The organism is Janthinobacterium sp. BJB301, assembly GCF_002735685.1.
Lineage (GTDB): Bacteria > Pseudomonadota > Gammaproteobacteria > Burkholderiales > Burkholderiaceae_D > Janthinobacterium > Janthinobacterium lividum.
In genome coordinates, this window is the sequence record NZ_PDZJ01000003.1 from 510,600 (window position 1) to 609,940 (window position 99,341).

Consider the following 99,341-nt stretch of genomic DNA (forward strand, 5'->3'; position numbering starts at 1 on the left):
ATTGCATCCTACGTCGGGCGTCCGCGATTGTTGCTGGAATCGCTGATTCAACGACATACAAGTTCGCAAGCCTTACCGCCGAAGCACTCCACCAAGCAGTACTTGACGCCGGCGAAGCACCGCGCGAAATCAAATCGTTCAACGACTTGGCGGCTAACAGCATCCGTAGTATGCAAAGAATGGCTGACCTTACAAAGGAGCCGGCAAGTCCAATTTTTTGGAGCGAAGCGGCCGGACTCTCCGAATACCTGGCATTGGACGTGAAGCAAGCCCACGCCAAATTGATGGAACTAATTCAACAACACGAAAGGGAATGGAGCAGGTTCCTCGCTAAATGCGGAGACCATTCCTGGATTGCACAAATGGCGAGAGGTTAACATGGGAATTGAACTGCAGGTCCGGCCAGAAGTTCTTGGCGCGCGCCTCAAGAGCGCCCGAACGTTGGCCAAATTTACTCAAGAGAGTGCCGCACAATCTCTCGGTTTCGCGCGCACCACTGTGGTCGCTATTGAGGCTGGAAAGCGCCAAATTTCGGTAGAGGAGTTGCGCGCCTTCGCTGAGCAGTACGGCGTGTCAGAAGGGGAGCTGCTCTCCGGCGGCCGTCAGCCACTAGACATGGATGTGAAGTTCCGGAAGACGGGATTTGAAGACGAAGGTATCACGGACCAGATTTTGGTTGGCTCTTTATTAAACCGACTGGCCGCGTCAACGGTAGAGTTGGAGGCAATGTTGGAGAGTCCGGCAATCAAACTCGACTATCCAACTATTCGCCTAAATCGCGATGAACCGCTCGAGCAGCAAGCAGAGGATGCCGCAATGTCCTTGCGCCAACGCCTTGGCATTGGAATGGGGCCAATTTCAAATCTTACGGCGCTAATTGAGTTTGACCTTGGACTGAGAATATTCGAGCGTCCGCTTCCATCGAAGGTGAGTGGTGCGGTCGCTTTCGACGAAGAACATGGTGGATTCGTCCTCCTTAATTCTAATCATCCGCCGCAGCGCCGTCGACTGACTGCCGCACATGAAATATGCCACCCCCTATTGCGGAAAGCCGGGCTTGCTGTACTTTTTGAAACCGTCGACTTTGAAGACCGCGAAGACAAGTTCTGCGACTGGTTCGCTCGCGCATTTCTAATGCCGGCAGTCTCGATGCGCCGTAAAGCGAGCGAACTGAGGAATTTGGCAGGCGAATTTTCGGTGCGGCATCTTTTGATGATGGCAATTTATTTCGGCGTGTCTGTCGAAGCAGTCACGCGAAGACTAGAAGCACTGGGCGTCGTGCCTAAAGGATTGTTCGACTCCCTAAAGGACCGTGGCCTGGGAACGCGCCACATAGACGAGGTCCGACGGGAAATCGGTGATGAACCAACGAATGGGAAGTTTACCCCGCGCCTTTACCTATTGGCAGGTGCGGCCTATGACCGTGAGCTCGTATCCGAACAACAGCTCTCCAAGAAACTCGAACTCGATTTGGTTACGGTCCGAAGCATGTTGTCCGAAGTCTCTGCTGCAGGAGGAGGTGTCCTTGCGCTCGATTTCTGAGACTATCCCAAGTGGACCGCTAGTGCTCGACGCGAGCGTTGTCTTCAACCTATTGGCGTGCCAGCGGCCTGATGATGTACTGCGCTCGATAGGTGAAGTCTTCTTAATCGAAGAACGTACACTAGCCGAAATTAAGCGCCATCCCATCGAAGGGATGTGTCACAAGAAAATATTAGAAAGACTATCCGCCGACGGCCTCGTTCGCACCCACCGGATGACACCACCGGAGTACGAACTATACTTAAGCCTAGTTACCGGCAAGCCGGCGGAGTGTCTCGACGATGGCGAAAGCGCGGCCATCGCAGTGGCCGTCAGCTTGAACTATACGGTCATCCTCGATGATGGGAAGGCCCGACGAATCCAACGCGAGCGGTTCCCGTCTCACCAAGTCATCAGTTCACTTGGGCTATTCTTGGCCGCAGGAGAACGCGGCAATTGGTCAAGAATCGACATCAGGACTTTGGTCCTCGAAGCTCGAACGAATGCCCGGATGAATATCGTCAGAGGGGAGGAAGAGCTGTTCGCAGGTCTACAATTTTGAGAAACAAGCGCTCAACGCCTCACCATAAACGATTTTTCATCCGGCAAACGAGCGTAGGAGTTCCCTTACTCAATGAGTGCTTTAAGTAGCGCGTCTCTGGCATCAAGGTAAAATTGAATGTCCACCTTTGTCGCCATATCATCCGAGAGCTCGTTGAGTTGACGCCTACAACTTACCGGCATCAGCAGGGCCTGTGCGCCCTTCTCAACCGCAATTTCAGCGATGTTGACGGCGTTGTGAACAGGTTCGATTGAGCCACCGAGATTGATTTCGCCGACCACGACCAGCCCACCACGAACCGACTTCCGGAGCAATGCGCTGGACAAAGCTATCAACACAGGCACTCCAAGCTTTGCCCCAGACTTGGAGGCGTCGAATGCTCTAAGTTGGACGGAGAACTCATGTGACCTGGGGTCTCGGTCACCGACAAGCTGAACTGACCGTGCGTACAAATTTTGTTCTGCGTACCGCATCGACTCTTGAAAAGCCGGCGGCGTCGGCTTGTTCAAAATACGAACGCCGGAGCCTGGTCCCTCGTTGACTTCGATGCGATAAAGGCCAGGATTATCGTCAGCGCCACCGGGGCTGATGGTCCATACTTGGCCAGCCTCCAATGGGTCGACACCTAATGTGTTGTCGCTCCGAAGCTCGGGTGTAACGACAAATTTCTCAACTCCCTCGGCGCCCATTGTGTAGCTGAAATGCGTGTTGCGGAACTCCGCTGCACCAATACGCTTTTGCTGCTCTTTCACCCGGCGGCGCACTTCAAGTGCCAGGCGCACAGCCCACTCGAGGTCTTCGTCGTTGACTTGCGCGCTCGAGTCAGGGTAGATGAGCTTAAGCAGGCCACTAACTGTCTTATTGACGGCGTTGAGGTCGCGGCCAGACAACGCGCCGCCCCAAAAAACACGCCCCTGCAGGGTTGATACCCGGCTTTGGCCCCGCAGCTGAGTGAAGCATTCTGAAAGGAAATCGCTCACCAATCCAAAGTGGTCGGTGAACAAGCTTGGGTTCAACTTTGGCACATCCCAACCGGGCAGGAAGCAGTGAATCCGGTCCATGAAGGCTGTGTCGTCGCGCATCTCAGGCGGCAGCGGCCCGAAGAGGTGACCCACACGCTGCTGGTGCTCAACGTCAACGTCGAAGTTACCGACCAGGACAATCGAACCATCCGCTCGAATGCTCTCTTTGCCGCGGGAGAACTCTCCCGACTCCATGTAACCCTTCATGATGTTGACGCCGTCCTTTTGGTCAAAGGACACACCAGAGACCTCATCAAAACAGACAACATCATATTGGCATACCAAGCCGCGCTGACCATTTTGATTGTTTACGAACATGCGAGCCACGGTAGCCTTACCTCCGGAGATGAGGTGCGCATATGGCGAAATCTGCTGAAACAAATGCGACTTACCGGTTCCACGAGGACCAAGTTCGACTAGATTATAGTTGCGCTCCACGAAGGGCACCATACGCAGCAGCAGGGCGTCCTTGGCACGCTCCGTCAGGTCTCCCGGCTCAAATCCCACGCTACGAAGCAACAGGTCGCGCCATTCGGGCGTCGTAAATTGGCCGCGTCCCTTGGCCAGCACGTCCAGCACCTCGCGCTTGGAGAGTTGAATGGCACGCAAAGCGTCCACACCAAAGGGCCGTCCGCCCTTCTCTTGCGCAATTGACGAGTCATAACCTAACGTGACCTCGGCATAGAAACCGCCAGTCAACATGCGCTCGTTGTCCTTCACCATCTCTGGCGTCAGCCGTACGTCATTGAGTCGTAAGCTCGGCAAAGTGGCAACATAGGAATCTGTCTTCGAGTCCAAGCGCGCGGTGATAATGTCAATGATTTTCACGGAGCCAGACTCACGCGCGCGGGCCTTAAATAGCTCTTCCTCTCCCGCCTTGACCGTGCGGGACCCCAACTGCCGCTGCACGATATCCAGGCCTTCCTGAATTTCGGCTTCGTCGGTGGTGGCACAGTAGCGGCCAAGTAGGAACTCCACCACGTAGGTTGGCACAGGGAACTGACGACTGAAAGTTCGCACAAGGTCCTTTCGTACAACATAGCCTTCGAACGCTGTTGTGGCCTTACGGTCTAGCTCATCAAGTTGCATCATCATGTCTCTCCCACAGTGGTGGCCTTCTTCAGTATTATCTCGCCTTCGGAGTCCAATACAATCACCACGGCGGCCGCGCCCATGTGTTCATCATCAGTCACGGCCAAGCTGGCCTTGCCTCCCTCCAAAAGCTTGATGCTGGCCGCCAGCGAGCTGGAAGCTAATGCCGCCTTAGTGCGGATGTCTACGCGCTGGCCGGGCGACGCGCCCTCCACCACGACCGTGCAGCGCAGTCCTTTCCATGTCACCGCTTTCAGCGTAGCAGGGGAATCCGCCCCAGAGGTGCCGACACTGTTCAACTCCAGTACCGGCACTAGGCACTCCTGCAGGCTGATGCCGCCATGAGCGTACTCGGCCCCGGCGGTGAAGTTGGCCACCCCAGGCGCATATGCCACTTGCACATCTTTGCACCAGTCCCAGCCAAAAGTCAGCGAGGTGCCATGCGCGCTGTCCTTGAGTACCGCGCAGCGCCCCCAACGCGTCTCCGCTTGATGCTTAGCCAGGTCGGACTTAGGCAAGCCGTTGGGCATGAGCAGCCAACCATGGTCGGTGACGATGCGGATGCGCCTCCAGCCAGCGTCGAAAAGTTCGTTGACCCTCTCCACCACCTGGTCGAGTTGTGTGTCCATGTCGCGAGCCAGTCGAATGCCATGCTCGTGCCCGTAGTGGTCCAGGTCGCCAGCCTCTGTCCAAGCATGGCCCTGCGGGTCGCCGCACTCGTGCTTGCCTAATGGTTGCACGCCGTGTTCGGCTAGAAGCTTGCGAAAGTTATGACCGGACAGCGGCTTGCCGTCCGCAGCCACCCGGGGTTCGAAGTCGACGTCGTCGGCAGCACCAGCGATGAAGGCCGCCACCGGCGAACACCAGGCCTTTCCCGACGCCGTCACCGACGGCAGGCTGGTCCAGCGTGCTGACAGGTTCGTTGTTCCCAAGGCCGAAAGGCGTTGTTGAAGCCGCATTGCAACGTCGTAGCGCAGACCATCGACGAATACGGTACAGGTGCCGGCCGCCGCGACATTGACGGCCGAGGGCTCGACCGGCGTCAACCCGCCCGTCGACTTCACGGCCTCCTGCAGCCGATGTGCCGCTTCTTCCAGCCAGGGTAAGTACATCGCGCGCAACGCTCCACTAACGGCCTCTAGGTCGCCTTTAGAATGTGCACAGCCAAGCGCCTGCAGCGCAGCGTCGTCCACACGCCACCCAGTCTGCTGGTAGCTCGCTGCCAATTCAGGGGGCGTCTGGCCAACGGGCGCATTTGCACTGCGTTGGGCCAGCTCGGTCAAATGCTCCAACGCCGTCGCCAAATGCGAGCGCCCCATACGGGCCCACAACCAGCCGCGCCGAACGCCGTGCTCCTTCTCGGCCGCAGCGACGGCCGCGCGAGCCTGCGGCGCATCCATGACAGCACAGGCTAATAGGGTATAGCGCAACGCGGCTTCGCCCTGCTCGTTGGCCTGCGGGTAGCCTGCCAGCTGGTCCTGTTCGGGGAAAAGCCCCAACTGCGGCGGCTGGACCTTTGCGAGTAGACCAAAGATGTTCGGGAAGCTTGCAAAGGAGTCTCGGTAGAGCACCGCCACCGCCCCCCACTTACCTTCACCCTTGGCCAAACGCTCGGCGGCCACCAGCACACCGTCGGCCAAGGGCTCGAAGCCGAAGTCCGACTTGCAGCGTTTGGCAAATACCTCCCATAGCACGACTCCCCATTCCTGGCGTGCAGCCTCTGGCGCATTCATCCACAGCAATAGGTCGCGCGCTGGGTTCGGCGCGAGCAGACCGAGCAACCACTCCGCGTTGATGGCGCGGTTCTGTAGTTCTTCCACCGGGTGCTCAAGCAACAAGCCAGCTTGCAATGCTTGGCCGAGAACCTCTTGCGTTGCCTTGTCTTGCGCTACGTCCAGACCCAGGCCGCCGCTTTTCGACGCCAAGAAGGCGCTCACCGTCCAGTCCTTTGCATTGGCTTGGCTCCAAAATATTCCGCGGTATTGCAGTTCGGCCAAAGGCTGCAGGTAGCGTGGGCAGGACTCGATGGCCCGCAACTCCGCGCGACTCACGCCCGGCAGATATACGATTGGCACGCCCTCGAATGAAGCTTCGGTAATGAGACCGGCCAATGCGCACTTGAGCCACACCGCCGGGCCGCGACGCGCCTCGGGCTCATAGGAACCTAGTTCGCACAGTCCGGGCAGCAGTTTTTTCAACGATGGCAGCGCGGCTTGCCACTGTCGCTCTTTGTCGGGCCATAGCACTGCGGCGGCGGGCGCTGCAGCATGCGAATTAATCTTGGACGCCGCCTGCAAGGCGGCCACAAGTTGTGAGCAGACTGTTGTTCCGGGGGGAAATTTCATGCGGCGCCTTCCTGTAGCTGCTCTACGTAACGCGCCACTACGTAGCCAAAAGCGTCAAGCTCACTTTTGCGTAGCGGTTCGGTGTAAGCGCCTTTCTTGCGATTAGTCACGGTTGCACCCTTGACCAGTTCACCTCGCAGTTCCACGGCCAGTTCGATACGAGCAAAATCATCACCTTGCCGAATGTCGTCAAGCGCAATAGGACGCGATTTCTGTGGGTTCCCATTGATGCGCCAAGTAAGCTGCGACAGCGCGATGGCCAGCGCATCAAGCACAGTGGACTTTCCCACTCCGTTAACGCCTACAAATGCCGTAGTTCGTTCTGCGAAATCCAGCTCCAGTGCCTTGACGCCACGAAAGCTGAGCAGGCTGAGTCGTTTTACTTTCATGATGCATCACCTCTCGCTTTTTTCTTCTCCGCCACCGTTAGGTGATAGTCATTGATGCGGTCGCCACCAAACACCTTCAACCAGGGTGCGCTTTCCACGTCTTTTCCGCGGTCCTTTTCCCACGTGATGTTGAGCTTGGGCTTCTTGTTGTGGCGCAAAACCTCGGCGGTCAAAAAGGGGCGGATGTTCAGGCGTATTCCGTCGTTGAGGTCTGGGTTCCAGCCGATGGGTTGCTCGGCGAGCGACTTCCAGCGCACGAATATGTCGTAGGGCTTCTCGCCTTCTAGGATGAGCTCCAAGCGGCGCTTCAGGTCTTGGGCGGCGGCTAGGCGGGTTGGGGCGCCGTCAATGCCGTCGCGCACGCCAGCCTCCTGTTGGCGTATCCAATCGCCCAGGTAGGTGTGGACGAGGCGCTCCAGGTTCTTGGCGTCAAGCTTGTGGTAATTTACAAGCGCGGCAAAGCCGTCTTTCAGGCCGTCCCACACGTGCCAGATGAAGGGGCGGTGGTAGAAGCGCTTAGCGTGCTGCTCGAAAAACTTATCGCGTAGCCAGACGTCCAGGCTCTTACCAACGCAATCGGCATCGGTCAGCAGCTTGTCGAGCACGGCGGGTTTCCAACTGCCGGGCTGCACTGTCTCCCAAGCGGCAATGAGTAATTTAAGTAGACGCTCATGCGCGGACGGCTCGCCGCGAACTCCGGGCAAGCAAACGATGCCATCGTCGTCGGTATGTTCGCTTAATTCGTCGCAATATTTTGTCCAGGAACGAGCCTTGTCGGCCAATGCCATCGCCTTGTCGGTCTCAGCAGGCCAGCGGTATCCGACTAATCGGGCGACGGCCACTTGTAGCGGCTCCGTGGCCGGCTGCGGGTGGCCGTGGAATAGCCATTGTGTCGGGTCGTCAGAATAGGGCTGCACAAACCCATCTGGATACCGCTCGTTGGCGACCTTCGTCCAATATTCCAAGTCAAACGGAACTTTTGTCAAAGTTCCGTTTGTAACGTTTAATTTTTGGTCAATTCGTCGTATAGCTGAAGCATATTCATCCGATGAGCAGTAACACCAAATTGCCGCGACGTGTGATTTCTCGTGAGGTACAAGAACGCCAATATTATTGTCAAATTTGTTTCCCACATACAAACTGACTGGCAAATCTCGCATTAGGCGAACCGCCACCCCTGCTTGCCCCCAAGCATTTATACCTTGCCTGTCGCGCCCCCTGTCAATATCTTGGGCGGCGGCGAGTTGTCGCATTAGTCCCTCACCACCCTCGTAACGGACTACGCACTCCAACCCGGCCCATTCTTGAGTTGAATCAGGCGCACTTTGATGGAGCTCCCAGTCGTTTCCTATCACTTCGCTCTCGTGCTCCCAAAAAAACTGGACGAATAGTGGTGTATCGCTTGTGGAAAGGCCAATTGACGAGAACGCAAATTGGCTCAGCAGGTCACCTTGTTGACCACCTTCCAAGGCAATTCTTGAATCAGGGTTATTTATTTGGGATTGCTGATTTAGAACAAGCATCTCGCCGCTCGCCAGCATTTGTCGCTTCTCATCCAGTGTTTTGATTTTGAAGGCGTTAAATGCTGAGAATTTCGAATCAGGCGTCGGCTTTGCGCGAGTGCTAATTACCAGCGTCGCCAGTGGTCCTCGGTCACCAAAATACTCCCAAGCTTCTTCACCGAGCGATACGACAGAATTTAAAGTTGCGCTACTGAGGAGCCACTTCCGAAAGTGAACATAGCTCTGCAAAAACCACCAGTTCTGAGGGCTTACAATCCCGAATGACGCATTATCGAGGCAAAGTGCATGGCACCGCTCAATAAAAACAGTGGCGAGGTCGTTCTTCGCAGCCGGGTAGTGTTTTTCGCAGTACTTTCGAAGAAACTCTGAATGCTTGCCGCGCACGAGGTACGGCACATTTGTGACGACAAAGTGATAGCGCATGTCCAGTAAGCGTGCGGCGTCTAGCAGACCACGGGCAGTTAGCGCCAAGTCCCACACTTCATCGTCACGTTCGCCGGAACCCATCAACGTAGTGGTAGAGCTTTCCCGCGTCAACGCTCGCTCGAGTAACACCCTAGTCGAGGTAAAATCGAAGAGGCCAAGGCTGCCGGACCCCAAGCTGCGCTCAGGGTCAAGTAGGCTTCCCAGCAGAGGCGCCTGAGCAAAGCAGCTGTGCAAGTGACGCAACTCTTGTCGAGTTAGTTCGGCATGCGCGTCGTCTAGTGGAACAAGCGCTTCCCATTCTTCAGCACTCGCAGAAATCTTCAGCCCACAGCAGGCAACGTTCGGTACAGGCATGTCGGTACGCACGCCCAGCGGGTTCCCGTTCTCGTCCGGATAGCGCCATGCCGCCAGAGCAAGCGCGAAGACCGCGATTTCCACGCAGCGGGCGTCCAGCTCTAGGCCGTGCAGGTTGTCGGCTAGCACAGCATCTACCGCGTCTGTCGCGCTCAGCCCCTCGTCCGCCATGCGCATGGGCACCAGCAGCAGGAAAGCCGCCACCAGGAAGTGGCCCGAGCCGCAGCACGGGTCGAGCAGCTTGAAGTCTTGCAGCCCGCTTCCGGGGTCACTCGGCCAGCCTTCGAACATGCCGGCGGCGGGCGTGCCATCGTCCAACCTGCGCAAATAGGTCAGCGGCACTGGGCAGGGCTGGCCGGGGTGGCGCGTTAACCACCAGGCACCTAGCGAGTTGTGAAGTAGGAAGTCCACCATATAGGGTTCGGTGAAGAGCTGGGTGACGGCGGGCAGCTCGTCGGCGCCAATCTTCACTTCCGAGGCGTTGACCTCATCCTTGCGCTTGGCCTGCCAGAACTGGTAGACCCAACCTAGGCTGTCGCTGGCCTTAAACACCTCGGATGGCAGCGCGGCCAGCAGGCGCTCAAGTTCACGCTGATGCTCCGGCGCTAAGGCCAGTTCGAATACTGGGCTCTGCGGCTTGAACACCTGCGGAAGCATGCGGGCGGCAAGCTTGCCGGCCAACTCCCACTTGGTCTTGGCAGCCAGGTTCATCGCCGGGTCGGCCTCTTGCACCAAGGCTTCACAGTCGTCCAGCGAGACGGCTGCGCCCGGCTCCCACAGCAGTAAGCCGTTCTCAGCGAGAAAGCGGGCGAACAGCATTCGGTGCCAGTGTTCGTAGGACACTTCCCAGACCAGGTGCCGCATGTCCTGGGTATCGTCGGAGGCCTTGACATCGCCCAGAGCGCGACCGTGGGCGCGCAAGCGACGGCGCAGGGTCTTGAGCTCGTCGGTCAGGTAATCGGGGGCCTTGGCTTCACCTACTGCGACCTGAGTCAGGGTGGCGTGGGCTCCTTTTTCGGCGACCTCACGTGCCGCTTTGACGGAATGCTCAAGCTGGGTGCGCAGTGGCTTAGCCAATGGCTGGTTATTAATGCTGTGGGTTGGCATAGTGTTCTGTATCCTGTTTTCGCGTGACGCGGGAAGCGTCTACCCGGCGTCATTGTTCATTGTTCAAAGCGCTACAGGCCCGTTCTTAAGTTTGGCACTCAACAGCGCCTCAACTTCCGTAAGCCACGCCGTGAGCTCAGCTTCATCGTTTAACGTGCGCTTCGGCAGCGCCACATGGACGACGTTGGGCTTCAAGACCTGGACCGCCGCGTGCCGGGCCGCCTCAAAGCGACTAGAAAGCGCCTGGGTCTTCGAGACCCAGTGGTCGAGGTCACACTCGTCCAGTGCATCTTGCAATTGCTCTGGCGTGCCAAGCCGCACCGTGCCGGGGACAGTCAAATTGTGCTTGTAGCTGAGTTCGGCACGTTGGACTTCGTCCAGCTTGTTCCAGTCGGTATCCGCCTGGAGCTGGGCCTGCTGTTGCTCGAAGGTCTGATGAAACACCTCCAGCTTGGCGTTCAGGGACTGGCGCAATAGGTCTGCCGTTTTGTCCAGCAACGGTCGAACTGGGTCTGGGTCGGCCAGGAGGCTGCGCTGTAACTCAATAGCATCTACCTCGGCCTTGAGTGTGGCGTAGGGACCCAGTCCCTTCGCATGGCGCAAAAGCTCCTTTAACTTGCTCCATACAGGCAGCCGCTTGGCGATGTCGTCGGCCGTCTTAGTCCAAGCCTTGGAAAGGCCAATTACTTCGTCGTTGCGGGTGAACAGCTCTAGCAACTGCGCGTTGCCGGTTTGCGCCTCAATGGCCTCAATTGACGTTAGCTTCGGTGCTTCTGGTGCGGGAGCTTGGCCGCCCGCTTTTGATGCTTGCTCTCGCAATTTAGCCAGCAGGGCTGGCACCTTAGAAAGCTCTTCCTTTGGTTGGCACGGCACACCGACCGTGCTGAAAAGAGTGCGAATCTTGATGAGCTGAGGCGGCGTGATGTTCACGCTCTCACGCTGGAAGCTGGCCTGAGTAAGTTTGGCACGGTCCAGACTTTTGGCGTCAACTGACTTGGAAGACGCATCTTTCGCTTTGATGTGCCCCGCAGATAGCAGAGCATACAAAGCACCATCAATTGCATCCCGAGGCCAACCAAAAGGCGGTGCTTCAAAATTCTCGCGAATCTCGCCCCCCTTTTTTCCAGGGCCAATGTAGCTCAGCAGCTTCAGGCACACTGGGTGTTTGTCGGCCTCCTGAGTATGCCCCACAGCCCTCAGCGCCTCCATGTTGCCTTTGCGAGCCTCATCGAGCACCTTGCTCCACATGTCGTGGTCGGCGGCATCAAACTGGCCGTAGAGGCGAATGGCAGAGGATTTGGCCGCACGGTTGATGCGGTCGGCTAGGTCGTTACCGTCGCTTGCTTCCTGCCCGCCGGCCTGGAACACCCGCACTCCGGCCACGAGTTGGTCCAGCAATTCGGCCAACTCTCTCTCGGCGGTACGCTGTCGACTCTCCATTGAGCGCTGGGCATCACGGCCTTCTTCCGTGGAGGGACTTCCTTTTTTCTGCAGCGTGGTGCGTGCTGCTTCCAGTGCGACGATAGCATTGCTCAGTTCGGTCTTATGCTGTGACGGCAGGAAGGCAAACAGAGTCGGGTTATTCGAGTTCTTGGCCTTGGCTTCGGCAATGACAGATTTCTCTTCGGCCTGCCAGCCGTCCTGAATCCACAGGTAGAGATTTTTGTCGTGGTCTTTGGGTAGACTATCGTGGTAAGTAGGTGTGAGACGACGCTCAACGTTGTCCTTGCCCTGCACAACACGTACCTTCTTTAAGACGTCGCTAAAGCGAGCATTGAGTAGGTCCGCGCGCTTTTGCTCCACCCGTTGAGGCGCTGCCTTAAGCTCAGCCTCTTGGGCACGGAACTCGTCGTACCAGGCACTGGACTCTCGGGTTTGCAGGCGGTACTCGGTGCCGCTACTACCCGCCATTGCCATCACCAGGCGGTCCTTGTTCTGGAGCTCATCGAGCAAATCGGGTAGCTTTTTGCGCAGTTCGGAGGAGCCGGCGGATAAGTCTGTAACTAGCAGGTCAGCCAGGGAATCCTCGGTCGCCTTGAGGCCGAGGTCCAGCGCAGCATCGGCAGGCAACTTGTTAATGAGGTAAATGAGCTTGAGCAGTTTGCCTTTCAGCTGTGCCCGCTCGTCGCCAGCGGCAAAGCGCTGGACGTTCTCAAATACCTCCTTGGGTAACTGGGCGGTGGCAAGCAAGTTTGCGGCAATCTGGTCATACAAAAAATCGCCAGAAACGACGTAACCAAGAGGTGCTTCTGCCGTATCGAGCACGGCCTCATGCACCACGCGAAGCTGACTACGTAATTGCGACACCGTGCCTGTCGTGTCGATTGTGCGGAGAACGCGCTCCCAGAAGCGACGTCGCACCGGTAATAGCGGATAGTCGGATGTCAGAACGTCTTCGTCATCGGTGACATGCTCAAGCTTAGTACCACGCAGGTGGCGAGAAATCTCACCCAAGTTAGCTCGCCAGACTTGCTCTACCTGTGGTTGCGCAGAGGGCTTTTTGGCTAGAATTATTTGACGCGTGACATTCTCAACATCCCAGTCACCGAGCATGATTTGAACAGGGAAGCGCCCCATCAGTCTCTGCAGGTTGGGCATGCCAGATAGCGCTGACTGACCAGTACCAACAACGAGCAACTTGCCGTTGAAGTGCTTGCTGAGCGTTTCGGTGACTTCCTGCACCTGGAAAGCTTTCTCTGCATCTGCACCGATGTACTGCTGCACTTCGTCGAGGACAAGCAGTGTTAGTGGAAACTTGCCGTCTACTGAAAGCGCAGCATCAACTGTATGTACCAGTTGGTCGCTAGTGATGTCGGAAACCTCAGGAAATTGACTCTTCAAAATCAGTCTTAAATCCTTCTGACTGCCCGCCAAGTCAGGACGGTGCTTCAAGAGTGACTGAGCCAACGCCATAGACACGTACATTTCAGCCAAGGTTTTTTCGAGGCTGCGCCCTTCGGCTTCCAAGTCAGCGCGTACTGCTTCTAAAATACCCTCCCGCTTCAGCCACATATACAACTGCGCTTGGTTGTATTGCGCCGGCAGGCCCTTGGACTTAAAAACAATGCCCAGCAAAGCCAAGCGCACGTTATCGCCCGCACCGGCTCCCAGCTTGCCTGCCGCAGCGTGCAGCGACCCGTATCGCTTACCCTGAGTGCTCAACTCCGTCAGGTGTTCGAAAACACTAGTCGGCAGCTTGGCAAGGCTGCGAGCTGTGGCACAGTCAGAGAACTGATAATCGGTCCACAACGTGCGCAGCATTTTAACTAAGTGTGATTTTCCGCTTCCGTAGAAACCGGAAATCCAGACACCCGGCTGCTCAGTGCCAGCATCCAAATTCAACAGGAACTTGTCGAGAATGGTCTCTAGGCCCCTCTCATATTGGCCGTCACAAACAAAAGACTCCAGTTCATAGCGCAGGACAGCCTGAGCGGCGTCGGAATGGTCCTCCGAGACTTCAGCCACCCCGTTATTGACGAGGCGGTTCTCTTTCGGTGCCTTGTTGTAGATGTCTTTGTTCAGCATGTTTTTTGCCTGTTTTTACGGTACGAATAATTAATCTTGCGCAAGCAGAGGGACGGCCAAATAATTCCATCCGTCACGTGCATCCAGCAGTCGATAGGTGTGGTTTTCCGGATGGTGCTCGCCTGGGAAGAACACCAGCAAACGGCCTTGCACTGAATCTTTGATGCCTTCCACCACAGATGAGACCCGCGCCAAACCAAAAAGCGCGCCAGCCCCTAGCAGAGCGACAACCGTATCCGGCCCTGCCTCGGCACCGATGCGCGCTTTCAGCTTCGTTGTAAGGTCGGCGACAAACTCGGTCAATTCGCCAGCCTGGTAGCCCGCTAAGTCCTCAGGGGATTCAAAGTAGGCTTCGCGGTACTCTTGACTGGCCATCCATTCTGGAAATGCGTTGGTTAAGTCGAGCAATAGCCACTGTTTGCCAGCCTGATGAGTAGCCAATTCAAACTCCTCGACATTGGCTCGCAGGCGCAGCTCATCGGCCTTGTCGTAAACGGCAAAGATGACGCGCTGAATGGCAGCAAGTCCTCCGTGCCACGGAACATCTAAGTGCTGCCGATAGGCCGAAACTAGCTTTGATACTTTAGACGACATAAGCGACCTCTTGGCGAATTTGTTCTTCTTCAGGGGTAACGTATCCAGGGAAACGAACCTCTTTCACTCCGCCTGCATTCATGAAGACCAATAACCCGCGATGGGATGCGGAACTGATAAGTGACTCGAGTTCTTCGGCCGAAACACACAGCAAGTTCGCCCATTCGGAGGTAAACAACCTCTGACCGGTACGACCTTCCAGAAAACCCAGAAAAAGTAGCATCGCCGCAGATTCGGGACGCGCCTGGGGCAGTGCACGCGACTTCCGGACGTGACCCAGCAGGAGGCCTGCAGCCGTCCATGTGCCGGAGACGTTCTGCGAGAAGGATTTGAGAGAAGCAGAACTGAAACGGTCCGGGTAGGTTGAGCCTAGAAACGCTTCGACGGCGTCTCGCGTTACTGGAGTTCCTGGAGACAGACCCAAGACGAATTCCTGCGTGCTGCGCAAGAGTGGGTCGCGTGCGAGTGCGACAGAAAGGGCCAGCATTGGCTGCGCAGCCTCATCCAAGGCCCAAAAATGGCGTAGAGCACGGAAAATCGGGTTGACTGGGTCCAGGTCGTACAACGTCGTCATGTGCCGCAGTGCCAACTCGCGTGCCTTGCGTGTGGGCTTGCCCAAAACATTATTTTCTATGATGGCGATAACGTAGTCAGCACGTGATGCTTTCAGTTGAGTGTGAGCGAACAGCACACGCAGGTCATCCAGCATCATGGTACGGGCAGCATGAGGTCCATTAAGCCCGTAGCGAAAACCAAGTCTGGTCAGAAGTGGGTAGAGCCGTTCAGTCACGCAATGCTTCCCTGCAGCTTGGTGTTGACCAATGTCTCTTCGGGTACTCCTTCCAGTGGGTAGACCTGTGCTCGACAGTAGGCTACGACCATGACCTCTATCATGTTCGCAAGACTCCTACGCTCTTTGTCAGCTGCAGCCTGAAGAGCGTTCTTAATCTGCGGTTCCACACGGACACTGACTACTTGTGTTTTCAGCTGGGCCATCATCTCTCCGAAATTGCGAAGCGCCAGCGTTATGCTAGCGGTCTGCTAGCATAACGCTGCCCCCCCTTTTCCGTCCAGTGAAGTTGGGAAATTTATACGCCCCTTCGCGCGGCAATAAGCTTGGCGCGCGGCAAAACCCGGTTGAAATTGCAATTAATACTTTAGCATCTAGTTGGCAACAATAGCATATTTCCCATAAGCAAAATGCCACCGATAGTCACGATGGGTGGGCGTTTGAGCGCCAGTAGAGTCAAGTCGTTAGTCAGGTGCGGCGCTTACGAGAACCTCTTACTTCGCCACTTTGTCCAAGACGATTGGTGCAATTTTCGCAAATTGGGGATTCGCGCCCATATACGTGGAGAGAGCAGCTTCAGCACACGCTTGTGCGACAGTGCACAGGGCCGCCTTAACAGTTTCGTCGAATTCCTTAACTTTCTCATACCGTTCGACCACGACATGCGGTTGAAACGCCGGGATACCATTTATAAGCAATTGGTACTGGTACCCAACCCGACTCTCAAAATCGTCGTAAACGATGCCCTTGTTCGTAACCAGTTGGACGTAGGGACTAATCTTGACACTGAAGAGCTTCGCCTGGAGCTCATGTTCCGCCCGTTGCATCTCGCGAGCTTCAGTAGCAGCCCGAATTTTTTCTGCCTGAAGCTGAATCGCGAACTCGGCACTTTGTTTCGCCATCGCTACTGCAACTTTAAGTTCGCTCTCAGCGAGGCCTCTATTTTTCCCTTCATCGAAACCGCTCTGGCGGGCTTGAGAAATCGCTGCGGCGTGCGCAATCTCGCTTCTGTTACGTTCGGCGAGATACTCCATTTCGTTTACATGCGCCTGGCGCTCAGCCGCATTGATTTTGCTGAGTTGCATCTCGAAGCGACTGTCGTACTGATTGGTCCTACGCTTGTGCAAATAGAAGCCAATAGCAGTGATAGTGGGAAATGCAATGAGTAAAGTCAAAATCGAATCTTGCATGTGTTTCCTAGTGATGAACTAAAGGACGCACGAACCCGCGGTAAGAACCGATTGAGTATCGCTCGCCAGCGTGAGGTTACATACTATCAACAAAGTTCCATTTCGGCACTTATTGGATAACATTCTGTCAGTTTTGTTGGACATTCATAGCGCCGTAGGAATGTCATCAAAATTTGCTGTCCCGTGTGTGACCAGCCTAACAATTCCCTTGTTTTCTGCATCTGAGCGGAACACTTGGGTCGGATGTGGAGGCCGGTCAATTTGAAGGTCGGCTAGGGCCGCACTCCCGGTGAAGAAATTTTGTTCAACGATTCGCCGGTATCTACTCCATCGAAAATTCCCTATATTCGTACTCGATGTACGTTTGGAGATGCAGAGCGAATTCACACATCGCTTGGGCTGCATCGCCCACAGCTTCCCCAGCCGATTTTCCTAATTCAAGCGCGAAGCGGCCACCATCGGCGCACCTCGCTCGCCACAACCCTACCTCGAAATTTTCCTGACGCATATAAATCCAGTAGCTGCACTAGGTTCCAGCCACTCATTTTGGAATCAGGTCATGAACAAAGCTATTGATATTTCGGCACTCAACACACTGAACACGCTGCAACGCGACCAGTACGGCGCTCTCAACCTGCGTCGGCACCTGTCTCCAGAGCTGCAAGCCCAAGCGGCGCAGTTTATGGGTACTGCCATCAAAGTTGGCCTTCTGCCCCAACCGGCTGTCTTCACGAGGTGATTGCGGCCCGTCCGATTTGCATACAAATGTGCAGGCAAGCGCGATGCCGGACACGCCGCCTGTATAAGCAATATCGCAAATCACTATGCTCCTGCCACCAGGAAGTCTAATTTGGATTGCGTACGCACACGCAGCGCGTCTAGTTCGGACCGATTGCTCTTGGCACCGCCGCGCGAGGGAGCTTTCCTAGATGCTACCGTCTCAGATTCACCCTCTGTTGAAAGTTTGTCGGTAGGATTGCCTGTCGTCAGAGCGAGCTTGAGCCAACCATAGAACAAATCTGGGTCCCAAAACACACGGTTTCCGATTTTCGCGGGCGGCGGCAACGTGCCATCAGATACCCAATTTTCGACGGTTCGTAGCGAGACCGCGAGCACATCACCGATGTCAGCTTTGGTCAAAGGCTTGAACGCAGAAGTCGGTTGCATAGCGGGAACTCCAAAAGTTGAGGTCCCATGTGTATCTATCAAATTTTATTGCTCATACCTGGATTGGCAAAAAGAACATGTTCTGAATTCTAAGGACCGGGTAAGGGGTGGCAAATTAGTGGCAGAAGCCCCGAATTTGCCACTAAGCGCAGCTGCACGCAGCTGAGCGCAGCCAACCGCAAGTATTTGATTTATAATGGATGTTCCCGCAATCGGAGCGGGTCTATGGACACTAGAGGCGCGTTCGGGACGCAGAGGCCGGAGGTTCGAATCCTCTCACCCCGACCAGCTTTTTCCTCACTAGGCTGACGTGAACTGCTGTCACCTTGACCTGCGCGTTGGCAGGTTGCCGAGAAGTATGATATTAACTGCATTATTAATATCTTGATCACTTCTCGCGCAAGGGCCTGACCGATGTCTTTCCTGATAGTTCTGGCCGCACTGGCCTTCCTGATGCTGGCCGCCTACCGTGGCTACAGCGTGATCCTGTTTGCGCCGGTCGCCGCGCTGGGTGCCGTGCTGCTCACCGATCCGTCCGCCGTGCCGGCTGTCTTCAGCGGTATCTTCATGGAAAAGATGGTGGGCTTTATCAAGCTGTATTTCCCCGTCTTTTTGCTCGGCGCCGTGTTCGGCAAGCTGATCGAGCTGTCCGGCTTTTCACAGTCGATCGTCGTGGCCGCCATCCGCTATATCGGCAGTTCGCGCGCGAATGCCGTCATCGTTGCCGTGTGTGCGGCCCTGACGTACGGCGGCGTGTCGCTGTTCGTGGTGGTATTTGCCGTGTACCCGTTCGCGGCCGAGCTGTACCGCCAGAGCAATATCCCCAAGCGGCTGATGCCGGGCGCCATCGCCCTGGGCGCATTTTCCTTCACCATGGATACCTTGCCCGGCACGCCGCAAATCCAGAACATCATCCCCACCACCTTTTTCAATACGACCGGCTGGGCCGCGCCATGGCTGGGCACCATCGGCGCCGTGCTGACGGTGATCATGGGACTGGCCTTCCTGGAATGGCGCCGCCGGTCCGTCATGGCGACGGGCGAAGGTTATGGCGTGGAAGCGGAACAGGCCAAGACCGGCGGTGGCGACTTGCCCCATCCGCTGCTGTCGGTGGCGCCTTTGGTGCTGGTGGGCGTGGCCAACTTTGCGCTGACCAAGCTGATTCCCCACTGGTATGGCGACAGTTACGTACTCACCGCCGAGGCCCTGCCCGGCTTGCATGCACCCGTGTCGACGTCGATAGCGTCCGTGACCGGTATCTGGGCCGTGGAAGGCGCCTTATTGCTGGGCATCTTGCTCGTGTGCGTGACGGCCTTCGGGCGTATCCGCGCCGCCTTTGCCGAAGGCACCAAGGCGGCCGTGGGCGGCGCCCTGCTGGCGGCCATGAATACGGCATCCGAATATGGCTTTGGCGGCGTCATCGCGGCCCTGCCCGGCTTCCTTGCCGTCAGCAACACCTTGCGCAGCGTGCCCGATCCGCTCGTCAACGCAGCGGTCTCCGTGACGACCCTGGCCGGCATTACGGGATCGGCTTCGGGCGGCATGAGCATCGCGCTGGCGGCCATGTCGGACAGTTTTATCCAGGCCGCGCAGCAGGCGCACATTCCGCTCGAAGTCATGCACCGCGTGGTGGCCATGGCCAGCGGCGGCATGGATACCTTGCCGCACAATGGCGCCGTGATCACCCTGCTGGCCGTCACGGGCCTCACGCACCGCCAGTCCTACCGCGACATTTTCGGCATCACCGTCATCAAGACGGTGGCCGTGTTCCTCGTCATTGCCATCTATTACATGACGGGACTGGTGTGAGGGTTGGGGCAAGCTACAGCCGCGACGACGATGCCGGCTTCGCCAACGCTTGCGCCGGCTTGAACAGATGGCTGATGCCCATGGTCAGCAGCGGGCCGGCCAGCGCCAGGTAGGAACTGTCGACACCGTACGGATTGCCCGCCAGGAACCAGCCGATGGTGGCGATCACGGAGACGATCACGCCAACGAAGGCGCCGCGCGGCGTGCCGAACTTCGGCGCATAGAAGGCCATCAGCACCAGCACGGCCAGGGTGGCGCGCAGGGCCTTGCCCAGGAAGGCGATCATCAGCAGTTTTTCCGCATACAGCGCCAGCACCAGCGGCAGCAAGCCGGCCACGACGATGGCGATGCGCAGGAACATCAGCGATTTCGCGTCGTTCTTCGCCTTGTTGTACCAGGGATCATAAAAATCCTTCATGGCCAGGGTGGCCGATGCCAGGGTGGTGGCGGAAATGCCGCCGAACAGGGCGCCGGCCAGGCCGACGATCATGATACTGGCGGAAAACGCCGGCATGTGGGCGATCAGGGTCGGGAAGGCGTCGATCGACTTCATGCCCGGATACAGCACGGCACTGCACATGCCGATCAGGGCCGCCATCAGGCCGAACGGGATCATCAGCGACGATACGTAGTAACAGGCGCGCTTGGCCACGGCCGGATTGTCCGTGCTGACCAGGGCCTGGATCACGTATTGCGTGGCGAAGATGGAACCGATGCCGCCGATCATCCAGGCGATGATCTGGCCCCAGCCGATCTCGACCCAGTTGAACATCTTGGCCGGCAGCTGCGCCTGCAGCGCGCCGATGCCGCCTGTTGCTTCCAGCGCATACGCCAGCGCCAGAATCACGCCCAGGTACTTGACGATGGAGTGGGCAAAATTGGTGTACACCACCGAGCGCATGCCGCCCAGGCTGACATAGATCACGGTAATGGCGCCCACCAGCAAGATGGCCACGGTCTTGTTGATATGCAACACGGCTGCCAGCACGGCGCCGCCACTCGCGTACAGGGCCACGGCAACGATGCTCAGCGCAACGATGGTGAGGATGGACGCCGCATAGCGCACGGGTTCGCCGTAGGTTTGCGCCAGGATGCCGGAAATCGTCGACTGCCCGCTTTCCTTGTATTTTTTCACCAGCACGATGGCCAGCAGCAAGAAGCCCAGCGACAGCGCCACCAGATTCCAGGCGGCGGAAATACCCAGTTCATAACCCTTCTGGGCCGTGCCGATGCTGACGGAGCTGCCAATAAATTCCGACAACAAGAGCGCGCCGATCAGGTAGGCGGGATAGTTGCGCCCGCCCGCCGTCATGCCCTCGGCGCTGTTGGCATGCTTGCGCACGCTATACGTAATGTACGACATGAGGGCGAAATAGCCCACCGTGACTGCCGCGATAATGATCAATCTGTTTTCCATCCGTCTACTCCAAGTCTGCTTTTCTTATTATTATTTTTCAAGAAAGCTTCCCCTGCCGCACGCCGGACCAGCCGGCGGCGGTACTCAGAGGAAAACCACATTCCTGCCGTACCGATACGGTACAGCAAGCCTCACACTAAAAAAGTGCGCAACTGCGCCGTGAACAAGTCCGCCGCCTCGATGTTCGAGATATGCGAAGCGGGCAGGCTTGCCAGGCGGGCGCCAGCAATCTGCTGCTGCAGCCAGCGCCCGTCGTCGACGGTGGTCACGGGATCGTGCTCGCCCGCGATGATCAGGGTCGGCACGGCGATCGTGCCGACGCAGGCGTGCAAGTCCGCCTGGGCCAGCATGTCGCAGCAGGCCGCGTAGCCGCCGGCATCCTGATCGCGCAAGGTGCCGGCCAGGCGCGCCACCGTGGCCACTTCGCGCGCGATGAACGGCGGCGTGAACCAGCGCGCGGCGGCGCCCTCGGCCACCGCGGCCATGCCGTCGCGGCGCACTTGCTCCGCCCGCAGCTGCCACGGCGCGGCACCGCCGATGCGCGCCGCCGTATTTGCCAGTACGAGCTTCGTCAGGCGCTGCGGCTGATGAATGCCCAGCCACTGGCCCGTCAAGCCGCCCATGGAAATGCCGCAGAAGGCGGCGCTGGGGATATCGAGGTGATCGAGCAGTGCCACCACGTCCAGTCCCAGCCGCCCGATGCCGAACGGCGCGCTGCCGCTGGCCGACCGGCCATGGCCGCGCGTGTCGTAGCGCACGACAAAAAAATCGCCGGCCAGCGCGGCCGCTTGCGCATCCCACATGGACAAGTCCGTGCCGAGAGAATTCGACAGGACCAGGCAAGGCTTGCTGCGCTCGCCATCCGTGCGGTAATGCAGGCCGATACCGTCCACCTCGCACATTTTCCCGGCAGTGTCGTTGCCTGTATCCGTCATCGCATGCCTCCTCAGGAATCGTCGTCGCGCACCGACGAGGGATGGCGGCACAGCGGCATCACGTCGATCTGCATGTAGGGAAACAGCGGCAAGGAGGTGAGCAAGTTGTGCAGCTCCTCCACGCTGTCCACGTCGAAGACGCTGATGTTGGCGTACTGGCCGGCGATGCGCCACAGGTGGCGCCACTTGCCTTCGTGCTGCAGGCGCTGCGCCAGTGCCTTTTCCGTCTGCTTGAGCTGCGCCGCCTGCTCGGCGGGCATGCTCAATGGCAGGTTTACGTTCATGCGTACATGGAATAACATGGTTTTTCCTTTGACTGACTTATTGACGCTGCAGGGAGCGCAGCTTGTCCATATCGATCTCGATGCCCAGGCCCGGCCCCGTCGGTACCTGCAGCATGAAGTCGCGGTACACGAGCGGCTCGCGCAAGACTTCCTGCGTCAGCAGCAGTGGCCCGAACAGCTCCGTGCCCCAGGCCAGTTCCGCGAACGTGGAGCACACGTGGGCCGTGGCGGCGGTGCCGACGCCGCCTTCGAGCATGGTGCCGCCGTACAGTCCCACGCCGGCCAGGCGCGCCACGGTGGCCACTTCCAGCGCGGGCAGCAAGCCGCCCGACTGGGTGATTTTCACCGCATACACGTCGGCCGCATCGGCCTGGGCCAGCGCCAGCGCATCGGCGGGACCGTGCAAGGCTTCGTCGGCCATGATGGCCACGTCGAAGCGCCGCGTCAGGCGCGCCAGCGCGGCGCGGTTGCCGGCTTTCACCGGCTGCTCGATCAGGTCGATGCCGCCCGCTTCCAGCGCGGCGATGCCGCGCACGGCGTCCGTCTCGCTCCAGGCCTGGTTGACATCGACGCGCACGCTGGCCCGTTCGCCCAGCGCCCGCTTGATCTCCAGCACGTGGGCCACGTCATCCATCACGTCGCGCATGCCGATCTTCAGCTTGAAGATGCGGTGCCGGCGCAAGTCCAGCATTTTTTCCCCTTCGGCGATGTCGCGCGCGGTGTCGCCGCTGGCCAGCACCCAGGCCACAGGCAGCGCATCGCGCACGCGGCCGCCCAGCAATTCCGACAGCGGCACGTTCAGGCGGCGCGCCTGCGCATCGAGCAGCGCCGTCTCGATCGCGCACTTGGCGAAGCGGTTGCCCTGTATGACCTTGCGCACCCTGGCCATGGCCTTGGCCACTTCGCTCGCTTCCATGCCGACGAGCAGCGGCGCGATATAGGTATCGATATTCGTCTTGATGCTTTCCGGGCTTTCGCCGCCGTAGCTCAAGCCGCCGATGGTGGTCGCTTCGCCCCAGCCCGTGATGCCGTCAGCGCAGCGCAGCCGCACCAGCACCAGGGTTTGCGTATTCATGGTGGCGACGGACATCCGGTGCGGACGAATGGTTGGCACATCGACCAGGTAGGTCTCGATATTTTGAATCATATTTATTCCGTATAATTCTGTGGAGTGGTGACACGATATTCCCCGAATCTCCCCACGTCCAACACCGAGTTGGTATCAAACCTATACCTGAAAGGTATGAAGATGGAATTACGGCACTTGCGCTACTTCGTTGCGGTCGCGGAGGAAAGAAACTTCACGCGGGCCGCCGCGCGCTTGCACATCGCGCAGCCGCCGCTGAGCCGGCAGATGCAGCAGCTGGAAGAAATCCTGGGCGTGGCGCTGATCGAAAAGGGTTCGCGTCCCCTGCGCCTGACGGAAGCGGGCGAGTTTTTCCTCGCCCATGCGCGGCCCCTGCTCGACCAGGTGCGCGACCTGCAGGCGATGACGCAGCGTGTCGGCAAACTGGAACGCACCCTGTCGATCGGCTTTGTCGCCTCTACCCTGTATGGGGAATTGCCAGACATCGTGCACCGCTTTTGCGAGCGCCATCCCGAGGTCGACGTGACCCTGCATGAAATGACGACGGTGCAGCAGCTCAAGGCCCTGAAGGAAGGCCGCATCGACGTGGGTTTCGGGCGTCTGAAAAGCGAAGACCCCAGCATCCGCCGCATCCTGCTGCGCGAGGAGCGGCTGGTGGTGGCCCTGCCGCCCGGCCACCGGCTGGCCAGGGGGGAAGGCGGATTACGCCTCACGGACCTGATCCACGAAACCCTGCTCGTGTATCCGAAAGCGCCCCGCCCCAGCTTTGCCGACCAGGTGCTGGCCATGTTCAGCGAAGGCAATGTCACCCCCGGCCCCGTCACGGAAGTGCGCGAGCTGCAGATTTCCATGGGACTGGTGGCGGCCGGCCAGGGCATTTCCATCGTGCCGGAAAGCGTGCAAGCCATGCATCACCGGAACGTCGTGTACCGCAAGCTGGACGACAAGCATGCGTTCTCGCCGATTTTATTCAGCATGCGGCATATGGACCGCTCGCCTGAACTGGAAAACATCCTCGCCGCCGTGTACTCGATCTACGATGAACACGGCATCGCGCACGTCAAGGAAAGCCTGTAGCAGTGACTACGCCGCGTCGGCCAGCAATTCCGGGCGCAGCGCGCGGATGCGCAGTTCCGTGAAGTAGCCGCCCGCCTCGTTGTAGCGCAGGTAGTAACGGCCGCAGTTCAGGCAGCGGGCCACCTGGCTCAGGTTCGCGGGATAGTAGCGCGGGGCGATGGGCGCATCGATGCTGTCGTAGCGCGTGCCGTGCGGGTGGTATTCGGCAAACGTCGGTTCCTCGTACGGATCTTCGCGCAGGGTGCCGATTTCTTCAAAGCGGTCCAGCTCCAGCGAGGTAGGCAGGCGCTGCCAGGCGTCCAGCGGGACGGCGCAGCAGCTGCATTTTTTGGTAATCGTGGCCGAAGCGGTGGCCAGCGCGGACAAGGCGGGAAAGTCGAGGAATATCATGTTCAGCCATTGCAAAGGTGCGGCCTGTGGCAACGAGCCTGGCCGCGCCCTTTCATTCTAGCGGAATGCATCTTTCAATGCCCCATGAAGTCATTCCACTTCGGCAGCAGCACGATGCTGTTCGGATTGAGCCCCTTGTTTTTCAGGGTATCGACACTACCCGCCACCACTTCCTTTTTCATATCGATGACGGTGATGCTGCCATCGCTCATGCCCGGCAGGTTGAGCAGCGCGTTCTGCACGAAGGCATAGCGGCCATCCCTGGTGAACGCCACGTGGTGCGCGCCTTCGGCGGCAGGGATCGATTTCAATAGCCGGGGCTTGCCGATGCCGCCCGTCAGGTCGAAGATATGCAGGTGGCCCGGCTTGGCCGTCGTCAGGTACAGCCGCGTCGCGCCCTTGTTGAAATACAGCTCCAGCGGCACGCCCGCCTTTTGTTCGGCAAAGTCATGCACCTGGGCCGTGTCGAAATCCCTGGTTGCCGGATTCCACGTGGCGGTCCACACGGTGCCGCCGTACATATTGGCGACGTAGGCGACAGGCGGTTTGCTGCCCGGGACGAACAGCACTTCCACCGGCGCTTCGCCAGACGGCGACGGCTTTTTCGACAGCTTGTGCGTGCCCAGCACCTTGCCCGTGCTCGTTTCCAGCACGCTGATCACTTCACCCGCGTCGCCCAGGTCCGTGGGGCGGATGGTGCTCGTCAGCAGGGTGCGGTCGATGCCATCGTGGACGGCCAGGCCATGCGGATATGGCGCCGGCAGCCTGACGGTGCGTCCCGGCTTGTCGTGCACGGCGTCGCCTTCCAGCATGGCCTGCGATCCCATGCAGCTCAGATACCAGCGCTTGTGGTCATCCGAAAAGACGATGTCCTCGCCCACCTGGCAAGTCGGCACCTCGATCACCTTGATGGGAAAGTCCTTGTGGCGCATGTTCATCACGCGCAGCTGCGTCTTGCCCAGCGCCGTGATGTAAGCCTTGCTCATGTCGTGGTTGTAGAAGATATGGTGCGCCACCAGGTCCGGCGGCAGGGCGATGTCGCGCACGATCTTGCCGAAGTTTTTCGACTCGGGATCGACATCGATGATGGCGATGCCCTCCTTGCGCGACGGCGGCGCGACAGGGCTTTTCAGCGATTTCAATGACTCGGGCGCCTTGCTCTCGTAATTGACCATGGCCAGGATTTCGGCCGACGCAGGCAACACCCCATGCATGTCACGGCCAGTGCAAACATCGCTTTTTTCATCATCTCCCCCGCCTTTTCCAAGTGTCGTCGGATCCGCGCCGATCATTCTACGGCCGCACTTTTTCAAACTGGCGTTTTTTTTCAGATGGCCAATGCTGGAAATCTTTCCTAAAATTTAAGCATGAAAAAATACTCATTCCACCCTACGCTTGCCAGCCTGGGCCTGGCCATTTTCCTGCTGTGCATATCGGCGCAAAGCCAGTCGCAGAGCGGCTCTGCGGCAAAACCGCAGCAACAGGAACAGCATGTGGCGCTGGCCATCGCGCAGCGCAAAATCGCCGCGAAGCCACCGACGATACGGGTCCGGCAGGACACCCGGATCACCGTGGATTGGAGTACCGACGAAATAGTCAGTATCCACTTGCATGGCTACGATCAGCTGCTGGAGGTCAAGCCGGGCGAGACAAAAGCCATGCGCATCGACGCCACGGTGCCGGGACGCTTCCCTGTTTCCGCGCACGGCTATGGCGCGCAAACGGAGGGCAAGGGCAAGCAGCACACGCATCACCGCGAGGCGCCCCTGATGTACCTGGAAGTGCTGCCGCGATGATGCGGCGCTCCATCGCTTTCGTCCTGCTGGCCGCGCCAGGCATCGCCCATGCGCACGGCTTTGGCCAGCGCTACGACCTGCCCTTGCCGCTCTGGCTATATTTGCTGGGCGCGGGACTGACGGTGGCGCTGTCGTTTGCCTTCCTGGCACTGTGGCGCCGGGATGGCACAGCGACCTGCCAGGGCGACTATGCGCGCCTCGTCCTGCGGCAGGTTCCTGGCGCGCGCGCCATCGCTTTCGCACTGCGCCTGCTGGTGCTGGCGTTGTATATCCTGGTGATCGTGGCGGGACTGGTGGGCGTGCAAAACCCCGTGAAAAATATCGCGCCCGCCATGGTGTGGGCCATCTGGTGGGTCGGCATGGCCTACGTGTCGGCGCTGCTGGGCGACTTGTGGGCGCTGGTCAATCCGCTCGACAGCGTGGCGCGCGCGGCACAGCATCTGTTCCCCCGCTGGCGCGCACCGCTGGCGTGGCCGCGCTGGCTCGACAGCTGGCCGGCGGCGGCCCTGTTCTTCGGCTTTATCTGGATGGAGCTGAACTGGGAAGGCAGCGAGCAGCCGGCCAGCTTGGCCTGGACCATGCTGCTGTATTCCGCCTGCACGTGGGCAGGCATGGCGCTGTTCGGCCGCGCCGCCTGGCTGCGCCATGCGGAAGTTTTCAACGTCGTCTTCGGTCTGCTGGCGCGCTTCGCGCCCGTGACATTCCGCGACGGCGCCTGCTACGTGCGCCCGTATGCGGCGGGCCTGCTGGCAGTGGAACCCGTGCGCCCTGCCTGCCTGGTGCTGGTGATCCTCATGCTGGCCTCCGTCAGCTTCGACGGCATGATGGAAACGCAAGCGTGGTACGACATCGTCGACGCCGTCCTCGCAGTGGCGCCAGGTGCGCTGGCATGGATCACCACGGCCGCCCTGCTGCTGATGCCGGCCCTGTTCCTGCTGGTGTTCCTGCTGTTTTGCGCGCTGATCGCCCGCTGCGGCGCCAGCGATGGCCAGCCGGCCATACCCTTGCTGCGCGTGGCCGGCCACTTCGTGCTGACCCTGGTGCCGATCGCCATCGCCTACCATTTCGCCCACTACCTGTCTTTCCTGGCGATGGCGGGCCAGTACCTGATTCCGCTGGCGTCGGACCCGCTGGGCCTGGACTGGGACCTGTTCGGCACGAAGCTGTACTTCATCCGCCTTGGCATCATCGACGCCAAGGTGGTGTGGTACGTATCCCTGTTCGCCATCGTCGCAGGCCACGTGGCGGCCGTCTGGTTGGCCCATGTCTGCGCGCTGCGCCTGTACGCCAGTCGCCGCGCGGCCCTGCGCAGCCAGTATCCGATGCTGGCCCTGATGATCGCCTACACTTTGCTCAGTCTCTGGATCATCGCGCAGCCCATCGTCGGCGGCTAGCCCGTGCCAGGAACAGCTCCAGCAGCAACAGCATGCCGCCGGAAACGAGCAGCAGCGGCATCAGCGCGCACATGACGGCTGCCGCCAGCCAGGCCAGCGCGGAAGGCGACGTCCAGGCGCCCGGCAGCAGCCTGGGTAAACCCAGCGAGCCAGGCAAGCGCCGTTTGAAAAACATCACCCAGCCCGACACCAGCGAGAACAGCACGCTGGCGCCGAACAGCAGCAGCACGGCCTGGTTCCACCAGCCGAATTCGCCGCGGTGGAACGGAATGCCGATGGCGGTGGCCTTGCCGAACGCCGTCTGCGCCTCCCACCCCGCGTAATACAGGGGCTTGCCGCTATAGGCATCGAATTGCAGGTCGAAGCGCAAGGTGGGCTGGCTGCGGTCAGCCATGGTGGCGCGCCACACATCGTCCTGGCTGGCCGGCGCCGTCAGCTGCACGGCGATGGCGGGCGCGTGGCTGCGCGCTACCTGCCACGCATCCTGCCAGTCGAGCGGAGCGCCCTCCTCGCGCGAGTGCAAATCACGTGGCACGGGCGGCGGCGCCTGGCCGCTGATGTCGCGCAACGCGCGGATGCGCCCGCCCGCCTGCTGGCTCCACGTCAGGCCCGTCGTCAGGATCACGACGCTAACGATGCCGAGCGCCACGCCCAGGAAAGCATGCCACTGGCGCCAGCCATTGCGGCCCCGCGCGCCCCGCTTCGGCAAGCCCGATTGCGCGCCGCGCGGCCACCACAGCACCACGCCCGTCACCAGCATCACCATCAGCCAGCTGGCCGCCAGCTCGATCATCCAGCGCCAGCCATCGTTCTGCAGCAGGCGCGAATGCAGCTTTTTCGCCCAGTTGCCGAAGCGCTCGCTGCTGGCCAGGCTGCCCAGCACGCGCGCGTCATAGGGATTCACATACACGACGATGGCTTGCGCGGGCAGGCCGAACTTCGGCCTGGCGGGCGTGAGCGGCGCGGCATGTCCGCCATGGCCCGCATGTTCATCCTGCGCGCCGCCGGGCGGCGCGAACGCCACCTGCACCGCATCGTCCTGTTGAAACGGCGGCACCACGTGCTGCACCGCCCAGCCTCGAGGCGCAGCCCGCTCCGCAGCCGCCACGGCGGCGTCCAGCGGCAGCATCGAGCCCTGCGGCGCCACATGGTCCAGGTGCTGGTACAGCCTTGCCTCGATCTGCGGCGTGAACACGTACAAAATGCCCGTCAGGGTAGCTAGCAGGGCAAACGGCGAGGCGATCAGCGCGGCCCAGAAATGGATGCGCCAGTACAGGCTTTTGCGCCGCGCGATGAGAAAGGTGAAATCGTCCATGGCCATCCTCACAGTGCGTTGAAGGTATAACCCAAGCCCAGCATCACGCTGCGCGGCGCACCGGGCGTGTACTGATTCTGGCTGTTCGGCGCATAGCTGCCCACTCCCGCATAGCTGCTGCTGGCCGAATCGGCATAGCGTTTATCGGCCAGGTTGCGCACCTGCGCCCACGCTTCCAGCCCGCGCGCGACCTGATAGCTGGCACGCAGGTTCAGCAAGGCGTGGCCCTTGTACTCCACCGTGTTGGCATTGTTCATCCAGTAGCGCCCCTGGTGCACGGCTTCAAGTGCGATACGCGCGCCGGCCACGGGCTTGTAGCCGATCTCGAACGAGGTGATGTCGCGCGGCGCCTGCGGCATGGCGCGGCCGCTGTAATCGAGAGTACTGGAGAGCTGGTAGCGCAGGTAGCGGTGGCGCGCGATGGCCGTGGCGAAGCGCGCGTCGAACGGGCCGCTGTCGTAATTCAGGCCCAGCTCCAGCCCTTCGCTGCGCGTGCGCCCCGCATTGCGGTTTTCGCTGTTGCCCGGCGAGAGCGTGTAGCTGACGATGGTGTCGCGCCCATCGAGCCGGTACAGGGCCGTATCGAGTTTCAAACGGCCCTGCAAAAAGGCCCAGCGCAAGCCCAGTTCATAGTTGTTGTAGACGGACGGCTGCAAGTTGGCGATGCCCGTCTTGCCATACAACTGGCTCACTTCCGGCGGCGTGAAGCCCTGGCTGACGTTCGCATACGCACTGCCCGCATGGCCGATGGCGTAGGTGGCGCCCAGTTTCGGGCTCACATGCGAAAAACTGCGCGACTCGTCGGGCGCGCCGTAATTGACGCTGCCGCCGGGCGCCAGCTTGTTATGGTAGTCGTAGCGGATGGCGTCAGAACGGCCACCCAGCACCACGCGCGTGCCCACCAGCGGAGAAAATTCCCATTGCGCGAAGACGGCCGTGTTGAGGATATCCGTCTGGTAGTCGCGCACGCCCTGCGGATTGCTGGCATTGGCCAGGGAGTAGCGCAGGTAGCGGCCCGTGGCGGCATCGCGCACGATGGACAGATTGTCGCTGACAAAGGGATTGTCGCTCTTGTCCACGTACACACCGGCGATCAGGCGCGAACGCAGCCACGCGAATTCCTGCTGGTGTTTCACGTCCAGTCCCAGCGAATCGACGTGGTTGTTGTTGATGACGCCCTTGCACAGCATGCCCGCGCAACTGCCTATGGAATACGCGGGAATCTGCCCATGGTCGTTCTTGCGCGTAAACACGGTGACGGTGCTCGTGCCATTGACTGTCGTCGCGCCTTCCCACGCCAGGTTCATTCGCGTGGTCTTGTCCTTGCGGTAGGTAAACGTATTCAAACTCTTGCCGGGATTGCTGCGGTAATCGTTTTCGAACAGGCTGCCCGTCATGGCCGCATCGAGATCCGTGTGGACGATGGTGGCGCGCAACTGCGAAGTGGGGCTGAGCGCATAGTCGGCGCGCAGCGAGAATGAATCCTTGTCGCCATAGCTGTACTCCTGCCAGTTGTCGCGCGAACGGCGCGAGCTGTAATGGGAAAAGCGCAGTCCCAGCGGACCCCAGGTATCGCTGGCGGAAGTGTCGTAGCGGGTGTAGCCGCCCACGTTATCGCGCCGCACGCCCACGCTTGCCGTGGGTGTCGCGCTGGCGCCGGCCGTAAGGAAATTGACGGCGCCGCCGACGGCATTGCTGCCGTACAGCGACGAGGCGGCGCCCTTCACCACTTCCACGCCGCTGGCGCCCGCCATGTTCATCTCGTTGAGCGAGTTATGGTTGAAGACGCCCAGCGGGCGGATGGGAATGCCGTCTTCGAGGTACTGGTAGACGGCATTCGTGCCGATGGGCTGGCGGATGCTCATGCTGTGCTGCTCGTTGCCCAGGTCATTCCAGTACACGCCGGCGATGCGGTTGAGGATATCGCCCATGGTCTTGGGCTTGTCGCGTTCCAGCATTTTGGCATTGACGGCACCGATGGCCTGCGGCGTCTCGGACAGCCACGATTGCGCGCGCGAACCGGAAACGACGACGGTGTCGATGGCGTGGTCGGTTTGGTCAAGTTGCTGCGCCTGCGCGCAGGGGTAAGCGAGGGTGATGGCGACGGCCAGCACCAATAATTTCTTGTTCATGTGATTCTCGTATAAGTGTGCGGATGCGGCGCGTCACACCGCAAGGTGGGCAGCGCCAGCATTGAAAATGCAAAAACCTAGACGAGAGCGGGCGGCGCGCGCGACTGCGCGGTGGACCAGATGAACAGCGGTGACGGGGACTGGTAGTACAGGGCCGGGAAAATGGCCGTGCCGCTGGCCACAAGCAGCGGCAGCACGGGACTGGCGGGCGGCAGGCCGACGGAACCCGCGTGCGTGGAACAGAAGGCGCAATGCTCCATCTGCATGGCCTTGCCGCCGGATTTTTCATCGGCGGCGCCGTCATTGTCGACCTGGACGAAACGGATGCCGGCCACCGAACAGATTTCCGCCCAGCCGGAGCCGGACTCCTGCTTGGCGTTGGCGACGGCCTGGGAAATCGACGGCGCGAGCGCCGCCAGCAGGATCGCGAAACAGGCGATCCAGGCGGCAAAGCGGCGCGTGAACAAGGTCATTCCCATGGCCGCATTTTACCAGCGGCCGCCGGGACTGGGTAGCGGAAAGCGGCTCAGGCGGCCGGGCAGGCGGCGTTGCCGTTGTCAAAAGCGCGCACCACGCTCGCCGTTTCGGCGGCGATACGGTTCACGGCGCGGCGGTGACCGAGCACCAGTTCATCGTAGCCGGCGCCCACCTTCTCATTGGCTATCGTGCGGCAAGTGACCACCTTGCTGCTGGCCAGCTGGCGCACGCTCCACACGGCATCGATCAGCGCATACTGGCCCATCACCGACTCGAAACGCTGCACATTGGTGCTGATACGGTACACGGGCAGGTTGTCCGGATGCGGCGTGCGGAACACATCGATGGCGCCCAGGTCGTTCGTCACGGCCGTCGACAGGGCCTGGCCGATCTCGCCGGCCAGCGGCCCGGCCCAGCGCTGCTGCTCCAGCAGTTCGATGCGCCCCGATGGCCCCGTCACGACAAACTGGTTGCGGCTCACCTGCTGCGGCACGCTGACGGCCAGCACCTCGACATAGTATTTGACGGGTTTGGCCGGCTGCGCGTCGGCGCCGCCGCTGAGCGTATAGAAATGCTCGGGCTGGGGCGTGGAACAGGCGCCCAGCAGGCTGGCCGCCAGCAGCGCGGAAAAAATCGGTTTCATCATTTTTTTTCATCTCCTTTTTTACCGCGGATCAGGGACTCGGGATGACGTTCCAGGTAATCCGACAGCGCGTTCAGCGATTGCAGGGTTTGCGTCAGCTGCTGCAAGGCCTGGCGCACGTCCGACTGCAGTGGCGAATCCTTTTGCAGCACCTGTTCGGCGGTGCCGAAGGTCTGTTTCGCCGCCGTCAGGGTATCGCGCATTTCCGGCACCACCTGGCCATCGAGCTGCCTGAACAGGGTATTGGCCTGCTTGATGGTGGCGTTCAGGTTATTGCCGATCTCCGCATAAGGGACCTGATCGAGCTTGCGGGCAATGCTGGCGATCTGCGTCTGCAGTTCATCGAGGGTATTGGGCACGGTCGGCACTTCCAGCGGATACTTGTTCGGATCGAGCGCCACCTTCGGCGCTTTCGGGAAGAAGTCCAGCGCGATGTACAGCTGGCTGGTGAGCAGGTTGCCCGTGCGTAGCTGGGCGCGCAAGCCACGGCTGACCATGCGTTCGAGCAGCTGGTGGCCGGCCGAGCCTTCCTCATCGTCGACGGCGGCCTTGAAGCGCATGCCCAGGCGGGCCGGGTACAGATTGACGGTGACCGGCATGCGGAAGTTCTTCTTCACGGGATCGAACTCAATGCCGACCGAACGCACCTCGCCCAATACGATGCCGCGGAAATCCACCGTGGCGCCAGGCTGCAAGCCGCGCAGCGACTGGTCGAAATAGAACACGGTGGTAATGGCCTGGCCATCGGGCTCGCGCATGGCGCTGGCCTCGTCGGCCGCCAAGCGGAAATTGGTATTGGCCGGCGCCGGCTCCTCGGGCTTGCGGCCATTTTCCGCCTCGAAGGCGATGCCGCCCACCAGCATGGCGGCCAGCGACTGCGTGTTCAACTTGAAGCCGTTGGAATCCAAGCGCACATCGACGCCGCTGGCATGCCACCAGCGCGCATTCTTGCCGACGAACTGGTCGTATGGCGCGTTCACGAAGACCGACATGGTAATGCCGTTGCCATCCTTGTCCAGCGCAAAGCTGACCACCTTGCCCACGCGCAGGCGGTGGAAGAACAGGGGCGAACCCACGTCGACGGAACCGAGACTTTCCGCGTGCAGGGTGTACAGCTTGCCCTTCTGGTCACCGGCCACGGCGGGCGGACTCTCCATGCCGATGAAATTCTCCTTTTTGGCTTCCGACTTGCCCGTGTCGACGCCGATGTAGGCGCCCGACAGCAAGGTACCCAGGCCCGTCACGCCGCTGGCGCCGATCTGCGGGCGCACCACCCAGAAGCGCGAATCGGCGGTGGCGAAACGGCGCGCCTCCTTGCTCATGTCGATCGTCACGAGGACATTGCTCAAGTCGTCGCCCAGGGTGATGGCGCGCACCTGGCCGATATCGACATCCTTGTATTTGACCTTGGTCTTGCCCGGCTCCAGGCCTTCGGCGCTCTTGAAGCTGACCGTCACCGTGGGCCCCTGGTCAAGGATGGACTTGGCGGCCAGGCCGGCGCCTATCAGGGCGGCCAGCAGCGGAATGAGCCATACCAGCGACGGCAGCCAGCGGCTGCCCTGTTCCACATCGGGTTCCGGCAATGGACGGCCACCCGTTTCGGCAAGGCCGCCCGCTTCTTTGTCAGACATGCTGTTCTCCAATCACTGTATTGTTTCCGGTATTTGCCACCACCACGGGCTCTTCCTCGCCAGGCACCTGTCCGTCGACGGGGTCCCAGATCAGGCGCGGGTCGAACTGCATCGCCGCCAGCATGGTCAGCACCACCACGGCGCCAAAGGCCAGCGCGCCGGGTCCGGCCGTGATCACGGCCAGCGACTTGAAGCGCACCAGCGCCACCGTCAGGGTGACGACAAAGATGTCGAGCATGGACCAGCGGCCGATGAATTCGACCATGCGATACAAAATGGTGCGCTGGCGCGGGCGCCAGCGCGAACGCCGCTGCGCGGTGAACGCCAGCAGCGCCAGCACGCCCAGCTTGAGCATGGGCACGACCACGCTGGCGATGAAAATGATGATGGCCAGGCCTTTCGAGCCGCTGGTCCAGAACAGCACCACGCCGCTCATGATGGTATCGTTTTGTGCGCCAAACAGGGAATACGTCACCATCACGGGCAGCAGGTTGGCGGGAATGTAGAGGATCATGGCGGCGATCAGCAAGGCCCAGGTGCGGTTGATGCTGTCCGGTTTGCGCACGTGCAGGGCCGTGCCACAGCGCACGCACGCCATGTGCTTGCCCTCGCCCAGGGGCGGCGCCACCAGGCCGCAGGCATGGCAGGGCACGACCTTCTCGCCGGGCGCGAAGGCCTTGTAGCGGATGCCGGGCAGCGCTTGCCGGGTCAGGTCGTCGCCCAGGTTCCACAGGGCCTTGGGGTCGAACGAGACGACGATGGCCAGCATCAGGGTCAGCGCGCCAAACGCGAACAGCCCCGGTTGCGGCAGCACCGTGGCCAGGCTGGTCATCTTGACGACGGTGATCAGGATGCCGATCATCAGCACCTCCGTCATGCCCCATTCGCGCGCCGTCTGCACGGCGCGTAGCACGCGGTTAAAACCGGGCACCTTGACGCCGCCGCGCAAGCCCAGCGCCACATACAGCAGCGAACCGAGTTCGATGGCGGGAAAGAGTATGGTAAACAGGAAGACCATCGTCGCCACGATATGCATCTGCTCGGACCACAGCACGCGGATGGAACCGAGCAAGGTGGCGCTGGACGTCAGGCCATTGACGTCGAGTTCGACGATGGGAAAAAACTGGGCGATCAGGAAGACAAAGGCGGCGCCCAGGGTCAGCGCCACCACCTTGCTCAATTCCGCCGATGCGCCGCGCGCATGCGAGCCGCGGTACAGCACCGAGCGGCAACGGATGCAGCGCGCCTTTTCGCGGGGACGCAGCGGACGTTTGCGGTACAGCACGCCGCAGTCATGACAGCTAATCAGGTCGTATCGGTGCACAGGTTCACGATGAGCAGTTGAGTCCCCTGCATCATACGTCAAAGCAACCTTCTACCGCAGGCAAAAGAAGACAGACGAGCAGCCTCAGGCGATAGTCGCCACTGTTGGCGCCGGCTTGCTCACTTTGCCAAAAAGCAGTTTGGCGGCGATTTTATTTTTTGCCAGCAAGACACCAGTCGCGCAGCAAATACATGTGACCAGCAAGCCGATACTGAACCCCACCAGAGTGGCAAGCGGCGCAAACGCCACCGGCTCAAAATAGCGCACCGAAATTTTAGTGACACCGATAAAAGCATACTGGCCGATGATATAAATATACAATGAATTTTTACCAAAGATAATAAACCCTTGGATGATCCTCTCACCAAGCTTCAAGTAGGCTACATAAAACACACACAATGCGAATACAGAGGCTATTGCACCGGCAATATAACGCAGCGCAATATTTTGAAAGTTTCCAGAACTCAACTCCATTCCTGTAACATAAATATAAGTCTGATTATTCCACAAGAAGAAACAAATTAACGTAAGAACACCTGAAACAGGAAAAATTACATTTTTATATGGCATCAATTTTTCAACATACGAGCCAGCGGCCAGATAATAGCCCGCCAAGAAAAAAGGACATGTATATTTAATTAACGGCAAAATACCCCAGTCCGGAATGAACAGGCTGAAAAAAAACAGGATCAACGATATCCAGAACGAATAGCGGCCAAAGACATTGGCAATCGTCACCAATACGAGACTAGCGAACAACGCCCATAGAAACCAAAGGCTCTGCAGTATGCTGAGAAGCAAGGAGAGAGGAAAATCCTGGTCAATCTTTTTTTTAAAAACAAGGGTAAGCGCAACCCGAAATAAAATCTCCCATATGGCAATAGGAACCAGTAAGGAAAATATTTTCGATTTAATGAATTCCAAAGGCGGTGTGCGGAGTACACCATTACGGCTCACATAACCGCTAATAGCGATAAACAACGGCATGTGAAACATGTAGATTGCTTTAAAGGTAGGGTCTTGGAAGAATCCCTCTTCCTGATATGCTGCACATTGCACCGCATGTCCGATCGACACCAGAAAAATCAACATCCCCTTGCAAAAGTCTACGCAATTACTTCTCAGCATGAATAAACTCCGGCGTTATGATTTTTTTGGATAAATTCCGGCACCCGAAACAAGTTTTTGCATAAAGTATGTGGGCACAGGACAGTGGCAGACACTCAATGTCATTCAACGTCGCGATCCGCGTATGTTACAGACCACGTTACTTTTGCGGATTTTCACTCAGACGCAGCGGGCGCTTTCGGTACAACAGCCACATTCATGACAAATGATCAGCTTGTTTCAGAACACAGTGTGAAGTTTACCGGTACACAGTGCGTGCCTATTCCATATCAGTGCCAGCCATCATATTACAAAGCCCCCCTTGCGCCACTGCAAGGTTAACGTTCGAGCAACAGTGCCTCTACGGCACGGCCAATTTGCAGCACTCTTTCATCCGCGCCGGCCAGGCCGCAAATGCTCAGCCCCACGGGCAGCTCGCCCTCGGCATGGCATGGCAGCGACAGCGCGCAGCCATCGAGGAAGTTGATCACGCTGGCGTTGCGCAGCACCAGGCCATTCGTGGCAAAGAAGGTGGCGTCATCCGCTTCCAGGGGCGCAACCTGCGGCGCCAGAATCGCCACGCTGGGCATCAGCCAGGCATCGAATGGCGCCAGGCGCCGCCGGGCGACGGCGATCAGGCGCGCGCGCGCATCGAGCAAATCGATGTAATCGGCCGCGCCCTGCTGCTGGCCGCGTCGGATGCGCGCCGCCACGCGCTGGTCGTATTGTGCGCCTTTTTCCGCGAGCAGCGCGCGGTGCCAATGCCAGGCTTCCGCCGCCACCAGGCCGCCGCCGCCATTGATCTCCGGCAGTTCCAGCAACTCGGGGAAATCGAACTGTTCCACCAGGGCGCCGGCTTGCCGCAGCTTGTCCAGCGCGGCGTCGAAAGCCCGCTGCACCTGCGGCTCCACGTGCGTACCGACATAGTCAAGGGTAAAGCCGAAGCGCAAGCCTTTCAGTGCTGGCGCCTGCGCACCGATGTCATCGCCCGACAGCGCCGCGTACAGAATGGCGCAGCAATCGACGCTGCGGGCAATGGGCCCTGCGGAGTCGAGAGAGCACGACAAAGGCACCGTCCCTGCCAGCGACACGGAAGCGGCCGTCGGCTTGAAACCCGTCAAACCGCAAAAGGCGGACGGGATGCGGATCGAGCCACCCGTGTCCGTGCCCAGCGCGCCGGCCGCCATCGCCAAAGCCACCGTGACGGCGCCGCCCGAAGTGGAGCCGCCCGCCACACGTTCATGGTCCAGCGGATTGCGCGGCGTGCCGTAATGGGGATTCAAGCCCAGGCCGGAAAACGCGAATTCGCTCATGTTGGTGCGGCCCAGCAGGACGGCGCCAGCCGCGCGCAGGCGCGCCACGGCGCCCGCATCGGCCACGGCGGACGGGGCGTCGGCCAGCGCCAGCGAAGCGGCGCTGCTGGTTTGCCCCTCGACGTCGAACAGGTCCTTGATCGAGATGGGCACGCCGGCCAGGGGCGAGGCAACGATACCGGCCGCGCGCGCCGCGTCGCTGGCCCGCGCCTCGGCCAGGGCCTGTTCGCCATCGAGGCTGACATACGCATGGCCGCCCTGCACCCGGTGCGCCTCGGCGCGCGCCAGCATGCGCTGCGTCAGTTCCACGCTGGTGATGCGTCCGGCGGCCAGGTCGGCCGCCAGTTCGCGGATAGTCTTGGTCAACTGGGTCATTCTCTTATCCTTCCACGGGCAGGGTTTGCACGGCATAGCGGTGCTGCAGGCGGCGCTGCAAGGCTGGATCATACAGCTCCAGTTCGAAGGCGTCGCCGTGGCCCATTTCACCGATGATGGGCTGCGTTCCGCAGAACATGGCGCTGCCCACTGGCAGGGTCGCTTGCCCCGTGTAGCGCAAAATCAAATCTTCCGGCGACAGCATGCGCGTCACGGGACCATCCTGGTACAGGGCCGGCACACCGGCGCGCTCGCGCCAGGAGCGCATCTGCAACTGGCCCCAGTGGCCGGCCACGTCGGCATAGCGCCACAAGGTATCGCCCACGGGCTTGCCGCACATCTGCTTCGACACCGTCACGCCATAGCTTTCCACCTTGCGGTCCGTATGGTCGGAACCGATCCCCACCAGCAGACCGTATTCCGTGGAGAACAGCACGAATTCCGCCTCGCCGGACGAATCGCTGCCCGGCACTTCGATGGCGGCGTCGCTCGAGAGCAGCGCTGCCGAAACCCGGTAAAACGTCGGCACGCTTTTCGGGCGCGCCACGCCGATGGCTTCAAGTTCGGCGATATGGTGTTCCACCATCGCCATGTCGCGGCCCGTCCAGCCGGCGATGATCAACTGATCGATATCGAAGGTGACGGGGCCGTGGCCGGCCAGTTGAAAACTCAATGTCGTCATGATTTTATTCCTCAAGGGGGCCGCGGCCCGTTTCGCGTGCAGCAAAAACGGCGGCGCCGGTGATCAGCAAGGCGGCCGCCACATACAGCGAGACGGCCATGCTGCTGTTATACGAGCGATACAGGCTGGCGATGACGAGCGGGGCGAAGCCGCCGCCGATGACGCCGGCCAGGGTGTAGGCCAGCGAGGACCCCGCATAGCGCACCTTGGTCGGGAATTGCTCGATGACGAAGGCGGCCTGCGGGCCGTACATGATGGCGTGGATGACCAGGCCCACGACGACAGCCGTGACGATGGCAGCCGGGCTGGCAGTATCGAGCAAGGTAAAGAAGACAAACGCCCACACAAGACCCAGGCTCGCGCCCAGCGCATACACGGGACGGCGGCCGATCTTGTCCGACAGCGCGCCAAACACGGGCACCGCCAGCGCATTGCAAGCCGTGCCGATCATGATGGCGGTCAGTGCCAGCGTCGACGACAGGTGCAGCACGGTCGTCACATACGTGAGGGTGAACACCACCACCAGCGCATACAGCACGTCCGAACCGATGCGCACGCCGCCGGCGATCAGCAGACGGCGCCAGTAGATGCGCAGCACGTCGCCGATCGGCGCTTCCGCCTTCGCATCCTGCTGGTCGAGTTCCTTGAACAGCGGGGTTTCCTCGATGCCGCTGCGTATCCACATGCCGAAGGCCACCAGCAGCAGGCTGGCGATGAACGGCATGCGCCAGCCCCAGTCCATGAACGCTTCATGCGGCAGCAGGTAGGTGATCAGGCCGATGCAACCGGTCGCCAGCAAAGTGCCGAACGACGGTCCCACCTGCGTCCACGACGCGTTGCGGCCCCGCTTGTCCGCTGCCCCGTGTTCGACGGAGATCAGCACGGCGCCCGCCCATTCGCCACCCAAAGCGATGCCCTGCACGAAGCGCAGCGCCACCAGCAGGATGGGGCTCCAGATGCCGGCCGTCGCGTAAGTCGGCAAGAGGCCCATCAGGCCCGTCGTCACGCCCATCAGCATCAGGGTCACCACCAGCACCCAGCGGCGTCCCAGCTTGTCGCCCAGGTGGCCGAAGATCACGCCGCCGATCGGGCGCGAGATATAGCCGACGGCATACGTGGAAAAGGCCAGGATGGTGCCCGTCAGCGGATCGAACGAGGGAAAGAACAGGTGATTGAAGATCAGCGCGGCCATGGTGTTGTAGACGGTGAAGTCATACCATTCCAGGGTCGTGCCGACCATGCTGGCCGTGGCCAGGCGGCCCGTTTTCGGCTTGTCGCCCGGTGCCTGGGCCGCCGGATGCGCAGCGTTTGCCGTTGTATATGTGCTCATTGCCTACCTCTCTCGTCAGTTTTATTGCAGGCCCGGCGCAGGATGCTTTGCCCTGCGCCGTGGCCCGTGTCTCGTGTTATCAGTGCCGGCAAGATGCGCGCGGCCGTGTCAGGCAGGGTGCAGGTCGGCCTCGCGCAGTTGCCAGGACAGTTGCAGGATGGCTGCCTGCTCCCCGTCCAGGCCCAGTGCCGCGCTGGCGGCATCGGCCGCCGCCACGGCGGCGCTTTCGGAGGACGCGTCGATCAGGAAGATCGGATCGAGCACGCGGCCCTCCTTCTGCTCCGCCGGCAGGGGGCCGGACAGATTCGCGTCAGGCGTGAGCAAGCGCGTGGCAATGACGCCATCGATCTGCAAAAGCTGTGCGCCCAGCGCTGCCATGCCGGCCACGGCTGCGGCATCCTGGCCGATGGCGGACGCGCCCAGGCGCAGCACGGCCAGCCAGGCGCCCGTGCCCATGCCCGTTTCCGCCTCGATGGCGCAGACGCGGCGCATCGGATCGAGCATGCGCTGCAGATTCGTCACCGACCATGGCGTCTGCTGGCCGAATGCCTTGAAATAGTCGGGGGTCTGGAAGGCGCCCAGCGAATCGGTGCGGTACAGGCCCAGGTATTTGCGCGAACCGCGCACGCTCTGGTAGCGCGTGCCGCTGACGAAGCCGGGAATGCGCACGCGCTCTTCCACGTGCTCGCGGTCGTACCAGCGGTTGAAATCGAGCTCGTGTTCCGGGTCGGCGCTGGTCCAGACAAACAGGATGCCTGGCAAGGTGTGGGACGTCGTCATGATGGTTCCGTTCTGCGTGATGGATGGTGTGCCAACCCAGAATAGGTGGCGCGCCGTCACTTGGCAAACGGGTTATTCTGAACGCGACTGATAAGTTTTTCTTGTGGGTGGAGCCAACAATGCTGTCGGATTACGCGCCTGGGCGCTCATCCGACCTACGCGACTCACCTCGACCACGGCATCGTAGGTCGGCTTAGCGCCAGCGTAGGCCGACATCACCCTGCGCCATATTCCTCACCCAGCGCCAAAGTGAACCTGGCCGCCTCCTCGCACGCCAGCATGGCCACCAGCTGGATCGCTTCCGTCGTGATGTCTTCGCTGTAGCTGATGACGATGCGCTGCGGCGCCAGGCTGCTGGTGCAGGGAATCAGGGCGATGTGGCCCTGTTCGATTTCCTCGCGCAGGGGCGCCAGCGGCAGCACGGCGATGCCGAAGCCCGCTTTGACCAGGCGCACGATGGCGGAGATCGAACTGACGCAGTGGACCCTTCCCAGCTGCACGCCCTCGTCCTGGCATAGCGCCTTCAAGGCGGAATGCGGCTGCGAACCGCGGTTCATGGTGATGATGGGGTGCTGTGCCAGTTGCGCCACCGTGAATGGCGCGCCCGTATCGGGCCAGTCGGCGGCCCTGCCGGCCCAGCCCATGGCGATGGCGCCGCTGCCCGTGCTGCGGATATGGTCGCCCGTCAGCATGTCCGTCTGCAGCGCGATATCGAGTTCGCCCTGCTGCAGCTGTTCGTGCAGGCGGCGCGTCGATTCCGAGGTCAATTGAATCTCGATGCCCGGATAGCGCTCCTGCACGCGCTGCAGGAACGGGATCAGCCACGTATGCACGATGGTTTCGATGACGCCGATGCGCACTTCGCCCGTGATCTGCGCGGGCGAGGAATTGGCCGCATACATGTCGCGGCACAGTTCCAGCATGCGTTCGGCATACACGAGCAAGTTGCGCCCGGCAAAGGTCAGGCGGATTTCACGCGCGTCGCGGTCGAACAGGCGCGTGCCGAAATCCTGCTCCAGCGAAGCGATGCGGTTGGAGATGGCCGCCTGCGTGATATGCAGCTTGTCGGCGGCCGTGCGAAAACTGCCCAGCCGCGCTGCCCAGACAAACGCTTCGAGAAAACGGGTATTCAATTTGGCTCTTCAATCAATGGGGGCACTTCTTCACAGAATGTGTGGTCGCCCCATTGTAAGCCAAAGCGCGCTGCCTTATTTCTGGCCCAGGAAGTCCAGCAGGGTCAGGGCGACGATCTTGCTGGCCTTGCGCAAATCATCGAGCGCCAGGCGCTCGTCAGCCTTCTTCGCGTTCGATTCGGGCACCGTGCGCGGCCCGGCGCCATACAGCACGGCGGGGATGCCCCGCTCGCCATACAGGCGCGCGTCCGCATACAGGGGCGTGCCGACGGCGGGAATCGTCTCGCCGAGGATGGCTTGCGCATTCTTTTGCAGGCTGCCGACCAGTTGTTCGGAACCGGGCAAGGGCCGCAGCGCGTGCGACAGCAGCAGGCGGCGGATCTCGATGCGGATGCCAGGCTCGCCCCGCACGGCGTCTTCGATCAGCGCGCGCACCTGCGCTTCCACCGCCACAGGATCTTCTTCGGGAATCATGCGGCGGTCCATCTTCATGACGACCTTGCCCGGCACCACGTTGGTATTCGTGCCGCCGTCGATGCGCCCCACCAGCATGGTGGGCGAGTCGATGCCGGCCACTTTGGATTTGATCTTTTTCAGCTCCGGCAACTGGCCGTAGATGGCGTTGAGTATCTTGTTGGCCGCCTGCAGCGCGTCATGGCCCGTCTCCGGCATGGAACCATGGCCAGCCTTGCCGTGCACGGTGATTTCCAGCTGCAGGCAGGCGTTGTGCGCCGTGACGATGCCGTAGCTGAAACCGGCGGCGATGACGAAATCGGGCTTCGTCAGTTGCTGTTCCAGCAGCCAGCCGGGCCCCAGCAAGCCGCCGAATTCCTCGTCATACGTGAAGTGCAGCTCGAGCTGGCCTTTGAGTGGAATGCCCAGCGCTTCGAGCGCGCGGGCGGCAAATACATAAGTGGCGAAATCGCCTTTCGAGACGGCCGTCGCGCGGCCATACATATAGCCGCCGTCGATCTGGCCGCCATAAGGCGGATACGTCCAGTTGTCGCCGGGCGGCACCACGTCGCCATGCGCATTCAGGGCCACGGTCGGCCCGCCTGCGGCATACGGCCGGCGCACGATCAAATTGGTGATGCTTTGCATGCCGTACGCTTCCACCTGATCGTTTGGGACGGCATGCTTTTCCGCCTGCCAGCCATACGCCTGCAGCAGTTGCGCCACCAGATCCGCATGGGGCGCGTTGTTGCCGGGCGGCGTATCCGTCGGCTGCTGCACCACCTTCTGTAAAAATGCGACTTCTTCGTCGAAGTGATCATCGATCCAGGCCGTGATTTTTTCTGCGTGCGTTGTCATTTTGCTCCTTGCATGGTCTGTTGCAGCCAGGCGCCCAGTTCGCTGCGCTCGGCCTCCGTCATATTGGTCAGGTTCCCGATCGGCATGGCCTTCAATTCGATGGCCTGCTTGTAGATTTGCGCCGCGTGCTGGCGGATTTCAGTTTCATTATCCAGCATCATGCCGGCCGGCGCCGTGGCGAAACCCGGTTGCGTGGGCTGGGCCGAATGACAGGTGGCGCAGCGCTGGGCGATGATGGCATGCACGCTCTTGAATTGCGCGGCCGGATCCACCGCCGGCGCGGCCGCCACGGCCACGGGCGCTTTCGGCGCGATGGCGATAGCTACGGCCAGCAGCAGGGCCACGCCGATGGCCGGATAGCGCCATTCCACTCTTCCCTTGTGGCGCAGGTTGAAAAAGTGGCGGATGAAGACGCCGGCCGCCATGATCAGCGCCAGCACCAGCCACGCGTGGTCGTTCCGGTAGGTCATCGCATAATGGTTGCTGATCATGATGAACAGCACCGGCAAGGTAAAATAATTATTATGCACGCTGCGCTGCTTGGCTTTCAGGCCGTGCTTGGGATCGGGCAGCTTGCCGGCGGCCATGGCCTCGACCATCTTGCGCTGGCCGGGAATGATCAGCATCAGCACATTGGCCACCATGATGGTGCCGATCATGGCGCCCACGTGGATATAGGCGGCGCGTCCGCTGAGCAAATGCGTGAGCACGTAGGCGGCGCCGACGATCAGCGCGAACACGGTCACGCCGAACCACAGTTCATATTGCGCTAATGTTGACCTGCACAGCAAATCGTACACGGTCCAGCCGATGACGAGGGTGGCGATGCCGATACCGACTGCCTGCCCGCTGGAGATGTCCGCCACGGATTTGTCGATCATCATGGCCTGGGCATTGAAATAATACGCAATGGTCAGCAGCGCGAAACCGGACAGCCAGGTCGAATACGCTTCCCATTTGAACCAGTGCAGTTCCTTCGGCAGTTCGGCGGGCGCCACCAGGTATTTTTGCGGGTTGTAGAAGCCGCCGCCATGCACGGCCCACAGTTCTCCCGACACGCCCTTCTTCGCCAGCTCTGAGCCGGGCGCGGGCGGGCGGATCGAGTTGTCGAGCCAGACGAAATAGAAGGAAGCACCGATCCAGGCGATGCCCGTGATGACGTGCAGCCAGCGGACGATCAGGTTCAGCCACTCAAGGCCGTACGGGATCAGGTAGGCAAATACTTCCATAAATTTCCTCTAGTCAGACCGAACCAATATTCGTGCCAATCTACACAAGATAAACGGATTTACCGCCCACCACATGAAAAATATCGTATATTTGACATATTCAAATCGATATACAACAGAGGCGCCGCCACATGTCCAGCCTGCCGCAACACCTCGACCTGCACCTGATCCGCATCCTCTACCTGCTGCTGGTGGAAAAGAATGTCTCGCGCGTGGCGCTGAAACTCAATCAGCCGCAGCCATCGATTTCCGCCTCCTTGCGCAAGCTGCGCGAATTGACGGGCGACCCGCTGCTCGTGCGCGGTGCGCGCGGCATGGTGCCGACCCAGCATGGCGAAAGCCTGCTCAACCCGGCCAAGCGCATCCTCGACCAGACGGAGAGCCTGTTCGTCAAGAAGACGCCGTTCGTGGCGCAGGAAGAGGCACGCACCTTCCATATCGCCGCGCCCGATTACCTGGACAGCCAGTTCCTGCCCAACGTGGTGGCCCTGCTGCGCCGCGGCTCGCCAAAAAGCCGCGTCGTGCTGCATAGCCTGGGGCCGGGCATCGACCATATCCGCCAACTCTCCGACGGGGGCCTGGACCTGGTCATCGCCAACTGGGACGAGCCGCCCGCGCATCTGCACATTTCGAAGCTGTTCGAAGACCCCATTATCTGCGCCATGCATGCGGAAAACGCCTATGCGCGGCGCACGGCCAGCGACGCCATGACCCTCGACGACTATTTGAGCCTGCCCCACGTGGCGCCCTCGCAGATGATGCCCGGCTATCACGGCGTGATCGATTCCTTCCTCGAGCGGCAAAACCTGCAGCGCAACGTGGTTGTGGAATCGGCGTATTTCGGCCTGATCCCCTACATGCTGACGCAGACGGACCTGGTACTCACCACGGGCCGGCAATTCATGCGCTTCTATGAAAAGACGCTGCCGCTGAAAACGTATACCGTGCCGCTGAAATTCCCGCCGATGCGCTTTTACCAGCTGTGGCACCAGCGCGTACACCAGGCGCCCGAGCACAAATGGCTGCGCGACCAGGTCAGCGCGGCCGCCAAGGCGCTGGTGCAGCGATAGCCGCTATCAGCACGCGCATATAATGGACGCAGGAACGGGGCGCTATCATCACCGCTTGCATGATCGGAAAACCATGACCACCCTTTCAGACCTGAACGCCGGCAGCCCGGCAGACTTTATCGCACGGCTGCATGGCATCTACGAACACTCGCCCTGGATCGCCCAGCGCGCGGCCCCCGCCCGGCCGTTTGCCAGCCTGACGGCACTCAAGACGGAGCTGCAGCGCGTGCTGGCGCATGCCTCGCCCGAAGAGCAGCTGGGGCTGATACGCGCCCACCCGGAGCTGGCCGGCAAGGCCGCCATCGCAGGACAGCTGACGGCGGAATCGACGCGCGAGCAGGCCAAGTCCGGCCTGAACCTGTGCAGCGCCGAGGAATTCGCGATTCTGCAGCGCCTGAACGACGAGTACAACGCCAAGTTCGGCTTTCCCTTCATCCTGGCCGTCAAGGGCCCGACGGGTGAAGGCTTGACGCGCCAGGACATCATCGCCACGTTTGCGCGGCGCCTGAAAAACCGGCGCGCCGATGAACTGGCCGAGTCGCTGCGGCAGATCAAGCGCATCGCCGAGCTGCGCCTGAACGACCTGTTCGACGTGCGCCTGGACTTCGGCCCGGCTATCATGCAGCAGGCCGAAACGCTGGCTGCCTGGAGCGACAGCGATTACAACCTGACGTGCGCCTACCTGACGCCGGCGCACCAGAAAACCGCCGCGCAGCTGGCCGAATGGATGCGGGATGCGGGCATGCAGGTGCACATCGACGCCGTCGGCAATGTCGTCGGGCGCTATCTGTCCGACGCGCCCGCCGCAAAAACCCTGATGACGGGATCGCATTACGACACGGTGCGCAACGGCGGCAAGTACGATGGCCGCCTGGGCATCGTGCTGCCCATCGCCGTCGTGCGCCACCTGCATGAGCGGGGCGAAAAGCTGCCCTTCCACTTCGAGATCGTCGGCTTCGCCGAGGAAGAAGGCGTGCGCTTCAAGAGCACGTTTTTGGGCAGCACGGCTGTCACGGGCAAGTTCGACGTGTCGCTGCTGGAACAGGTGGATGCGGATGGCGTGAGCATGCGCGACGCGCTGGCGGCCGCCGGCCACGAGGCAAGCGCCATCGGCGCCATCGCGCGCGATCCCGCCGACTTGCTCGGTTATGTGGAAGTGCATATCGAGCAGGGTCCCGTACTGCTGGAACGCGACCTGCCGCTGGGGATCGTCACGGCGATTGCCGGCAGCTCGCGCTACCTGGTCAATCTTGGCGGCGTGGCCAGCCACGCGGGAACCACACCCATGACCATGCGCAAGGATGCCGCCAGCGCGGCAGCCGAAATCATCCTGCTGGTGGAACAGCGCTGCAACCAGGGCGAGGCGCTGGTGGGCACCGTAGGGCAGCTGCACGTGCCCAACGGCTCCGTCAACGTGATCGCCGGCGCCTGCACCCTGTCGCTCGACATCCGCGCGGCCGTTGACGCGGTACGCCAGGCGGCCGTCGACGATATTCTCGATGGCATCGCCGCCATCTGCGCGCGGCGCCAGATCGACTATCAGCTGGAACTGCTGCTGTCGGCGCGTGCCGCGCCATGCGCGCCATGGCTGATGGCGCAGCTGGCGCAGGCCGTGGAATCGGTCGGCATCGAACCGTATGCGCTGCTGTCTGGCGCCGGCCACGACGCCATGGCCATGGCCGCCATCACCGACGTGGCCATGCTGTTTACCCGCTGCGGCAATGGCGGCATCAGCCACAACCCGCTGGAAACCATGACGGCGGACGACGCCGACATCGCGGCGCGCGCGCTGCTGGCGTTTTTGCGCGGCTTCCAGCCCAAGCCCTGAGCTTACACGGCCACGGCCCGCTCCAGCATCGCGTGCAGCAGCACATTGCAGCCCGCTTCCAGGTGCTCGGGCTTGGCGTCCTCGATTTCATTGTGGCTGATGCCGTCCTTGCACGGCACGAAGATCATGCCGGCCGGCGCCAGCCGGGCCGCGTAGATGGCATCGTGGCCGGCGCCGGACACGACGTCCATCACCGAGTAGCCCAGCTTTGCCGTGGCGTTGCGCACGGCACCCACGCAGTCGGGGTGGAACGGGCATGGCGGGTAATAAGAGACTCTTTCCAGTGAAATGCCCAGCCCTGTCTTCTCGCGCGTGGCATCGATGAAGGCCGTGATCTCGCCATGCATGGTGTTGAGCAGTTCGTCGTTCACATTGCGCAGGTCGATGCTGAATGTGACTTCGCCGGGGATCACGTTACGGCTGTTCGGGAAAACCTGCACCATGCCCACCGTGCCGCGGCCGTACGGCGGGTAGCGGTTGGCAATGGCGACGACTTCCTGCATGATGGTGGTGGCCACCTGCAGCGCATCCTTGCGCAAGCCCATGGGCGTCGGTCCCGCATGCGCTTCCATGCCCGTCACCACGCAGTCGTACCATGACAGGCCCATCACGGCCGGTACCACGCCAATGACTTTATCGGCGTCTTCCAGCACGGGGCCCTGTTCGATATGCGTTTCAAAGTAGGCGCCGATGGGATGGTCTCCCGGCACCTGCTCGCCCTTGTAGCCGATGCGCGCCAGTTCCTCGCCCACGGTTTTTCCCTCCGTATCCTTGGCCGCATACGCCGTCTCCAGCGAGAAGGCGCCGCAAAATACGCCGGAACCCATCATCACGGGCACGAAGCGCGAACCCTCCTCGTTGGTCCAGAAGGCCACCTCGATGGGCGCCTGCGTCTTGATTTTCAAGTCGTTCAGGGTGCGCACCACTTCCAGGCCCGCCAGCACGCCGTAATTGCCATCGAACTTGCCACCCGTGGGTTGCGTGTCGATATGGCTGCCCGTCATCACGGGCGGCAGGCTGTTGTCGGCGCCGTCGCGGCGCATGAAGACATTGCCGATCTGGTCGATCGTGATGCTCATGCCCGCTTCGCGGCCCCATCCCACCACCAGGTCGCGGCCCTGCTTGTCCAGGTCCGTCAGGGCCAGGCGCTTGACGCCGCCCTTCGCTGTCGCGCCGATCTGCGCCAGCTCCATCAGGGCTGCCCACAGGCGCTCGCCATTGATACGCAATTCATCCATCGTCAACTCCTTATGCGGTGGTGGCGGAAAAGGCGGGCCGTTCGACATAGCGCCCAGCCCCTTCGACAGCCGTCAGTTCGCCCTGGTGGAATACCACCTTGCCGGCGGCAATCGTGGTGCTGGGGATGCCGCGCACGGTGCGCCCTTCGAAGACGTTGAAGCCTCCCTTGGCGAATTGCGTGGCGGCGGAAATGGTGCGCGTGCCTTGCGGATCCCACAGCACGATGTCGGCATCGCTGCCAGCGGCGATGACGCCCTTGCGCGGATACATATTGAAGATCTGCGCCGCATTGGTGGAGCTAACCTTGACGAATTCGGAGGGCGTCAGCATGCCGGAATTGACGCCGGCGTCCCACACGACGGCCATGCGTTCCTCTACGCCGCCGCAACCGTTCGGGATGCGCGTAAAGTCCTGCTTGCCCGCCGCCTTCTGTTCGGCGCAGAAGGTGCAGTGGTCGGTGGCCGTCGTCTGCAGGTTGCCGCTTTGCAGGCCGTGCCACAGCGCCGATTGATGGTGCTTGCCGCGAAACGGCGGGCTCATGACGTGGCCCGCCAAGTAGTCGAAATCGCCGCTCTGGTAGACGCTGTCGTCGATCACCAGGTGGCCCGCCAGCGCTTCGCCATACACGCGCTGGCCATTGGCGCGCGCCCGCGTGATGGCGTCGAGCGACTCGGCGCACGAAACGTGCACGATGTACACGGGGGTATTGAGTACGTTGGCGATGGCGATGGCGCGGTTGGCAGCCTCCGCTTCCACGGCCGGCGGGCGCGACTGCGGATGCGCCTGCGGCCCGGTAATCCCCTTCTTGAGCAAAGCTTGCTGCAATTGAAAAACCAGCTCGCCGTTTTCCGCATGTACGGTGGGCAGCGCCCCCAGTTCCAGCGAACGGGTAAAACTTTTCACCAGGGTTTCATCGTCGGCCATGATGGCGTTTTTATATGCCATGAAGTGCTTGAAGCTGTTCACGCCATGCTCGCGCACGAGAGTGCCCATCTCTTCATGTACCTGCTCGCTCCACCATGTGATCGCCACATGGAAGGTGTAGTCGCCAGCCGCCTTGGCCGACCATTCGCGCCACTGGTGATAGGCCTCGATCAAGGATTGCTTGGGCGCCGGGATGACGAAGTCCATGATGGTGGTCGTGCCGCCCGCCAGTCCCGCCGCCGTGCCCGTGAAAAAATCGTCGGACGTCACGGTACCCATGAAGGGCAGGTTCATGTGCGTGTGCGTGTCGATCCCGCCCGGCATCACGTACAGGCCGCCCGCGTCGATCACCGTGGCGCCGGCGGGTGCCAAAAGGTTCTCGCCGACGGCGGCGATGGTGTCGCCCTCGATCAGCACATCGGCGCGGAAGGCGCGGTCGGCGTTGACGACGGTACCGCCACGTATCAGTGTAGCCATCTTGTCTCCTTTGTGATTACGACTGCGGCGCCTGCTGCACGTGCGCCACGGCCTTGCCCTTCATCATGACGCCGTACACGACGGCGGCGATGGCCACGCCCACGAACCAGGCGTAGGTGTAGATGGTTTTAAAGCCTTCGGCCACGTCGGGAAACGCCGTGGGAAAGGCCGCGTTCAAAAAGCCCGGGATATTCGGCAGCACGGCGATGACAAAGGCGATCAGCGCCGCCATATTCCAGCCATTGCCATACGAGTAGACGCCGTCGTCGCGGTACAGCTGCCTGACGTCGAGCCGCGTCTTGCGCACAAAGTAATAGTCGACGATGAGGATGCCGGCGATGGGGCCCAGCAGGGCCGAGTAGCCGATCAGCCATGTGAAGATATAGCCCTGCGTCGACTCGAGCACCTTCCAGGGCATCATGACGATGGCGATGAAGGCCGTGATGTAGCCCCCCATCTTGTAGGAAATATGCTTCGGTGCCAGCGAGGAAAAGTCGTACGCCGGGCCCACCAGGTTGGCGGCCAGGTTGACGCTGACCGTGTCGATCAGGAGGATGATCAAGGCGATCAGCACGGCGGCGCCCGTCATGCGGCTGGCCAGGTCGACCGGGTCCCAGATGGCCTTGCCGTACATGACGACGGAGCCGGCAGTGACGATCACGGCCAGCATGGCCAGCAATCCCATAGGCACCGGCAAGCCGATCGACTGGCCGATCACCTGGTCGCGCTGCGTCTTGGCAAAGCGCGTGAAGTCGGGGATGTTCAAAGCCAGCGTGGCCCAGAAACCCACCATGGCCGTCAGCGACGGCCAGAAGACGCTCCAGAACTGGCCCGCCTTTTTACCGCCGGGGATGAATTGCGATGGCTGGTCCAGCAGGCTGGCCACGCCGCCGGCCTTGCTGTGCACCCAGTACAGCAGTACGAAGCAGATGAGGATTTTCAGCGGCGCGGTGTAAGTTTCGAGTTTGCGGATCGACTCCATGCCATGCAGGATGTAATAGAACTGGATGGCCCAGAAAGCCAGGAAGCACAATAGCTGGCTGCCGTTGATGCCCAGTCCCGCGATCTTCTCGCCGCCCAGTTCATGGCCTACCAGCACGCCCATCAGGGTATAGATCATCTGCCCGCCGAACCAGGTCTGGATGCCATACCAGCCGCAGGCGACGATGGCGCGCATCAGGGCCGGCAACCGCGCGCCCATGGTGCCGAACGAGGCACGCGCCAGCACGGCATACGGGATGCCGTACTTGGTGCCCGCATGGCCGATCAGCAGCATCGGCAGGAGCACGATGGCATTGGCGAGAAATACCGTGAGCACGGCCTGGTAACCGGACATGCCGCTGTCGATCAGGCTGGCCGACAGGGTGTAGGCGGGAATGCACATGACCATGCCGACCCACAGCGCGGCGAAGTGATACCAGCGCCAGGTGCGCTGCGCCGCCGTGGTGGGCGCCAGGTCTTCATTCCAGAGTTGCGTGTTGCCTGAATAGTCGTGGTTCACAGGGTTGCTCCATCGGTTAGACCGCTGGCACGCGAAGGCGCCAGGGATACGGCAGTGTGGAAACGGCTCGGCTTTTAAGTAATCTAGCTTACTGCAAAGACGCGCCGCTGTTTATAAAAATAAACGCACGCAATAACCGTGCCCTATGCCGTCTCCGCCAGCGCTCTTGGATTTCGCGGATCCTGCGTCCAGTTCATGTACGGCTTGCCCGTGGCCTGCGGCACCATCGTGATGCAGCCCTGCACCGGACAGGTGATTTCGCACAGGTTGCAGCCCACGCACTCCTCCTTGATCACCTCATACGTGCGCGTGCCGGCGGCGTCGATCAGTTGCGCAATCGACTGGTGCGAGGTGTCTTCGCAAGCCACGTAGCACTTGCCGCATTTGATGCAGTCGTCCTGGTTGATCTGCGCGATGACCTGGTAATTCATGTCCAGGTATTTCCAGTCCGTCGTGTTGGCCACGGCCTTGCCGGAAAAGTCGCTGATGCGCTCGTAGCCCTTCTCGTCCATCCAGCGCGACAGGCCATCCTTCATCTCTTCGACGATGCGGAAGCCATGCAACATGGCGGCCGTGCACACCTGCACGCAGCCCGCGCCCAGGGCGAGGAATTCGGCCGCGTCGCGCCAGTTGCCGATGCCGCCGATGCCGGAAATGGGCAAGCCGCGCGTCTGCGGATCGCGGGCGATTTCCGCCACCATGTTCAGCGCGATCGGTTTGACGGCGGACCCGCAATAGCCGCCGTGCGTGCTGGCGCCGCCGACAATCGGCAAGGCCACCATGCGGTCCAGGTCCAGCGAGGTGATGGAATTGATGGTGTTGATCAGCGAGACGGCGTCCGCGCCGCCCGCCTTGGCCGCGCGCGCCGGCATGCGCACGTCCGTGATGTTGGGCGTGAGCTTGACGATGACGGGAAGACGGCTGTGCTTCTTGCACCAGGCGGTCACCATCTGCACGTACTCGGGCACCTGGCCCACGGCCGCGCCCATGCCCCGTTCCGGCATGCCGTGCGGGCAGCCGAAATTGAGCTCGATGCCGTCCGCCCCTGTCGCCTCCACCTTGGGCAGGATGTCGGCCCAATAGTGCTCTTCGCAGGGCAGCATCAGGGAGACGATCATGGCGCGGTCGGGCCAATCCTTTTTCACCTGCGTGATTTCGCGCAGGTTGATCTCCAGCGAGCGGTCGGTGATCAGCTCGATGTTATTGAAACCGAGCACTTCGCGGTTCTTGCCATACAGGGCCGAGTAGCGCGACGAGACGTTGACGGCGGCAGGGTCTTCACCCAGGGTTTTCCACACGACGCCGCCCCAACCCGCCTCGAAGGCGCGCACCACGTTGTAGGCCTTGTCGGTCGGCGGTGCGGACGCCAGCCAGAAGGGATTCGGCGCCTTGATGCCGCAAAATTCGATGCTGAGATCAGCCATTATGCAGCCTCCACTTTATTCAACAAATCGGAATGGATGGCCAGTGCGGCCAGCTTGCCATGCTGGACGGCTTGCACCGTCAGGTCCTGCCCCGGCGCCACGCAGTCGCCACCCGCATAGATCCCCGGCAGTACCGTGCGAAAACCCGCATCGACGGCGATCTTGTCGCCTTCGCGCTGCAGCAGCGACGCCATCGGATCATGCAGCACATCGGTGTCGAGGCTCTGGCCGATGGCCTTGAAGATGGCGTCGGCCGCCACGTCGAACGTTTCACCCGTCCCCGCCAAACGCGTGCCCTGCATGCGCGTCTTCTCGAAACGCATGCCGGCGACCTTGCCGTCAGTATCGAGCAGCACCTGCTGCGGCTGGGCCCACGTCAGCATGCGCACCTGGTTGGCCTTGGCGATTTCCTGTTCATGATGCGTGGCCGTCATGGCGTCGAAACCGCGCCGGTAGACGAGGGTGACTTCCTCGGCGCCCAGGCGTTGGATCTGCACGGCCATGTCGATGGCCGTATTGCCGGCGCCAATCACAATCGCCCGTTTCGGCACGGGCAGCGCAGCCAGGTCGTCGGCCTGGCGCAGCGCGGCGATGTAATCGACGGCGGCCAGCAAGCCCGGTGCGTCCTCGCCCGTCAGGCCCAGCTTGCGGCTGGCGCCCAGGCCCAGGCCGAGGAACACGGCGTCATACTGCGCATGCAAGTCGCGCAGCTGCAGGTTCTCGCCCAGCACATGGCGACATCGGATCTCGATACCGCCGATATCCAGCAGGAAGTCGATTTCCTTTTGCGCGAAATCGTCCGTCAGCTTGTATTTGGCGATGCCGTACTCATTCAGGCCGCCCGCCTTGCCTTCCTTTTCAAAGATCACCACGTCGTGGCCCAGCATGGCCAGGCGGTGCGCGCACGACAGGCCCGCCGGTCCCGCGCCGACGATGGCTATCGTCCTGCCGGTGCTTGGCGCCCGTTTGAACGGGTGGCTTGCGAAATGCATGTGGTCGACGGCGTAGCGCTGCAAGAGGCCGATCTTGACGGGCTGCCCCTCCGCGTCGTGGTTGCGCACGCAGACATCTTCACACAGGATTTCCGTGGGACAGACGCGGGCGCAGCTGCCGCCCAGGATGTTCTGTTTCAGGATGCCTGCCGCGGCACCGTTGATGTTCTTGTCGTGGATATTGCGGATGAAGCTGGCCACGTCGATTTCCGACGGACAGATGCGGCTGCACGGCGCGTCATAGCAATACAGGCAGCGGGCGCTTTCGATGGCCGCCTGGCGCGCGCTCAAGGGAGGCGCCAAGTCGGTGAAATGGCCTGCCAGTTCCTCGTTGGGCAGGGCGGGATGCGGCAAATAGTTCAAAGACTCGATCATCGCGTATTCCTCTTGTTATGTGCGGCCGGCTTGTAGTTTGAAACCTTTACTTCATCTGGGGAAAAGCAAATTCCACACCAGCGCTTGCCGTATTCGGCCAGCGCTGCATCACGGCCTTGTGCCGCGTGTAGAAGCGCACGCCTTCGGGACCATAGGCGTGGTGGTCGCCGAACATGCTGCGCTTCCAGCCGCCAAAGCTGTTGAAGGCCATCGGCACCGGCAAGGGGATGTTGACGCCCACCATGCCGACCTGTATCTGGCGCACGAATTCACGCGCTACGCCGCCGTCGCGCGTGTAGATGGCCACGCCGTTGCCATACTCGTTGGCGTTGATCAGCTCCACCGCATGCACCACGTCAGGACACCGGAGCACGCACAGCACGGGACCGAAAATCTCTTCCTTGTAGATGCTCATGTCGCGCGTCACATGGTCAAATAAAGTACCGCCGACAAAGAAGCCATTCTCGCGTCCCGCCACCACATGGTTGCGGCCATCGACCACCAAAGTTGCGCCTTGCTCCACACCCGAGGCGATCAGTTTTTCGATGCGCTGCTTGGCGGCCAGCGATACGACTGGCCCCATTTCCGCACCGTCGGCCATGCCGTCGCGCACTTTCAGTGCGGCCGTGCGCGTTGCCAGTGCATCGATCAATTTGTCGCCCGCGTCGCCCACGGCCACCACCACCGAGATGGCCATGCAGCGCTCGCCCGCCGAACCGTAGGCCGCGCCGATCAGCGCATCGACCGTCATGTCCATGTCCGCGTCGGGCATCACCACCATGTGGTTCTTCGCGCCGCCCAGCGCCTGCACGCGCTTGCCGCTGGCGCTGCCGCGCGCATAGATGTATTCGGCGATCGGCGTGGAGCCGACAAAGCTGATCGCCTGCACCACGGGATGGTCGAGCAAGGCATCGACCGTGACCTTGTCTCCCTGTACCACGTTGAAGACGCCGTCGGGCAAGCCCGCTTCTTTCAGCAGTTTCGCGTGCAGCAGGGAGGCGGACGGATCGCGCTCGGACGGTTTCAGGACGAAGGTATTGCCGCAGGCGATGGCAACGGGGAACATCCACATCGGCACCATTACGGGGAAGTTGAATGGCGTGATGCCGGCCACCACGCCGAGCGCCTGGCGCATGGACCAGGCATCGATGCCGCGCGAAATCTGGTCCGTGAATTCACCCTTTAACAATTGCGGAATGCCGACGGCAAATTCCACCATTTCGATGCCGCGCGCCACCTCGCCCTGCGCATCGGCAAAGGTCTTGCCATGCTCGCGCGTGAGCATGGCGGCAAAGTCGTCCGTGTGCTGCTGGCATAACTGCAGGTAGCGGAACAGCACCCGCGCGCGCGTCAGGGGCGGCGTGGCCGACCAGGAAGGAAAGGCGGCGGCGGCTGCCTGCACGGCCGCGTCCACGTCCTCCACGGTGCCCAGCGCGACGCGGGCGACGGGTTCGCCGAGCGCGGGGTTATACACGTCGCCATAGCGGCCGCTCTGGGTGTCGACTTTGGCGCCGTTGATGAAGTGGGTGATGGTGTCGAGAGTGTTCATGGTGTTCCTTTTTCAAACCCAAAAACAAGTGCCGGGGTCGGACCCTCAGGGTCCGACCCCAGGTTTTGCTTGGGTTCGCAGTTCAATCAAGATTTTTGAGTACCTTGGCCAGCTTGCCAAACAGCTCGTCGACGTGCTGTTTCTCCAGCACCAGCGGCGGCGACAGGGCAATGATGTCGCCTGTCGTGCGTATCAGCACGCCGTCGGCGAACGCCTGCTTGAAGGCGTTGAAGGCGCGCGTGCCGGGTTTGCCGGCGATGGGATCGAGCTCGATGCCGGCGATCAGGCCGATGCTGCGCAAGTCGATCACATGCGGCAGGCCTTTCAGGGAATGCACGGCGTCGCTCCAATACGCCTGCATCGCTTTAGCGTGGCCCAGGATGTCCTGTTCCTCGAACACTTGCAGGGTCGCCAGCGAGGCGGCGCAAGCCAGCGGGTGGCCGGAATACGTGTAGCCGTGGAACAGTTCGATGCCGGCCGGCGCGTCCATGAAGGCGTCGTGGATGTATTTTTTGCTGAACACGGCGCCCATGGGCACCATGCCGTTGGTCAGGCCCTTGGCCGTCGTCATCAGGTCCGGCTCGACATCGAAATAGTCGGCAGCGAACGGCGTCGTCATGCGGCCGAAACCCGTGATCACCTCATCGAAGATCAGCAGGATGCCGTGCTTGGTGCACAGTTCGCGCAAGCGTTTCAGATAGCCTTTCGGCGGGATCAGCACACCCGTGGAACCGGCCACCGGTTCGACGATGACGGCGGCAATCGTCGAGGCGTCGTGCAGGGCGACGATGCGTTCCAGTTCATCGGCCAGGTGGGTGCCGTATTCGGGCTCGCCCACCGTGTAGGCGTTCTTGTCCAGGTTATGCGTGTGCGGCAGGTGGTCCACGCCCGGCAGCAGGGGACCGAAGGTCTTGCGGTTGCCGCCGATGCCGCCCACGGAAATGCCGCCAAAGCCCACGCCGTGGTAACCGCGTTCGCGGCCGATCAGACGGGTGCGCGCGCCCTCGCCGCGCGCCCGGTGATAGGCCAGCGCGATCTTCAACGCCGTGTCGACGGCTTCGGAACCGGAGTTCGTATAAAACACGTGGCCGAACTTGTGGCCCGTGTAGTCCATCAGCTTTTCCGCCAGGTCGAAGGCGGCCGGATGGCCCATCTGAAAGGTCGGCGCGAAGTCCAGCTGGCCCACCATGTCGCGGATGGCAGCGACGATTTTCGGCTGCGCATGGCCGCACGGCACGCACCACAGGCCGGCCGTGCCATCGAGGATGGCGTTGCCATCGACGTCCTTGTAGTACATGCCTTCAGCCGACACGAGCAGGCGCGGGTTGGCCTTGAAATCACGGTTGTTCGTAAACGGCATCCAGAATGCCGACATCGATTCCGGCCTTGTTTCGTTCATGACCTTCTCCTTGGGATGGGCTGGCGCGGAGCCAGGATCGTTTTTGACGAAGCGTAAAATAATTTACCAGTTGGCAAAAAGCTGATGTAATAATAGACAGGCCATCCCCAATGGCACAGATACACAAACGGCAAAGTACCCCAACCGTACAGGTCGGAAAACCACTACAGTTTTGTGCAAGGCAGCATAAGGAGCCACCGTGAAGCACAGCGACAGCACAGACGATGCCCCCGAGCGAGCAAGCGGCTGGCCCGTGCTCGACATCGACCGCCAGAAAAAGGGCGGCCTCGTCGAGCAGATCGTCATCGCCATCAGCGTCATGGTGGGCAGCCGCGCCCTGCGCATCGGCACGCGCATGCCGTCCGTGCGCCAGTTCGCCCGCTGCAATGGCGTGTCGACGTTTACCGTCGTCGAATCGTACGACCGCCTGGTCAACCTGGGCTTGCTGTCGTCGCGCCGCGGTTCCGGCTATTTCGTCGCGCGCCACGATATCGCAGCCTCGCCGCAGGCGGCCGTACACGCGAGTCCCACCGCCATCGATGCCCTCACGCCGGACCTGTATTCGGGCGTGTCCGATGCCCTGCCCGTGGGCGCGGGCTGGCTGCCGCCCGAGATGTATGGCGAAGCGACCGTGCTCGATGCCGTGCGCCAGGCCATGCGCATTCCCGCCAGCCGGCTGCGCGGCTATGGCCATCCTCTCGGTTTTCCCTCGCTGCGCCAGCACCTGGCCACCAGCCTGTCGGAAGAGCTGTTTCAGGTGGAGGCGGACCAGGTCTTGCTGACGCATGGCGCCACGCATGCCTTCGATTTGATCCTGCGCAGCCTGACCAAGCCGGGCGACACGGTGCTGGTGGAAGACCCCGGCTACAGCAATCTGCAGTCGCTGATCCGCCACCACGGCTGCATCCCCGTCGGCATCAGCCGCGGCGAGGCGGGCCTCGACCTCGATGCGCTGGCCAGCGAGGCCGCGCGCACCCAGCCCAAGCTGATGTTCGTCAACACGGTACTGCAAAACCCGCTCGGCACCTCGCTCAGCCAGGCGCAGACGCACCGCCTGCTGGCGCTGGCCGAGCAGTTCGATTTCTGGCTGGTGGAAGACGATATCTACCGCGAACTGGCGGCGCGCGGCGACGCATCGCTGGCGGCCATGGATGGCTTGCGCCGCGTGATCCGCGTGGGCAGCTTTTCCAAGACCCTGTCGCCCGTGCTGCGCGTCGGTTCCATCTGCGCCTCGCCTTCGCTGGTGGCGGAACTGGTACGCGTGAAAATGCTGGCGGGACTGACGACGTCGGAGATCAACGAGCGCGCCGTCTACCACGCCATCTCCGCGCGGCCCTACAAGCGGATGGTCGAGCGGCTGGTGGCGCAGCTCGATGCGGCCCGCGAGCGCAGCATCGACTGCCTGGCGCAGGCGGGCATGGCGCCCGTGGCACGGCCCCGCGGCGGCATGTTCGTCAGCGCCGGCTGGCCCGACGTGCAAACGCCGGAATGGAATGGCAAGATCATCGCCGACATGGCCTTGAAGGCCGGCATCCTGCTCTCGCCGAACGAATTTTTCATGCTGCGCGCGCCCGAGACGGTGTGGTTCCGCTTCAACGTGGCCTACACCGATACCCCCGTGCTGCAAGCGTTCCTGCAATCGATCCGCCCACGCTAAAGAACCTGCCATGGCCAGCGAAAAATCCCCTGCCCTTCCCGTAAAAAATGCCGGCGGCCGGCGCCTGCAAAACCGCGACCGCCTGGAAGCGGACATCCTGGAACAAGCCGTGCGCGCGTTCGCTGAAAGCGGCTATGAGGGCGCGTCGATCGCCACCATCGCCGAACGGGCCGGCCTGTCGAAGCAAAACCTGATGTATTACTTCCCGTCCAAGCAGCTGCTGTACCAGCGCGTGCTCGACGATGTGCTCGACGACTGGCTGGCGCGCATGGAGTCGCTGGCCAATGAACACGACGAACCGCGCGACGTGCTGCGCGCCTACATCGGCGCCAAGCTGCGTTTTTCGCGCGAACAGCCGTGGGCTTCGCGCGTGTATGCGCTGGAAGTGATCAATGGCGCGCCCCTGTACGGCGCGCAGATACGCGACCGGGTCGTGCCCCTGCTGCGCAAGGATATCGCCGTCTTCGAAGCCTGGATCGCGGCCGGCAGGATCGCGCCCGTCAACGCCACGCACCTGATGTTCGCCATCTGGGCCATGACGCAATCGTATGCGGATTTTTCAGCGCAGATGGCCCTGGTGCTGGAGCGCAAGCAGCTCACGCGCAAGGATTACGAGGATGCGGAAATCCTGATCGCGCACATGGTGCTGGCGGCCGTGTCCATGCCGCCCGCAGGCGAAAAAAAACCGCCTTGCAAGGCGGTTTCCTGAACAGCGCAAACGCTTATGCTGCCGTCTTGCCCTTGCGGCGGCGCGCCATGAAGCCAACCAGGCCCAGGCCTGCCAACAACATCGCATAGGTTTCCGGTTCCGGCACGGCCGAAACATAACCGGCCACGTTGGTGGCGTTGAAATAATGGTTGGCGTTGACCTGGATGTTCGAAGCCCAGTTACCCACCACCACGTTGCCGTTGATCTGGCCATTGCCGCCGGCCAGGGTCGCCAGCGGCGCCAGAATGCTGCCATACAGGCCCACACCGTTCAAGGTGATGTTTTGCGCTTCATAGAAGTTGTACAGCACGTTGTATTTGCTGAAATCGCCGTAGCCGCCGGACAGGTTCACATTCTTGCCGCTGATATTGAGGATCAGAGTGTCGTTCGTGTGCAGGTTGCTGAACTTGAAGTTGTTCACCGAACCCAACGCCGCGGAAGTCAGATCGAACACTTGCACGCTGCCCGTGCCGCCCTTCAGGGTCATGCCGCCGTAGGCCACGGAGCTGATGCCCGTGGACGCCACTTTCGCCAGCGAGGTCGAGGAGCTTTTCAGTTGGGCCGAGGTGGAGGCAAACGATACGGGCGACGCCGTGGTCTTGCTCGCCGTGTTCAGGCCCACGCTGCTCGTCGTCGTGCTGCCGCCCACAAAATAGTTGCCGTTCTTGATCGAACCGGAGCTGTAGTTCAGGTTGCCGCCAACGACCAGCGCATAGCCGGTATTACCGTGCGTGACGTAGGCGTCCTTGTTCTTGTCATTGATCGAATAGCTCGACGCGGACAGGTTACCGGCAACCAGCACGCCGCCTTCGACATCGCTGCCGGACGCACTGAAGTTGCTCAGGGAATACAAATTGGCGCCACCGATACCCAGATCGACAACACCGGCTTGCGCAGCGCCGGCAGCGAACACGGTCGACAGAACGAGAAGGAGTGGCAATTTAGGCATGCTTGGCATTTTTATTTCCAAAAAGAAAATTAACTTGACGCCAGAATATCATATCTATTTGATTTGAGATGTCGCAAATCAACAACTTTTGTAATGATTATGCAAACATAGTTTCACAAAAGAAATTGTTTCCCCGTCGCTGCCCGGAGAAGGCCTTAGCCATCCGGATGGCGCTGTGAACAGACGGGAAAACAGCCGTCTGTTCTGCTGTTTCAATATTGCTTAGAAGCGCAGCCAACTTGGTGATACGATCGCGGCAGCGCCAAGCCAGGCCAGGCCAGGCCAGGCCAGGCCACAGAATACGAAATCATAAGGATGAAGCACGCATGAAACGATTGTCCCTAGGCGCACTGATGCTGGCATATGCCTGCGGCGCACACGCCGATGTTGTGAACATGATCGATAACCAGCCGCTGAGCGAAACCTGGCTCAACGCGGGCTTTTATTCGTACCACTTTCAGCGCGACAAGAACCTGAATGACAGCAATCCGGGCCTGGGCGCCGAATACCGCTTTTCCACGGTCGCGTCGGTCACGGCGGGCCGCTTCTACAATAGCGACCGTGCCTACTCGAACTACCTGGGCGTGTACTACCAGCCGATCAAGGTAGGCCCGCTGCGCGTCGGCGCCGTCGTTGGCGGCTTCAGCGGCTATCCGAAGATGCGCGATGGCGGCTGGTTCCCGGCCCTGGTCCCCACCATCAGCTATGAATACCAGCGCGTGGGCGTGAATATCGCCATCGTGCCTTCCTACAAGGACCGCCTGTATGGCGCCCTCAGTTTCCAGCTGAAACTCAAGGTGTTTGAATAACCGTTTGTCCTGATTTGTCGCCGTTCGGTCCGCCATTCCTGCCATTCGTCGCATACGCGATGCCCGGCAGTATAGTTCTGCCTATAGTGGACTCATCGCCAGCATGCATACGGCAGCGGCACCCACACGACAGGAGAACGGCATGAAAGACATCAATTCGGCACCGGGCAGCACTTCCTTCAGCGCTTTCTGGAACGAGCTGTGCGCTTACACGCGCCAGGGCATGGCCGCCTTGCGTGCCATGTCCTGGCCCATGCTGCTGGCGTGCTGCCTGGGCCTGGCGTTCCTGATTACCATCTTGCCGCTGGCCATCATGCTGTTTGCCCTCGTCATGCTGCTGAAATGGGCAAGCAACAGCGATGATGCCGGTGCAGACGAAAAAGCGCCGGGCTCGCAGCAGTCGCCGCAATAAAAATTTGCGTCGTGGCAAGAGTGCAATGATTGTTCTATGGCACTATGGATGGGCACAGCACTGACAGGCATCAAACCCATCCCGATGGACGGTATGGGTACGGAACGCCACGCAGTATCCATGATCGAAGCTACTCCCCCACCGCCATAGGAGTTTTCTGATGACCACGACAGCAAAAGCTACAGCAGCGACAACCATTCCCTGCCTGCGCTACCGCGACGCGCCCGCCGCCATTGAATGGCTGTGCAAGGCGCTCGGCTTTGAAAAACAATTGATCGTGCCTGACGGCAACGGTGGCGTCGCCCATGCGCAGCTGAGCTTCGGCAATGGCATGGTCATGGTGGCGCCAGCCATCGACAGCGACTATGGCCGCCTGATGAAACTACCCGGCGACGTCGGCGGCGCCAACACGCAAAACTGCTACCTGGTCGTCAGCGATGCCGATGCCGTCTACCGCAGCGCGCGCGAAGCCGGCGCCGAGATCGTGCTCGACATCAAGGATGAAGATTACGGCGGACGGGGCTTTACCTGCCGCGACCCGGAAGGCCATATCTGGAGCCTGGGCACCTACGATCCATGGTAAAACGGAGAACAATGATTATCAGTACCCTCGCCGCCGCCAGCCTTGCGCTGATCGGCGGTTTCCTGTCCGCTCCCGTCCTCGTCGACGAACACCTCAACCGTGTCCACCCTCCGTCCGGCAAGGCGCCATCGGCAGCCACCGTGGCCATGCACCAGAGCCTGTGGATCGCCGACCTGCATGCGGACAGCCTGCTGTGGCAACGCAACCTGAACCGCGACAGCCAGCGCGGGCATGTCGACTTCCCCCGCCTGCAACGGGCCAACGTGGCGCTGCAAGCCTTTTCCGTCGTGACCAAGACGCCGCGCAAGATGAATATCGAGCGCAATGGCAGTGACACGGACAACATCACGGCCCTGGTGGTGGCACAAGGCTTGCCGCCCGCTACCTGGAACAGCCTGCTGGCGCGCGCCACCTGGCAGGCCGACGAACTGCGCCAGCAAGCGGCCAAGAGCCATGGCAAGGTCCGGGTGATCGGCAGCCGCGCCCAGCTGCGCAGCTTCATCGCCGCGCGCGAAAAAGACCCCGCCCTGCTGGCCGGCTGGCTGACACTGGAAGGCGCGCATGCGCTCGAAGGCAAGCTGGACAATCTCGATACCCTGTACCGGGCCGGCTTCCGCATGGCCGCGCCCACGCATTTCTTCGACACGGAACTCTCCGGTTCCCAGCACGGTCTGAAAAAAGGTGGCTTGACGCCGCTGGGCCGGCAATGGCTGCGCGCCATGGAGCAGCGCAAGATGATCGTCGACCTGGCGCACGCCTCGCCGGCCACCATCGACGACGTGTTAACGATGGCGAAACGCCCCGTGATGGTCTCGCACACGGGCGTGCGCGGCACTTGCGCCAACGGCCGCAACCTCAGCGACAGCCAGTTGAAACGCATCGCCGCCCAGGGTGGCCTGGTGGGCATCGGCTTCTGGAACACGGCCGTCTGCGGCAAGGACGTGGCGTCCATCGCGCGCGCCATCAAGTACACGGTAAAACTGATCGGCGCCGAACACGTGGCCTATGGCTCGGACTTCGACGGCGCCGTCACCACGGCCATCGATGCGACGGGCTTGCCGCGATTGACGCAGGCGCTGCTCGACGCTGGCCTGTCGGAAGCGCAGATCCGCCGCGTGGCGGGCGAAAACGTACGCGACTTCCTGCTGAAGAACCTGCCGGACGACGACGCCTAGCCCAGTACGCTGATCAACGCATGGTCCGCCACCTGGCGTGGCCGGATGCGTATCAGCTTGCGGTACAACGGCGGCATCGACTCGCACAGCGCCAGCAGCACGTCTTCATCCATGGCCGGGCGCACATACTGGAATTGCGCGGGATTATTTTCCGGCAGCGCCCCCTCCATGGTGGAGCCGTAGGCGCCCAGGGTCATGAAGCTGGCGGCGCTGTCGTCCGGGCCGATGGCCAGCACGAAGGTGCCATGCTTGGGATGCCCCAGGTAGCTTTTAATTTCTTCCTGCAGCGCCGGCTCCGCGTTCGCCATCAATTCAAAGCGCAGTTGCGCGTACTGGCGCGTGCATTCCATGAATGGCGTGCGGATGACCGACTGCGCCAATTTTCCCGGCATGCACAGCAGCAGGTTGCCAAAGGAATCGAGCAAGGCGGCCGCGTCGCCCTGCCCGCCATCGCGCACATCCTGCTCCATGGCCGCCTGCAAAAATGGCGCCAGGCCGGCATCCGGCGCATGCGGCGCGCAGCGGTAAGTGAGGGCATCAGGATAGCGGCGGCGCAGGGCGCGCACCACGGCATGCTCGGACGGCAAGGTGGCGGGATCGCGCAAGTACACGTCGTCGCCGGCGTTCAGCAACTGCATCACCTGCGCCGATGTCGACTCGAACACGAGCGAGCACAGTGCCTGCGTCGCCTCGTGGATGCTCTTGCCGATGAAAAAAGATTTGGGCGCGGCGCCGGAAGGCAGGCGCGCATACTCGGTGGCGCCACGCACGGCCGGATAGCAAAAGCTGCGGCCGGCCTGCGCCTGCAGCGGCGCCGGCAAGGCGGTAAAACTGGCGCTGCCATCGTAATTGATGCCCGCCTTGACATCGGGAGCGGCCACCACCACGTTGAAACCGGCCGCCAAAATCGCCCCCGTGCACATGCAGCACGGATCGAGCGAGGTGACGATGGTCAGTTCGCCCGGCGGCGGCAAGGGCGTGCCCTTGGCCCGTTCGGCGAAATACCAATCCACCAGCTGGCGCTCGCCATGCGCGGTGGGGTCGAACACCAGGCCCTGGCGCACGACGTTGTTGTGCATCGATTGCAGCACGTTGCCGGCGCCATCGAGCAGCACGCCGCCCACGCCAAATGTACCCTGCGTCTTGGCTGCCATGGCTTCTGCCGCGGCAATCGCCACGGCGGCCTGGATGTCGATCGTCTTGTTCAAGCGGATCCTGTTACTTCATGTCCAGGTCGGAATTGCCGAAGCCGTGCGGCAGCAGCCAGCCCGCCGTCACTTCCATGACATCGTTTTTCAGATTGGTGAGGATCACCGGCAGGTCGGCGCCGCCCATCTCGAAGATCACCTGGCGGCAGGCGCCGCATGGCGAGATCGGTTCCGCCGTGTCGCCCGTGACGGCCAGCCTGGCAAAGTCGCCCGGCTTGCAGCCATGCGCGATGGCGCTGAAAAACGCCGTGCGTTCGGCGCAGTTGCACAGGCCATACGCGGCATTTTCCACGTTACAGCCACGGAAGACGCGGCCATCCTTGCACAGCAGCGCCGCGCCCACCTTGAAACGCGAGTATGGCGCGTAGGCCAGTTCGCGGCCAGCGTTGGCTTCGGCGATCAGTTCTTGGTTGTTCATTTGCTTATCTATCTGTAAAACCCGCGAAAGACCGGGGTCAGACCCTCAGGGTCTGACCCCAGATTTTGCTTCTAGGGCTAAGTTATGGTCGAATGGTACGGTAAATCACCGGATTGGCCTCCAGCGCCACCGCGCTGATGGCATACGCTTGCTGGATTTCCCTGACAGCTTGCTGCGCCGCCGCTTCCGTGCGCGCGTGCACCATGGCCAGCGGCTGGCCGACAGCCACCTGCTCGCCCAGGCCCACGAGGTCCGTCAGGCCGACAGCGAAATCGATGCTGTCGGTCGGACGGCGGCGGCCACCACCCAGGGCCACCACGGCCAGGCCAATGGCGCGGCAATCGCGCACGTTGGCAAAACCGGCGGACAGCGCCGGCGCCGGCACGATGAATGGTGCCTGTTCCAGGTGTTTGTCCGGATGTTCGACCAGGTCGCCCGGGCCGCCCAGGGCAGATACCATGCGCGAAAAGCGCTCGGCCGCTTCACCCGAATCGAGGGCCGCCATCAATTTCACGCGCGCTTCTTCTTCGGTGGCAGCCAGGCCGCCCAGCACCAGCATCTCGGCGCACAGCGCCAGGGTGACTTCATGCAGGCGCGCGGGACGCGAACGGCCCGTCAGGTAATCCATGGCGCCGCGCACTTCCAGCGCATTGCCCGCATACGGCGCCAGCGACTCGTTCATGTCCGTCAGAATCGCCGACGTCTGCATGCCCGCGCCGTTGCCGACGGCGACGATGCTTTCGGCCAGTTCCACCGACTTGTCGTAGGTCGGCATGAAGGCGCCCGTGCCCACTTTCACATCCATCACCAGCGCATCCAGGCCGGCCGACAGTTTCTTCGACAGGATGGAGCCGGTAATCATGGCCACCGATTCCACCGTGGCGGTGACGTCGCGGATACTGTAGAAACGCTTGTCGGCCGGCGCCAGCTGCGCCGTCTGGCCGATGATGGCCACGCCGATCTCCTGCACCACCTTGCGGAACAATTCATTGTCCGGCACCGTGCAATAGCCGGGAATGGCGTCGAACTTGTCCAGCGTGCCGCCTGTGTGACCCAGGCCGCGGCCCGAGATCATCGGCACGTAGCCGCCGCACGCGGCGACCATGGGGCCCAGCAGCAGGGAGACGACATCGCCCACGCCGCCCGTCGAATGCTTGTCGACGATGGGGCCCGGCAGGTTCAGCGAGCGCCAGTCCAGCACCTGGCCGGAATCGCGCATGGCCAGCGTGAACGCCACGCGTTCGTCCATGTTCATGTCGTTGAAATAGACGGCCATGCCCAGCGCCGCGATCTGGCCTTCGCTGACGCTGCCGTCAGTAATGCCGCGCACAAAAAACTGGATTTCCTCGGCGCTCAGTACGCCCTTGTCGCGCTTCTTGCGAATGATTTCCTGGGTTAACAACATGGAATAACTCCAATCATGAGATCTGGGGTCAGTCCCTGCGGATCTGACCCCAGCTTTGTAACGCTAGTTACCTATCAGACGCCGTAAGGAATCCACACGTTTTTCACTTGCGACGCATGCGCCAGCACGGCACGGCCGCCGCTTTGCGCGGCGCTGTACCAGTCGCGGCCCTTCGCACCGCCTACCCAGGTGCGCTTCAGGGTGCCGGCTGACAGGCGCTCGACTTCCGCGCAACCTTCAGCGGAACCGTCATGGCGCCAGACGGCGTCGATGTCGGCGTGCGTGGCCAGGGTGCGCGCCAGTTCATCGGCGTTGCCGCTGATGATGTTGACGACGCCGCCCGGCAAGTCGGACGTGTCGAACACTTGGTACAGGTCCAGCGCGGAAAGCGGATGCGCTTCCGACGGCACCACCACCACGCGGTTGCCCAGCGCGATGGCCGGCGCCACCAGCGAAATGAAGCCGAGCAAAGGCGCTTCATTCGGGCAAACGATGCCGATCACGCCGACCGCTTCGTTCAGCGCCACGGTGATGCCTTTCGTTGGCGGCTGGTGCGCCAGGCCGTCGTACTTGTCGGCCCAGGCGGCGTAGTAGAACAGGCGTTCGATCGATGCCTGTACTTCCTTCTCAGGATTTTTACTGCCCGTCATGGCGGCGATGCGGGCGGCAAATTCGTCGGCGCGCGCGGCCAGGTTTTCAGCGATGTAGTACAGCACTTGCGCGCGGTTGTGCGCCGTGGCGCCGGTCCAGCCGGACGCTTTATGGGCCGCTTCGACGGCGTTGCGGATATCCTTGCGGCTGCCCACGCCCACTTCGGCCAGCAGGGTGCCATTCGCGCCAAACACGGGGGTGCTGTAGGCGCTGTCAGGGCGCGCCTGCTTGCCGCCGATGTACATCTTGGCCGTGCGGTCGATGGCGAACGGATCGGCTGCCGCCGGCTTCACATTGCCCTTGGCTTTCGCTTCCACCACCGGCAAGGCCGGACGCGCATCTTCGGCCAGGGCAGTCATGTATTCCAGCATGCCTTCGCGGCCGCCTTCGCGGCCGAAACCCGATTCGCGGTAGCCGCCGAAGCCGCACGCGGCGTCGAACTGATTCGCGCTGTTGATCCACACCACGCCAGCCTTGATGGCGGGAGCGATATCGAGCGCCAGGCTGATCGACTCGGTCCACACGCTGGCGGCCAGGCCGTACACCGTGTTGTTCGCCAGTTGCACCGCTTCAGGCGGTGTGCGGAAGCTCATGGCCACCAGCACGGGGCCAAAGATCTCAGCCTGCGCCACGGCGGCCGAGGTCGACGCGCCCGTGATCAGGGTGGGCGGGAACCACGAACCGTCGGCAGGCAATTCACACGCCGGCTGCCATACATCGCAGCCTTCGGCACGGGCCGAATCGACCAGCGCGGCGATGCGCTGGCGCTGCACGGGGTCGACCAGCGCGCCCACGTCCATCGATTTGTCCAGGGGCGAGCCGAGACGCAGGTTTTCCATGCGCGCGCGCACCTTGTTCAGGAAGCGCTCCTGGATCGATTCCTGCACCAGCAGGCGCGAACCGGCGCAGCACACTTGCCCCTGGTTGAACCAGATCGAATCAACCAGGCCTTCCACGGCGCCGTCCAGGTCCGCGTCTTCAAAGACGATGAACGGCGACTTGCCGCCCAGCTCCAGCGACAGCTTCTTGCCGCTGCCGGCCGTCGCTTCACGAATGAGGCGGCCCACTTCGGTGGAACCCGTAAACGCGATCTTGTCGACGCCAGGATGGTTGACGATGGCCGAGCCCACGCGGCCGTCGCCGGTGACGATATTGACCACGCCAGCCGGCACGCCCGCCTGCACGCACAGTTCGGCGAACAGCATGGCGGTCAGCGACGTGAATTCGGCCGGCTTGAAGACGACCGTGTTACCGGCCGCCAGGGCCGGGGCGATTTTCCACGACAGCATCAGCAGGGGGAAATTCCACGGCACGATCTGGCCCACCACGCCCACGGCGCGGTAGTCGGCGAATTCTTCCGACTGCAGCTGCGCCCAGCCGGCGTGATGATAGAAATGGCGCGCGGCCAGCGGCAGGTCGATATCGCGCGTTTCGCGGATGGTCTTGCCGTTATCCAGGGTTTCCAGCACGGCGAACAGGCGCGAATGCTTTTGCAGCAGACGGGCCAGCGCGTACATGACTTTCGCGCGGCCGTGGCCACCCATGCCTTGCCATACGGGCAGCGCGCGGCGCGCCGCTTCCACGGCGCGTTCCACGTCTGCATCGCTCGCTTGCGTCAGTTCCGCCAGCTGCGTGCCGTCGGCAGGATTGGTCGAGGCGAACAGTTCCGCAGGCTCGCTCCAGGCATTGTCGATGAACAAACCGAATGTGCGCTGGTGGCCATCAAGCCACGCCTGCGCTTCTTTTTGACTTTCGGGAGCAGGGCCGTAGTCCATAGTATTGAGAATCTCGTTAATTGTTGGCATGACGATTGTTCTTTAAGGTTGTGCGTGACGATGATTGGCCGAGTAGCTGCCGGTGACGTAGTGCTCGAGCTGGCGCTCGATGTCGGTCAGCAGGCTGGAAGCGCCGATGCGGAACAGGTGCGGCTGCAGCCATTCGTTGCCCAGTTCTTCCTTCATCAGGGTCAGGTATTGCAGCGCGCTCTTGGCCGAGCTGACGCCGCCGGCCGGCTTGAAGCCCACCTGGAAGCCCGTCTGCTCGTGGTATTCGCGGATCGTGCGCACCATCGTCAGGGCCACGGGGATGGTGGCGTTCACGCCCTCTTTACCGGTGGAAGTCTTGATGAAATCGGCGCCTGCCATCATGCAGACCCACGACGCCTTGGCCACGTTTTCCATGGTCAGCAAGTCGCCCGTGGCGAGAATCGCCTTCACGTGCGCTTCGCCGCAAGCCTTGCGGTAAGCGAGCATTTCGTCGTACAGCACTTGCCAGTTGCCGTTCAGGACGTGCTGGCGCGTGATGACGATATCGATCTCCGAAGCGCCGGCGGCGACCGACAGTTCGATCTCGCGCAGCTTCGTTTCCATGCTCGTCAGGCCGGCCGGGAAACCCGTCGACACGGCAGCGATGGGCAAACGGCCCTGGATGACCTTCACGGCCGGCTGGATCATCTCGTGGTATACGCACACGGCGCCGGTGCTCAGTTGCGTCAGGCCCAGTGCGTCCATCAGGTCGGCGCGCAGCGGGCGCATGGCCTTCATGCACAGGCGTTCCACGCGGCCCGGCGTATCGTCGCCGCCCAGGGTGGTCAGGTCGATCATCTGGATGGCTTTCACCAGCCAGGCGGCCTGGTATTCCTTTTTCACGGTGCGGCGGTTCGCCAGGCTGGCCGCGCGGCGGTCTGTCGCGGCGCGGTTGACGCGGATCTGGTTGATCCAGCCCAGGTCGAGGCCGACGGCCTCGTTACGCTTGAATTCGGGGTGCATGAGTGTCATAACAAGCTGGTTCCATTAGCAAGTGGTGGTACGCCAAGGTGCTTGGCGAGGGTTTGGCCAATATCGGAGAAGGTCTCGGAAATACCCAGCGCGCGCGGGGCGACGCCGGGGCCGAAGAAGATCATCGGTATATGTTCGCGGGTGTGGTCTGAGCCGTGCCAGGTCGGGTCGCAGCCATGGTCGGCGGTGATCACGACCAGGTCGCCTTCCTTGAGCTTGGCCATGAATTCCGGCAGGCGCGCATCCATTTCGCGCAGCGCGTCGGCATAGCCTTCGACGTTGCGGCGGTGGCCGAAAGCCTGGTCGAAATCGACGAAGTTCACAAAGGTGAGCGACTTGTCCTGCACTTCATCGGCCGTTTTCAACAGCGCTTCGAACAGCGCCATGTTGTCGACGCCCTTGACGACTCTGGAGATGCCCTGGGTAGCGAAAATGTCACTGATCTTGCCCAGGCCGACGACTTCGCCGCCCGCGTTCTTCACATGGTCGAGCAGGGTCGGCGCGGGCGGCGCGACGGCGTAGTCGTGGCGGTTGGATGTGCGCGTGTAGTTGCCATTGCTGCCGGTGAACGGGCGGGCGATGACGCGGCCGATGTTGTACGGCTCGACCAGCTTGAAGGCCATTTCGCATACCTGGTACAGGCGCTCGAGGCCGAACGATTCTTCATGCGCGGCGATCTGCATCACCGAGTCGCCCGACGTATAGATAATCAGCTTGCCGGTGGCGACGTGTTCATCGCCATGCTTGTTGATGATGTCCGTGCCCGAGGCATGGCAGTCACCGAGGAAGCCCGGCACGCCGGACATGGCCTTGAGCTTGTCGGTCAGGTCGGCGGGGAACGATGGCGTGGTACGGGGAAAATATCCCCAGTCGAATTCGACGGGCACGCCGGCGATTTCCCAGTGGCCGCTCTGCGTGTCCTTGCCGGTGGAGCGCTCGCGCGCCGCACCGTAGGCGCCGGTAAAACCGTCGCGCTGGTCGAAGCCCGTGGCCCATTCGCCGCTGGCCAGTTGCGCCGCGGCGCCCAGGCCCAGGCGTTCCATGTTCGGGAGTTTCAAGGTCTTGCCGCTTTTGGCGACAGTGCTGGCAATGTGGCCAAAGGTATTGGCACCTGCGTCGCCATACTTGGCGGCGTCTGGCGTCGCGCCAAGGCCGAAGGAATCAAGCAGGAGGATAAATGCGCGTGACATGATAAGGCTCGCTTTATGGATTGATGCGGGATGATGCGGACAGTGTAGGCCGGTTTTTCCCGGCCTGCCGCGCGGCAGCGCCGGTGGCCGGCGCGCCGCTACTGCATAAAAAAGTGCTTAGGCTTGCGGTTTTTCAGCGACTTTGGCCAGGAAAGCCAGGATCAGCTTGACCAGGTCTTTCGCGCCGATGGCCGCGTATTTCAGGGTTTGCTCGTGCGACAGGGCGAATGGCGACATGCCTTCGGCCAGGTTGGTGATGACGGACACGCCCACCACTTTCAGGTCGCAATGGCGGGCCGAGACCACTTCCGGCACCACCGACATGCCGACCGTGTCGGCGCCCAGGCGGGCCATCATGCGGATTTCGGCGGCCGTCTCGAAGTTCGGGCCAGGGTAGGCGACGAACACGCCTTCGTGCAGGGTGATGCCGTTGGAGGCAGCCGTGTCCGCGACCAGCTTGCGCAGGTCCGCATCGTAGGCGTTGGCCATGCTGAAGAAGCGCGGACCGAAGCGGTCGTCGTTCGGGCCGACCATCGGCGTGCCTGGCAACAGGTTGATGTGGTCGCTGATGGCCACCAGGCTGCCGGCGTCCACTTCAGGGCGCAGGGAACCGGCGGCGTTGGTGACGAACAGCATTTCGCAGCCCAGCAGTTTCAAGGTGCGGATGGCGCTCGTCATCACGCCCATGCCATAGCCTTCATAGAAGTGGCCACGGCCCTTCATGCAGACGACGGCGACGCCCGACAGGGTGCCGATCACCAGTTCGCCGGCGTGGCCGTGCACGGTGCTGATCGGGAAGCCTGGCAATTCGTCAAAGCTGATGCTGACGGCGTCCGTCATCTGCTCGGCCAACACGCCCAGGCCGGAGCCGAGGATCATCGCCACGCGCGGCTTGAAATTTTCAGGAGCGCGGGCACGGATGATTTCGGCGGCGTGGAAAGGGGTGTTGTTCGACATGGTTATCCTCTGATTGACTAATGATGATGGGTTGCTGCCTGCACGGCCGTGCCCGGTGAAGAAGTACGGCCCAGGTTACGGGTATGTATATGGGTGCTGCTGGTATATCCAGATGCGTATTGCCTCTATTTGCCGCCACTATGCATCAAACGGAATATGTATGGCAAATACCATTTTTCTTGCCCATTTATACAATTCAAATATAAATGGCCGATATTATAGTCGAGACAAGCCCAGGTTCGCCATGCCCGGGAAATGCTTGCATACAAGCTCCATACGACCACTTTTGGCGCACGTCCGATACGAACTTCACACACGCTTGACACCAACAGGACAAATGTTTACAGTTTCAGACAAATGTTTAAACCTCAGCGAAAACCTTGTGACCGATACCAATAAAAAAGACCAGTTGTACACGCTGATCCGCAACAATCCCTTCATCTCGCAGCAAGACCTGGCGAGCGAACTGGGCTTGTCGCGCTCGGCCGTCGCCGGCCACATCGCCGGCCTCATCCGTGAGCGGCGCCTGCTGGGACGCGCCTACGTGCTGCCCGACAGCCGCCCCGTGCTGTGCATAGGCGCCGCCAACCTCGACCGCAAGATGCGCACCCTGGCGACCTTGCAGATGGGCACCTCGAATCCCGTACGCTCGGAAGAAGTGTTTGGCGGCGTGGGCCGCAACATCGCGGAAAACCTGGCCCGATTGTCGATCCCCGTGGCCCTGCTGACGGCGCTGGGCGACGATGCGGCCGGCCACGCCCTGCAGACGCACGCGGAAGACGCCGGCATCGACATGCGCGGTAGCTTACATCTGAGCAACACCAGCAGCGGCACCTACACGGCCGTGCTCGACGAACATGGTGAAATGCTGCTGGCAATGGCCAACATGCAACTCTATGAACAGCTGACACCGGCCTTTTTGCATAGCCGCCAGCCGCAGCGCGCCGCCGCCGCCCTCACCGTCTGCGACCTGAACCTGGGCCACGACAGCGTGCAGGCACTGCTGGCCGACGCGCGCCAGGATGCGGCCCACGCGACGCCGCTCGTCATCGTCGCCGTCTCGCAGCCGAAAATGGCGCACCTGCCGCAAGACCTGACGGGCTTGTACCTGCTGATCCTGAACCGGGGCGAACTGGAAACGCGCGTGGCGCGGGCCTTGCCCACGGCAGCGGACCTGCGCGCCGCCTGCCGCGAAGTACAGCGCCAGGGCGCGCGCCAGGTGATCGTCACCTGCGGCGGCGAAGGCGTGTACTTCACGGATGGCGACAGCCCGGACGCGCCTATCGTCCACCTGGCCGCGCGCGAAGTGGACGCCGTCGACGTGACGGGCGCCGGCGACGCGTTTTCCGCCGCCGTCTGCTGGTCGCTCTACCACGACAGCAGCGATTTGAAACTGGCTTGCCGGCGCGGCCTGAAGCTGGCCGCCATGACGCTGGAATCGGCTGCCACCGTCTCCCCCCAGATTTCCGCCGGCGCGCTCGACAGCATTGACGACGCCGACCTGGCGCCGCCTCCCCCTACCCTCTTTCAACAGGATTAAACATGACCCAATTACAGAATTTCCTCTTGTTCTCGCAAGAAGTGCTCGACGCGCGCGCCGCCGGCAAGGCCATCGTGGCGCTGGAATCGACCATCATTTCGCACGGCATGCCGTATCCGCAAAACGTGGAAATGGCGCGCGAAGTGGAGCAGATCATCCGTGACGGCGGCGCCGTGCCGGCCACCATCGCCATCATCGACGGCAAGATCTGCGTGGGCCTGTCGCCGGAACAGCTGGAATTGCTGGGCACCTCGCCCGACGCCATGAAGGTCAGCCGCCGCGACCTGCCGTTCGTCCTGTCGCAGCGCAAACTGGGCGCCACCACCGTGGCCGCCACCATGATCTGCGCGGAACTGGCCGGTATTTCCGTGTTCGTCACGGGCGGCATCGGCGGCGTGCACCGCGGCGCGGAAACGAGCTTCGACATTTCCGCCGACTTGCAGGAACTGGCGCAAACCTCGGTGGCCGTCGTCTGCGCGGGCGTGAAATCCATCCTCGACATCGGCCTGACCCTGGAATACCTGGAAACCCACGGCGTGCCCGTCATCAGCGTGGGCCAGGAAGGTTTTCCGGCATTCTTCACGCGCGAAAGCGGCTTCAAGGCCGATTTCCGCCTCGACACGGCCGCCGAACAAGCCGCCTTCATCGGCACCAAGTGGCAGCTGGGCTTGACAGGCGGCGTGGTCGTCAGCAACCCCGTGCCAGCCGCGCAAGCCATGCCCAAGGAAGAAATCGATGCCATCACCACGCAAGCGCTGCAGGAGGCGGACGCGGGCGGCGTGAAGGGCAAGCAAGTCACGCCATTCCTGTTATCACGCATCAAGCAACTGACGGATGGCCGCAGCCTGGCGACGAATATCGCGCTGGTCAAGCACAATGCCCAGGTCGGCACGGCGCTGGCCATTGCCATGCAGGCGGTCGTGGCACGATAATAGGACCGCTGTAAAGAAAGCGCGCGCGCCTTCACGGGTTCGTGCGCCGTTCCATCGCCTAGCAACACGCAACGCCAAGGAAAGCATGTCCATCGATCTGAAACAGTTAAAGTATTTTCTTGCCGTTGCCGAGGAGAAAAGCTTCAGCCGCGCCGCCGAGCGCCTGCATATCTCGCAGCCGCCCCTGAGCCAGCAGATCATGAAACTGGAAAGCGAACTGGGCGTGCGCCTGTTTGCCCGCACCACGCGCACGTTCGAGCTGACCGTGGCGGGCAAGGCGCTGATGAACGAGGCGGCCGACCTGCTGGCCAAGATGCGCATGACCATCGACACCATCCGCCAGATCGACCGCGGCGAAGTGGGCCGCTTGCGCGTGGGCATCGTCGGCTCGGCCATGTGGGGCCCCATCCCCAGCCTGCTGGAAGAATTCCAGACCAAATTTCCCCGCGTCACCTGGACCATCCATGAATTCGGTCCCACGGTGCAATACGAAGCCTTGCGCGCCAAGCAGATCGACGTGGGCTTCTGGCGCGAACCCAAGCTCAACGACGACGACTTGCGTCACGATAATCTGCGCCAGGAACTGTGCTTCCGCGAAAATGTCTGCGTGGCCGTCAATGAACACCATCCGCTGGCGAAAAACACGGCGATCGAGCTGATCGACATCGCCCACGAGCCGATGCTCACCCTGAACCTCGATAAATCCGCGTTTCCCCGCTACCTGGTGCAATGCTGCATCAATGCCGGTTTCGAACCGGTAATCTTCCAGGAAGCGAGCGAGCCGCAAACCCTGCTGGCCATGGTCGGCGCAGGCCTGGGCGTGACCCTGGTGCCGGAAACGACAAGCCGCATCGGCTGGCCCGGCGTCGTGTTTCTGCCGATCAAGACGAATCCCCCATCGGCCAACCTGTACATCAGCTACACCACGCTGGACGACGCTCCCGTCGTACGGGCCTTCCTGAATATCCTCAATCCCCCGGCCGTCTAAGCTGCGGCACCACCTATTTATATGCACTGCGTATAAATACATAAACAAAAACGTATTTGTCATACATATCTGGCATGATGCATAGTGATTCGGACGCCCATCGCGGCGCCGGTCCCGTGCTTGCCCTGCCCGTCAACTGACGGCGCATCCCAGCCCGCTCCGGCAGCCCCATTCGATGTTGTACCTATAAAAGAGACGGGGCGCGACTGTTGCATGAGCATCACACTGACGACATAAAAGCACACGAGGCCAGCAATGATCTTGTGCAATACAGTGCAATGTTGATAAGGAATTATCACCTCGTGCATCAAAAACAGGCTAAATCGGCCCCAAATTATATGTTTCACCTATAAAAAATATACAATATCGATCTTCCAGGAGCCAATTCATGAAACTTACACAATTTAGTTTGACGATCGCAGCCGTATTTCTGACTGCTCAAGCGTCCGCGGCTACCCCAAAACTGGGTGTCGTGTATGACGCGGGCGGCAAGTTCGACAAGTCGTTCAACCAATCCGCTTTCGAAGGCGCATCGCGCTTCAAAAAAGACACGGGCATTTCCTTCATCGAAGTGCAGGCATCGAGCGATACGCAGGCGGAACAAGTCATGCGTGGCCTGGCCCGCAAGAAACTCGACATGATCGCCGCCATCGGCTTTGCGCAAACGCAAGCCGTGCAAAAGGTCGCCAAGGAATTCCCGAACGTAAAATTCGTGCTGATCGACGGCCAGGCCGCCGGCAGCAACGTCAATTCCGTCGTCTTCAAGGAAGAAGAAGGTTCCTACCTGGTGGGCGTGGCAGCGGCCATGGCCAGCAAGAGCAAGAAAGTCGGCTTCATCGGCGGCATCGATATTCCACTGATCCGCAACTTCGCCTGCGGCTACGCGCAAGGCGCGAAGGCCGTCAATCCGAAGATGGAAATCACGCAAAACATGGTCGGCACCACGTCCGGCGCCTGGAATGACCCGGCCAAGGGTGGCGAACTGGCCCGCTCGCAATTCGAGCGCGGCGTCGATGTCGTCTTCGCCGTCGCTGGCGGCAGCGGCATGGGCACCCTGCAAATGGCCAAGGAAAAAGGCAAGCTGGCCATCGGCGTCGATTCGAACCAGAATCATCTGTATCCAGGCAGCATCCTGACCTCGATGGTCAAGCGCGTCGACAACACGGTCTACGACAGCTTCATGCAAGTCAAGGACGGCACCTGGAAGGGCGGCGTCAGCTATAAAGGCTTGAAAGAAGGCGGCGTGGATTGGGCGCTCGACGCGAACAACCGCAAGCTGATCACGCCGGAAATCGAAAAGCGCGTGTTGGGTGCGCGTAAGGACATTATCGATGGCAAGATCAAAGTGATCGATTACCGCGTCGGCAGCAGCTGCCCGGTTTAATTTTTCTCCGTATCTTTTAGCGCGCCGCCGGGGCCAGTCTCCGCGCGGCGCGTTTCCATGAAACTATCCAGTTATGAACCTATGCAGCCAGCAGTAGAATTTCGCAGCATTTCCAAGCAGTTTGGACATGTGAAGGCGAACGCCGACGTCAGCTTCTCCATCGCCAAGGGCAGTATCCATGGCCTGGTGGGGGAAAATGGCGCAGGCAAATCGACCTTGATGAGCATCCTGTACGGGTATTACCGTGCCGACGGCGGAGAAATCCTACTCGACGGAAAAGTACAGCCTATCCGCAACAGCCAGGAAGCAATCAACCTCGGCATTGGCATGGTGCACCAGCATTTCATGCTCGTCGAGAACTTCACCGTCCTCGACAATATCATGCTGGGCACGGAAGGCGGCTTTCGCCTGGCCAGCCACCGCACGGAAGCGGAAGCCAAGCTGCGCGAGATTTGCGCGCGCTACCGCCTCGACGTCGACCCGCTGGCGAAGATCGAAGACCTGTCAGTCGGCGCGCAGCAGCGCGTGGAAATCCTCAAGCAGATTTACCGCAGCGCCAATATCCTGATCCTCGACGAGCCGACGGCCGTGCTGACGGCCCAGGAAACGGCCTCGCTGTTTGAAATCCTGCGCTTGTTCAAGGAACAGGGCAAGACCATCATCCTGATCACGCACAAGCTGCAAGAGATCCTGGAAATCACCGACAACGTCACCGTCATGCGCGGCGGCACGGTGGTGGGCGCCGTTGCCACGGCAACTACCTCGAAAGAGGAACTGGCCAACATGATGGTCGGCCGCCCCATCCAGAGCCACTTGCCGCGTGCCCCATACAATCCGGGCGCCACGGTGCTGGAAGTGGACGGTCTGCAACTGGCCGACGAGCAACAGGTCAAACTGCTGGCCGACATTGGTTTCAACTTGCGCGCCGGCGAAATCGTCGCCATCGCGGGCGTTTCCGGCAATGGCCAGAGCGAGCTGCTGGAAATTCTGTCGGGCATGCGTTTGCCCACCTCGGGCAAGCTGCGTTTTCTCGACAAGGACTTGCCGTTTGCCAAGCGCCACGATGCCGACGGCTTGCCGCTGGCCTTCCGCGAGCTGGGCATCGCCCACATTCCGGAAGACCGCTTGCGCGATGGCGTGGTGAAAAATTTCTCCGTCATGCAAAACACCATCCTCGGCTACCAGGATCACCTGAAAAACCGCTGGGGCCTGTTCAACTTCAAGGCCATCGGCGCCCGCTGCGCGGAACTGCTGAAGACTTTCGACGTGCGCCCGGCCAATCCGGACCTGCGCATCGGCCTGCTGTCGGGCGGTAACCAGCAAAAGGTGGTGATCGCGCGCGAAGTGCTGGCCAAGCCGAAACTGATGCTGGTGGGCCAGCCTACGCGCGGCGTCGACATCGGCACCATCGAAAGCATCCATACGCAATTGCTGGCCCTGCGCGACGCGGGCGTGGCGATCCTGCTGGTGTCCGTTGAACTGGAGGAGGTGCGGGCGCTGGCCGACCGCATCCTCGTCATGTGCGGCGGACGCATCACCGGCGAACTGAAAATTGAAGAATTCGATACCACCCGCATCGGTCTGTTGATGGGGGGAATGCATAAATCATGAATAACGACTTGCCACGCTGGGCGACAGCCTTTGTCATGCCCATGTTAAACCTGCTGTCGGCCTTGCTGGTCGCAGCCCTGGTGATTTATATGCTGGGAGAAGATCCCGCCGAATCGCTGGGTATCCTCGTCAACAGCGCCGTCCTCAATCCGGAAGGCTTGAGCTACACCCTGTTCTACGCCAGCACCTTTATTTTCACGGGCCTGTCGGTGTCCGTGGCGATGCAGGCCGGGCTGTTCAATATCGGTTCCGAAGGCCAGATGTACATCGGCGGCCTGGGCTTGACGGTGGCCATGCTGGCCTTCGACCAGACCCTGCCCGCATGGCTCCTGATTCCAGCCGCCATGATCGGCGCGGCCCTGTTTGGCGCGCTGTGGGGCTTCCTGCCCGGCTACCTGCAAGCGAAGCGCGGCAGCCACATCGTCGTCACCACCATCATGTTCAACTTCATCGCCGCCAGCCTGATGAACTTCGTGATCGTGAAATACCTGATCCCGCCTGGCGAGCAGAACACGGCCAGCCGCGTGTTTGCGGAAAGCGGCGAAATGCCGCGCCTCTCCACCTGGTTCCCGTCGCTGGGCGACACGCCGCTGAACATCAGTTTTATTCTGGCGATCGCCGCGCTGGTGATCTATGGCGTGATGGTGTGGCGCTCGTCGTGGGGCTTCAAGCTGCGCGCCACGGGCTTGAACAAGCATGCGGCCCACTATGCGGGCGTGTCGATCAGCAAGATGATCATCATCGTCATGCTGATCTCCGGCGCGCTGGCGGGCCTCGGTTCCGTCAATTCCATCATGGGTTCGACGCATTATCTGTCGCTCAATTTCGTCGGCGGCGCCGGCTTCATCGGCATCGCCATCGCCCTGATGGGCCGCCAGCATCCGGTCGGCATCTTTTTGTCGGCCGTGCTGTTCGGTGCGCTGATCCAGGGTGGCTTCGACCTGTCGCTGGAAAAACCGAATATCCCGACGGAAACTTTCATTTTCATCCAGGGCTTGATCATCCTGTTCTGCGGCGCCATGGAAAACTTCTACGCACCGGCCATTTCCGCCCTGCTCAAGCGCACCAAAGGCTAACACCATGACACTCGACGACTTTCAATTCGCCAGCATCCTGGTATCGACCGTGCGCAATGCGCCCGTCCTGATCTTTGCCGCCATGGCCGGCCTGTTTGCCGAACGCAGCGGCATGATCGACATCGGCCTGGAAGGCAAGATCCTGGCCAGCGCCTTCGCTTCCGCCGCTGTGGCCTACACGACGCAAAACCCGTATTACGGCATGGCTGCCGGCATGCTCGTGTGCGTCGCCCTGGCCCTGCTGCAAGCGTATGTCAGCATCACGCAAAAGGGCAACCAGTTGGTGGCCGGCATGGCGATCAACATCGCCATGAGCGGACTGACGTTCGTGCTGGCGCAGTTCTTCTTCCAGCAGGGCGGCCGCACGCCCGACCTCGGTTCGGCGCGGCTGTTCGACGTGGTCTTGCCGGGCACACAGTACGTGGAGCACATTCCCTTCATCGGCTGGGTATATGCCCACCTGATCGGCGGCCATTCCATCCTCGTCTACGTGGCGTTCCTGCTGATCCCGCTCGTGCACTGGCTGCTGTACCACACGCGCTTCGGCCTGCGCCTGCGCGCCTGCGGCGAAAACCCGCACGCGGCCGATTCGGCCGGCGTGAGCGTGGAAGCGACACGCTACCTGGCCATGCTGGTGGCCGGCATCCTGTGCTCGTTCTCGGGCGCCTACCTGGCCATCGTGCAAAGCGGCTTCTTCTTGCGCGACATGTCGGCCGGCGCCGGCTACCTGGCCCTGACGGCCATGGTGTTCGGCAACTGGCGTCCCGTCTACACCTTCCTCGGCTGCCTGATGTTCGGCTTCTTTGCCGCCATCCAGATCCAGATTGAAGGCGTGGACTTGCCCGTCGTGGGCCGCATCCCCGGCTCGCTGATCCAGATGGTGCCGTACGTCGTCACCGTGATCGTGCTGGCGGGCTTGATGGCGAAATCCATCGCGCCAAAAGCCATTGGTATCCCGTTCGTCAAATCGCGTTAAATTTCAACGAGCGCATGACAAAAGCGAAGCCCGCGGGCTTCGCTTTTTTTACGCCTGCGAAATCTCATCCAGCGAGAAAAACACAGGCAGACCCAGGCTGCGCGCCACCGCCACCATCTGGTCCGCCCCAGCCGATGCGCCACCGAGACGCAGCACGGCATCGCAATGGCTCAATAAACGCGTCGCATGCGCGTGGAACAATGCCTCGTACACGGCGTCGCCTACCCGGGTGGAACCGGCCAGCGCCAGCATGGGCAAGGCCAGCCATTCACCGAGCACGGGCATGTGTCCCTTGGCATACAGGGGCAGGCAAACGGCTTGCATCGCGTCCACATTGTTCTGCATCAAGAGCGGATCGTCACCCGTGCCTGAACGGTAGGGGCCGGCAATCAGTATCTGCATGCCCTGATTCACCGGCATCAGTTGCAATTGCGCATGCTGCAGCAGCATGATGGTCTTGCCGTCGCAGATGCGCCCATCGGCCACCATCTGCAGCGCCTGCGCCAGGGGCAGTTCCAGCACTTCGATATCCTCGCCCTCGTGCGCCAGGCCACCGCCGTCGCCGATGCGGCTGGCCGGATCATATTCGGCGACAAAGAAATGCAGGCGTTCCGTCACGGAGCCGGGACTCATGAAGGCCTGGAATATCTTTTGCACCTGCCCCACCCGGTAACCGGTTTCCTCTTCCACCTCGGCGCGGATGCGCTGTTCCGCACTGGCTTCTTCCAGCAAGCCGGCCGCTGATTCGATGAGGAAACCATCATGGCCTTCGCGGTAGGTGGGAAAACGGAACTGGCGGATCAAAATCACCGTGCGTTTTACCTTGTTGTAAAGCAGGATGGTGGCGCCATCGCCGCGGTCATAGGTTTCCCGCGTCTGCGTCTGCCATTCGCCATCGTGGCGCAGATAGTCGAACGTGGTCTTTTGCAATAGATACCAGTCGTGCGACAGGGTCTGCACCTGCTGGATGCGTACCCTCTCCTGCCCCAAATTGTCTTCGCGCATATCGTCTCCTTGTGCTTGTATTTTCCGACTTTATCATGCAAACTCGTGCAATATCAAGAATTAACAAGAAAAACCATGCTGACACATCAACGCAAACAATATCTGCTGGATTTGCTCCAGCGCGAAGGACAGATCGTCGCCAAGGCCGTCAGCGATAGCCTGGGCTTGTCGGAAGACACGATACGGCGCGACCTGCGCGAGCTGGCAAAAGAAGGACTATTGGAGCGCGTGCACGGCGGCGCCCTGCCCTTGCTGCCGCGCTCGCCCGCGCTGGCGCCGTTTGCCGGACGCGAACAGATTTCGCTGGAAGCCAAGCCCGCCATCGGCCGCGCGGCGGGCGCCATGATACAAACGGGACAAGTGGTATTCCTCGATGGCGGCACGACCGCCGTGCAGCTGGCGCGCCAGCTGCCGCGCGACTTGCGCGCCACCATCGTCACGCACAGCCCGTCGATTGCCGTCGAACTGGTGAATCACCCATCGATCGAAGTGCTGATGCTGGGCGGGCGCCTGTACAAGCACTCGATCGTGGGCGTCGGCGCGGCGACCGTGGAAGCCATCGGCCGCATCCGCGCCGACCTGTATTTCATGGGCGTGTCCAGCCTGCATCCGCAAGCGGGCATCACCACCGGCGATTATGAGGAAGCATGCGTGAAGCGCGCACTGAGCGCGGCGTCAAGTCGCACTGTCGTGCTGGCTTCGCCGGAAAAGTTCAATACGGCCTCGCCGTTCCAGGTCGCGCCCTTGAGCCAGGTCAACGACATCATCGTGCACCGCGACGTGGACGACGCGCTGGTCGCACCCTACCGCGAGATGGGAATCGCCGTCATCCTGGCATGAAAAAAGCGGCCCGCAGGCCGCTTTCGAATGTCATCTTACTTCGGCCAGATCGCCTGCAGCACGGCCGCCAGGTGATAGCCGCCCTCGATCAGCTGCTGCTTCGCCAGCGCCGAGCTGGGCACCGGATAGTTATCGGGTACCGTCAAGGTCCAGACGTTATAGACCTCGCCCTTGCGGCTGGTCTGCTGCGCGGCAGGGCCGGCCACCACGTCCATGAAGGCAATCTTTGACGCCGCCAGCGAGGCATCGGCCCACTGATACGGCCAGGTGGCGGGGTCGCCGCTATTGGCGCTCACCACAGGCGCGCTGGCGATCACGGTGCGGGCGAACTGCTGCGGCGTGCGCGTGCTCAGGCGGCGCATGGCGTAATCGACGACGGTCGTGTCCCAGTACGAATGCAGGGGCTTGGTGGGCGACTTCGGATACGCACTGGCTGGCTTGGCCGTGCCCTCTTCCGCCGGCAGCGGCGCGGGAATCACGGCATCGGACAGCGCAGTCATCTTCGCATCGTCGAGCAGCAAATCGTTGCCGCCACGTGCATTGAAAATGGCGATGTCGTCGATCTGCGCCTGCGTGGCGGGCACAAAGAACTGACCATCCTTGCCGAGAAACGCATTGCCAACATGCAGTGGCTGATGGATATCGCCTACCAGGTGCGTGATCAGGATCAGGGCTTCGCGCTGGCTGAAGCCGTGCGGATTGCTGGCCGCTTCAGCCTTGCCTTGCAACACCAGGATCGCCTGCTTGAGCGTTTGCACGATATCGTCGTCGGCCGTGCCTACGCCATGGTCATGGTAGTGCGCGTTCTGAAACGGCACATTCGTGTAATGGTATTCGCCATGTTTCGGATTCGCCGCCACATAGCTCAGCATTTCCGGCGATTGCGGACCGCAATACGTGCCCTTCACGCAATCGGGCCAGTTGGCGATCTTTTCCAGGCTTTCGCCAGGCAACAGCAACTTGGCCACCTGTGCCTGGGCGGCGCTACCCTTGAGCAATTGATCGGCGATGGCGCCAACGGCGCGGTGGCCGTCATTGCCCCACGCCAGCACATTGCCGGAAGCGAAAGCGGCACCCAGCGCCAGCACGCACAGTAATTTTTTCATGTTCACTCCTTGCCTTGCGGCGCGGCCTTGGCCGGTTTCGGATACTGCTTGTTGATGTCGATGGGCTGCGCATACGCCGAGCTCCACGTCTGCTCATGCAGCGCGGCAATGCGCTGCGCCATCTGTTCGTTGCGCAGCACCACTTCCAGGTTGCGCGACAAGTCGAAATAACCGCCCGCCCAGTTGCTCGTGCCGACCCAGGCCAGCTTGCCGTCGATACTCATGGTCTTGCTGTGGATCACGCGCGCGAACGGGATAAAACCCGTCGACGCCGTGGGAATCGTCACGATGCGGATTTCCACGTTCGGCACCAGGGCCAGGCTTTTCAGGTAGGCGATGGCCGGCGCTTCCGTATTCCAGGCGGACACCATCAGCTTGATTTTCACGCCGCGCTGGGCGGCTGTGCGCACGGCGTTGTCGATCACGGCGTAGTACGGACGCGTGCGGTTCGGGCCGTAGGACAGCGGCGCATAGTCGAGCAGCTGGATGCGCACTTCGCTTTTCGCTTCCGCCAGCAAGGCGGGCAAGCCTGTTTCCGAGTCGCCCACGCCGGCCGGGTTGTAGGCATTCGGGCTGGCCAGCAGGAAAGCGTTTTGCGCGTAATTGGCCGGCACCACTTTGCTGTTGAGCACCGTGGCGCGGCTGCCTTGCGACGTCAATGCCTGCGCCTGCCAATCCTGCTCGAAAATCGCTTGCACCTGGCTCACCATGGCCGGATCCGTGATCTTCAAGCCCGTCTCATGGATGTGCTCGAACGAGCGCCAGTCGAAATTCTGGCTGCCGATGTACGCCACCTGGCCATCGACGGCCAGGTATTTCGCATGCACGATGCCGTTGCCCGTGATTTTATTGAAGTCAATGAGGCGCAAGTCCAGGTTCGGAATCGCCTTGATCCGGGCGATGGTGGCCGCTTCCGACAGGCCCACACCCTTCTGGTCCAGCAGGAAACGGATCTTCACGCCGCGCTGGCCGGCGGCCGTCAGGCTGGCCAGCACCTTTTCAAAAGCCGTGCCCGGCTTGCTGACGGCGTAGAACTGGGCGATGACGATTTCTTTCTTGGCCGAATCAAACAGCTCGCTCCACACGGCGACGGGTTCGCGCAGGTCGGGATTCGTCAAGCTCGTTTCCACGGGCGAAGTGTGCACCAGCTCAAAGCCGGGAATGGTGAAATCGGCGTGGGCCGTGCCCGCGAACAGGGTAGTGACGAGCAGGGAAACAAATAAACGACGCATGGTTTTTCCTTGTAAAGATTATTGGACGCGCACGATGCGGCCGGCCGCCGTGGCGCTGCCAGCCGGTTTGCCGACGCGCGCGCGGTCGATCAGGTAATTGCTGAAGGCGTCGATGTCGCGCACGCCCGTGTCCAGGCGGCGCGTACCGGCCGCCAGCACCGTGAAGCGATCGCCGCCACCGGCCAGGAAACTGTTGGCGGCGACACGGTATTGTTGATTGTCTTCAAGAGGGCTGCCATTCAGCATGATGCTGCCCGGCAGCACGCGCTGGCCCTGCGGCCGCGTGCTGTCCCAGCGGTAACTAAAACCTTCGGACACTTGCAACAGGTTGCCCTCGCCTGCCTCTTCGCCCGGCCATTGCTGCTCGAGCAAGGTACGGATTTGCGCGCCGGAAAGACTCACGACGATCAGGGTATTGCCGAATGGTACAACTGCCTGGTTCTGGCCCACGTTCGTCATCAGGTCGGCGCCCGCTTCCAGGTCCTTGCGGATGCCGCCATTGTTCATCAGGCCAATTTGCGCACCGGCAGCGCGCGCGCCGAACAGGGTGCTGTCGGCCACCAGGTCACCCAGCGGGGAAGCGCCGCCGCCCTTGGTGCTGCGGCCCACGTTCGGCACGGCAATACTGGCCACAGGACGCGACAATTCGGCCGCACTGCGCTGCTTGACCGACTCCAGGTAGGCTGCCACGGCCGGGTCCGGCTCATACATGCCTGGCAGCATGACGACGTTTTGCGCGCTGGCATCGATCAGCGCATTCTTGACGGGATCGACCTTGAGCTTGATGCGCGTCAGCATGTGTCCGCCCATCTGCGCCTGCGTCACCAGGCGGCCATCGACACGGCACAGATAACCCTGGTGCGAATGGCCGCTGATGACCAGCCCGATGGCCGGGTCGAGGCGTTTCACCACGTCGACCACTTCGCCCTTCAGGTGGCTGCAATCGGGCTGGTCGACGGCTTCCTTGGTCTCGCCGCCCTGGTGCAGCAGCACGACGAACACGCCCACGCCCTGCGCGCGCAGTTGCGGCAAGGTGGCGTTGATGGCGTCCGCTTCATCGCCAAACTGCAGGCCGGCAATGCCGGCGGCCGTCACCACGGACGGCGTATCCTTCAGCACGGCGCCGATCAGGCCCACCTTGACGCCATGCGCCTCTTCGATGCGGTAGGCGGGCAGCAGGGGCTTGCCCGTTTGCGTGTCGATGACATTGGCCGCCATATAGGTGTAGCTGGCGCCCTTGAAGTCGGGCGTGAATTTGCAAGCCTTGTCGGCGCGCGATGATTCACAGCCGCCGCGCTGCTGGCGCAGCAATTCCGCCTTGCCCTGGTCAAATTCATGGTTGCCGACGGAACTGGCCTTCATGCCCAGCATGTTCATGGCGACGATGCTCGGCTCGTCCGCCCACAGCGCCGACATGGCGGGGCTGGCGCCGACCAGGTCGCCATTGCCGACAAAGATCAGCTGCGCATCTTCGCGCCGCCACGCCGTCAATGCGCCGGACAAGGTATCGATGCCGCCGGCCTGCACCGTCTTGCGCTCGGCATCGGCAACGCTCGTGTAGGTAAATTTGCTGCGGTCGAGATTGCCGTGAAAATCGTTCAGGGCAACCAGGTTGATATCGACGGGCGCCACGGGATGGGTGGCGCAACCGGTCATGGCGGCGGCGATGGCCACCGCGATCAGGGATAAGGGCAGTGTTTTCATAGGCTTCGCAGCATAGCGCAATGGCCGGGGTACGGCATTGCGCAAACGGGTTAAACAAGGTCCGGCTGCACAACGCCGCCAGAAAAGAAAAACGGGCCCTGAGGCCCGTTGCAACACATCGCGCGCAGCCTGGCCTGCAGGCTGCGCGTCAGCGTCGATTAGATATCGATCGACAGGGTGACCGATACGAAGCGTGGTGCACCCAGGTAGTAACGCTGGGTATCAACCGACGTCGTCACACCAGCGATAGGCTGGGTGTTCTTGACGGTGGTCGAGGACGGATTGCGGTACTGCTTGTCCGTGATGTTGCTCAGGTTAAATGTCAGCTTGGGACGCTTGATGTAACCGAAGTTGGCAAAGGTGTAGCCGCCATCGATACCGAAGGTGGTGTAGCCTGGTGCCGTTTCATCATTGACCATCGATGCTTGCTGCTGGCCGGTGGCGCGCGCTTTCACGCGGGTCCAGAACGAACCATTCTGGTACTCGATCGACAGGCCGGCTTTCTTCTTCGGCGTGTTGATCATTTCCTTGCCAGCAGTCGGCAGGTACACATTCGTCGCGGACAGCATGTCGTCCTTGATTTTGCTGTTATTGAAACCCAGCGAACCGTACATTGCCCAGCCATTGATCGGCGTATTGCCGATTTCAAATTCCAGACCCTTGTTGCTGACGCGGCCCACGTTGGTGTAGCTGCTCGACTGCGTGATTGGATCGAAGGTGGTTGCCTGGCGGTCCTTGAAGTCGACGAAGAACGCCGTCACCGAAGCGATGAACTTGTCATCCTGGTGGCGATAGCCGATATCGGTATTCCACGACGATTCTTGTTTCACATCACCAACAAAGTTGGCAACGCCATTGACCACTTTCACGCTGGTGCCGATGTTGCCGAACACGAAGTTAGGTGGTGCTTTGACGTTCTTGGCGACCGAAATGAACAATTGATCGTCGTTGGTGATGCGGTAACGGGCACCCAGTTGCGGCAGCAGGGTGTTGTATTTCTTGATCAGGTTGTACGGCTTGACGTTGTTGTTTTCGTCGCCGTAGTTGGTGAAGTCACGCTTCACGTTCGGGCTACGTACGCCGATATTGATCTTCAGCTTGTCATCGTTCAGGCTGATCGTGTCTTGCAGGAAGAACTGATAAGCGGTCGAAATCGACATCCAGTTACGGCTTTGCGCTGGCGTGCCATCCGGACGCAGGATCTGGCCGTTTTGCAGCCAAGGATCTTGCGAGATACCATCATTGCTCAATGCCAGCATCGGGCCCGTTTGCTGATGGCGAGCGCGCTCGTACCAGAAGCCACCGAGCACATCGTGGTTACCGGACGACCAGTTCAGCGACGCGGTCACGCCTGGGCGGAAGGTCTTGGTGACGCTGGCGTTAGCGACCAGAACGGTGTCGATCGTGTCGCCGTCGCCGTTCAAGTCCACGGTGCCATTACGCATGCCAGTGGCTGCGTCATAGAAAGCTTTTTCCGACTGGGCGCGCTGTTGCACGCCGCCGTTACCATAGCCGTACCAGATGTATGGCAGTACTTTCAGGTCCAGGTTCTCGTTCAGGCGGAACTTGGCCGTTGCCGATGCGATGGCATTCTTGAACGGATTGATGCCCAGCTTGTAAAAGGCTGGGGACTGGGTTTTTTCAACTTGCGGCAAACCACCTTTTACCGGGGTCAAATGGCCTTGGAAAGTATCGGCATAGTCGAAGTTATAACCGTTCTTGTTGATTTCAGCCAAGGTCAGGTTATTGATGTTGTTGTTCATCGCCTCGTTGTACAGCAAGGTGGCGTGAATATAGTTGAAACGATCCCAGTCGTAGTTGATGCCGGCATCGATATGGTCGCGCTTGGCGCCGCCCTTGCCTTTCCATTTGTCGGCTTCAGCATGCGAAGCGGACACGAACATCTTGGTGCGTTTGTCCGAGAACAGGCCGGTGTCGACGCGCACGAAGGTTTTCTTCATGTTCAGTTGACCGATGGTCTGCATCATGCGCAGGCGGTGCTTGTCTTCAGGATTGCAGGTGTTGATACCGAAGTTGCCGCCGGTGGCGCCCACTTGTGGCGAATCGGCATCGGTCGAACCCTGGGTCACGGTTTGCGAGCAGGTATTTTCCTGGTCAACATATTCTTGTGGGTAGATGGCAAAACTACCGGAGTCATTCACCGGCACGCCGTTGATCGTGGCGCCGATCTGGTCGGAGTTAAAGCCGCGCAGTGTCAGGCCGCCGCCGAACAGGCCAGTTGCATCGTAGTTGTAGCTATTAACAGCTGGCAACATTTCCAGGGCTTCGTACGCATTGCCCGTTGGACGTTGCTTTTCCAGTTCTTCTGCCGTAATCGTGCTGCGTGCCTTTGGGGCATCTTCCGTCACCATCAGGCCCATACCGGTTTTTTTCGCGGTAATGACCACTTTTGCGGCTTCGCCGTCGGTTTGCGCATGCGCAGTGGAGATGCCGAAGCAAGCCAATTGGCATGCCACTGCGATCATACTTAGTCGCAATTTTGGTTGTTGAATGAACTGCATTTGAACCCCCTAGAGTGTGTTGTAACTTACAAGATTTTGACTTGCTTATATTGTGGTGAAACACGGAAACTATCCAACTAGACACGGCAGTATAAAGATCGAATATTTCAAATCCGTTACACGGATATGACCGCAATGTGACAGGAGCCGCTAGACATCCTGAATTGTCACAAAAGCGATATCAAAAATGACTTATTCAATTCTTCGCCGTCCAACTATGCATTAAGGTCTGTAGGCTGACAAATACGTTTTTTTTTAATAATTTATATATAAAAAATATAAATCACCGCTGGAAGCCGCATTTTTTGTATCAACCGAGCAAGCTCACCTCATCGGGGCGAAATTATAGATGAGCGGCAAGACTTGGAAATTGTTTCAGAAAATAATTGCAAGAAAGCACTACTAGCGCATCATTTTTTGTCGTAAAGGCACAACAAAAAGGATAAAAGGAGGGTTTTGTAACTATGAAGAACAGGAGGTTACGCGACCGCTAGTCGCGGTCGCGTGGCAAGGAAGAGAGGTGAAATACTTTTACGGTTTTACAACAGTTGCTTTGCGATCACTATTTGCGATCAAGGCTTCGAAACGGGTGAAACGGGCATCGAGCGCTTTCAGCAAACGTTGCTTGTCCGCTTCCGCCAAGAAGGAATAGCGCAGGCTGTTGTAGGACAGCTTTTTGATTTCCGCATAATCCGTCTTGTACTGGCTGGCAAACAGCACGTATTCATTCGACAAGGTATTGCGCGAGACGCCCGCGTCATCGGTGGAAATCACGAATGGCACGCCATACTTGCGGTACAGGGTGATCGGATGCGCCTGGCCTTTGATACCGAGAATGTAATCGTTGCTGGTCAGGTTCACTTCCACGGGAATGTTACGCTCGCGCATTTTCTGCATGGTTGCCAGCGCATTGTTTTCGTACGCGATATCCATGCCGTGACCGATACGGTCGGCGCCTGCCACATCGACGGCTTCGGCGATATGGAACGTCATGCCTTCCGGCGGCACCATGCCCAGCGCCAGCTCGCCGGCGTGCAGTGCGATCTTGACGTTTGGATACTTTGCCTTGAGGAACTTGAACATTTCCATGTGCAGGCTGTAGTCGCGCATCGACACGTTCACGCTTTCCTGGCCCACGATGTTCACGCCCACCAGCAGCGGATTCAGGCTCGCTGCCTTGAACGCGGCCACCATGGACGAGAACACTTGCGATGGCGACAGGAAACGCAGCACATACGCCTGGTAACGCATGGTGAAGTTCGCATCGTCGATGCCGGCGCTGCTGGCGTTGACGTTGTCGTTGTAGGCAGTGATACTTTTCTGGAAGCTGGCATCCTGCTCCAGGCTGCCTGTCCAGTTGGCCAGCACGGCTTGCAACGCTGCCGGCTGCAAGCCCGGCGCCAGCACCTGCTGGTCAAACTGCGCGTTCTGCACGAATGGCGACAGTTCGAAAATCGTCTCGATATAGCTGAGGTTTTCCGCGATGGCGCGCTGCTTCAGGGTTTTCAAGCCGTCAGCCGTGTTGCTCGACGCCACGGGACCGAAGTAGCCGAAGGTGTCAAAAAAGGTACGGTCCGGCGGCGTCTGGATGGCGCCATGGTTATAGAAATCCTTGGTCGACCAGCGCTGCAGCAATTCCGCATACAGGCCCGCATCGGCAAACACTTCCGTGGATGACAGGCATCCACGCTGCGCGGCCGGCTTGGCGCGCTCGGCCGCCACGACGTCCTTGTTGCTTTCGATGCGGTACGTCGTCTTGTTGACGCAATAGTTTTCCTTGTCGACCCAGTCGAGGAATTGCTCGGCGTAAATGGCGCCCGAGTAATGGTGATGCAGATCACCGCCCTTGGGCATCATGGAAAAGAACAGGCTCAACTCGGCTGTCTTCGGCTGCGCACCGGCAACCAGGGCGGCAAAATGGCGCGCGGTGGCCGCTTCATTGGAAGACGGGGCGGCTACCGCCTTGGCGGCCTGCGCCGTTCCGGTCAATGCCAGCGCGGCGCCAAGCGCCAGGCTAGTGAGTTTCTTGTGCATTCGCGTTCTCGCTCAGGATAATTCGTGTTGAACAACGGGTAGGTCAGCCCTGCCCTCGCACATGCACGCATTGCCCGCCTGAATAGGTGGCGGCCACGGCGCGGTCGTCGCCCAGCAGCGCAAAGGCAAACAGCAATTCCTCCAGGCTTTGACAGCCGGCCGTGCGGCGCTCGAGCAACGGCGTCGACTGCTTGTCGAGCACGATGAAGTCCGCTTCCGTGCCTGCCGTAAAATTGCCGAGGGTGCCTTCCAGCTGCATGGCGCGCGCGGCGCCCAAGGTCGCCAGGTAAAACATGCGCAAGGCGGGCAGATAGCTGCCTTTCAAGCGTGCTACTTTATAGGCTTCGTTCATGGTTTGCAACATCGAGAACGAGGTGCCGCCGCCCACATCGGTCGCCAGCGACAGCAGCACTTTCGCCGCATCGGCCCGCTCGAAATCGAACAGGCCGCTACCGAGGAACAGGTTTGACGTAGGACAAATGGCAGCCGCCGAGGACGTTTCCGCCATGCGTGCGCGGTCGCGCTCGTCGAGCCAGATGCAGTGGCCAAACATGGCGCGCGGACGCAGCATGCCGTACTGGTCATACACATCGAGGTAGCTGCGCGCCTGTGGATGCAGTTCGCGCACCCAGCGGCATTCATCCTCGTTTTCCGATACGTGGGTCTGCAAATACGTATCCGGATAGGCGCGCGCCAGTTCGCCCGCCAGGTGCATCTGTTCATTCGTGGATGTCGGCACGAAACGGGGCGTGACCGCATACAGCGAGCGGCCGTGCTTGTGCCAGCGCCGGATCAGCTCTTCGCTTTCGCGTGCGCCGGACTCGGCCGTGTCGCGCAGGAACTCGGGGCAGTTGCGGTCCATCATGACCTTGCCCGCCACCATGCGCAAGCCGCGCGCATCGCTGGCGCCAAAGAAGGCATCGACCGATTGCGGATGCACGCTGCCATACACCATGGCCGTGGTGGTGCCGCAGCGCAGCAGTTCATCGAGGAAAAACTCGGCCACGTTGCGCGCATGCTCTGGATTCTCAAACGCGCGCTCGGTAGGGAAGGTGTACGTCTCCAGCCATGGCAGCAAACCGGGGGCAGGCGAGGCGATCATTTCCGTCTGCGGAAAATGCAGATGCGTGTCGATAAAGCCGGGCACGATCAGCTTGCCGCGGTAATCGACGATCTCGGTACCTGGCGGCAAAGTCGGTTGCAGCGATGCATAATCGCCAGCGGCCACGACCTTGCCATCGGCCACGATCAGCAAGCCATCCGCATGCCAGGCGTGCGCCTCCTCGGTGAAAGCGGGATCGGCGTGAAAGTGCAGCAAGCTGGCACGGTAAGCTTGCAATGTGGCAGGAACTATCGGCATGACTTCTTTCTATAACGGGTGAATGGCGGCGCGTTTCTCGCGTCGCGGTGGCGCACTGGCAGTAGCCAGCCGCAGCGGTGCGGCCAGGGTGGCTGCGGCCGCTTCTTCCCACACCATGAGTAATTGACAGGCAACGGAAGCGGCGATCACGGCCGGCGCCTTGTTACGGATGCCGGGCATGCCGATCGGACAGACCATGGCGGCAATGCGCTCGTCCGGCACGCCGCGCGCCTGCAGGCGGTGCTCGAATTGCTTGCGTTTCGTATGCGAACCGATCAAGCCGAACCAGCCCGCATCCTCGCGCTCCATGATGGCTTGCGTCAAGCGTTGATCGAGCTCATGGCTGTGCGTCATGACGAGAAAACTGCCGCCCGGCGGCGCCATGGCAACGAATTCCTCGGGCGTGTCGGTGGTGGCGATGCGCACGTTATCGGGCATTTGCAGGGGAAACATGTCTTCGCGTTCATCGACCCAAGTGATATTGCAGGGCAAGTGGGCCAGCGCGCGCACGATGGCGGCACCCACGTGACCGGCACCAAACAAGGTCAGGTGCGCGCGCGGCGCCAGGCAGGGGTCGACCAGCCAGCGCCGGCCGTTACCATCCTGCGCGACATGGGTACTGCGTTCACGCGCGAACGTATTGGGTGCCTGGCTTGGCGCGCCGGCAATCAGTTTACCGGCAGCATCGAACAAGGCCGACGCGGCATCGCCGTCAAGCGCCGTGACTTTCCAGCTGTCATGCTGGCGCCGTTCGCGCAAGGCGGCCAGCAATTCGTTCAAGCTGGCATCGACATACTCGAACGCCAGGTGGACGACGCCACCGCAACATTGTCCCAGGCTGGGGCCGAGCGCAAAACGTTCGAGCCGCGCATGGGTATCTGCCGTGGCCAGCATGGTCTTGGCAATTTCCACGGCACGCAATTCCAAGTGGCCGCCACCGATGGTGTCCACCTGGCCCTCAAGGGTGACGCGCATCTTCGCGCCCGCCTCGCGCGGCCCCGAGCCTTCCACCAGGGCGACCGTCACCAGCACGGATGCCTGCGTGTCATTCTCGATTGCTGTCAGCCAGTCGCTCATCCTCTGCTCCTAGGCGCCGGCATGCGCCGCTTGCACGGCCATGACCGCCTTGAGGATTTCCTCGCTGGTAGCGGGGGCATTCAGCGGTGGCTGCACGGCGTGATGGCCCACGCTGGAAATGGCGTCGCGGATGGCAAAGAAGACGGAGAACGGCAGCAGCAACGGCGGTTCGCCCACGGCTTTGGAACGGTGGATGCTGTCTTCCACGTTGCGGTTCTGGAACAGCTTGACGCGAAAATCTTCGGGGCAATCGGAAATGCCGGGAATTTTATACGTCGATGGTGCGTGCGTCATCAGCTTGCCCGCCGCGTTCCACCACAACTGCTCCGTCGTCAGCCAACCCATGCCCTGGATAAATGCGCCTTCCACCTGACCCAGATCAATCGCGGGATTCAATGACTGACCAGCATCGTACAAGGCGTCCGCACGCAGCAGCTTCCATTCCCCCGTCAAGGTATCGACCACCACTTCAGCCACGGCCGCGCCATACGCATAGTAGGAAAACGGATGGCCCTTCATCGTCTTCGCATCCCACGACAGGCCAGGCGTGGCATAAAAGCCGTCCGACCACAATTGCACCCGGGCCAGATAAGCCTTCTGCACCAGCTCGGCAAACGCGACGACATGGCCATGCACGTGGATATGGTTATTGAAGAAGCGCACTGCAGCAACGTCGCCGCCGTACAGTTTGACCGCGTAATCGGCCAGGCGTTCACGGATCTGCCGCGCCGCATCCTGCGCCGCCTTGCCATTCAGATCGGCGCCGGTGGACGCTGCCGTGGCCGACGTGTTCGCCACCTTGCTGGTATCGGTGGCCGTGGCCCGTACGCGCTCCAGGTCCAGCCCCAGTTCGTGCGCCACCACTTGCATCACCTTGGTATTGATACCCTGCCCCATTTCCGTGCCGCCATGGTTGACCAGTACGGAGCCATCCACATACACATGGACCAAGGCACCGGCCTGGTTCAGATGCGTGACGTTGAAGGCGATGCCAAATTTCAGCGGCGTGAACGCCAGGCCCTTCTTCAGGATCGGGCTGGCCTCGTTGAACGCGTCGATGGCGCGGCGGCGCGCGCGGTAGTCGCTGCTCTCCTCGAGTTCCGCGACAAGCTCGTGGATGACGTTATCGACGATCTTCTGCCCATACGGCGTGACATTGCGCCCTTCTCCATCGTTACGCCCATAGAAATTGAGCAGGCGGATATCGAGCGCATCGCGTTGCAAATGGCGGGCGATTTCATCGATCACATACTCGATGGCAATGGCGCCCTGTGGCCCGCCAAAGCCACGGAAGGCCGTGTTCGACTGGGTGTTCGTCTTGCCGCAGGCGGCGCGGATATCCACGTCGGACAGGTAATATGTGTTGTCGAAGTGGCAGACGGCGCGCGTGGCGACGGGGCCGGACAGGTCGGCCGAATAGCCGGCACGCGTGGTCATGTCGACCTTGGCGGCAAGTATCCTGCCCTCATCGTCGTAGCCCACTTCGTATTCATAGTAGAAACAGTGGCGCTTGCCCGTCACCAGCATGTCGTCGTCGCGGTCGGCGCGCAGTTTCACGGGGCGCTTCAGTTTGGCCGCCGCAATCGATGCGGCCGCCGCCCACAGGGCCGACTGCGATTCCTTGCCGCCGAAACCGCCGCCCATGCGCCGGCATTCGACGGTGATGTTGTGCGAATGCACGCCCAGCGCATGCGCCACCACGTGCTGCATCTCGCTCGGATGCTGGGTCGAACACAGCACCAGCATGCCTTGCGCTTCCTTCGGAATGGCGTAGGAAATCTGTCCTTCCAGATAAAACTGTTCCTGGCCACCCACATACAGCTGGCCCTTGGCCACATGCGGCGCCTTCTCGAACGCCGCCTGATAATCGCCACGCGTCAGCTGCATCGGCGGCAGCACGTACGATTGTGCGGCCTTGGCCGCTTGCGGCGTCATGATCGCGGGCAATTCCTCGTACGATACCTGCGCCAGGCGGGCGGCGCGGCGCGCATGGTCGTGCGTATCGGCCACCACGATGAAGATGGGCTGGCCCACGTATTGCACCAGTTCCGCAGCCAGGATGGGATCGTCATGGATGATAGGGCCGCAGTCATTGGTGCCGGGAATGTCCTGCGCCGTGTAGACGGCGGCGACACCGTTCGCACTGCGCACAGCCGACAAATCCATGGCCTTGATGCGTGCATGGGGCTTTTGCGACAGGCCCAGCGCCGCGTGCAAGGTGCCTTGCAACTCGGCGATATCGTCCGTGTATGTGGCTTGCCCCAGCACATGCAATTGCGCTGATTCATGCGGACTGGGCTTGCCCACGGCGGCCCAGGCGGCCGCTTGCAGTTCGGGCGTGGCAGGATGGTTCATGCTGGTCCTTTCAGGCGCGGCAAGCGTAGGCGTTGACGGCAGTGCGCAACAGCGGCGCACCGGGGCGTGTTTCCAGCCAGAAGCGGCGCAACAGATTTTGCGCCGTCGTCATGCGGTAGGTATCCGAGGCGCGCATGTCCGACAGGGGCGCGTAATCGTCGGCCAGCAAGCGCATGGCGATGAGCAGATTGTCTTCCGTCCATGCTTGTCCGCGCAAAAACGCTTCCGTTTGCGCGGCGCGCTGCGGCGTGGCCGCCATGCCGCCAAAGGCGATGCGCGCATCGATGATGCGCTCGCCATCGAGCTGGAAGGCAAACGCGGCGCATACGGCCGAGATATCCTGGTCGAAGCGCTTGGCCAGCTTATACGTGCGGAATTGCACCTCAGCACGCGGCAAGGGCACGCGCACGGCTTCGACGAACTCGCCGGGCTGCAGATCTTTCTTTTGGTAAGCCAGATAGAAGTTTTCCAGCGGCATGATCCGCTGACCGCCTGGGCCGCGCAGCACGATCTCGCTGCCCAGCGCAATCAGCCACGGCATCGAGTCGCCGATGGGCGAGCCATTGGCCACATTGCCGCCCAAAGTTCCTGCGTTGCGGATCGGCAAAGAAGCAAAGCGTTGCCATAGTTCAGACAATTCCTGCGGATAATGCCCGCACAACGCCGCATAGGCATCGTTGAGGCTGGCGCCGGCGCCGATGTGCAACTTGCCATCGTCCACGACGATGGTTTTCAGCGCAGCGACGTTGCCCAAATAAATAATGTCGCCCAGGTCGCGCAATTGCTTGGTCACCCACAAGCCCACGTCGGTGGAACCGGCCAGCAGGCAGGCTTGCGGCTTTGCCGCGCGCAGTGCCACCAGTTCATCGATGCTGCGCGGCGCGTGAAATTGCTGGCCGCCATGTTCATACGTAGTCAGGCTGCTGCGCTGCAACGCCTGCAATTGCTGCGCCACGGCATCGCGATCGAACGTGACGTGCGGCAATTCGCCCATGCGTCTGGCTGCATCGATGATGGGCCGGTAGCCCGTGCAGCGGCACAGATTGCCCGACAGGGTATCGTCGATTTCGCCGCGCGTGGGTGTCTCGCCGTTTTTTTTCAGATACATGCCCCACAAGGACATGACAAAACCGGGCGTGCAAAAACCGCACTGGGAACCGTGACACTCGACCATCGCCTGCTGCACCGGGTGCAGGGCGCCGTCGGGCTGTTGCAAGTCTTCCACGGAAAACAGGGCCTTGCCATCGAGTGTAGGCGTGAGCTGGATGCAGGCGTTGACGGCCTTCATCTCGATTTGCCCATCCACCAGGCTGCCGATGACGACGGTGCAAGCGCCGCAATCGCCTTCGGCGCAGCCTTCCTTGGTGCCCGTGCAATGCAAATCCTCGCGCAGGTGCTGCAACACAGTCTGCGTAGGGGCGGCGTTGCGTACTTCCTGTACGGCACCACGGTAGTAAAAGCGGATCGGTTCTGACATGCTGGCCTCGGTATAGTCCTAGTATAGGAGATTAACACCGGCATATGGGACAACTATATGCAAAGACTGATTTTACTTATCACCCAATATCAATACCTATCAAACGGCACAGGGATGCGTCGCGTGCCAATGTTCGGCAATATCGATGCGGCGCGTGATCCACACATGCTCATGGCCTTGCACATAGTCGAGAAAGCGCGCCAGGGCGGCTGCGCGGCCAGGCCGTCCTACCAGGCGGCAATGCAAGCCAACCGACAGCATCTTCGGCTGATTCAAGCCGTTCGGATCGCCTTCCGCATACAGCACATCGAAGGCATCCTTCAAGTAATCAAAAAACTGTGTGCCCGAATTAAAGCCCTGCATGGCGGCAAAGCGCATGTCGTTCGTGTCCAGTGTATAAGGCACGATCAGTTGCGGCTGCACGGCAGGCATGCCGGAGGCATCCGTGTACGCTACCTTGTCCCAGAATGGCAGATCATCGCCGTAATAATCGGCGTCGTAGCGGAAACCGCCATGCTCGACCACCAGTTTGCGCGTATTCGGAGAATCGCGCCCCGTGTACCAGCCTTGCGGGGCGGAACCCGTCAATTCGCGGATGATCTGCACGGCTTCGCGCATGTGTTCGCGTTCCGTTGCCTCGTCCATGTTTTGGTAGGAAATCCAGCGCAAGCCATGGCAGGCGATTTCATGCCCCAGTTCCTGGAAAGCCGCCACCGCCTCCGGATTGCGCTTCAAGGCCATCGAGACGCCAAATACGGTCAGCGGCAGGCGCCGCTCCTCGAACATGCGCAGCAAGCGCCACAACCCGGCGCGCGAGCCGTATTCATAAATCGACTCCATGCTCAGGTGGCGCGCGGGAAAAGCGGCTGCGCCGATCATTTCCGACAAAAACGTTTCCGAGGCGGGATCGCCATGCAGCACGCTGTTTTCCGCCCCTTCCTCGTAATTGAGGACGAATTGCAGCGCGATGCGGGCCTTGCCCGGCCATTGCGGATGGGGTGGCGTGCGGCCATAGCCGATCAAGTCGCGTGGATAATGTTCGTAATTGTTCATGCGGAGGCGCGCCTATAAGAGGACAATGTTGGCTATATGCCCAATCATATAGCCCGGCGCAGTCACCGGTATATGATTTGCACGATAAGCACATTCACTCACCCTATATACAGGATAGCAAATGGGAAAACTCAGCACGCATGTACTCGATATCGCCCACGGCAGGCCGGGAGCCGGCGTCAAGGTGGCCCTGTTTTCAGTTGCGCCGGAAGGCAAAGTGTTATTGAAGATGGATATGACGAACAGCGATGGCCGTTGCAGTTCGCCCTTGCTGGAAGGCGACAGCATGAAGGCGGGCCAGTATGAACTGGTCTTCAATGCAGGAGACTATTTCGCCGCCCAGGGCGTGGAACTGCCCTCCCCCCGCTTCATCGACCTGGTCACCCTGTCCTTCGGCATTGCGCATACAGACGAGAACTACCACGTGCCGCTGGTGGTATCGCCGTGGTCGTATTCGACTTATCGCGGGAGTTAAGCGACGTTAAGTAAAAAAGGCAGCGCGTAGCGCTGCCTTTTTTTACGCCTGCTGAACCGAACACCCGGGGTCAGACCCTCCACACCGCCAACGCCAGATTCGACGCCAACGCGCGAGGGGGTCTGACCCCAGCCTTTGCTGTTGGGTTGCCCCGTCAATGTCCAGACGAAAAAAAACCCGACCATTGCTGATCGGGTTTTTTCTTACTACGAATAACAAGCCTGACGATAACCTACTTTCACACTGGTTGCAGCACTATCATCGGCGCAAAGTTGTTTCACGGTCCTGTTCGGGATGGGAAGGGGTGGGACCAACTTGCTATGGTCATCAGGCATAAC

At 61.1% G+C, this 99,341-nt stretch carries 78 protein-coding genes, 1 rRNA gene and 1 pseudogene (1 of these 80 only partly in view); 25 read left to right on the forward strand and 55 right to left on the reverse strand.

Annotated elements, in window-relative coordinates; all coding sequences use genetic code 11:
• The 3 genes in view from CSQ91_RS28770 to CSQ91_RS21630 are tightly spaced (at most 1 nt apart) and all read left to right on the forward strand, a layout consistent with a single transcriptional unit that may run on beyond the window.
• Window positions 1–377: the 3' end of a hypothetical protein gene (locus CSQ91_RS28770; protein ID WP_143451079.1), read on the forward strand. The gene continues 1,021 nt to the left of window position 1, outside the view; only the last 377 of its 1,398 coding nucleotides appear in the window; the start codon falls outside the window, past its left edge; it ends in the stop codon at window positions 375–377.
• A gap of 1 nt (window position 378) precedes the next feature.
• Window positions 379–1,542 carry a helix-turn-helix domain-containing protein gene (locus CSQ91_RS21625; protein ID WP_099389560.1) on the forward strand — a complete coding sequence of 388 codons (1,164 nt, stop codon included), beginning with the start codon at window positions 379–381 and terminating at the stop codon, window positions 1,540–1,542.
• A complete protein-coding gene (locus CSQ91_RS21630; RefSeq protein ID WP_143451080.1) occupies window positions 1,526–2,083 on the forward strand; it encodes a hypothetical protein in 558 nt (185 codons plus the stop codon). Before CSQ91_RS21625 ends, CSQ91_RS21630 begins: the two co-directional genes overlap by 17 nt.
• 65 nt (window positions 2,084–2,148) lie before the next feature.
• On the opposite strand, the gene brxL is transcribed toward CSQ91_RS21630, so the two are convergent.
• From brxL to CSQ91_RS21675, 8 genes are all read right to left on the reverse strand, one after another.
• Complete coding sequence (gene brxL, locus CSQ91_RS21635; RefSeq protein ID WP_099389562.1) at window positions 2,149–4,200, reverse strand: protease Lon-related BREX system protein BrxL; 2,052 nt, start codon at window positions 4,198–4,200, stop codon at window positions 2,149–2,151.
• Window positions 4,197–6,542, reverse strand: coding sequence for a BREX-1 system phosphatase PglZ type B (gene pglZ / locus CSQ91_RS21640; protein ID WP_099389563.1), 2,346 nt, complete (start codon window positions 6,540–6,542; stop codon window positions 4,197–4,199). Before pglZ ends, brxL begins: the two co-directional genes overlap by 4 nt.
• Window positions 6,539–6,931, reverse strand: coding sequence for an AAA family ATPase (locus CSQ91_RS21645; RefSeq protein ID WP_099389564.1), 393 nt, complete (start codon window positions 6,929–6,931; stop codon window positions 6,539–6,541). The genes pglZ and CSQ91_RS21645 overlap by 4 nt, the downstream gene beginning before the upstream one ends.
• Window positions 6,928–10,341: an Eco57I restriction-modification methylase domain-containing protein gene (locus CSQ91_RS21650; RefSeq protein ID WP_099389565.1), complete on the reverse strand. Its 3,414-nt coding sequence runs from the start codon at window positions 10,339–10,341 to the stop codon at window positions 6,928–6,930. The genes CSQ91_RS21645 and CSQ91_RS21650 overlap by 4 nt, the downstream gene beginning before the upstream one ends.
• A 63-nt stretch (window positions 10,342–10,404) precedes the next feature.
• Window positions 10,405–13,866, reverse strand: a complete 3,462-nt coding sequence (brxC, locus tag CSQ91_RS21655) for a BREX system P-loop protein BrxC (protein WP_099389566.1) — start codon at window positions 13,864–13,866, stop codon at window positions 10,405–10,407.
• A 30-nt stretch (window positions 13,867–13,896) separates the two neighbouring features.
• On the reverse strand, window positions 13,897–14,460 hold the full coding sequence (locus CSQ91_RS21660; RefSeq protein WP_099389567.1) for a DUF1788 domain-containing protein: 564 nt from the start codon (window positions 14,458–14,460) through the stop codon (window positions 13,897–13,899).
• Window positions 14,450–15,250, reverse strand: coding sequence for a hypothetical protein (locus CSQ91_RS21665; protein WP_257217433.1), 801 nt, complete (start codon window positions 15,248–15,250; stop codon window positions 14,450–14,452). The genes CSQ91_RS21660 and CSQ91_RS21665 overlap by 11 nt, the downstream gene beginning before the upstream one ends.
• Window positions 15,251–15,744: 494 nt before the next feature.
• Window positions 15,745–16,440, reverse strand: coding sequence for a hypothetical protein (locus CSQ91_RS21675; RefSeq protein WP_099389570.1), 696 nt, complete (start codon window positions 16,438–16,440; stop codon window positions 15,745–15,747).
• Between the two features lie 559 nt (window positions 16,441–16,999).
• On the opposite strand from CSQ91_RS21675, the gene CSQ91_RS21685 reads away from it, so the two are divergent.
• A complete protein-coding gene (locus CSQ91_RS21685; protein ID WP_099389572.1) occupies window positions 17,000–17,179 on the forward strand; it encodes a hypothetical protein in 180 nt (59 codons plus the stop codon).
• 842 nt (window positions 17,180–18,021) lie between these two features.
• A complete protein-coding gene (locus CSQ91_RS21690) occupies window positions 18,022–19,416 on the forward strand; it encodes a GntP family permease (protein WP_099389573.1) in 1,395 nt (464 codons plus the stop codon).
• A 13-nt stretch (window positions 19,417–19,429) separates the two neighbouring features.
• Here the strand turns inward: CSQ91_RS21690 and CSQ91_RS21695 are convergent, their stop codons facing one another.
• The 4 genes from CSQ91_RS21695 to CSQ91_RS21710 form a co-directional block, all read right to left on the reverse strand.
• Window positions 19,430–20,833: a sodium:solute symporter family protein gene (locus tag CSQ91_RS21695; protein ID WP_034782432.1), complete on the reverse strand. Its 1,404-nt coding sequence runs from the start codon at window positions 20,831–20,833 to the stop codon at window positions 19,430–19,432.
• Between the two features lie 131 nt (window positions 20,834–20,964).
• Window positions 20,965–21,768, reverse strand: coding sequence for a 3-oxoadipate enol-lactonase (gene pcaD / locus CSQ91_RS21700; protein WP_257217435.1), 804 nt, complete (start codon window positions 21,766–21,768; stop codon window positions 20,965–20,967).
• Between the two features lie 11 nt (window positions 21,769–21,779).
• Entirely contained in the window at window positions 21,780–22,070 is a 291-nt protein-coding gene (gene catC, locus CSQ91_RS21705) for a muconolactone Delta-isomerase (protein ID WP_034782430.1), read from the reverse strand.
• Between the two features lie 19 nt (window positions 22,071–22,089).
• Window positions 22,090–23,199, reverse strand: a complete 1,110-nt coding sequence (locus CSQ91_RS21710) for a muconate/chloromuconate family cycloisomerase (protein ID WP_099389575.1) — start codon at window positions 23,197–23,199, stop codon at window positions 22,090–22,092.
• 102 nt (window positions 23,200–23,301) lie between these two features.
• On the opposite strand from CSQ91_RS21710, the gene CSQ91_RS21715 reads away from it, so the two are divergent.
• Complete coding sequence (locus CSQ91_RS21715) at window positions 23,302–24,216, forward strand: LysR family transcriptional regulator (protein ID WP_070260212.1); 915 nt, start codon at window positions 23,302–23,304, stop codon at window positions 24,214–24,216.
• Window positions 24,217–24,222: 6 nt separating this feature from the next.
• On the opposite strand, the gene CSQ91_RS21720 is transcribed toward CSQ91_RS21715, so the two are convergent.
• Together CSQ91_RS21720 and CSQ91_RS21725 are read right to left on the reverse strand one after the other, a co-directional pair.
• Window positions 24,223–24,606: a hypothetical protein gene (locus tag CSQ91_RS21720; RefSeq protein ID WP_070281055.1), complete on the reverse strand. Its 384-nt coding sequence runs from the start codon at window positions 24,604–24,606 to the stop codon at window positions 24,223–24,225.
• 74 nt (window positions 24,607–24,680) lie between these two features.
• Entirely contained in the window at window positions 24,681–25,820 is a 1,140-nt protein-coding gene (locus CSQ91_RS21725) for a YncE family protein (protein WP_099389576.1), read from the reverse strand.
• A 153-nt stretch (window positions 25,821–25,973) separates the two neighbouring features.
• Here CSQ91_RS21725 and CSQ91_RS21730 point away from each other — a divergent pair, with 153 nt between their 5' ends.
• On the forward strand, window positions 25,974–26,402 hold the full coding sequence (locus CSQ91_RS21730; protein WP_099389577.1) for a hypothetical protein: 429 nt from the start codon (window positions 25,974–25,976) through the stop codon (window positions 26,400–26,402).
• Window positions 26,399–27,796: a hypothetical protein gene (locus tag CSQ91_RS21735; RefSeq protein WP_099389578.1), complete on the forward strand. Its 1,398-nt coding sequence runs from the start codon at window positions 26,399–26,401 to the stop codon at window positions 27,794–27,796. The genes CSQ91_RS21730 and CSQ91_RS21735 overlap by 4 nt, the downstream gene beginning before the upstream one ends.
• Here CSQ91_RS21735 and CSQ91_RS21740 read toward each other — a convergent pair.
• The 14 genes from CSQ91_RS21740 to CSQ91_RS21805 form a co-directional block, all read right to left on the reverse strand.
• A complete protein-coding gene (locus tag CSQ91_RS21740; RefSeq protein ID WP_099389637.1) occupies window positions 27,768–29,111 on the reverse strand; it encodes a PepSY-associated TM helix domain-containing protein in 1,344 nt (447 codons plus the stop codon). The genes CSQ91_RS21735 and CSQ91_RS21740 overlap by 29 nt on opposite strands.
• 8 nt (window positions 29,112–29,119) lie before the next feature.
• A complete protein-coding gene (locus tag CSQ91_RS21745; RefSeq protein WP_257217437.1) occupies window positions 29,120–31,243 on the reverse strand; it encodes a TonB-dependent receptor family protein in 2,124 nt (707 codons plus the stop codon).
• A 77-nt stretch (window positions 31,244–31,320) separates the two neighbouring features.
• Window positions 31,321–31,722 (reverse strand): DUF2946 domain-containing protein, encoded by a 402-nt coding sequence (locus CSQ91_RS21750; RefSeq protein WP_230522276.1) that lies wholly within the window; start codon window positions 31,720–31,722, stop codon window positions 31,321–31,323.
• 47 nt (window positions 31,723–31,769) lie between these two features.
• A complete protein-coding gene (locus CSQ91_RS21755) occupies window positions 31,770–32,366 on the reverse strand; it encodes a PqiC family protein (protein ID WP_257217438.1) in 597 nt (198 codons plus the stop codon).
• Window positions 32,363–33,994 carry a PqiB family protein gene (locus CSQ91_RS21760; RefSeq protein ID WP_034782421.1) on the reverse strand — a complete coding sequence of 544 codons (1,632 nt, stop codon included), beginning with the start codon at window positions 33,992–33,994 and terminating at the stop codon, window positions 32,363–32,365. The genes CSQ91_RS21755 and CSQ91_RS21760 overlap by 4 nt, the downstream gene beginning before the upstream one ends.
• Window positions 33,987–35,279 carry a paraquat-inducible protein A gene (locus tag CSQ91_RS21765; RefSeq protein ID WP_373630538.1) on the reverse strand — a complete coding sequence of 431 codons (1,293 nt, stop codon included), beginning with the start codon at window positions 35,277–35,279 and terminating at the stop codon, window positions 33,987–33,989. The genes CSQ91_RS21760 and CSQ91_RS21765 overlap by 8 nt, the downstream gene beginning before the upstream one ends.
• A 123-nt stretch (window positions 35,280–35,402) precedes the next feature.
• Window positions 35,403–36,446, reverse strand: coding sequence for an acyltransferase family protein (locus CSQ91_RS21770; RefSeq protein ID WP_099389581.1), 1,044 nt, complete (start codon window positions 36,444–36,446; stop codon window positions 35,403–35,405).
• Window positions 36,447–36,763: 317 nt separating this feature from the next.
• Window positions 36,764–38,113, reverse strand: coding sequence for an amidase (locus tag CSQ91_RS21775; protein WP_099389582.1), 1,350 nt, complete (start codon window positions 38,111–38,113; stop codon window positions 36,764–36,766).
• A 4-nt stretch (window positions 38,114–38,117) separates the two neighbouring features.
• The gene (locus CSQ91_RS21780; protein ID WP_099389583.1) at window positions 38,118–38,795 is read right to left on the reverse strand and encodes a DUF2848 domain-containing protein; all 678 of its coding nucleotides are present in this window, start codon (window positions 38,793–38,795) and stop codon (window positions 38,118–38,120) included.
• A gap of 4 nt (window positions 38,796–38,799) precedes the next feature.
• The gene (locus CSQ91_RS21785) at window positions 38,800–40,125 is read right to left on the reverse strand and encodes an MFS transporter (protein WP_034782417.1); all 1,326 of its coding nucleotides are present in this window, start codon (window positions 40,123–40,125) and stop codon (window positions 38,800–38,802) included.
• A gap of 108 nt (window positions 40,126–40,233) precedes the next feature.
• Window positions 40,234–40,905 carry a DUF4286 family protein gene (locus CSQ91_RS21790; protein ID WP_099389584.1) on the reverse strand — a complete coding sequence of 224 codons (672 nt, stop codon included), beginning with the start codon at window positions 40,903–40,905 and terminating at the stop codon, window positions 40,234–40,236.
• A gap of 215 nt (window positions 40,906–41,120) precedes the next feature.
• Window positions 41,121–42,038 carry a LysR family transcriptional regulator gene (locus CSQ91_RS21795; protein ID WP_034782414.1) on the reverse strand — a complete coding sequence of 306 codons (918 nt, stop codon included), beginning with the start codon at window positions 42,036–42,038 and terminating at the stop codon, window positions 41,121–41,123.
• A 75-nt stretch (window positions 42,039–42,113) separates the two neighbouring features.
• Window positions 42,114–43,349, reverse strand: a complete 1,236-nt coding sequence (locus tag CSQ91_RS21800) for a M20/M25/M40 family metallo-hydrolase (RefSeq protein WP_070280907.1) — start codon at window positions 43,347–43,349, stop codon at window positions 42,114–42,116.
• A complete protein-coding gene (locus CSQ91_RS21805; RefSeq protein WP_070260122.1) occupies window positions 43,346–44,578 on the reverse strand; it encodes a urate hydroxylase PuuD in 1,233 nt (410 codons plus the stop codon). The genes CSQ91_RS21800 and CSQ91_RS21805 overlap by 4 nt, the downstream gene beginning before the upstream one ends.
• A 131-nt stretch (window positions 44,579–44,709) precedes the next feature.
• On the opposite strand from CSQ91_RS21805, the gene CSQ91_RS21810 reads away from it, so the two are divergent.
• Together CSQ91_RS21810 and CSQ91_RS21815 are read left to right on the forward strand one after the other, a co-directional pair.
• Window positions 44,710–45,648, forward strand: coding sequence for a LysR family transcriptional regulator (locus tag CSQ91_RS21810; RefSeq protein ID WP_034754583.1), 939 nt, complete (start codon window positions 44,710–44,712; stop codon window positions 45,646–45,648).
• Window positions 45,649–45,721: 73 nt separating this feature from the next.
• Window positions 45,722–47,476, forward strand: a complete 1,755-nt coding sequence (locus CSQ91_RS21815) for an allantoate amidohydrolase (protein WP_099389585.1) — start codon at window positions 45,722–45,724, stop codon at window positions 47,474–47,476.
• A 2-nt stretch (window positions 47,477–47,478) separates the two neighbouring features.
• Here the strand turns inward: CSQ91_RS21815 and CSQ91_RS21820 are convergent, their stop codons facing one another.
• From CSQ91_RS21820 to CSQ91_RS21850, 7 genes are all read right to left on the reverse strand, one after another.
• Window positions 47,479–48,714, reverse strand: coding sequence for a Zn-dependent hydrolase (locus tag CSQ91_RS21820; RefSeq protein ID WP_099389586.1), 1,236 nt, complete (start codon window positions 48,712–48,714; stop codon window positions 47,479–47,481).
• A 10-nt stretch (window positions 48,715–48,724) separates the two neighbouring features.
• Window positions 48,725–50,116 carry a dihydropyrimidinase gene (hydA, locus tag CSQ91_RS21825; RefSeq protein ID WP_099389587.1) on the reverse strand — a complete coding sequence of 464 codons (1,392 nt, stop codon included), beginning with the start codon at window positions 50,114–50,116 and terminating at the stop codon, window positions 48,725–48,727.
• A 16-nt stretch (window positions 50,117–50,132) separates the two neighbouring features.
• Window positions 50,133–51,617, reverse strand: coding sequence for an NCS1 family nucleobase:cation symporter-1 (locus tag CSQ91_RS21830; RefSeq protein WP_099389588.1), 1,485 nt, complete (start codon window positions 51,615–51,617; stop codon window positions 50,133–50,135).
• A 143-nt stretch (window positions 51,618–51,760) separates the two neighbouring features.
• Complete coding sequence (gene preA, locus CSQ91_RS21835; protein ID WP_218963770.1) at window positions 51,761–53,041, reverse strand: NAD-dependent dihydropyrimidine dehydrogenase subunit PreA; 1,281 nt, start codon at window positions 53,039–53,041, stop codon at window positions 51,761–51,763.
• Window positions 53,041–54,408 carry an NAD(P)-dependent oxidoreductase gene (locus tag CSQ91_RS21840; RefSeq protein ID WP_099389590.1) on the reverse strand — a complete coding sequence of 456 codons (1,368 nt, stop codon included), beginning with the start codon at window positions 54,406–54,408 and terminating at the stop codon, window positions 53,041–53,043. Before CSQ91_RS21840 ends, preA begins: the two co-directional genes overlap by 1 nt.
• 46 nt (window positions 54,409–54,454) lie before the next feature.
• On the reverse strand, window positions 54,455–55,957 hold the full coding sequence (locus CSQ91_RS21845; protein ID WP_099389591.1) for a CoA-acylating methylmalonate-semialdehyde dehydrogenase: 1,503 nt from the start codon (window positions 55,955–55,957) through the stop codon (window positions 54,455–54,457).
• A gap of 82 nt (window positions 55,958–56,039) precedes the next feature.
• Window positions 56,040–57,356 (reverse strand): aspartate aminotransferase family protein, encoded by a 1,317-nt coding sequence (locus CSQ91_RS21850; protein ID WP_099389592.1) that lies wholly within the window; start codon window positions 57,354–57,356, stop codon window positions 56,040–56,042.
• A gap of 199 nt (window positions 57,357–57,555) precedes the next feature.
• Here CSQ91_RS21850 and CSQ91_RS21855 point away from each other — a divergent pair, with 199 nt between their 5' ends.
• Window positions 57,556–59,013 carry an aminotransferase-like domain-containing protein gene (locus CSQ91_RS21855; protein WP_099389593.1) on the forward strand — a complete coding sequence of 486 codons (1,458 nt, stop codon included), beginning with the start codon at window positions 57,556–57,558 and terminating at the stop codon, window positions 59,011–59,013.
• A gap of 10 nt (window positions 59,014–59,023) precedes the next feature.
• Window positions 59,024–59,722 carry a TetR/AcrR family transcriptional regulator gene (locus CSQ91_RS21860; protein ID WP_099389594.1) on the forward strand — a complete coding sequence of 233 codons (699 nt, stop codon included), beginning with the start codon at window positions 59,024–59,026 and terminating at the stop codon, window positions 59,720–59,722.
• Between the two features lie 13 nt (window positions 59,723–59,735).
• Here the strand turns inward: CSQ91_RS21860 and CSQ91_RS21865 are convergent, their stop codons facing one another.
• A complete protein-coding gene (locus CSQ91_RS21865; RefSeq protein WP_180278482.1) occupies window positions 59,736–60,671 on the reverse strand; it encodes a choice-of-anchor A family protein in 936 nt (311 codons plus the stop codon).
• A gap of 326 nt (window positions 60,672–60,997) precedes the next feature.
• Between CSQ91_RS21865 and CSQ91_RS21870 the strand changes: the two genes are divergently transcribed.
• The 4 genes from CSQ91_RS21870 to CSQ91_RS21885 all read left to right on the forward strand — a co-directional run bounded on the left by CSQ91_RS21870 (window position 60,998) and on the right by CSQ91_RS21885 (window position 63,650).
• Window positions 60,998–61,480 carry a hypothetical protein gene (locus CSQ91_RS21870; RefSeq protein WP_034785567.1) on the forward strand — a complete coding sequence of 161 codons (483 nt, stop codon included), beginning with the start codon at window positions 60,998–61,000 and terminating at the stop codon, window positions 61,478–61,480.
• A 142-nt stretch (window positions 61,481–61,622) separates the two neighbouring features.
• On the forward strand, window positions 61,623–61,892 hold the full coding sequence (locus CSQ91_RS21875) for a hypothetical protein (RefSeq protein ID WP_070260145.1): 270 nt from the start codon (window positions 61,623–61,625) through the stop codon (window positions 61,890–61,892).
• 160 nt (window positions 61,893–62,052) lie between these two features.
• On the forward strand, window positions 62,053–62,475 hold the full coding sequence (locus CSQ91_RS21880) for a VOC family protein (protein WP_034785571.1): 423 nt from the start codon (window positions 62,053–62,055) through the stop codon (window positions 62,473–62,475).
• Window positions 62,476–62,486: 11 nt separating this feature from the next.
• A complete protein-coding gene (locus tag CSQ91_RS21885; protein WP_099389595.1) occupies window positions 62,487–63,650 on the forward strand; it encodes a dipeptidase in 1,164 nt (387 codons plus the stop codon).
• Here CSQ91_RS21885 and CSQ91_RS21890 read toward each other — a convergent pair.
• The 7 genes from CSQ91_RS21890 to xapA form a co-directional block, all read right to left on the reverse strand.
• A complete protein-coding gene (locus CSQ91_RS21890) occupies window positions 63,647–64,858 on the reverse strand; it encodes a nucleoside deaminase (protein ID WP_099389596.1) in 1,212 nt (403 codons plus the stop codon). The genes CSQ91_RS21885 and CSQ91_RS21890 overlap by 4 nt on opposite strands.
• A gap of 10 nt (window positions 64,859–64,868) precedes the next feature.
• Window positions 64,869–65,276, reverse strand: a complete 408-nt coding sequence (locus CSQ91_RS21895) for a cytidine deaminase (protein ID WP_034785574.1) — start codon at window positions 65,274–65,276, stop codon at window positions 64,869–64,871.
• A gap of 82 nt (window positions 65,277–65,358) precedes the next feature.
• Complete coding sequence (gene deoA, locus CSQ91_RS21900; protein WP_099389597.1) at window positions 65,359–66,681, reverse strand: thymidine phosphorylase; 1,323 nt, start codon at window positions 66,679–66,681, stop codon at window positions 65,359–65,361.
• A 74-nt stretch (window positions 66,682–66,755) separates the two neighbouring features.
• The gene (locus CSQ91_RS21905; RefSeq protein WP_370452791.1) at window positions 66,756–69,137 is read right to left on the reverse strand and encodes an aldehyde dehydrogenase family protein; all 2,382 of its coding nucleotides are present in this window, start codon (window positions 69,135–69,137) and stop codon (window positions 66,756–66,758) included.
• Between the two features lie 12 nt (window positions 69,138–69,149).
• Window positions 69,150–70,109, reverse strand: a complete 960-nt coding sequence (gene deoC, locus CSQ91_RS21910) for a deoxyribose-phosphate aldolase (protein ID WP_034785577.1) — start codon at window positions 70,107–70,109, stop codon at window positions 69,150–69,152.
• A complete protein-coding gene (locus tag CSQ91_RS21915; RefSeq protein ID WP_034785578.1) occupies window positions 70,106–71,299 on the reverse strand; it encodes a phosphopentomutase in 1,194 nt (397 codons plus the stop codon). Before CSQ91_RS21915 ends, deoC begins: the two co-directional genes overlap by 4 nt.
• Before the next feature lie 117 nt (window positions 71,300–71,416).
• Complete coding sequence (gene xapA / locus CSQ91_RS21920; protein WP_034785579.1) at window positions 71,417–72,256, reverse strand: xanthosine phosphorylase; 840 nt, start codon at window positions 72,254–72,256, stop codon at window positions 71,417–71,419.
• Window positions 72,257–72,638: 382 nt separating this feature from the next.
• Here xapA and CSQ91_RS21925 point away from each other — a divergent pair, with 382 nt between their 5' ends.
• The 7 genes from CSQ91_RS21925 (at window position 72,639) to CSQ91_RS21955 (ending at window position 80,763) form a co-directional block, all read left to right on the forward strand.
• On the forward strand, window positions 72,639–73,796 hold the full coding sequence (locus tag CSQ91_RS21925) for a carbohydrate kinase (RefSeq protein WP_070280871.1): 1,158 nt from the start codon (window positions 72,639–72,641) through the stop codon (window positions 73,794–73,796).
• 2 nt (window positions 73,797–73,798) lie between these two features.
• On the forward strand, window positions 73,799–74,728 hold the full coding sequence (locus tag CSQ91_RS21930; RefSeq protein WP_034785582.1) for a pseudouridine-5'-phosphate glycosidase: 930 nt from the start codon (window positions 73,799–73,801) through the stop codon (window positions 74,726–74,728).
• Between the two features lie 85 nt (window positions 74,729–74,813).
• Window positions 74,814–75,716 (forward strand): LysR family transcriptional regulator, encoded by a 903-nt coding sequence (locus CSQ91_RS21935; protein WP_034785584.1) that lies wholly within the window; start codon window positions 74,814–74,816, stop codon window positions 75,714–75,716.
• 388 nt (window positions 75,717–76,104) lie between these two features.
• Entirely contained in the window at window positions 76,105–77,100 is a 996-nt protein-coding gene (locus tag CSQ91_RS21940) for a BMP family lipoprotein (protein ID WP_034785587.1), read from the forward strand.
• 81 nt (window positions 77,101–77,181) lie between these two features.
• A complete protein-coding gene (locus CSQ91_RS21945) occupies window positions 77,182–78,711 on the forward strand; it encodes an ABC transporter ATP-binding protein (protein WP_070260161.1) in 1,530 nt (509 codons plus the stop codon).
• The gene (locus CSQ91_RS21950) at window positions 78,708–79,787 is read left to right on the forward strand and encodes an ABC transporter permease (protein WP_034785591.1); all 1,080 of its coding nucleotides are present in this window, start codon (window positions 78,708–78,710) and stop codon (window positions 79,785–79,787) included. The genes CSQ91_RS21945 and CSQ91_RS21950 overlap by 4 nt, the downstream gene beginning before the upstream one ends.
• Window positions 79,788–79,791: 4 nt before the next feature.
• Window positions 79,792–80,763: an ABC transporter permease gene (locus tag CSQ91_RS21955; protein ID WP_034754516.1), complete on the forward strand. Its 972-nt coding sequence runs from the start codon at window positions 79,792–79,794 to the stop codon at window positions 80,761–80,763.
• 420 nt (window positions 80,764–81,183) lie between these two features.
• Here CSQ91_RS21955 and CSQ91_RS29415 read toward each other — a convergent pair.
• Window positions 81,184–81,768 (reverse strand): annotated as a pseudogene (locus CSQ91_RS29415) (NUDIX domain-containing protein); the annotation flags it as partial.
• Window positions 81,769–81,843: 75 nt separating this feature from the next.
• Here CSQ91_RS29415 and CSQ91_RS21965 point away from each other — a divergent pair.
• Window positions 81,844–82,608, forward strand: a complete 765-nt coding sequence (locus CSQ91_RS21965) for a DeoR/GlpR family DNA-binding transcription regulator (protein WP_099389599.1) — start codon at window positions 81,844–81,846, stop codon at window positions 82,606–82,608.
• 35 nt (window positions 82,609–82,643) lie between these two features.
• On the opposite strand, the gene CSQ91_RS21970 is transcribed toward CSQ91_RS21965, so the two are convergent.
• The 10 genes from CSQ91_RS21970 to puuE all read right to left on the reverse strand — a co-directional run bounded on the left by CSQ91_RS21970 (window position 82,644) and on the right by puuE (window position 98,528).
• Window positions 82,644–83,714, reverse strand: coding sequence for a S1/P1 nuclease (locus tag CSQ91_RS21970; protein ID WP_099389600.1), 1,071 nt, complete (start codon window positions 83,712–83,714; stop codon window positions 82,644–82,646).
• Between the two features lie 2 nt (window positions 83,715–83,716).
• Window positions 83,717–84,946: a phospholipase D-like domain-containing protein gene (locus CSQ91_RS21975; protein ID WP_099389601.1), complete on the reverse strand. Its 1,230-nt coding sequence runs from the start codon at window positions 84,944–84,946 to the stop codon at window positions 83,717–83,719.
• Window positions 84,947–84,964: 18 nt separating this feature from the next.
• Window positions 84,965–86,650, reverse strand: a complete 1,686-nt coding sequence (locus CSQ91_RS21980; protein ID WP_257217439.1) for a bifunctional metallophosphatase/5'-nucleotidase — start codon at window positions 86,648–86,650, stop codon at window positions 84,965–84,967.
• A 158-nt stretch (window positions 86,651–86,808) separates the two neighbouring features.
• Window positions 86,809–89,136, reverse strand: coding sequence for a TonB-dependent receptor (locus CSQ91_RS21985; RefSeq protein ID WP_257217440.1), 2,328 nt, complete (start codon window positions 89,134–89,136; stop codon window positions 86,809–86,811).
• Between the two features lie 567 nt (window positions 89,137–89,703).
• Window positions 89,704–91,206, reverse strand: coding sequence for an adenosine deaminase family protein (locus CSQ91_RS21990; RefSeq protein ID WP_099389603.1), 1,503 nt, complete (start codon window positions 91,204–91,206; stop codon window positions 89,704–89,706).
• Window positions 91,207–91,249: 43 nt separating this feature from the next.
• Complete coding sequence (gene guaD, locus CSQ91_RS21995; protein ID WP_099389604.1) at window positions 91,250–92,566, reverse strand: guanine deaminase; 1,317 nt, start codon at window positions 92,564–92,566, stop codon at window positions 91,250–91,252.
• Window positions 92,567–92,575: 9 nt separating this feature from the next.
• On the reverse strand, window positions 92,576–93,643 hold the full coding sequence (xdhC, locus tag CSQ91_RS22000; RefSeq protein WP_099389605.1) for a xanthine dehydrogenase accessory protein XdhC: 1,068 nt from the start codon (window positions 93,641–93,643) through the stop codon (window positions 92,576–92,578).
• A 9-nt stretch (window positions 93,644–93,652) separates the two neighbouring features.
• Window positions 93,653–95,998: a xanthine dehydrogenase molybdopterin binding subunit gene (xdhB, locus tag CSQ91_RS22005; protein ID WP_099389606.1), complete on the reverse strand. Its 2,346-nt coding sequence runs from the start codon at window positions 95,996–95,998 to the stop codon at window positions 93,653–93,655.
• 10 nt (window positions 95,999–96,008) lie between these two features.
• Window positions 96,009–97,475 (reverse strand): xanthine dehydrogenase small subunit, encoded by a 1,467-nt coding sequence (xdhA, locus tag CSQ91_RS22010; protein WP_099389607.1) that lies wholly within the window; start codon window positions 97,473–97,475, stop codon window positions 96,009–96,011.
• A gap of 99 nt (window positions 97,476–97,574) precedes the next feature.
• On the reverse strand, window positions 97,575–98,528 hold the full coding sequence (gene puuE / locus CSQ91_RS22015; protein ID WP_099389608.1) for an allantoinase PuuE: 954 nt from the start codon (window positions 98,526–98,528) through the stop codon (window positions 97,575–97,577).
• Window positions 98,529–98,649: 121 nt separating this feature from the next.
• On the opposite strand from puuE, the gene uraH reads away from it, so the two are divergent.
• A complete protein-coding gene (gene uraH / locus CSQ91_RS22020; RefSeq protein ID WP_034785620.1) occupies window positions 98,650–99,003 on the forward strand; it encodes a hydroxyisourate hydrolase in 354 nt (117 codons plus the stop codon).
• Window positions 99,004–99,222: 219 nt separating this feature from the next.
• On the opposite strand, the gene rrf is transcribed toward uraH, so the two are convergent.
• Window positions 99,223–99,335 (reverse strand): 5S ribosomal RNA (gene rrf, locus CSQ91_RS22025).
• Between the last annotated feature and the right edge of the window lie 6 nt (window positions 99,336–99,341).

Coding starts and splice junctions, on each gene's coding strand:
- CSQ91_RS21625 (WP_099389560.1), top strand. CDS start 379: ATGGGAATTGAACTGCAGGTCCGGCCAGAAGTTCTTGGCGCGCGCCTC.
- brxL (WP_099389562.1), bottom strand. CDS start 4,200: ATGATGATGCAACTTGATGAGCTAGACCGTAAGGCCACAACAGCGTTC.
- pglZ (WP_099389563.1), bottom strand. CDS start 6,542: ATGAAATTTCCCCCCGGAACAACAGTCTGCTCACAACTTGTGGCCGCC.
- CSQ91_RS21645 (WP_099389564.1), bottom strand. CDS start 6,931: ATGAAAGTAAAACGACTCAGCCTGCTCAGCTTTCGTGGCGTCAAGGCA.
- CSQ91_RS21650 (WP_099389565.1), bottom strand. CDS start 10,341: ATGCCAACCCACAGCATTAATAACCAGCCATTGGCTAAGCCACTGCGC.
- brxC (WP_099389566.1), bottom strand. CDS start 13,866: ATGCTGAACAAAGACATCTACAACAAGGCACCGAAAGAGAACCGCCTC.
- CSQ91_RS21660 (WP_099389567.1), bottom strand. CDS start 14,460: ATGTCGTCTAAAGTATCAAAGCTAGTTTCGGCCTATCGGCAGCACTTA.
- CSQ91_RS21675 (WP_099389570.1), bottom strand. CDS start 16,440: ATGCAAGATTCGATTTTGACTTTACTCATTGCATTTCCCACTATCACT.
- CSQ91_RS21685 (WP_099389572.1), top strand. CDS start 17,000: ATGAACAAAGCTATTGATATTTCGGCACTCAACACACTGAACACGCTG.
- CSQ91_RS21690 (WP_099389573.1), top strand. CDS start 18,022: ATGTCTTTCCTGATAGTTCTGGCCGCACTGGCCTTCCTGATGCTGGCC.
- CSQ91_RS21695 (WP_034782432.1), bottom strand. CDS start 20,833: ATGGAAAACAGATTGATCATTATCGCGGCAGTCACGGTGGGCTATTTC.
- pcaD (WP_257217435.1), bottom strand. CDS start 21,768: ATGACGGATACAGGCAACGACACTGCCGGGAAAATGTGCGAGGTGGAC.
- catC (WP_034782430.1), bottom strand. CDS start 22,070: ATGTTATTCCATGTACGCATGAACGTAAACCTGCCATTGAGCATGCCC.
- CSQ91_RS21710 (WP_099389575.1), bottom strand. CDS start 23,199: ATGATTCAAAATATCGAGACCTACCTGGTCGATGTGCCAACCATTCGT.
- CSQ91_RS21715 (WP_070260212.1), top strand. CDS start 23,302: ATGGAATTACGGCACTTGCGCTACTTCGTTGCGGTCGCGGAGGAAAGA.
- CSQ91_RS21720 (WP_070281055.1), bottom strand. CDS start 24,606: ATGATATTCCTCGACTTTCCCGCCTTGTCCGCGCTGGCCACCGCTTCG.
- CSQ91_RS21725 (WP_099389576.1), bottom strand. CDS start 25,820: ATGCATGGGGTGTTGCCTGCGTCGGCCGAAATCCTGGCCATGGTCAAT.
- CSQ91_RS21730 (WP_099389577.1), top strand. CDS start 25,974: ATGAAAAAATACTCATTCCACCCTACGCTTGCCAGCCTGGGCCTGGCC.
- CSQ91_RS21735 (WP_099389578.1), top strand. CDS start 26,399: ATGATGCGGCGCTCCATCGCTTTCGTCCTGCTGGCCGCGCCAGGCATC.
- CSQ91_RS21740 (WP_099389637.1), bottom strand. CDS start 29,111: ATGGACGATTTCACCTTTCTCATCGCGCGGCGCAAAAGCCTGTACTGG.
- CSQ91_RS21745 (WP_257217437.1), bottom strand. CDS start 31,243: ATGAACAAGAAATTATTGGTGCTGGCCGTCGCCATCACCCTCGCTTAC.
- CSQ91_RS21750 (WP_230522276.1), bottom strand. CDS start 31,722: ATGGGAATGACCTTGTTCACGCGCCGCTTTGCCGCCTGGATCGCCTGT.
- CSQ91_RS21755 (WP_257217438.1), bottom strand. CDS start 32,366: ATGATGAAACCGATTTTTTCCGCGCTGCTGGCGGCCAGCCTGCTGGGC.
- CSQ91_RS21760 (WP_034782421.1), bottom strand. CDS start 33,994: ATGTCTGACAAAGAAGCGGGCGGCCTTGCCGAAACGGGTGGCCGTCCA.
- CSQ91_RS21770 (WP_099389581.1), bottom strand. CDS start 36,446: ATGCTGAGAAGTAATTGCGTAGACTTTTGCAAGGGGATGTTGATTTTT.
- CSQ91_RS21775 (WP_099389582.1), bottom strand. CDS start 38,113: ATGACCCAGTTGACCAAGACTATCCGCGAACTGGCGGCCGACCTGGCC.
- CSQ91_RS21780 (WP_099389583.1), bottom strand. CDS start 38,795: ATGACGACATTGAGTTTTCAACTGGCCGGCCACGGCCCCGTCACCTTC.
- CSQ91_RS21785 (WP_034782417.1), bottom strand. CDS start 40,125: ATGAGCACATATACAACGGCAAACGCTGCGCATCCGGCGGCCCAGGCA.
- CSQ91_RS21790 (WP_099389584.1), bottom strand. CDS start 40,905: ATGACGACGTCCCACACCTTGCCAGGCATCCTGTTTGTCTGGACCAGC.
- CSQ91_RS21800 (WP_070280907.1), bottom strand. CDS start 43,349: ATGACAACGCACGCAGAAAAAATCACGGCCTGGATCGATGATCACTTC.
- CSQ91_RS21805 (WP_070260122.1), bottom strand. CDS start 44,578: ATGGAAGTATTTGCCTACCTGATCCCGTACGGCCTTGAGTGGCTGAAC.
- CSQ91_RS21810 (WP_034754583.1), top strand. CDS start 44,710: ATGTCCAGCCTGCCGCAACACCTCGACCTGCACCTGATCCGCATCCTC.
- CSQ91_RS21815 (WP_099389585.1), top strand. CDS start 45,722: ATGACCACCCTTTCAGACCTGAACGCCGGCAGCCCGGCAGACTTTATC.
- CSQ91_RS21820 (WP_099389586.1), bottom strand. CDS start 48,714: ATGGATGAATTGCGTATCAATGGCGAGCGCCTGTGGGCAGCCCTGATG.
- hydA (WP_099389587.1), bottom strand. CDS start 50,116: ATGGCTACACTGATACGTGGCGGTACCGTCGTCAACGCCGACCGCGCC.
- preA (WP_218963770.1), bottom strand. CDS start 53,041: ATGGCTGATCTCAGCATCGAATTTTGCGGCATCAAGGCGCCGAATCCC.
- CSQ91_RS21840 (WP_099389590.1), bottom strand. CDS start 54,408: ATGATCGAGTCTTTGAACTATTTGCCGCATCCCGCCCTGCCCAACGAG.
- CSQ91_RS21845 (WP_099389591.1), bottom strand. CDS start 55,957: ATGAACACTCTCGACACCATCACCCACTTCATCAACGGCGCCAAAGTC.
- CSQ91_RS21850 (WP_099389592.1), bottom strand. CDS start 57,356: ATGAACGAAACAAGGCCGGAATCGATGTCGGCATTCTGGATGCCGTTT.
- CSQ91_RS21860 (WP_099389594.1), top strand. CDS start 59,024: ATGGCCAGCGAAAAATCCCCTGCCCTTCCCGTAAAAAATGCCGGCGGC.
- CSQ91_RS21865 (WP_180278482.1), bottom strand. CDS start 60,671: ATGCCTAAATTGCCACTCCTTCTCGTTCTGTCGACCGTGTTCGCTGCC.
- CSQ91_RS21870 (WP_034785567.1), top strand. CDS start 60,998: ATGAAACGATTGTCCCTAGGCGCACTGATGCTGGCATATGCCTGCGGC.
- CSQ91_RS21875 (WP_070260145.1), top strand. CDS start 61,623: ATGAAAGACATCAATTCGGCACCGGGCAGCACTTCCTTCAGCGCTTTC.
- CSQ91_RS21880 (WP_034785571.1), top strand. CDS start 62,053: ATGACCACGACAGCAAAAGCTACAGCAGCGACAACCATTCCCTGCCTG.
- CSQ91_RS21885 (WP_099389595.1), top strand. CDS start 62,487: ATGATTATCAGTACCCTCGCCGCCGCCAGCCTTGCGCTGATCGGCGGT.
- CSQ91_RS21895 (WP_034785574.1), bottom strand. CDS start 65,276: ATGAACAACCAAGAACTGATCGCCGAAGCCAACGCTGGCCGCGAACTG.
- deoA (WP_099389597.1), bottom strand. CDS start 66,681: ATGTTGTTAACCCAGGAAATCATTCGCAAGAAGCGCGACAAGGGCGTA.
- CSQ91_RS21905 (WP_370452791.1), bottom strand. CDS start 69,137: ATGCCAACAATTAACGAGATTCTCAATACTATGGACTACGGCCCTGCT.
- deoC (WP_034785577.1), bottom strand. CDS start 70,109: ATGACACTCATGCACCCCGAATTCAAGCGTAACGAGGCCGTCGGCCTC.
- CSQ91_RS21915 (WP_034785578.1), bottom strand. CDS start 71,299: ATGTCACGCGCATTTATCCTCCTGCTTGATTCCTTCGGCCTTGGCGCG.
- xapA (WP_034785579.1), bottom strand. CDS start 72,256: ATGTCGAACAACACCCCTTTCCACGCCGCCGAAATCATCCGTGCCCGC.
- CSQ91_RS21930 (WP_034785582.1), top strand. CDS start 73,799: ATGACCCAATTACAGAATTTCCTCTTGTTCTCGCAAGAAGTGCTCGAC.
- CSQ91_RS21935 (WP_034785584.1), top strand. CDS start 74,814: ATGTCCATCGATCTGAAACAGTTAAAGTATTTTCTTGCCGTTGCCGAG.
- CSQ91_RS21940 (WP_034785587.1), top strand. CDS start 76,105: ATGAAACTTACACAATTTAGTTTGACGATCGCAGCCGTATTTCTGACT.
- CSQ91_RS21945 (WP_070260161.1), top strand. CDS start 77,182: ATGCAGCCAGCAGTAGAATTTCGCAGCATTTCCAAGCAGTTTGGACAT.
- CSQ91_RS21950 (WP_034785591.1), top strand. CDS start 78,708: ATGAATAACGACTTGCCACGCTGGGCGACAGCCTTTGTCATGCCCATG.
- CSQ91_RS21955 (WP_034754516.1), top strand. CDS start 79,792: ATGACACTCGACGACTTTCAATTCGCCAGCATCCTGGTATCGACCGTG.
- CSQ91_RS21965 (WP_099389599.1), top strand. CDS start 81,844: ATGCTGACACATCAACGCAAACAATATCTGCTGGATTTGCTCCAGCGC.
- CSQ91_RS21970 (WP_099389600.1), bottom strand. CDS start 83,714: ATGAAAAAATTACTGTGCGTGCTGGCGCTGGGTGCCGCTTTCGCTTCC.
- CSQ91_RS21975 (WP_099389601.1), bottom strand. CDS start 84,946: ATGCGTCGTTTATTTGTTTCCCTGCTCGTCACTACCCTGTTCGCGGGC.
- CSQ91_RS21980 (WP_257217439.1), bottom strand. CDS start 86,650: ATGAAAACACTGCCCTTATCCCTGATCGCGGTGGCCATCGCCGCCGCC.
- CSQ91_RS21985 (WP_257217440.1), bottom strand. CDS start 89,136: ATGATCGCAGTGGCATGCCAATTGGCTTGCTTCGGCATCTCCACTGCG.
- CSQ91_RS21990 (WP_099389603.1), bottom strand. CDS start 91,206: ATGCACAAGAAACTCACTAGCCTGGCGCTTGGCGCCGCGCTGGCATTG.
- guaD (WP_099389604.1), bottom strand. CDS start 92,566: ATGCCGATAGTTCCTGCCACATTGCAAGCTTACCGTGCCAGCTTGCTG.
- xdhC (WP_099389605.1), bottom strand. CDS start 93,643: ATGAGCGACTGGCTGACAGCAATCGAGAATGACACGCAGGCATCCGTG.
- xdhB (WP_099389606.1), bottom strand. CDS start 95,998: ATGAACCATCCTGCCACGCCCGAACTGCAAGCGGCCGCCTGGGCCGCC.
- xdhA (WP_099389607.1), bottom strand. CDS start 97,475: ATGTCAGAACCGATCCGCTTTTACTACCGTGGTGCCGTACAGGAAGTA.
- puuE (WP_099389608.1), bottom strand. CDS start 98,528: ATGAACAATTACGAACATTATCCACGCGACTTGATCGGCTATGGCCGC.
- uraH (WP_034785620.1), top strand. CDS start 98,650: ATGGGAAAACTCAGCACGCATGTACTCGATATCGCCCACGGCAGGCCG.